Below are 113,978 nucleotides of genomic sequence, written 5' to 3'. Positions count from 1 at the left end.
GCGGACCGTTCCCGGGCATCGCGGGGCTGGACACCTACGCGCTGGAAGACGGCGCGTGCCGCGTGGAGATCATCCCCACGCGCGGCGCGCTCGTCACGCGCATGGTGGTGGAAGGCGCGGAGGTGCTCTTCCTGGATGAGGGCACCGTCGCCGACCTCACGAAGAACGTGCGCGGGGGCATCCCCGTGCTCTTTCCCATCGCCGGCCCCCTGCCCGGGGACACGTACCCGGCGGACCTCAAGGCGTACACCCTGCCGCAGCACGGCTTCGCGCGGCGGCTGCCGTGGACGGTGCGGCAGGCGGAAGGTTCGCTGCTGGTGCTGGGCCTCACCTCGTCGGAGGAGACGCTGCGCCAGTACCCCTGGGCCTTCGATGCGCAGCTGACCTTCTCGCTGGTGGGCAGCCGGCTCACCATCGACTTCGACCTGGAGAACCGGGACACGCGGCCCCTGCCGCTGCACCTGGGCTACCACCCGTACTTCCGCGTGCCGCAAGCCAACAAGGCCCAGGCGCGCGTGGAGACGGACGCCACGCACGCGTGGGACAACCGCGAGAAGCACGAGGTGCCCTTCACCGGCCTGGACCTCACGGCGGCGGAGGTGGACATGCACCTGCGCGACCACAAGGGGCCGGGCACGGTGCTTTCGCGCGGGCCGGGCCTGCCGCCGGTGAAGCTGTCGTGGAGCCCGGAGTTCCGGCTGCTCGTCGTGTGGACGTTGCAGGGCAAGGACTTCGTCTGCGTGGAGCCGTGGACCGCCGCCGCCGGGGCCCTGGCCACCGGCGAGGGGCTGCTGCACGTGGAGCCCGGCGAGCGCGTGTCACTCGCGTTCGACATCGAGGCGTGAGGGCCCCCCTCGTCCCGCGCGCTCAGGCGTGCGGGATGAGGGGCATCGTCAGCGGGCCGCGCACGGTGAGGGAGGTGTTCCACTTCACCGGACCCGTGGGCGTGAACTTCGTGAAGCGCGACAGCAGCACCTCCAGCCCCACGCGCGCCTCCAGCCGGGCCAGCGGTGCTCCCAGGCAGAAGTGGATGCCGTGGCCGAAGGGGAAGTTGTTCACGCCCTCGCGGTCCATGTCGAAGGTGTCCGGGTCCTTGAAGCGCTCGCCGTCGCGGCACGCGGAGCCCACCATCAGCGCCACGCGCGCGCCCTGCGGAATCACCACGCCCGAGACCTCCGTCTCCTTCGTGGTGACGCGCACCAACCCGTGCACGGAGGGCTCGAAGCGCAGCACCTCCTCCACGAAGCGCGGCAGTTGCGCGGGGTTCTCGCGCAGGCGGGTGAGCAGGTGCGGGTGCTCCATCAACATGCGCACGCAGTGGCTGACGAGTTGCACGGTGGTCTCCAGCCCCGCGACCACCAGCAGGAACAGGAAGCTCATCAGCTCCGCGTCGGAGAGCGCCTCGCCGTCCACGCGCGTCTGCACCAGGTCCGACACCATGTCCTCTTGCGGCTGGCGGCGGCGGTCGGCGACCACCTGGGACAGGTAGTCCTCCATCTCTCGCACCGTGGCGCGGATGGATTCGTGGCGGTGGGTGTCCTTCTCCGTCGTCCCGGACACGCTGGACAGGTCCACCGACCAGCGCTTGTACCGAGCGGTCATCTGCGGATCCAACGCGAACAGTTCGCCAATCACGCTCGCGGGCAGCGGCATGGCGAAGGCGTCCACGAAGTCCACCTCGCGCTCGGGTTGCAGCCGCTCGGCCAGGGATTGCGCGAAGCTGCGGATGCGAGGCTCCATCCGGTTCACCGCCGTGGGCGTCCACGCGCGGCTCACCAGCGTGCGCAGCCGCATGTGGTGCGGCGGATCCATCACGATCATGGATTCGGAGAACGGGTTGTGGCCCAGCCACGGGGGCGCCGTGACGGTGCGCACGCCCGCGGACGAGAACACCTGCGGGTTCTTGAACGCCGCGGACACGTCCTCGAAGCGCGTGAGCGCCCACAGGCCGCCCGGCTCCACCTGACACACCGGAGCGCTGCGCCGCAGCTCCGCGTAGACAGGGTAGGGATTGGCCCGGACCTCCGGCGCCATCAGGTTCACGCGTCCGCTCATGGAAGAATTTCCTCTCCGGGCTGGAATTATATACCCGGTCTACTGGCGGCTGAACAGAGGCGGGACGGTGCCAGAGCGCACGGATGACTCCTCAGCGGCCCCGGTGAACGCCAAGGTCATCCCGGACGCCCTGCACCGCGCGTTCGACCCGGTGGGCCGCGTCTCCGAGGTCTGGAGCGAGGCCACGCCGTAGCTCACGCGTCCGAGGACATCGGGGCGTGCGCGATACGCACGTGCACGATGGCCGGCGTCTTGTGCTTGAGCCAGGGCAGCCGGTTGACGTTGTTGTAGACGATGCGCTGCAGGCCCCGGGGGAACATGAACGGCACCCGCGTCACGTGCTTCACGCGCGGGTGCCAGCGCTTGAGCGTCGGTGCCAGCTCGTCCAGGTTGATGCCCCACGGCATGGGCGGCACACGGTAGGCGGGCGTCCGGTTCAGCCCGGTGAGCGTCTTGCGGGAGAACCACCGGGGAATCGTGTCGAAGAGCAGCTCCGCGCCCGGGAAGCGCTCCGCGATGTCCACGACGAGGCGGCGGACCTCCTCCTCCTCGAAGTACATGAACAGCCCCTGGGCGATGATGAACACGCCCCGGGACGCATCCACCGCGTCCATCCAGGAGCGGTCCAACGCACTCCCGGCGAAGTGGCGCAACCGCTCCGTGGGCGGAAGGAAGCGCTCCCGGATGGCCACCGCCTCCGGCAGGTCCACGCTCAGCCAGCGCAGCCGGCCGTTGTCCAGGCGCTGCGCCTGCGTCTCCAGCCCCTCCCCCAGCGACACGACGAAGCCGTCCGGATGCGCGGAGAGCCACTGGCGCAGCACGCGGTCCGTCTCCACCGCGCGCACCGCGTGCGAGCTGTCCGCCTGTCCGAACGAGCGCACGAAGTCGTAGTGGATGGCGTCGTAGATGCGCACCACGTCCGAGTCCCGGAGGATGCCGTCCGTCCGCTTCGCCTCACCCGCGCGGTTGTGCAGCGTCCACAGCATCGTCTCCGGGATGCCCGTGAGGTTCGGGACGCAGTAGCGCTCGGTCATGGCAGGGTCCTTTGAGGAACCTCAACAGGATATTGATAATCAGAATCACCTTCAACTTTGACTCCGGATTCAAGGGCAAGGACCGGAGCGCGCGGCTCGCCGAGGGGCCCTAACGTGGCGCGCATCCCTCCCACTTCCGGAGCCTCCTTGATGCGCCTGTACGACTTCCTCCCCTCCGCGAACGGCTACAAGGTCCGCACGCTCTTCGCGCAGCTGGGCCTCGCGTATGAGCTGGTGCCGGTGGACATCTTCGCGGGCGAAAGCCACACGACCGACTTCCACGCGAACAAGAACCCGGACGGGCGCATCCCGGTGCTGGAGCCAGAACCGGGACGGTTCCTCGCGGAGTCCAACGCCATCCTGTTGTTCCTCGCGGAGGGCACGCGGCTGTTGCCCGAGGACCGCTTCGCGCGGGCGCAGGTGCACCAGTGGATGTTCTTCGAACAGAACGCGGTGGAGCCCAACCTGGGCACCGCGCGCTACTGGCGCCTCACCGGCCGCGAACCCCAGCAACCCGAGGCCTTTCGACAGCGCGTCTCAGGGGGCGTGCGCGCGCTGGAGACGATGGAGCGCCACCTGCGCACCCGCACGTTCCTGGTGGAGGAGCGCTACACCGTCGCGGACCTTTGCCTCTTCGCGTACGTGCACTTGGCTCCGGAAGCGGGCGTGGAGCTGACGCCGTACCCTGGCGTGCTCGCGTGGCTCGAACGGGTGCGCCAACAGCCGGGCTTCATCGGCGCACTGCCGCCCTACCCCGCGAACGCCCACGTGCGCTGAGAAGGCATCAGCGGGCGCGTTCGGCGTGAAGGGCCTCGCCCGCGAACGCCCACGTGCGTTGAGCACACTTCACCGGTCGCGTTCGGCGCGAAGGGCCTCGCGGGTCTCCGCCTCCGTGAGGATCACCGTCGGTTCTTCAGCGCTCGCCGCCGCGAGCCTGCGCGCCAGCAGCTCCGTCACGGGCGCGAGCACGCTGAAGTGCGTGGTGCCCGGCACCAGGAGGAACGACAGCGGCGCACCCTTCGCCGCCTTGCGCAGGGGTTCGAATGCTTCGGCGTTGCCATGATCCGCGCCCTCGATGACCTGCGTGGGCACGCGCAGCGCATCCACGAAGCTCACCGGGTTGCGCATCCACAGCTCCGGTCCCGTGGCGCGGTCCAGCGCCGTGCCCGTCTTGCCGTATCCAGAGACATCGTGGGTGGGACCGAAGACGTACGCGCCCTTCAAGCGCGGAGCGTGCGCGGCGGCGATGAGCGCCAGCGTGCCCCCCGTGCTGTGGCCTCCCAGGTAGATGCGCGCCGGATCCACGTCCGGGCGCTGAGCCAGGAAGTCGATGGCGGCCACCACGTCATCCGCTTCGCCCAGGAAGTATTCGCGCGCTCCGGGATTGTCGTTCGCGCCCCGCAGCGACGGCAGCATCAGCACCATCCCCGCCTCGCGGAACGCCCGCGCGCTCTGGTCGTTGTCGCGCGCCGCGGGCACCCACGCGAGCGGACCGATGTCCCAGCTGAAGCCTCCGTGGATCCACACCATCGCCGGACGCCGGGCCCCCTCGCGCACGGGCGTGACATAGGCCTCGTTGCTTCCCAGCGGCGCCGGATAGCGCACCCATTCAAGGATTCCCGAGGGCGGAATGTGCGCGCGCATGGGCATCCCTCTCGGGTCCTTCAGCTGCGTGCGGAACGTCTTTCGCAAGGTCATGGGCGTGGGCGGCGCGGGCCTGGAGCAGGCGGTCGTGAAGAGGCAAGCGATGAGCAGGAGGGGAAGCGCGGGAGCGCGGAAGGACGTCATCATGGGAGTACGCGATGAACGGTCGTCACCGGCACGTGACGTGCGCGGCTTCGTTCCGGAGGGTGGCTTGACAGCGCGCGGCATGATCGCTACTTCTATTCGCAGAATGTTCGTCACCTCCGCCATGTGCATGTGTTCGATGCCTGTTCCGGGTGGGCCCAAGCCCGCCGCGGCCGGCTGACGCACAGCCTGCCCCTGGCGAGCCACCGGAGCCCACCCACCCGCGAGGGTCGGTGGGCTTCGTCGTTCCGGACCTCCGCTCTCGCACCCCAGCCGAAGAGCGTCGTTAGCGCCCACCGTGACCTGAAGCCTCCCCCGCCGCCCGTCGCGCCCTGACGTCCCCGTCACCCTTCCGCCCTTCACTTGACGCGCGCCTTCGCTGGCGACGCGAACAGGAGTCCCTTGCCATGAGCACGCCCAACGACCGCCCGCTGCACTTCGACACGCTCGCGCTGCACGCCGGCTATTCGCCCGACCCCACCACCGGGTCGCGCGCGGTGCCCATCTACCAGACGACCAGCTACCGCTTCCGCGACGCGGACCACGCCGCCGCCCTCTTCGGCCTCAAGGAGTTCGGCAACATCTACACGCGCATCATGAACCCCACGACGGACGTCTTCGAGAAGCGCATCGCCGCGCTCGAAGGTGGCGTGGGCGCGCTCGCGGTGGCGTCCGGACAGGCCGCGCAGACGCTGGGCATCCTCAACATCCTCAAGAACGGGGATGAAATCGTCTCCGGTGCCAGCCTCTACGGCGGCACCTACAACCTCTTCAAGGTGACGCTGCCCCGCCTGGGCATCACCACCCGCTTCGTGGACTCCAACCGTCCGGAGTCGTTCCGCGAAGCCATTGGCCCCAAGACGAAGGCGCTCTACCTGGAGTCGCTGGGCAACCCGCGCCTGGACGTGCCGGACTTCGACGCCATTGGCGCCATCGCGCGCGAGGCGGGCCTGCCCCTCTTCGTGGACAACACCGCGCTGTCCCCCGCCCTCTTCAACCCGCTGCGCCACGGCGCGAACATCGTGCTGCACAGCGCGACGAAGTACATCGGCGGCCACGGCACCTCCATTGGCGGCGTCATCGTGGACGGCGGCAACTTCCCCTGGGAGAACGGCAGGTTCCCCGAGCTGACCGAGCCCAACCCCGGCTACCACGGCCTGCGCCTGCGCGAGGCCTTCGGGCCCGCGGCCTTCATCCTCAAGGCCCGCCTGGAGGGCCTGCGCGACCTGGGCCCCGCGCTCAGCCCCTTCAACGCGCACGCGTTCATCCTGGGCCTGGAGACGCTGCGACTGCGCCTGGAGCGCCACTCGCAGAACGCGCTCTCCGTGGCGAAGTGGCTGCAGACGCACAAGAAGGTGGAGTGGGTGCGCTACCCGGGCCTGGAGAACGACCCCGCGTTCACCAACGCGAAGAAGTACCTGAAGGGCGGCTTCGGTGGACTCGTCACCTTCGGAGTGAAGGGCGGCCTGCAGGCGGGGCGCCGCGTGATTGACGGCGTGAAGCTGTGGAGCCTGCTCGCGAACATCGGCGACACGCGCTCGCTCATCATCCACCCGGCGTCCACGACGCACGAGCAGCTGTCGCCGGAGGAGCGCGCCAGCACGGGCGTCACCGACGACCTGGTGCGGCTGTCCGTGGGCCTGGAACACCTGGACGACATCCTGGCCGACCTGGACCAGGCGTTGAACGCGGCCTGACGCCATGCGACCCGTGAGGAATCCCGTGGACATCCCCGCGCGCGCGGAAACGCCGCGCGTCTTCGACCTGTCGCTGCCAGACCTGCCACTGGAGGCCGGGGCTCGCGTGGCCCCCCATCTGGTGCGCGGCTGGTGGTGGGGGCCCCCGGAGGACCTCGCGTGGTTGCAGTCGCGCTCGCGCGTGCACTCGGAAGAGGCGACGCGCGCGGGCAGGCTTCAAGTGGTGCGGCGTTCCGCGTCCGACATGCGGGACGCCGCCGCGGATGCACGTCGCAACGGTCCGCGACGCGCGCCCGAACCGGTGCCCACCGTGCTGCTGGTGCACGCGCTCACCGGGGACATGAACGCGGGAGGCGAAGGCGGCTGGTGGGAGCCCGTCATCGGTCCAGGCCGGCCGTTGGATCCGTCGCGCGTGCGCCTCCTGTGCTTCAACAACCTGGGCTCCTGCTACGGCACCTTCGGCCCCGCGGACGAAGGCTTCCCCCAGCGCACCGACGACACCCGCTTCGGTCCGTCGCCCGTGCTGGCCAAGGGCGACCTGCGCCTGGATGAGCGCAGCCTCCCCGCCACCATCACGCCATGGGACCAGGCGCGCTCCATCCTCGCCGCGCTGGACGCGCTGGGCATCGAAGAGGTGGCGCTCGTCACCGGGGGCTCGCTGGGAGGCATGGTCGTGCTGTGCCTGGCGGCGCTCGCGCCGGAGCGCTTCCAACGCATGGTGCCCATGGCCACGGCGGAGTCCGCGTCCGCGTGGGTGGTGGGCTGGAACCACGTGGCCCGGCAGGCCATCCTGTTGGATCCGGAGTACCCCGAGTCCCCGCGCCGGGGCCTGGAGCTGGCGCGTCAACTGGCGACGCTCACCTATCGCGCGGAACCCGGACTGGACGCGCTCCAGAAGCGGCCGCAGGCGTGGTCGTCGCGGGCGCTGTACCCGGTGGAGAGCTACCTGGAGTATCAGGGCGCGAAGCTGGAGGCGCGCTTCGACGCCCGCTCCTACCTGGCCCTGCTGGGCGCCATGGATCACCACGACCTGGCGCGCGTGCCCACGCCGCGCGGAGGTCCCGGCCTGGACCGCATTCGCGCGAGCACGTTGGCCATCGGCATCGACCGCGACCAGCTCTTCCCGCCCGAACACATGGTGACGCTGTCCCGGCGCCTGCGCGCGCAGGGGCTCCACGCCGAATACGCGGCCCTGTGCAGCGTGCACGGCCATGACGGCTTCCTCATCGAATGGGACGCGCTCGCGCCCCTGTTGCTGCGCGCCCTCGCCCTGCCACCGGGCGTGGGCCGCGACGCCCGCGTTCCCTCTCCTGCCGGCGTCCGCGCCCGGAAGACTTCATGACCGCCCCCGTGAGCATCACCCGCTACGCGCCGTTCCTCCTCGACAACGCCCTGGGCCTCGCGTCCGTGGCCACGCACCTGTCGCGCCGCGATGCAGGCACCACGCGCGCCGCCATCGTGTCCTCTCCGCCCTGGCTCGCCACCGGCCTGGAGGCCGCGCTGTCCATCGCGTTGAAGGGCAACTCCACGCTGGCCCGGCAGGAGCTGGACGGACTGCTGGCGCGTGGCCTGTTGATGCTGGAGGAGGCCGAGCGCCGGCTGGGCGCGCCTCCGGGCTCGACATCGGTGGAGGCGAACGGCACGCGCTCGCTGGCGTCGCTGCTGGAGCCCGCGCGTCGCGCGTTGGATGGAGCCAGCCTCGTGCGCGAGCGGCGGCCCGCGCTGGAGGACGTGGTGCGCGGCACGGGCGAACGGCTGACGGCGGCGCTGCTGGCGCGGCTCCTGGGGGCACGGGGCGTTCCCTCGCTGGAGGTGGACGCGGCGGACTGGACGGTGACGGAAGGCGAGCCCGGACAGGCGCGCGTGAACCGGGAGCACACCCGCGATCGCGTGGCGACGCTGCGGCCCTCGTGGGAGGGACGGCTGACGTTGCACGCGGGCGGACGAGGCCTGTCGCTCGATGGGCGCTCCACGACGCTGGGCACGGGTGGCGCGGACGAGACGGCGGCGGTGCTGGCCGTGCTGCTGGGCACGCCGCTGACGTTGTGGACGGACGTGCCCGGGGTGATGACGGCGGATCCGCTCCACGTCGCGGACGCGCGGCCAGTGCCGCACCTGAGCTACACGGAGGCACTGGAGCTGGTGTACCTGGGCCTGCCCACGCTGCACCCTCGCGCGCTGTCCACGCTGCGCGACGCGGACATCCCGCTGCGCGTGCGCCACCTGCAACACCCCGACGAGCCCGGCACGCTCATCGACGTGCCCGGCGCGGGGGACGGCAGCGTGCCCACGTGCGTGGTGTCGCTGGAGGACCTGGCGCTGCTGGGCCTGGAGGGTGGCACGGAGGAGGCGGCGCGGCCGGTAGGGCCCCGTGCGTTGCAGGCCCTGGAGGCGGCGGGCATCGACGCGTGGATGGCGGCGCAGTCGTCGCCGGGGCGTTCGGTGGCGGTGGTGCTGCACCGGGTGCATGCGGTTCGCGCGGAGGAAGTGCTGCGGAGGGAACTGGCCCCGGAGCTGGAGCGGGGCGCGCTGCTGCCGCCCCAGGTGCGCGCGCCGGTGACGCAGGTGGCGCTGGTGGCGGAGGCGATGGGCCAGGGAGCCAACGTGGCCGGACGTCTATTCCAGCCGCTGGGAGCGCTGGGCATCAACGTGCGCGCCATCGCGCAGACGGCCAGCGCGCGCTCCATCTCGTTCATCGTGGATGGAGGGGAGACGGCGCTGACGGTGCGCACGGTGCACGCGGCCTTCCACTTCGCCCATGAGGAGGTGAGCTTGCTGGTGCTGGGCCACGGCGTGGTGGGCAGCCAACTGTTGGACCAGTTGCGCACGCTGCAACAGACGCTGGAGCAGGAGCACGGCATCAAGCTCAACCTGGTGGGGCTCGCGGACAGTCGGCGGGTGCTCTTCTCGCCGGAGGGCATCCCGTTGAGCCAGTGGCGCGAGCGCATCGAAGCGGTGCCCGAGGGTGCGTCACCGCCCGTGGTGCAGGCCCTGCTGGAGGCGCTGCGGCGGCTGCCGGTACCGGTGCTGGTGGACTGCACCGCGGCGGATGGAATGGAGGCGCTGTACCTGGAGGCGTTCCGCAGCGGCATCCACGTGGTGGCGGCGAACAAGAAGCCGCTGACGCAGCCGCGAGAAGTGTGGGAGCGGCTGCGGAGCACCGCGCACCTGAACCACCGCGCGTACCACTACGAGACGACGGTGGGCGCGGGGCTGCCCGTCATCCAGACGCTGAAGGACCTGGTGCGAACGGGAGACCGGGTGCACGGGGTGGAGGGTTCATTCTCCGGAACGCTCGGCTACCTGAGTCAGCAGTTGATGGATGGGGTGCCGCTGTCGAAGGCGGTGCGCACCGCGCGCGAAAAGGGCTTCACGGAGCCGCACCCGCGCGAGGACCTGGCGGGCACGGACGCAGCACGCAAGGCGCTCATCCTGGCGCGCGAGCAAGGGCTGGAGCTGTCCATGGAGGACGTGGAGGTGGAGCCGTTCGTGCCGCGCGAGTACCTGGAGGAAACGGACGTGGAGCGCTTCCTCACCGGCCTGGAGAAGCTGGACCGGACGTTCACGTCGCGCATCGAGGGTCTGCGCGCGGAGGGCAAGGTGCTGCGCTATCTGGCGCGCATCGACCCGGCAGCGAAGGACGGGCCGGTGCTGCGCGTGGGACCGGTGGCCGTGTCGAAGGAGCATCCGGCGACGCGGCTGCGTGGCTCGGAGGCATTCGTGGCCTTCTCCACGGAGCGTTACGCGGACTACCCGCTGCTGGTGCAGGGCGCGGGCGCGGGCGGTCCCGTCACGGCGGCCGGAGTGCTCGCGGACATCCTGAAGATTGCCCAGGGCCTGCGCGGGCGGTGAGCGGAGGAGGGCCTGTGCACGGCGGCCCTTGAGGCAGGGGCTGCGCCCGGACGGGCGCGGCCTCCTTCCGGGCCTGCGTCTTGTTCGCGGGAGGGGACGCATTCCTCGCCACGAACCTCTTCCCGAAAAGAGCCTTCCCTAAGCGGGAGAACGCTTCGTGGCCGCGGTCCGCTTCGCAATGCCTCGTTGCTTCGCGGGCACAGCTTTCTTCGTGCCCCGTGCCGCACCTTTCTTCGCACCACCCCGCTGCTTCGCGGGCACGGCCTTCTTCGCGCCACGGGCCGCACCTTTCTTCGCACCGCCCCGCTGCTTCGCGGGCACGGCCTTCTTCGCGCCACGGGCAGCACCCTTCTTCGCACCGCCCCGAACCTTCGAGGACGCAGCCTCTTTCGCACCGGGTGCCGCGCCCTGCGTCACACCGCGCACGGCACCGGCCTTCTTGAGATCGGCCGCGCCCTTCTCCGCGAGCCCCTCCTCCAGGGAAGGAGCCTCCTGTGCGTCCTTATCGCCAGCGGGATCGCGCTCCAGGGGACCGGACCGGCTCACCGCCACCTTCCGGCCGGAGAAGGCCCCCCAGTCCTCCAGGGCCTGCGTCCACCGAGCCAGCGTCTCCTCGCGGGTGCCCGCATCCGGCAGCCCCTCCGCATGCAGCGCCACGGTGATTCCGTGCACGGAGGGAATCAGGCGCAGTTGGACGGTGCGTGCCCGGCCCCACTCCTCGCGCTCCAACCGAAGGCGCAGCTGCTTCGCCGGGACGCACCGCACCACCGTCACGCGCGTTCCATCCGGGAGCGAGGTCACCCTCCCCTCCCTCAGCGGAGGCTGGAGCGTACCCACCCAGCGCGCCAGTCCCGGACCCTCACCCCAACCGTCCCAAGCGACGTCCGCCCCCACCGAAAAAGAGCGACGAACACCCGCCTGGAATCCCACCTTCGCTGTCTGGCCTGTCGGCATGTGTCAGCGCCTCCCGGTAGTCTGCGCCCCTTCCCATCACGGAACGGAGTGCCAGATGAACCGACTTCTCAAGGGCGTGTCTCTTACCGGAGCCTTGCTGATGGCCGCGTGTGGAGGGGTTGAATCGGCGCCTGGGCAGGAGCCTGCCCTGGAAGAAGTGGAGCAGGCCATCGCGCCCCCGAGCTGCGGCGTCAATCCCAACCGGTCCGTCACCTTCTACAGCACCTCCGCGAAGACGGTGGAAGTGGGCTGGCGGAGCTGCTCCTGTGATGGCACCGCGTACCTGGAGGGCAGCAGTTCGCCCTACTGGACGTCCATCGTCGTCCAGCACTGCTCCTGAGTGCCAGCAGGGCACCGCGTCCTTCAGGGCGCGGTCGCCGCAGCCCGCGTCACCCCGTGGGGCGGTACCCCGGCATGAGGAAGTTGTCGTGGTCCGCGTACGCGGGTGCCTCCGCCTCGCCGGTGAAGGCGCGCAGGATGCAGTACTCCGGATAGGACGCCTGGATGGTGACCTGGTCTCCCGGCTGGAACACCACGTCCCCGTGCGGGTGCAGCGTCTCCTCCGCGCCCCGGATGAGCGACAGGGCCAGCCCGCCGAAGCGGTCGCGCACCTGGGACACGTTCAGGCCCGGCAGGCCGTCACGCACCACGAACAGCGACACCACCATCAGGTGCTTGCCAATGCGGAACGAGTGCACCAACCGCGGGTCCAACGCCGCCAGCGCCATGGCGGGCGCGGCCAGCGAGGAGCTGGACAGGGCCTCCGCCTTGAACGTGTCGCGCACCTTCGCGCCCAGGTCGTCGTCGAACAGGCGGATGACCACGCGGATGCCCGGGTTGAGCCGCCGTGCGTCCAGCGCGATGTTCAGGTTGGCCAGGTCGTCGTCCGTGGCGCAGACGATGGCGGACGCGCGCTTCACGTGCGTGCGCGGCAGGCACAGCGGGCTGCGCGTGTCGTCGATGAGCAGCGGCACGTTCTCATCGCGCAGCGCGGACACGAACGTCGCGTCCTCGCGCTTCTCCACCACCACCACGTCCTTGCCCATCTCCCGAAGCTGCGTCACCACGCGGTAGCCCACGCGCCCCGCCCCGCACACCACGACGTGGCCCTTCATCGTTTCGGACACCACGGTGACCCACTCCTTGTCGTTCTTGTGCCGGGCGAAGAAGAGGTACGCGAAGCGCACCACGCCATCCACCACCAGCGCGATGCTGATGGGCGGGATGAGGATGTTCAGGCTCTCCACCAGCCAGTCGCTGACGTACGGCAGCGACGGCTGCCCGAAGAGCAGGAAGTAGACGTGGTGCAGCGCCTCTCCGTAGGAGATGCGGTCCCCACCCGGCCCCACGAAGCGCCACTGGAACAGCAGCGGCCCCATCCCGAAGATGACCGCCGCCAGGAGCAGCGTGCTGCGGAACCTGCGCGACAGCGCGCGCAGATACCGCAGGTCCACCATCAGTCGCGCGGAGAAGCTCTTCATGCCGGGGCAGTCTACGCCGCCGGGGTGATGTCCGTGGAGGCTTCCGCCTTCGCGCGGCGCTTCTCGATGAGCCACACCGCCAGCACGCCCAGCTCGTAGCAGAGCAGCATGGGGCCGGCCATCAGCGACAGGTTCACCACGTCGCCCGTGGGCGTCAGGATGGCCGCCGCGATGAGGCACACCACGAACGCGTGGCGCTGGTAGCGGATGAGCCACTTCGACTGCACCACCCCGACGATGCCAAGCAGGGCCATCACCAGCGGCAGCTCGAAGATGACGCCAAAGGCGAGGATGAGCAGCAGCACCAGCGACAACTGCTCATTCATCGTCAGCATGGGACGCGTCCAGCGCGCCGCCTCCGCCTCCGCGTGGCCCTTGGCCAATTCCTTCTGCAGCCGCCACAGGCCCGACATCTCCTCGGCGCGCGTGGGGGCCACGCCCGCGAGCAGGCTCGCGGCCTGGTCCATCGCCGCTTCCGACGTGGCGTAGTCCTGCCGGCCGTAGGCGTTCACCGCCTCCACCCGCTTCTCCACCGCCGCGCGCAGCACGCCGCGCGCGGGGACGCCCAGCCCGTCCGACGCCGCGTCCAGCAGGTCGCCCAGGTTCTTCAGGCGCGCCGTCAGCTCCACGCTGCGGGCGGAGGCGACTTCGGGGTCCTTCACCTGGCCTTCACCGACGGCCGTCAGCGCGGCGCTGGTCTCCTTCGCCAGGTGGCCGGCGCGCTCCACCTCGCCAATGCGCAGGAAGCGCAGCGCGTCCTCCGCGCCCAGGCGCGCCGTGTCCACGCGCTGCTCCAGGGCGAGCGTCTCCTCCTCGCTCAGGAGGAACTTGAACATGGAGGGCAGCACCAGGAAGTAGCAGAACATCGAGCCCACGATGAAGGCCACCGAACCCAGCACCACGAAGGGCGACGCGTACTTGCGCTCCTCTGGGTAGAGCCCCGGCGCCACGAAGCCCCAGATCTGCCAGAGGATGACGGGCGTGGTGAGGAAGATGCCGCAGTACACGCCCACCTTCATCAGCACGTTGATTTCTTCGATGCCGGATGTGTAGACGAGCGAGCGCCCGTCCGCGGGCAGCGCGTCGAGCACCGGCCGCATCAGCAGACCGAAGATGGGCTTGGCGAAGATGAGCGACACGGCACCCAGCACGAGCACCGCGAGCGAACACTTGACGAGCCGCGTACGCAGCTCCGTCAGGTGCTCCGACAGGCTCATGCGCAGATCGTTGAAATCAACCCCTTGGCGGTTCAGGGCTCAGCTCCGTTTCGGCGCGTTGCGCGCCACCGTGCCCGGAATGGGGGCGAGTTGCGGAAGACCATCCGAGCCCAGGCGCGGCTCGGTCCCACCGGCTTCACCGTCAGCTTCAGCGCCGGTCTCGGATGACGCCTCGGGACCCGCCGCCATCGTCAGCGTCACGGCCCCGGCCTCCGCAGACGGCGCGGGTGACTCCGACGCCGTTTCGGGAGCAGGCAGCCCAGCGGGCTCCAGCGACGCGGTGAGCGACGGTGAGGGCTCCGCGAGCAGGTTGGGCATGGACCCGTCCGGCAGGTGGTGCGCGCCGCTGGCCAGCTCCGGGGGCGGGGACGGCACGCGCGTGCCCGGGCGCGGCGGCGGCGGCAGCTCGCGGTTGAAGTCCTCGTCCATCTGGTAGAACTCGCGCTCCACCACGTTGCGCACATCGTCCGTCTGGCGACGGAACTCGCGCATGAACTTGCCGATGGCCCGCGCCAGCTCAGGCAACCGCTGGGGGCCGAGCACGATCAGCGCGGCCACCAGGATGAACACCATTTCGCCTGCGCCGATGTTGAACATGGGTCTTGAGAGTCCCCTTGGTAGGGCGGTCCCGGGTTATCGCCCCGGGAGCGGGCCCGCGCAACCGCCAGTGGACATCCAGCGACCGGCCGGCCACGTGAACAGGGGGCGGGCGGGCGGGCCCCCGGTGCCACCTGGGGCAAAACGCCTCAAGCGTGGGGGTTCGCCTGGGGCGACAGCGGCACCGCCAGCCCCTGGGCCGGGGGGACCGCCAGGGCCCGGGCCTGCTCCCGCGAGTGGACCCGCTTCTCCACCACCCACAGCATGACGGGCACCCCCAGCGACAAACCGATGGACACCCAGGCGATGGTCCCCATGCCCCCCAGCGTCCCGTCCGGCAGGTCCACCAGCAGGCGGGAGGACAGGAAGGCGCCCAGCGCGGCCGCCATGTGCTGCGTCGCGGACTGCAGCGACATGAAGCGGGCGCGCACCGGGTTGTCCGGCACGCGGGAGGTGAGCGTGTTGTACGCCACGTTGCGCACCCCCATGGCCATCATGAAGCCCATGAAGAGCAGCGGGATGGGCAGCCACGCCGGATAGGACACGAAGCCCACGAAGGTGAAGACCGCCGCCAGCAGCACGCCCACCGTGCCCACGCGGAACGAACCGAAGCGGTCCACCAGCGGCCCCGTCAGCCGCAGCGTGACGAAGCTCACGATGCCGCCGGCGAAGTAGATGATCCACAGCCGGTCGCGCGGATAGCCCAGGTTCTGCTGGAGGTAGGCGGAGATGTTCGGGATGACGATGAAGCCGCTCATCATCACCAGCGCCGTCATCAGATACGACAACTGCACGTCCGTCCGCCCCAGGAGCGCGCCCACGCCCGGGGCCCGGGCCCCGCTTCCCCCCGCGTCCAGGTGCCCGCGCACCGGCGGCAGGAGGAGGAGCGCGGCGGCGGCCACCACGAACCCCAGCGCCGCCACCGCGAAGAAGGGCAGCCGCCAGCCGCCCACCTCCGCCACCTTGAGCGCCATGGGGACGCCCAGCACGGACGCCACGGAGAAGGACGCCATCACCGCGCCCAGCGCCCGGCCCCGGCGCTCCGCTGGGATGAGGTCCGCGATGATGGACAGGGACAGCGCCGTCGCCGGCCCGCCGAAGAGGCCCGCGCACACCCGCGCCAGCAGCAGCGTGGACAGCCCCGTGGCCAGGCCCCCCGCCGCGGTGGCCGCCACCAGGCCCAGCATGCACACCGCCAGCGCCTTGCGGCGGTCGTAGCGGTCCAGCATGTAGCCGCCCACCAGCCCCGCGACGCTCGCGGCGGCGGTGTAGCTGCCGCCAATCGTGCCGATGTGTGACGACTCGATGCCCAGCCCCTTCGCGAAGTCGGGGCCCAGCGGCATCACCATCACGAAGTCGAGGATGTTGACGAACTGCACCGCGCCGATGAGCAGCACCACGGCACGCTCGGAGACGGGAGCGGGGGAAGAAGCGGACTCAGCGGACATGAGGAGCGGGCTGCCTTCTTCTTGAGGACTTCAGACGCGGAAGCGCCGCACTTCGGCGCGGAGGATCTCCGCCTGACGCGTGAGGTTGTCGATGGCTTCTTCCAACTGACGCACCGAACGCGTCTGGTGCTCGGACACGCCCTTGATGGTCTCCACCGCCTTGAGCACCTGTTCGCTGCCCTTGGTCTGCTCCTTCTGGGCGCGGTTCAGGTGGGTGACCATCTCGTTGATGCTCTCGATGGAGCGGGTGATCTGCTTGCTGCCGTGCGCCTGCTCCTGGCTGGAGCGCTGCACGTGCTGGGTGAGCGTCTTCATCCGCTCCGCGCTCTTCATGATCTGCTCGCCGCCCCGGGCCTGCTCGTTGGAGGCCTGGGAGATCATCTGCACCGTGGCGGAGATGCGGTGGATGGCCGCCGTCACCTGCTTGCTGCCCCGGGACTGCTCCACCGTGGCGCGCGCGATGGCCTTCACCATCTGCGTGGACTTCTGCGTGCTGTCGTTGATCTTCCGCAAGGCGCCTTCCGCCTCGCGGCCCAGTTGCACGCCCTCCTCCACGCTCTTGTAGCCCTGGTTCATCACCACCACGGCGTTGCGGCTCTCCTCCTGCACGCCCCGGATGAGCTCCGCGATCTCCTTGGTGGACGCGCCCGTGCGCTCGGCCAGGTCCTTGATCTCCTCGGCCACCACCGCGAAGCCCTTGCCGTGCTCGCCGGCCTGCGCGGCGATGATGGCGGCGTTGAGGGCCAGGAGGTTCGTCTGCTCCGCCACGTCGTCGATGACGTTGAGGATGTTGCCAATCTCGGAGATGCGCCGGCCCAGGCTGTCGATGACGCCCGCGGCGGTGCGGCTGGTGTCCTTGATGCGGTCGATGCCGGACAGCGTCTTGCGCAGGGCCTCCACGCCCGTCTGCGCGTCCTCGAAGACCTGTTCGGACAGGCGCGCCGTCTCGTTGGCGTTGGCGTCCACCTGGCCGATGGCCGCGTCCATCTCACTGATGGCGGAGGAGGTGTCCTCGGTGGAGGCGGACAGGTCCTCGATGTTCTTGGCCACTTCCTTGATGGAGTACGTCATCTGCTCGATGGCGCTGGTGGTCTCCTCCACGCTGGCGGCCATGGCCTGGACGTTCTCCGCCACCTCGTCGTTGGTGGCGGCCATCTCCATGATGGAGGAGCTGCTCTCCTCCGCGCTCTGGTAGAGGACCTCTACGTTCTCCGCGATGCCGCGCAAGGAGGCCATCATCTCCACCATGGAGGAGGACGTCTCCTCCACGCGCGACTGCACGGTGCCGGCGCCGGAGGACACGGTGGTGCCGGTGCGGTGGATCTGCTCGATGACACCCGCCACCACGTCGGACACGCCGCGCACGCGGCCCAGCGTGTCGCGCCAGCTCTGCGCCATGCGGTTGAGCGCCTCCGCCAACTGGCCCAGCTCGTCCGTGCTGTTGCGCACCTCCGCGCGGCCGGTGAGGTCCGCCTCCGCCAGCTTGCGCGCCATGGACATCATCGCGTCCAGCGGCTGGAGGATGAACGCGCGGGAGATGAGGAACGCCACCAGCAGGAACAGCACCAGGCCCACCAGGAAGGCCAGGAGCACGGTTTGGCGCAGCGACTGGAGCACGCCGTCCAGCCGCGACAGGTTCACCACCACCACCACTTCTCCAGGCGCGCCGCTCGCGGGCGCCACGGAGACGGACACCGCCTCGTCGCCGTTGGGGAACGGCAGCCCGTTCAGCGGAGGCGGAGGCCCGGACTCCGGCCGGGTGCGATCCTCCAGGGCCCTCTGGAACCAGGCCGGCACCGGCGAGGGGTGGGTGGCCAGGGGTGAGCCTTGGGCATCCACGACGGCCACGACGCTGAAGTCCTCGTCTTGCCGGTAGATGCCTTGCAGGCTGGGAGCCGGCCGGATGCCCCCCTGTGCCACGAGCAGCTCACTCACCTCCTGTGCCTTGGCACGGGCGTGAACGCGCAACCGCTCCTTCAGGTAGCTCTCCACCTGCAACGGGACGACGAAAAAGAGCGTTCCGAGGACGACGGCCAACGCGAGGCCGAAAGAACCCAGGAGGATGCCCCGGAGACCGGGTTTCTTGAGGCGACGTGCCAAGGCCCGCGCACTGTAGGGAGGGTGTGCCACCCAGGGCAAGGAGCGGCCCCTTCCAGCCCGGTCTGCGCCGCTGGGTTCCCGGCCCCAGGATGCGTAAGGTCGTCAGTACGATGACCGCGACGCTGCTGCTCACCGACCCGCTCTTCCTCCAGCACGACCCCGGCGAGGGCCACCCGGAGTCCCCTGCCCGGCTGCGGCGCATCCTCCAACTGCTCGCCCGGACCCCCATCGCGGGAACGGTGATGGCGCAGCCCCGCTCCGCCACCGACGCGGAGCTGGCGGCGGTGCACTCGCCGGCGCTGCTGGCCTCGCTCGCGGGCTTGAGCGGACAGAGCGCGGAGATCGACGGGGACACCTTCGTGTCGCCGGACAGCGTGGACGCGGCGCGGCTGGCGGCGGGCGCGGCGGTGCAGGCCGTGGAGGTGGTGCTCGCGGGCAAGGCCAGGAACGCGTTCGCGCTGGTGCGTCCGCCCGGACACCACGCGGAGCCGGACCGGGCCATGGGCTTCTGCCTCTTCAACAACGCCGCCATCGCCGCGGAGGCCGGGCGGCGGCTGGGCGCGGAGCGCGTGCTGGTGCTGGACTGGGACGTGCACCACGGCAACGGCACCCAGGCGGCCTTCTGGGGCCGGCGCGACGTGCTCTACCAGTCCGTGCACCAGTTCCCCTACTACCCGGGCAGCGGCGCCGCGCCGGAGGTGGGCCGGGGCGAGGGCCAGGGCTTCACCGTCAACTGCGGGCTGCCCGGCGGCAACACCGACGCTGACTACGGGATGATCTTCGAGGAGCTGCTGCTGCCCGTCGCGCAGGCGTACCGGCCTGAGCTCATCCTCGTCTCCGCGGGGTTCGATCCGCACCGCGACGACCCCATTGGCGGCATGGACGTCACCGAGCGCGGCTTCGCGGCGATGTGCACCTCCGTGCGCAAGCTGGCGGAGGAAGTCTGCGGCGGAAAGCTGGTGCTGTGCCTGGAGGGGGGCTACTCGCTGGAGGGCCTGTCCAACTCCGTGCATGCCTGCATCGAGGTGCTGGCGGGACGCGACGACAGCTTCGCTTCCGGCGACGTCAACGCGGACGCGCGACACGCGCTGGCCGCCAGCCGTCAGGCGCTCCAGCCCTTCTGGGCCAGCGTGCGCTGAAGTCCCGGTCCGGACGGAGCAGTCATCTGCCTCCGACGGACTGCCCCCCGCGCGTCGGTGGCGAGCAGCCCGGATTCGCCAGGTCCCTGAACACCAGACCCGCGGAGCCGTCGTGACTCACCCGCCGGACTGGCGGCCCTCAATCGCGCACAGGAGCACGGCGGCGGCGATACCCAGACGCCGATCCAACCGACGCTGGGTGTCCACGGAGAAGTCGAGGTCGATCTTCTGGATGAACGGATTGAAGTGCTGCCGGAAGGTCAGCACCGGCACATCGCCCACGGTGCCGCTGAAGGTCTGCGGGATGAGGTTGGTGAGCAAGCGCCGCACCAGCGCCAGCAACATGCTGTCCTCTTCAATCTTCCCCACCTCCTGACCGTCCACGTCCAGCACCAGCCACTGGTCGCGCAGGATGGAGCGCAGGCCCTTGCGGCGCAGCGCGCCCACGCGCTCGCCCGTGGTCGCGTCGGTGACGTCGTAGGTGGCGCCCAGGTCCAGGATGCTGCGCGCCTGGATGGTGAGCAGCTCCTCCTGCATGTCCTCGCCGCTGTAGATGCGCAGGTCCTCCTTCAACTTGAAGGCCTTCATTTTTGAATAGAAGGCGACGTTGCCCGCTGCGTCGTAGATGTGGAACGCGCCGCCGAACAACTTGAAGAACTTCCGGCGGATCATGTAGCGGCTCTGGCCGAAACGGCCAGCGGCCAGGTCACTGCGAGGACGGGTCTGGAGCGCGGTGGACATGCCGCTTCCCTAGCGCGAAGTGGCAGGCGCGAACAGGGGGCACACCGCGCTCCGAGGGTTCAGGGTCTCACCTGGGCCAGCCGCAGCCACGAGAGGGCCTGGAGGGAGGCGAACCACGCCACCGCGACGAGCGTGTGGCGCAGGTGGTTCACCTGGGACCAGCGCAGCGCGGACGCCACGGACTCAGGGGAGTCCGGCGCGTCCAGCAGGCGGATCATCGTGGGGATGAAGTACGAAAACGTGAGGAGCCGGTCCACGAGCGCGACCCCGGCCGCCACAAGCCACCAGGAGCGCAGAGGGCCTGTCACCTGCGTGGCGAAGTAGAAGCTCGCCAGGGTGAGCAGCGTCAGCGGCCCCGTGCTGACGAAGCCCCAGAAGCGCAGCCCCACGTTGTCCTGTCGCGCCGCCTCCGCGTTCCAGTGCGCTCCCGTAGCGTCGAGCCACCGGGGCAGCAGGATGCGGTGCTCATAGAGCCCCGCGCCGAATGCGATGCCCAGGTTGAGGACGAAGAGCCACAGCAGGATTGCGCCCACGGACAGCTTCAGGTTCATCATGGGCTGAAGAATGCGTCCCGGCGTGCTCGGGCGTCTTTCGCGTCCTTGTGCTGTTTTTCTCAATCCTGCGGTGATTCGCGATGAGCCCCCGGCATCTCCTCCTCCAGCAGATTGGCACCGACATCGTTCGCTTCCAGGACGCCTCCGCGGACTTCGACGCGGCGGTCGGTGAAGTGCTCGCCCTGGGCCGCGCGGAGCTGGTGTGTCTTGCGCAACTGCACTTCGGAGGCCCCGCGCCCATGAGCGCGGTCGCGCGCGGCACCGACGTGGAGCGGCTGGAACTCGCGGGCTACGTCCGGCGGGAGGCCGCCAAAGGAGGCAGGCGGCTGGTGCTCACCGAGCACGCGCGCGAATGGATTGAGACCCTCTGGGGGCCCTTGAGCGTGGATGGGATGCGCTTGATGGAGCCCCTGTCGGACGCGGACCTGAAGGTCGTCGCCGGCTTCCTCACCGCCGCGCGGGCCGTCCAGGAGCGCCATGCGTCCCGGCTGTCGAAGCTCCTCCAGACTCCGAGCGGCTCACCGGCGGTTCGCAAACGCGGCGGACTCTCCGCCGCCGCCCTCTCCCGCGTGCAGCTCTTCGTCGAGGCGCACCTCGCCCGGCGCATTCGCGTGGGGGAGCTGGCGAAGCGTTCGGGCTTGAGCGTCTTCTACTTCACCCGCGCCTTCCGCCAGTCCACCGGGATGACCCCACACGCCTTCGTCCAGAAGCGGCGGGTGGAGCGGGCGCGCGAGCTGTTGAAGCACCCCACGCACTCGCTGGGCGACATCGCCCTCGCGGTCGGCTTCAGCTCGCAGAGTCACTTCACCACCGTCTTCCGCCGCGTCACCGGACTGACGCCCGCGGTCATCCGGCGCTCGGTGGCGCCCCTCCCCTCTGCGCAAGCCTTCCCGTAAAGCCGGACAGCGTGGCGCTCCAGGTGCCATCCGCCCTGGGCGTCAACAACGGCGGGCCTGACGAGAAGAGCGCTGGGAGGACGCACCGGGCTCCTCCTTGGGAAACCTGTCCGACTGTCGGACAGGTTTGGACGCTTCGTCCGCCCCGCAGGGCCACTTCCCCACTGGACGGGTGGGCGGTGCGTCTCCGGAGCCTCCGCTAGAACGCCAGGTTGAGCTGGAGCGTGAGGAGGTTGGACGTGCCCGGGTCCTTCGCCAGGGTCACCGCGCCCAGCAGCGCCGGGTCCGGCGTCTCCTGGTGCGCGAACTGGTAGCGCAGCTTCACCGCCAGGAAGGGCGCGTCCAGGAACCACCCGAGCTGCGCCTCCGCGATGTAGAGCGCGTCATCGTCCAGCTCGTGGCTCGCGTCCAGCCAGGACAGGCGCACGCCCGCGTCCAGCACCTTCTTGTAGAAGACGTAGTCGGCCTGGGCCCACGCCCCCAGGCTGGTGAAGTTCGTGCCCGCCGCCTCCGGATTCGTGCGCTCGATGTAGGCCTCCATGAAGAAGGTGAAGCGCTGGGCCTGGAGCAGGAAGTCCACGCCACCGGTGGCGAACTTGCGCACGCCCTCGTCGGTGAGGTCGAAGCTGCCCGTCTCCACGTTGAAGTTCTCCTCGCGCCGCTGCACCTTGCCGCCCGCGCCCTGCACCGTGAAGGACACGCGCAGCGGCGCGCCCTTCTCATCCGACATGATGAACGGCAGCTCGCCGTAGCCCATGGGCCCCATGGGGCTCACGGTGAGCCGCACGTTGGACGCCCACCGCCCCGGGTCCGACGTGATGGAGCGCAGCGGCGAGCCGCTGTAGATGCCCGCGTAGTACTCCAGCGTGTCCGTGGTCCCCATGAACGTCACGCCCTTGTCGCGGCCCGTCCAGAAGTAGTTCGCCACCTGCGCGAACTCCGGGAAGAGGATCTGCTGCGGCCCCAGCGATTCGTGCCGGCTGAGCGGCGTGTAGTGCTGCCCCAGCCGCAGGCCCGCCGCCTTCCAGGGCTGCACGTCCACGTAGGAGTCCAGCAGGTAGGGCGCCAGCGGGGATGCCAGCTCCAGCGACGTCCAGAAGCTGATCCACGGCCGGTACACGTTGCCGTAGATGCGGGGGCGCAGGAACGGGAACGCCGTGCGGGACTTCGCCTCGCCGTCCTCCCAGACGGGCTCCAGCTTGTAGGCGGCCTGCAAACCCGCGCCCAGCCGGTAGTTGCCGTCGTCGGACGCGATGGCGAAGCCCTTGTCCTTCGTCGGCGTCTCCACCTTCGGAGGCTTGTCGTCCTTCGCGTCCTCGGCCTCCGCGCCAGACAGCGCGAGCACGCCCAGCAGCCACGCCCAGCCCCACCGCTTGCGCATGCCCACGACCCCTCGCCGGCCCGGATCCCCGACAAAGGGCTCCGAGCCATGGTGGGAAGCGAGGGCATGCGCGGCACCGCCGCCCGCGGTGCCTTGCGCCTATCGCTGGCCGGACACTCCGCCGCCGGAACGGGCCGCCTGCTTCGCGCTGCCCGAGGAGAAGATGTCCCCGCCCAGCTCGGTGATGATGGACTCCACCGCCTTCTGGCCGCGCACGCTGTTGCCCGACTTGTCCAGCGGCGGGGAGAACGTCGCCACCGCGAAGCGGCCGGGCACGACCGCGACAATCCCACCACCCACGCCGCTCTTGGCCGGCAGGCCCGCGGTGAAGGACCAGTCCCCGGAGTTCTCATAGAGGCCGGTGGTGAGCATCAAGGACAGCACCTTCTGGGCGTTCTCGGAGTCCACCACGCGCTTGCCGGTAACGGGGTTCATGCCGCCGTTGGCCAGCGTCGCGCCCATGATGGCCAGGTCCTTCGCCGTGACGTTCACCGAACACTGGCGCGTGTAGACATCCAGCGCCTCCATCGGGTCACCGGGCAGCGCGTCGTAGGACTTGAGCAGCCAGGAGATGGCGCGGTTGCGCGTGTTGGTGGCGGACTCGGAGCGGTAGACGTCCTCGTTCACGGTGAGCTCACGCCCGGCGAAGGCATTGAGCGTGTCCTGGATGCGCGTCCAGCGCTCGTCGGAGCTCTGCGCCGGCACCATGCTCACGGCGGTGATGGCGCCCGCGTTCACCAGCGGGTTGCCCGCGGGCGGCCGGTTCGCCTCCTTGTTCTGCTCGATGGCGGTGATGGAGTTGAAGGGTTCGCCGGTGGCGTTGGTGCCAATCTTCTTCTCCACCTTCGCGGCGCCCACGTCCTGGAGGACGCGCGCCAGGGTGAAGGGCTTGGAGACGGACTCGATGGCGAACGGGTGCTCCGAGTCCCCCACCGAATAGACCCGCCCATCCACCGTCACCAGCACGATGCCGAAGAGACCGGGGTCCACCTTCGCCAGGGACGGGATGTAGTCCGCGTTCTTGCCGTCCTTCACGCCCTTGTAGCGGGCGTGGGCCCGTTGCAGCGCGTCCTTCGCCTCCGCGGCGGACACCTCCGCGTCGGCGGGAGCCTGTTGCGTCTTCTGCGCCTGCGCGGGGGCGGACTGCTGGGCAAGGCCCACCCCTGGCGCGCCCAGCAATCCCATCACACACACGAGTGCCGTGGCGGCCCGCCGCTTCCTGTTGCCCATGGACTTCGACATGGAACGTCCTCCCCTTCACGCGTCCGGCGGGTGCCGGCGCCGCGTTCACCCTGGGGACGTAGGCGGCTGTCGGGCAACGCACGGCCGTCGGTGGAACGGGCGCACGCGCCACCGGCCGCTCCTCACCAGGGGACGACGCAGGGCCTGCGGGCACGCGCCATCTCTCCGGCAGCAGCCCAGCCCGCCGCCAAGGAGTGCGCATGTCCCTGCATGGAAAGGACGAAGTCCGCGACCGCATCAACGATGACGTCTATGCGTCGCCCGACCTGTCCGTCCCGATGCCCAAGTTCCGCATCCCCGACGGCGAGCACAGCGCGGACCATGCCTACGCGGTGGTCCACGACGAGCTGCTGCTGGACGGCAACTCCCGGCAGAACCTGGCCACCTTCTGCCAGACCTGGGCCGAACCCCAGGTGCACCGGCTGATGGATGAGTGCCTGGACAAGAACATGATCGACAAGGACGAGTACCCGCAGACCGCGGAGATTGAAACGCGCTGCGTGAACATGCTCGCCGACCTCTGGCATTCGCCCGAAGCGAACGACACCGTGGGCACCTCCACCACCGGCTCCAGCGAGGCCGCGATGCTGGGGGGCCTGGCGCTCAAGTGGCGCTGGCGCAAGCGCCGCGAGGCGGAAGGCAAGCCCACGGACAAGCCCAACCTCATCTGCGGCCCGGTGCAGATCTGCTGGCACAAGTTCGCGCGCTACTTCGACGTGGAGCTGCGCCAGGTGCCGCTCGCCCCCGGCCGCACGACGATGACGGCCGAGCAGGTGCTCAAGTACTGCGACGAGAACACCATCGGTGTGGTGCCCACGCTGGGCATCACCTTCAACCTCGTCTACGAGCCGGTGAAGGACATCGCAGACGCGCTGGACGACCTCCAGCGCCGCACGGGCCTGGACATCCCCATCCACGTGGACGCGGCGAGCGGTGGCTTCATCGCGCCGTTCATCCACCCGGACGTCGTCTGGGATTTCCGCATCGAACGGGTGAAGTCCATCAACGCCTCCGGCCACAAGTTCGGGCTGACGCCGCTGGGCTGCGGCTGGGCGGTGTGGCGCGACAAGAGCGACCTGCCGGACGAGCTCATCTTCCGCGTGGACTACCTGGGCGGGGACATGCCGACGTTCGCGCTGAACTTCTCGCGGCCGGGCGGGCAGATCGTCGTCCAGTACTACAACTTCCTCCGGCTGGGGAAGGAAGGCTACCGGCGCGTCCATCAGGCCTGTTCGGACACCGCGAACTTCATGGCGCTGGCCATCGAACAGATTGGCCTCTTCGACATCCTCTACGACGGCCGGGGCGGCGTGCCCGGCGTGTGCTGGAAGATGAAGGACGGAGTGAATCCCGGCTTCACGCTCTATGACCTGGCGGACCGGATGCGCGAGCGCGGCTGGCAGGTGCCTGCCTACCCCATGCCCGCGGACCTCCAGGAACTGGTGGTGCAGCGGGTGCTGGTGCGCCACGGCGTCAGCCGGGACCTGGCCACGCTGCTGGTGCACGACCTCATCGGCTGCATCGAACACTTCCGCCGCCACCCGGTGAGCACGCCCATGTCGAAGCAGGAAGCCTCCGGTTACCACCACTGAGCTTCAGGGCAAGGGAGCCCTCATGCGAGTCATCACACGCCACACCGCGCTGCTGGTGGGAGCGGCGGCCCTGGGCCTGGCGGTCGTCGCCTTCGCCCAGGGGAGCGCTCCCGCCGCGAGCCAGCCCCACCCGCATGGCCTCTTCGGCGGGATGCTCAACGCCCTGGGCAAGCAGCCCTTCATCCTGCTGTTCCTCATCGTCGCGGGCGGCTACGCGCTGGGGAAGGTGCAGGTGAAGGGCGTGGGGCTGGGCTCCACCGCGGCCACGCTGCTCCTGGGGCTGGTGGTGAGCGTCTGGGCCTTCCAGGCGTTCCACATCGCGTATGCCATTCCGGAGTTCACCAGCACGGTGTTCTTCAACCTCTTCATCTTCGCCATCGGCATGAAGGTGGGGCCGCAGTTCATTGGCGGCATCCAGCGTGAGGGGCGGCACCTGCTGCTGCTGGCGCTGCTGGTGCCGCTGCTGTCGTCGCTGCTGGTGTACCTGTCGAAGTTCGTCTTCCACCTCCAGCCGGGTCTGCTGGCCGGCATCCTGTCCGGAGCGAACACCGCCACGCCGGGCTTCGGCGCGGCGCAGTCGGCGCTGGCCAGCGGCGCGGTGAAGCTCACCGGCGGCGCGACGCTGGAGCAGGCCCGCGCGAACCTGACGACGTCCTACGCGCTGCTCTACTCCGTCAGCATGGTGCTCTTCACCGTGATGGCGAAGGTGCTCCCGAAGCTGTTCGGCCGGGACGCGGTGGCGGACGCCAAGGCGATGGAGAAGGTGCTCGCGGGCGAACAGCAGTCCGCGCTGCCCGGCACCGCCGAGTCCTTCCTCCGGGGCAGCATGCCGGTGGACGTGCGCGTGTTCCGCGTGGAGAACCCGGAGGTGGATGGCCGCTCGCTGAAGCAACTGAGCCATCTGGCCCCGCGCGCCGGCATCGAACGGGTGCTGCACGCGGGCCGCATCTACGTGCCCGAGGACGGCCTCGTGCTGCACCGGGGGGACGAGGTCGCCGTGGCCGGGCCGGTGGGCCTCTTGATGATGGGGCCCCAACGCATCGGTCCGGAGGTGGATGACTCGCGGCTGCGCGACGTCCGCTTCGAGACGCTGGAGATCGTCGCGCACAAGTCGGACCTCGTGGGCCGCTCCCTGGGGGACATCGCCAGCCAGGAGGGCCACGGCCTCTACCTCAACGCGATGTTTCGCGGCGGCGACGAGCTGCCCATCGCCCGCGACGCGGTCATCCGCCGGGGCGACGTGCTGCGCGTCACCGGCAGCCGCCGTCGCCTGGACATGCTCCAGAAGCGCGTGGGGCGCGTGGTGCGACCCAGCCTCGTGACGGACATCATCACCCTGGCGCTGGGCGTGTCGCTGGGCGCCTTCCTGGGGGCCCTCTCCGTCCCCGTGGGCGGGGTGAAGTTCAGCCTGGGCTCCGCGGTGGGCCTGCTCATCGTGAGCATCGGGCTGAGCATCCTGCGCACCCACAACCCGGCTTTGGGCGGCCCCTTTCCCGAGGCGGCGCGCGAGCTGCTGGAGGATTTGGGCCTCAACGTCTTCATCGCCATCCTGGGCATCAACGCGGGCGCGGGCGTGGCGAGCGCCGTCGCGGGTGGCACCCTGGCGCCCATCCTCATCATCGGCGTCGTCGCCGCGCTGGTGCCGCCCATCGTCGCGTGGGCGGTGGGCCAGTACGTGATGAAGATGAACACCGCCGTCCTCATGGGCGCCGTGGCGGGCGCGCGCTGCAACAGCGCCGGCATGCGCGCCGCGCAGGAGGCCACCCACAGCATCATCCCAGCCATCGGCTACCCGGTGACGTTCGCGGTGTCGAACCTGCTGCTCACGCTCATCTGCTACCTCTTCGCGCTGATGGGATGAGCGTCTTGCCGACAACGGGCGCAAGGGCGGCGCGGGCAATACCCGCGCCGCCTTCGTCTTCGCAGGTTGCCGGGCATGCGAACCCTGCTCATGGCCCTGGGCCTGCTGCTTGCTCCGGTGATGACCGCCAGGGCGGTGTCGTCGGACGAGGACACGCCCCCGCGCGGGCGACAGTTGGGCGGCCACACCTTCCAGTTGCCCATCCTCCAGCAGAGCGCGCTGATCACCACGCACGTGGGCGTCCGCGAGGGGGTGGCGCGCTACAGCGTGCCCGCCATGCCCACCGGCGTCGACCGGCGGGACCTGTGGCTGCTCGGCGTGCAGTCCACGCTGGACCTGGGCCTGCGCCTCACGGACTGGCTGGACCTGAGCGTCTTCGCACGGGCCACGAGCGTCCTCGGGGCGAACGTGGTGTCGCTGGTCACGGACGGCGGCTCGCTCGACTCCGTGGGGCAGGCGGGCGTGGGGGTGCGATTGCTGCGCGGTGAAGCCAGCGGCACCCAGCTCACCCTGCGCGCCGTGGGCGGCCTCACCAAGGAACGCCAGTTGACGCTGCTGCCCTTCATCCAGGCCATCACCAACAATCCCCTGCTGACTCTGGACGATGCATTGAATGGACAGGCCCGGGAGTACCTGCTGGTGCCCGGGACCGAGAAGTCCGTCACGGGCGGCTTGTTCCTGGCGCAGGCCCTGGGGCCTGCCTTCTCCCTCCAGGCCTCCGCCGTCGCCGACTACGCGTGGCGGACGAGCAAGCCCTTCGACGCCGTCGTGGGCGGCCGCGTGGAGCAGAAGACGGAAGTGGCTCGCGTCAACCTGGCCGCGGCGCTGACGGCGGACATGGGCCCCCCATTGGGCATCCCCATCGCGGTGATGGGCGAATACCTCTTCACCACCGGATGGCGGACGGAGGTGGACCTGCCCGACCACACGCTCAACTCGCACAGCCTGGCGCTGGGCGTCTACTACTCCGGCCGGCCACACCTCCAGGTGGGCCTGGGCGCGGCGGCCACGCTCGACGCGGAGCCCCGTCGCACCCTGACCGCGGACGGCCAGACGCTGGAGTCAGACGACACCACGCTCACCTATGCGCAGCTCATCCTGCGCTACATCTTCTGACCGGCCACGGACACGGGCAACGCCTGACGGCCCGGCTGCCCATTCCAGGAGGACGATGTCCACGTCGGGAGGGGTGTCCACCTCGTCCCCATGGGACACGCCTCGCGCCACACCTCCGAGCGGACCGGTTCGTCATGGCTCGCCCGCGTCAGTCCCTTCATCGCCTCGCTGCGGGGCTATGACACGACTCGCCTGAAGAAGGACCTGGTGGGCGCGCTCACGGTGACGGCGCTGCACATCCCGGAGGGCATGGCGTATGCGCAGCTCGCCGGCCTGCCACCGCAGACGGCGCTGTACTCCACCCCGGCGGCGCTGGCGCTCTACGCGCTGTTCGGCAGCTCCCGGCAGCTCATCGTCGCGGTGTCCGCCAGCGTGTCGGTGCTCTCCGCCGCCACGGTGGGCGCGATGGCGCAACAGGGCTCGCCGCGCTTCGTGGCCCTCACCGCCGCGCTGGCCCTGCTGGCGGGCGCTGTCGCGGCGCTCGCGGGCGTGTTGAAGCTGGGCCGCATCGCGCAGTTCTTCTCCGCCTCCGTGCTCAGCGGCTTCGTGTTCGGGCTGGCGCTCATCATCGCCATCAAGCAGGTGCCGAAAATCCTCGGCATCGAAGGCGCCAAGGGCGGCTTCTTCGAACGCCTGGAATTCATCTTCACGCACCTGGGGCAGACGCATGTCCTGACGCTCGTGGTAGGCGCGGCGAGCATCGCGGCGCTGTTGCTGTTGGGACGGATGTCCCGGCGCATCCCGGCAGCGCTCGCGGTGCTGGTGCTGGGCATCGTCGTCTCCGCCGTACTGCACCTGGACGCGAGGGGGGTGGCCATCGTGGGCCCCATCCCCTCCGGGCTCGTGTCGCCCCAGCTCCCGCAGGGCGTGGGCTTGAAGGACCTGCTGGGGCTCTTGCCCGGCGCGTGTGGCATCGCGCTGGTGGCGTTCGCGGAGGCCATCGGGCCCGCGCGCATGTTCGCCGCGAAGCACGGCTACGAGGTGGACCCCAATCGGGAGCTGGTGGGCCTGGGCGCCGCGAACGTGGGCGGCGGTCTGTTCCGGGGCTTTGCCATGGGGTGCAGCCTGTCCAAGTCCGCCGCCAACGACCAGGCGGGCTCCACCACGCAGGTGGCCTCGCTGGTGACGGCGGGCCTGACGCTGTTGGTAGCGCTCTTCCTCACCGGCCTGTTCCGCGCGCTGCCGGAGGCCACGCTGGGCGCCATCGTCGTGGTGGCCATCCTGGGGATGATGGACGTGAAGGAGCTGGTGCGGCTCTTCCGCCTGCGCCGCGCGGACTTCCTGGGCGCGGGCGTGGCGCTGCTGGGCGTGCTGGCCTTCGACGTGCTGCCCGGGCTGCTCATCGCCGTGGGCGTGTCGCTGTTCCTCACCGTCTACCGCGCCAGCCAGCCGCGCATGAGCGAACTGGGACGCGTGCCAGGGACGCTGGACCTGGCGGCCACGCACCGTGAGGCCTCCGCCATCACCCTGCCCGGCCTGCACGTCTTCCGGCCCGAGGAAGGGCTCTTCTTCGCCAACGCCACCTCGCTCCGGGACGAGGTGCTCGCCCGCGTGCGCGACGCTGACGTGCCGGTGCGAGAGGTGCTGCTGGACCTGGAGCTGACGGACGACCTGGACGTGCCGGGCGCGGACATGCTCGCCGGCCTGCACGAGGACCTGTCCCACCGGGGCATCACCCTGGCCCTGGCGCGCGTGCACCGGCCGACCTGGCGGATGCTGGAGCGCACCGGCGTGCTGGCGAAGGTGGGCCGCGAGCACGTCTACCCGCAGGTGACCGCGGGCGTGGAGGCGTGGATGGCGCACCACGAATCCCAGGCATGGCAGGAGTGGCGCCTCATCCGCGACGGGCTGTATCTGGTCCGCAGCCGCGTGGACGAAGCGGGCGCGGGGCTGCACGGCGAGGAGCGCCACCGGCAGGAGGACCTGCTCGTCCGCCTGGATGAAGCAGACAGGCGGATGCGTGAATTGCTGAATCACCTGCCGCATGCCCCGTCCGGGGACGACGACCCCCGGGGCACCCGGCACTGAGCGCAACAGGGACCGTGCGGAGCACCGCAAGGGACGCCCGTCCGCGACCCGGGGACGGCGCGCGCACTGGAAGCAGGCCGCACCTTGTACGGCAGTCAAACCGCGGAGGGGGCAACACATGGCGAGCGTTGGCAAGAAGCCCACGGGCAACGGCAACGGACACGGCAAGCAGGGGAAGCGCAAACCCAACATCCTGGTCATCTGGGGCGACGACATCGGCTTCTGGAACGTCAGCGCCTACAACCAGGGGATGATGGGCTACAAGACGCCCAACATCGACCGCATCGCGAAGGAAGGCGCGCTGATGACGGACTGCTACGGCCAGCAGAGCTGCACCGCGGGCCGCGCGGCGTTCATCACGGGCATGAACCCGCTGCGCACGGGGCTCACCACCATCGGCATGCCGGGGGCGAAGTATGGCCTGCAGGACTCCGACCCCACCATCGCGGAGATGCTCAAGCCGCTGGGCTACACCTGCGGCCACTTCGGCAAGAACCACCTGGGCGACTCCAATCCCTACCTGCCGACGATGCACGGGTTCGACGAGTTCTTCGGCAATCTCTACCACCTGAACGCGGAGAACGAACCGGAGTGCCCCGACTACCCGAAGGACCCGGCCTTCAAGGCGCGCTTCGGTCCGCGCGGCGTACTGCACACCTACGCCACCGACCGCGATGACGTCACCGAGGATCCGCGATGGGGGCCCGTGGGCAAGCAGCGCATCGAGGACACGGGCGCGCTGACGAAGAAGCGCATGGAGACGGTGGACGGCGAGTTTCTCAAGGGCACGCTGGACTTCATGGAGCGCGCGGTGAAGGAGGGCAAGCCCTTCTTCCTCTGGCACAACACCACGCGCAACCACGTGTGGACCTACCTCCAGGAGAAGTACCAGAACGTGACGGGCTACGGTCTCTACGCGGACGCGATGCGCGAGCTGGATGACATCGTCGGGGTGATGCTGGCCAAGCTGGACGAGCTGGGCATCGCGGACAACACGATGGTGGTGTTCTCCAGCGACAACGGCGTGCAGAAGATGGGCTGGCCGGACGGCGGCAACAGCCCCTTCCGCGGCGAGAAGGGTTCGACGTGGGAGGGCGGCGTGCGCGTGCCGTGCGTGGTGCGCTGGCCGGGCGTGGTGGAGCCGGGACGCGTCATCAACGACATCTTCGCGCATGAGGACTGGATGCCCACGATGGTGGCGGCGGCGGGCGGCGCCACGGACCTCGTGGAGAAGTGCAAGCAGGGCTACAAGGTGGGGGACAAGACCTTCAAGGTCCACCTGGATGGCTATGACATGAACGCGCTGCTGGCGGGCACGGCGCCGGGCGACCGGCACGAGTTCATCTACGTGCTCGACAGCGGCAACCTCGCGGCGGTGAGGTACGACGACTGGAAGATCATCTTCAGCTACCAGGACGGCGAAGGCCCGGACATGTGGTTCAGCGGCAAGCGCTTCAACCCGGCGTGGCCCTACCTCATCAACCTGCGCTCGGATCCATTCGAGTACGGGCCGCACTCCGGCATGTACACGTCGTGGTACGGCGAGCGCATGTTCACGTTCGTGCCCGCGCAGATGCTGGTGAAGAAGTTCGCGGAGAGCCTCATCGAGTTCCTGCCCAGCCAGGCCCCGGGCAGCCTGAGCATCGGGCCGATGAAGGAGCGCGTGAAGGAGAAGCTCGAGGAGGCGCGCAAGCAGAAGGACCAGCCGAGCATCGGGGACCAGGTGCTGTCGCTGGCCAATGAGGTGGAGCAGTTCATCCACCGCGCCCAGCAGTCGCACACGTAGCAACGGTCCTTCGCGGGCGGTGACGGGAGCGAGCCGTCACCGCCCGTGGACCTTCGAGCCCGGAGGACCCAGCTCTTCCGGCAGTGGCGTTCGAAGGAACTTCAAACCTTTGGGCAGTTGGATGACCTGAAAGCCCTGCCCCGAGATCCTGACAAGATCACCGTCAACAGCCTTCCCACTGGTCAACCACCCATCCGCCTCCTCCTGAGACGTGAACTCCTTAATAACGTAGGTGCGGCGATCGGGCCGTTGGGCATGATGGGAGCAACCGCCCAGAGCCATTGTGCACGAGAGCATCCATGCGCTCGCGCTCCTGCGCGGCAGGGCCAGTCGCAAACCGCTCGCAGCGGAGTACTCCACTCGTCAGACACCCGCGACCTCCGCGCGGTAGATGAACCTGCAGCCGCTCCATCAATCACTGCACGACACACCCGCCGGCCCCCGGCGCGAGTGTCATTCCCCGCCGCGCGTCGGATCTTGTCGTCGGAGGACCCTGCGTCCTCCGGGGGCCATGCCATGCACAGGGACGAAGACCTCAGCGGTTCCGCCGTGGTTCCCGACACCGGGCCCACCACCGACACCTCCCAGCGGCCCGGCCGCGCCCCCTCCCCGGACATGGTCTGGGTCCCCGGCGGCATGTTCTGGATGGGCTCCGACCACCACTATCCAGAAGAGGCCCCCGCCCATCAGGTGACCGTCTCCGGCTTCTGGATGGACAAGCACACCGTGACCAACGAGCAGTTCGCCCGCTTCGTGGAAGCCACCGGCTACGTCACCGTCGCGCAGCGCCCGCTCAACCCGGCGGACTACCCCGGCGCTTCTCCAGAGACACTCGTCCCCGGCTCACTCGTCTTCCAGAAGGCGAAGGGGCCCGTGGACCTGAGCAACGTGGCGAACTGGTGGAGCTACGTCCCCGAGGCCTGTTGGAAACACCCGGAGGGCCGCCGCTCCTCCGTGAAACACCGCCGCGACCACCCTGTCGTCCACATCGCCTACGAGGACGCGGAGGCCTATGCCACCTGGGCCGGCAAGGCCCTTCCCACCGAGGCGGAGTGGGAACGCGCCGCGCGCGGAGGCCTGGACCGCAATGAGTTCTGCTGGGGCAATGACTTCATCCCTGGCGGCGAACACCGCGCCAACACCTGGCAGGGCTACTTCCCCTGGCAGAACCTGCGCGAGGACGGCCACGAAGGCACCTGCCCCGTCGGTGCCTTCCCTCCCAATGGCTACGGCCTGCATGAGATGGCCGGCAATGTCTGGGAATGGACCTCCGACTGGTTCCAGGAGCGCCACCAGGGCAACAAGGGCAAGGCGTGCTGCATCCCCGTCAACCCGCGCGGCCCCGCTACGCCGTCGGGGAGCCAGGATCCCTTCACGCCCGCCGTGCCCATCCCGCGCCGCGTGCTCAAGGGGGGCAGCCACCTGTGCGCGCCCAACTACTGCCGCCGCTACCGCCCCGCGGCGCGCTCGCCCCAGGCCGTGGACAGCGGGGCCAGCCACATCGGCTTCCGCTGCATCGTGCGGCCTCCCACCCCGTAGCCACTACGCGCTGCCAGCCCGAGGCGGGACCGGGTCCTCCCGGTCCACGGAGAAGCGCGGCGGCACCACCACCGTGGCGAACACCAGGCCCAGCACCAGTTGGAGCGCCACCAGCAACACGTCGAACAGCCGGGCTTTCGCGCCCGCGCCCCCCGCGCCCAAGAGCGCGACGAGGGCCTGCGTTCCGACGAACCCCGGCGCCAGTTGCAACAGCCCCGGCATGATGACGGTCATCGGCATCCGGTCCTTCCCGCGCCCATAGAGCAACCCCGCCACGCCCAGCACGAACGCGGACACCAGCGGACTGCCCTTGTCCCCGAGCACCGCCTTCGCCGCCGCCTGCGTCGCGTAGGCAATCAACACCCCGCAGACGATCCACCCCACGTCCCGCGGCCGTCCGGACATGCACACCGTCAGCGCCACGCCGCCAATGCCTACCAGCACCAGCGTGACGAGCGGAGGCAGCGCCTGCGCCGCGAAGTGGGGCGGCAGCGGAAGGAAAAATTCCCAGAGCGTCCCCGCCGCCGTGATGCCCACCCCCATCATCAGGAAGCGCAGCAGGCCATAGGTGAGCCGGGGCAGGCCCGCCTCCACCGACTCGGTGGCCAGCTCCAACGAGCCCAGCGTCACCACCATCGCGGGCACCAGCAACGTCACACCTCCGAACAGGGCTCGCAAGGCGTCGGACGACGGCAGGACCAGCGTGAAGCCGAACGCCACCAGCGTGCCCACGAACGCCGCCACGAAGCTCTTCTGCAAATCCAGACGCTGCGAGCGCAACGTGCCGTAGTGGATGACGCCCGCGAGGACGCCCACCACGAACGCCACGCCCATCTCCAGCCACGCCCCACCCACCCGGGCGGCGACCGCCGCGCCGTAGACGCCGTACGCCAGGAACACGAGCCATTCGGGATACGGCGAATGCGTGGCCACGATGCGGTCCAGCTCCGCTCGGGCCTCGGGCAGCCGCACGCCCCCTTGCGCGATGCGGTCCGACAACCTCAGCAACGCCGCGGCCCGGCCCAGGTTCCAGTGCGGGTTGAAGGGCAGCCGCGCGAAGGCCACGCGGGGACGCCCTGCGGACACCACCTCCGTCATCGCCAGACTCTGGAGCGTGAAGACCTCCACCTGGAGCCCCCAGGCCTTCGCCGCCCGTCTCACGCGCGCCTCCACCAGGAGCGACGGCTGGTAGGCCAGGTGCAGGGCCCTCGCGAGGTCGAGCAGGAAGGCCGACGTGGCCTCTTCATCCACCGGCATGTCCGTTTCGTGCTCCCGCCTCATTTCGCCTCCGCATCGCTGTCGTCACCCGCGCCGACCTCGCCGCCCGTCTCCCGCTTGTCGATGAACGAGAGGCTGATGCCAATCACCACGGTGGCCTGGAAGTAGCGGATCTGGTGGCTCTGCTCGGGCGCGGACACACCCGCCTGCTGGAGCGCGTCCGACAGTCGGTCCGTGCGCTTGCCGCCCCATGCCACGTCGGTTCCCAGCGTGAAGCGCGAACGACCCACCAGGAAATGGAAGCCCGTGGACGCGTGATACAAATCCCATCCCGCGAGCGAGGCATTGGCCCCCGGCGTGTTCGCCAGCGCGCTGAAGTCCGTGTGACCGCTCAGATACCCCCGCACCTTCGCCCCCAGCCGTTGCTCCAGCCCCAGCGCCACGTTCACCACGGGCGCGAGCGCCACGTCGAAGTCCGGGTCGATGACCTCCGACGAGTCCAGCGGAACGAAGGGAGCGCTGTCCACGAGCGTGAAGGGCGCCAGTCGGGCGAAGCCCTCCACGGACAGGTGCACGGTGGAGCGGCTGAACGTCCGGCTCACGCCCAACGCCGCGGACCACGGATTGCGGAAGTGCCCCCGCAGCCCGTCCTGGAAGTTGAACACGGACGCCGGCGCCGAGCCGGTGTCGAACCCCGGCGTGACGATGGAGCGCTCATAACCCGTCGAGCCCTGCCCCCAGAGCCCCACGCTCGGCGTCGTCACCGTCAGGCCCACCGCCCACGGTGCCTGCTGGTAGCTTGCGCCCAGCTTCAACAACAGACGGATGTGCCGGAGCTGGACGTCGCGTCCCAGCGTCGCCAGCAGGCGCTGGCCCGCGTCACCGGAGCCCTCGGCGAGCACCTGGACGCTCAATTCCTGCTCACGGAACGCGAGGAAGGGACTGAGGCCCACGCCCAGGCGCTTGCTCACGGGCAGGGCCCAGGAAAGGCCCGCCCAGTATTCGTGCACGGACTGGTCCAACTGCACGTCGGTGGACAGCGCATTCATCCCGGTCACACCCGCCAGGTCCGTGCCCGCGTGCACGCCCCGCGTCTCCATGCTGTAGGAGAAGCCCTGCCGCGTGAGCAGCGAATAGGCCAGCTGGGACTTGCCCAGGAAGTCGAAGCGGAACGAGCCCGCGATCAGCGACGGCACCGCGCTCACGTCGGACAGGCCCAGGTTCCTGCCCGACCCCAGCCCGTCCACCACGGTGACGCGCGTGTATTCGTACACGCTGCCGGTGAGCTCCAGCTCCGGCGCGGTCAGGAGGCCCAACGCCCCGGGGTTGTAATAGACAGCGCTGATGTCGTCCGGGCCCCCCACGAACGCGCCCCCCAGCAGCCAGGCCCGGTCGCCGAACTGCCGCGTGTTGTAGTGCGCGTCCTGCGCCAGCGCCGTCGCGGACAGCAGCACCCCGACCCCCAACGCCGCTCCCCTGCCCCACCGGGTCGTGCGTGCCATGGCGTCAGTGCACCGGAGGGGGCCGGGCGTCCTCTGCCATGACGGCCTCCCGCGGTCCCTCCTCCGCCTGGAACGCACGCACCGACGCGCCCACGGTGGGAAAGAGTCGGTCCTTCCCGATTTGCGCGAGCAGTCCCGAGCGCCGGAGCATCGAGCGCATCGGCGCCCGGGCCTGGGCCACGGCGAGCACGATGCCCTCGCCCTCCAGTTCGCGTCTCAGCTTCTCCAGCCCTTCCGCCGCGGTGACGTCCAGGTCGAACACGGAGGACGCATCCAGCACGAACCACTTCACCGGGACGCGGGACTCGGCCACCAGCTTGCGCACCTGTTCGCGCAGGAAGCGGGCGTTGGCGAAGAAGAGGGGCGCGTCGAAGCGGTAGACGACGAGCCCGGGCACCGTCTCCGCGTCCGCGTGGCCCTCCACGTCATGCCAGCCCGGCACACCCTCGCGCTCGCCCAGGACGGCGTCGTGGGGATGGGCGGCGCGGCGGATGAGGTCCACCAACGACAGCGCCACCGCGATGAGGATTCCCTGCAGGATGCCCAGCATCAGCACGCCCAGCATCGTCACCACCGCGAGCACCGCCTCCACCGGCCGCACGCGCCACAGCCGGATGATGGGCTGCACCTCCAGCAGGTACACCGCCGCGACGATGACGATGGCCCCCAGCGTCACCAGGGGCAGCTTCGCCAGCAGCGGCGTGAAGAACAGCGTGAACACCAGCACCACCCCCGCCGCGCCCACGCCCACCAGCTGCGTGCGCCCCTTCATGGACGCGTTCACCGCCGTGCGCGAATCGCTGCCCGTCACCGGGAACCCCTGCGTGAGGCCCGTCACGAGGTTCGCCGCCGCCTGTCCGAAGAACTCCTGGTTCGTGTCCAGGCGGTAGCCGAACCGGTCCGCGTAGATGCGTCCCGTGAGCACGGAACCCGCGTAGTTCACCAGCGCGAGGCTGAACGCCGCCGGCAGCAACGCGCGGAAGTCCGCGAAGCCCACCGAGGGCAGTCCGAAGGCAGGCGCCGCCGCGGAGATTGTCCCCACCACCTTCATGCCCCCGTGCTCCAGTGCGAACACCGAGGTCGCCAGCGTGGTGAGCACCACCATGACCAGCGGCGCGGGCCAGCGCGGCAGGAAGCGGCGCATCGCCACCAGCGCCGCGACGATGCCCAGGCCCAAGAGCAGCGTGGGCACGTGCGTGCGGCCCAGGTTCTTCGCCACCTCCCAGAGCTGCCCCGTGAACTGGTTCGACTTGCGCTCCAGCCCCAGCATCCGCGCCAGCTGACTGCCGATGATGATGAGCGCCGCGCCGTTGATGTAGCCGATGAGGATGGGCCGCGACAGGAAGTCCGCCAGCGCCCCCGCCCGGCACAATCCACCGATGAGACTGATTCCGCCCACCATCAGCGCCAGCAGGGCCGCGAGCGACGCCAGCCGCTCCGGAGCTCCGCCCGACACCACCGGCGCCAGCGCGGTCGCGGTGAGGATGGCGGCGCCCGCCTCCGGCCCCAGGAGCAGGTGGCGTGACGGACCCAACAGCGCGTAGGCCAGCATCGCGAAGACGCCCGCGTACAGCCCGGCCACGGGGCGCACGCCGACGATCTGCGCGTAGGCCATCCCCTGTGGAATGAGCATGGCCCCCACGGTGAGCGCGGCCAGCACGTCCGCGCGCAGCCACCGCTTCTGATACGTCCGCGCCTGCTCGACGCCAGGCAGCGCGCGCCGCAGGACGTGGCCGAGCGTGGCCGATGACAGCTTCATGGCCCGTCCCCCTCCGGCACCGCGTCCACCGGCGCCTGGCTCACCGCGTGTGCACGGCTCCCTTCCGGAGGAAGGGTGGGGACGCGCGCGGCCCGTGGCATCGCCCACCCGGGTGCCTTGCGCGCATGACAGGCCCGCTCAAGCGTGGGCCCGCCTGCCCGACGGCAGCGACGTCCCGCCTCCGCGCTCAGCCTTCTGGTGGCGCTTGTTCCAGATTTGATACGGCAACAGCGCCACGGTGCGCACCAGCAGGTACAGGCCCATGATGCCCAGCAGGCTCTTCATCGGGTAGGTGCTGCCGCCCAGGGCGAAGGCGAAGGCCGGGTTGCCGAAGACGGCGGAGATGGCCAGCGCCGTGCTGTCTTGAGGCCGGGGCCTGCCCGCCACGTGGCCCATCGCCGCCGAGCCCAGCGTCACCACGAACATCGCGACGAAGCCCCAGAATTGGAGGTCCTTCAACATCGGGATGCCGGCGAAGATCATCAGCAGCGCCGCCGCGCCCAGCGCGACGTTGAAGAAGAGCTTCGCGGGCTTGAGCAGTCGCCGCGCCCAGAGGGGTGACAGCTTCTGGAGGCCAATCCCCAGCAGGAACGGCACGAGGAACGGGAGGATGACCTTGGCCAGGAGCACACCATGCGGCGGCGGCTGGATGGACACCGGGAACAGCCTGCCCAGCAGGGCCAGCGACAGCGGCATCGCCAGGATGGCGATGAGCGACAGGGTGACGGAAAGCGCCAGGGTCAGCGACAGGTTCCCCTTCTCATGGGAGACGACGTTGAGCGCCATGGGCAGGCCCGGGCAGAACGCCATCAACGCGATGACACCCGCCGCGACGGGTTGCAGGGGCAGCACCTTGGCCACGAGCACGGACAGCACCGGCACCGCCACCAGCGACACCAGCAGCCCCCGCTTGAACGCCGGCTGCCGCACCCCCCGGCCCAGGTCCCCCAGGCGCCACGCCAGGCCCTGCGTCAGGCCCAGCGCGATGATGAAGCTCGACAACAGGAAGCCGATGATGGCTTGCAGGGCATGCATCAGCGTCCCTCCGGGAAGATGCGCTTCCAGTCCTGGCGCATGCTGACCACCGTCCAGCCACCCGCGCGCGCGGCCTTCAGCGAGGCGTCGTTCTTCTCCTGGTAGGCGAACTCCCGCGCCGCGTCGTCGTGGTTGATGAGCAGGGCGAAGCCCGCGCGCGGTTGCTCCTTCGTGTACTGGAGCATCTGGATGTCCCCGCCCGAACGCACGTTGCCCGCGGCGAACACCGGGCGCCGTCCGATGCGCTCTTGGATGCCCACCGGCTTGCCCGCCTTGTCATTGATGTGCTCCACCTTCGCCTCGCGCCGCAGCACGGGATGGCCGCCCTGGTCGTCGAAGTGTTCCTTCAAGTCGCTGCCGATGACCTGCTGGGGCGGGATGCCGTAGGTGCGCTCGGAGATGACGCGCATGAAGTCGGTGCCGCCACCGGAGCTGATCCACGTCTGGAAGCCGTGGGCGCGCAGGTACTGGAGCAACTCCAGCATGGGCGCGTAGGCCAGCTGCGTGTACGGCACGCCGAACTTCGGGTGGCGGGCGGTCTTGAAGAAGGCCCGCGCCTCGGCGGCGAACTCCTCCTGCGTCGTGCCCTTGTGGGTGGCCGCGAACAGCGCCATCAACTCAGGCTCGTCCATCGTCGAAAGCAAGGCCAGGTCCCCTTCCAGCACGGCCTTGAAGGGCTGCTTGAGCGCGAGCGACGCATCCTCCTTCACGAGGGCCTTGACCTGTTCCTTCAAGAAGGCGCCCTGCACGACGGGCTGCTCCTGCCAGAGCGTGCCGTCGTTGTCGAAGGTGGCGATGCGCTCTTCCGGGGGGATGAAGCCGGGGCTGCCCTCGGTGGTGGAGCGGGTGACGAAGTCGATGATGGACTGTTTCACCGGGCCGTCGTTCCAGGAGGGCAGCGGATCCGCCGCGAGCGCCTGGACGGGAACCGCCACCAGCAGCGTGAGCGCCCAGAGCAGGCAGACCTGTCCTGACAAGCCATTCCGCGTGAATCGAGCCACGGTCACCTCCCCTTCGCGCAATCCCAGACACCGACCCCAGGAGGGTGGGACCGGAACGGAGACTTCACAACGCGACCTGGAGGGGACGCGGGGAGGGCCTGCTGTGCCCGTCCGTGTGAAGGAGCGCCCTCAGGGGGGCGACGAGGACGACTTCGGCTTGCCCTCCGGAAACAGGAAGGCGAGCTGGGCGCGGAGCTGCCAGTCCGGTGCGCCATCGGGGCGCACGGCGTTGTAGTACGCGCTCACGGAACCATTGAGGGGCTGGCGGCCCAGCTTGAGATTCTTCCCCACGCCCGCGCCAAAGGGGATGACCCAGCGAGCGCTGTCGGCCTTCCAGTTCGCGGTGAGGAGGATGGGGGCCCCCGTCGTCTGTGCGAAGGATGAAGCGGCGCAGCACAGGCCCCCCATGAGCCCGAGCAGCTTCCAGCGCGTGCGAGCTCCCGCCATGTGCTCTCCCCGCCTGCGCTGCGCCCGGGATGAAGCTGGTGAGGAAGTGGCGGCTGCGCACATGGGCCCCAGGGTCGCAGGACTCTGTCCGCTGGCGGGGCCCGCCTGCTTCAGACGAGCTCACGGCGGCGCAGGGCCCGCCACTCCATGACGGCGAGGACGATGAGCACGAGCACCAGCAGCAGGAACGCGCCGTTCCACTGCGTGCCCGGGATGCCGCCCAGGTTGACGCCCAAGAGGCCGGTGATGAAGGACAGGGGCAGGAAGACGCCGGAGATGATGGTGAGCAGGTAGAGGATGTGCTGGCTCTTGTCGTCCTGCCGGGCCTTCTCGTCCTCGCGGAGGATGCGGGCGCGCTCGACCAGGGCATCCAGCTCCTTGAGAATGGAGCTGGCCCGCTCGGAGCTCTGCCGCAGCTGGGCGTCCTGGACGCGGAGCCAATCCACCTCCAGCAGGCTGACGCGCACGATGGCGTCGCGGGAGAGCGAGACGAAGCGACGTTGTTCCACGAGGCTGCGGCGAAGCCTGCGCAGGCGCTCGGCGGTGGCATCTTCCTCGCGACGGTCCTCGAAGTGGGTCTCCAGTTCGGAGAGGGTGTCGTCGAATTCGGTGAGGCGCAGGGCGGCTTCGGCCAGCGCGGCGCTGGCCAACGCAAGGAACAGATCCGAGGAGTGGGGTCCATGGCCCTGGGCGAGCTTGTGGCGCAGCGACGCGATGGCGGGCTGGTCCGCGTGGGCGATGGTGACACAGTGCTCCGACGACACCCAGGCGCGCAGCGTCTTCTGGGGGGCGCCGGTGCGCACGGCGTCGGGATGCTGCATGAGCAGGATGATCTGCTCCCCGCCGATGACGTCGATGCGCACCCGTCCCACCTCCCCGAGCAGGGAGTCCCGGACTTCCGAAGGCAGGAGGAGCATCCTCTCCAGCACACGGGGCAGGTCCGGCAGATCCGGAGGCAGGTTCAGCCAGAGCGGGCCGTCCGAGGGCTTCCACTCCCGGACCTGTTCCAATGGCAGGGACCGCGCCCCACCCCCGCCATCCAGCAGGAGCGCGAAGGCATTCTCGAATCCATCCATGTCCGCCTCCACGCGTGGCAGGAGATGCCCTGAACCCTACGCATCCAACGCGCGCACCGGCGGCAGCGTCCACTGCCCCTTCTGCACCCGCTCATCCGGCCCGTAGAAGCGATAGATGAGCGTGAAGGGCCCTTCGGGCGCGGGCAGCCAGTTGGCCCGTTGTTCCGGTGCCGTGGGCTCTTCCCGCTGGATGAACAGCGACAGGGACCCATCCGCGCCGTACTTCAGCCCCGGCGTCCGGTCTCCCAACGCGTAGCGGTCCAACGGGTTCTCCACCAGCTCCCGCTCCGGCAGGCGGTACAGCGTCAGCGACCAGAAGAACTTCACCGGAGGCAGGCCGCCCTTGTTGAAGCGCAGCACATACGACTTCTCTCCCGTCAGCGGCTGCCCCTGGGCATCCTGATGCGTCCCTCCGTACACGGCCTCCTCCGCGGAGTTGCCGTAGATGCCCATCCTCGCGCCCACCGCGCGCTTCAGCACGTAGTCGGGCCCCATCGATGCACGCGTCCCGAACAGCCCCAGGGAGCTCGTCGTCCTGGCTTCCGCCTCCTCGATGGCCTGGAGCCCGTCCTCTGCCCCCGCCTCCAGCGCCTCCACCCATTCGCGCGGCAGCTCCTCCGGCGCGAACACCCTTCCCGCGCCCATCCCAATCCTCGCGAAGCGCTCCATCAACGCGCGCTCGGCCGCGACCGGCGGGATGAACTGGAAGAGGAAGTTCACATAGCCGATGAACCGCGAGGACAACGCCCGCGCCTCCTCCCAGGGCGGGAACACCCCCTGGGGCACCGGCGGCGGTGGCGGCCTTCCGGCGAACTCCGACAGGGGCGTGAGCACGTATTGCTTCTGGAGCTCCCGCAGGTGGGGCAGGTCCTCCACCCCCGACAGCGACGTGCGCCCCAGGATGCCCACCAGCTCCGTCTCCGCGCGGACCACCCCGTCCATGTCCGACGGCACCACCCCGTCCCAGCCCGGCCCCGCGATGAGGTAGCGGCCCGACTTGAAGCCTGTCGTCCGCACCCCCAGGTAAGCGAAGTTCTGGAGGAACAGGTCGTAGAACTGGAAGACATTGTAGCGGTCCTTCGCCACCTCCGGCAGACGCAACACCAGGGGCTCGCGCCGCAAATCCAACCACGCCATCGAATAGGGCGTGTCGTTGTTCGGCGTGACGATGTCCGTGTCCTGGGGCGTGAACACCCGCGCGTAGTGACGGAAGCGCTGGAAGCCTCCCGTGTAGCCCGACGCCAGCGTGTCCTGCGTGTTCGTGTACAGCGTCTTGTAGTTGTAGAGCATCGGGTAGGCGTAGATGAACGCATCCCGTGAAATCTCCCGCGCCTCCTGGAGCGAAACACCCTCCACCGCGCGCGACGCCTCCCCGACTGCTTCCGGCTGCTGCTGCATGACGGGCCTCCCCAGGCGGACGACGCTTCCTTCCCCAGGACCCGTCCTCCAGCTGACCTTGAATCTGGAGACTGACCGCGTCGCGGCAAGCAGTGCACAGTCCTCACGCGCAAGGCCGCCCCACCCGGGTGCACTGTCACGCGTTGCGCCGGCGCCCCGACACCACGGCCAGGGCCACGAGCGCACTGCCAGCGCCCGCCATGGCCAGCAACGGCAGGCGCAGCTTCGCGCCGAGGGCTTCCAGCACGCCCGCCGTGAACTCCCGGCCCGCACGACGCAGGGGGCGCCCCTCCGCCGGGACCTCCCGCCAGCGCGTGGCTTCGTCCGCGAGCGCATCCCCCGCGCTCCGGACGGCCGCGGCGACACCGCGCTCCACGAGCCTCTCCGCCGAGGCCACCAGCGCTTCACCCGAAGGCACCGGGCTGGCCGCCAGCTCCTCCCGGAGGCCCGCCGACAGGCCTCGCACCAGGCCCCGGCCGGCGCGCTCCATCAGCCCCACCCCCACTCCGGAATCCTCCCGGAGCTTGGATTCGAGGCCGGCCACCAGCCCCCGGCCCACCCGTGAGGCCACCTCCTCCCCCAGCGGGGCCAGCGCCCGCGCATCCTCCAGGAGGCGCGGCACGGACTCATGAAGCTGCTCCGTGGCCGCCTTCACCACGCCCCGGGCCATGGCCTGGGCCCGCTCCCCCGGCTTGCGGATCTCATCGGTGCGGGAGTGGGCGAACAGCAACGCCTCGTCGAAGAGGTGGCTGAGGCGCACCATGAAGGCGTGGAGGGGAAGACCGCCCTCGTTCCACTCACGCGACAGCGCCTCCAGCGCGCCCGCCATGGCCGCCCCCGCCAGGGAATGTGCCGCGACCGTCGGCGCCACGTGCTCGCGCTCGGCGGCCTCATGCGCCAGCCGCCCCAGCACCGTGAGCGCGTCCTCGAGGAGCGCGCGCAACTGCCCGTCGAACTCCGGCAGTTCCTTGCGCAGCCCGTCCGCCGAGCCATGCACCGCGCCGCTCGCGGCCTCGCTCGCGGCGAGGCGCGCCAGCGACAGCGACAGGTTGCGAAGCGCCTCGACCGGTCCCGTGAGCCGTCTGCCCTGCATCACCCCACCATCCTTCCCGTCGGTGCGGCTTCGGCGGATGAAGAGCGTTCTCCAGGAGGGTGAGCGCCCGTGGGCACCGGGGCAATCCAGGGCCACCGAGTGGACCGAGCGCCAGCGCCGCGACAAGGCCGCGCGCTCGCGCGGAAGCAACCGTCGCGACCTCCCGCCCCCCTGCATCTCCTCTTTGCCAGCAGGGCACCTCACTTTTGGGACGACCTGGAATCCAGACGCTGACGTCCACGCTGCGAAGGAGAAGCCATGGTGAAGAAGCAGGCGAAGAAGCAACCGAACATCCTGGTCATCTGGGGAGATGACATCGGCTGGTTCAATCCCAGTTGCTACCACCAGGGAGCCATGGGGTACCGCACCCCGAACATCGACCGCATCGCGAAGGAGGGGGCGCGGTTCACCGACTGGTATGGGCAGCAGAGCTGCACCGCGGGACGCGCCGCCTTCATCACCGGCCAGTCGCCCATCCGCACGGGCCTCACCAAGGTGGGACTGCCCGGCGCGAAGCTGGGCCTCCAGCCCGAGGATCCGACCATCGCCGAGCTGCTCAAGCCGCTGGGCTATGTCACGGGCCAGTTCGGAAAGAACCACCTGGGCGACCGCGATGAATTCCTGCCCACGGTGCACGGCTTCGACGAGTTCTTCGGCAATCTCTACCACCTCAACGCGGAGGAGGAGCCGGAGAACGTGGACTATCCCAAGAACCCCGAGTTCCGGAAGAAGTTCGGTCCGCGCGGTGTGTTGCATTGCTGGGCCAATCCCGACGGTACGCAGAAGATCGAGGACACCGGTCCGCTGACGAAGAAGCGCATGGAGACCGTGGACGAGGAGTTCCTGGGCGCGACCCTGGACTTCATGGACAAGGCCCAGGCGGATGAGAAGCCCTTCTTCATCTGGTTCAACTCCACCCGTATGCACGTCTTCACGCACCTGAAGGAAGCGTCGCGCGGCGTCACGGGCCTGGGGCTGTACCCGGACGGGATGGTGGAGCACGACGGCATGGTCGGCGTGCTGCTCGACAAGCTCGATGAGCTGGGCATCACCGAAGACACCATCGTGGTGTACTCGACCGACAACGGCGCCGAGGTGTTGAGCTGGCCGGATGGCGGCAGCACCCCGTTCCGCGGGGAGAAGGACACCAACTGGGAGGGCGGCTGGCGCGTGCCCTGCGTCATCCGCTGGCCGGGGGTCATCGAGCCGGGGACCATCTCCAACGAGGTGATCTCCCACACCGACCTGCTGCCCACCCTGCTCGGGGCCGCCGGGGAGCCCGACATCGCCGGGAAGCTGTTGAAGGGCCACACGGCCGGAAAGAAGACGTTCAACGTCCACATCGACGGCTACAACATGATGCCCTTCCTCAAGGGCGACGTGGAGGACAACCCGCGCCGGGCCTTCTTCTACTGGAGTGACGATGGCGACCTGATGGCGTTGCGCTTCGACGCGTGGAAGGTCGTCTTCCAGGAACAGCGCGCCCATGGCATGAGCGTGTGGCGGGAGAAGCTGGCGGACCTGCGCATCCCCAAGCTCTTCAACCTCCGGAGCGATCCGTTCGAACGGGGGGATGTGGACGCATCGCTCTACTACGACCGGTGGTTCGTCGCGCGCGGCTTCGTCCTGGTTCCCGCGCAGGCGCTCGTCGGCGAGTTCCTGAAGACCTTCGAGGCGTTCCCTCCCCGCCAGCGGCCCGCGAGCTTCAGCATCGACCAGGCGCTGGAGCGGGCCCGCCAGAAGCAGGAGTCCCTCGTCGTCGCGGCTCCCCCCGAGGAGGAGACGGCGGCGACCGAGGAGCAGCCCGCCGTCCACTGAGCCCGCGGGGTGGTGGTGCCGGCCCGTCACCGGCCCGGCACCGCCGCTCCCTTCCCCGTGTCCAATGACTGTCACGTCGAGCCCTTCGAACGAGGCCCCGCACCATGGCGAAGAAGACGCGCTTCCCTCGCAGGGTGGACCGCAATGTCTACCCCCGCCCTGAATACCGCTTCCCCAAGGCCCGCATCGGGCTCACGTACAAGGACTCCAAGGCGGACTTCCCACCGTTGCAGGGCGCTCCGGAGAAGGCGCCCAACATCCTGCTCGTGCTGCTGGATGACGTGGGCTTCGGCTGGTCCAGCGCGTTTGGCGGCCTCGTGGACATGCCGGTGGCGGAGCGGCTGGCCCGGGGTGGACTGAAATACTGCCAGTTCCACACCACGGCCCTGTGTTCACCCACCCGTGCCGCGCTGCTCACCGGCCGCAACCACCACAGCGTGTCGACCGGCAACATCGGAGAGGTGGCCACCGGCTTCCCCGGCTACACCGGCATCATCCCGAAGAGCTGCTGCACCATCGCGGAGGTCCTTCGGGAGAACGGCTATGCCACCGGCTGGTTCGGAAAGAACCACAACGTCCCCGACAACCAGACGAGCCCCGCCGGCCCCTTCGACAACTGGCCCACGCAGCGCGGCTTCGACTACTTCTATGGCTTCATCGGCGGGGAGACGGACCAGTTCTACCCGTCGCTCTACCGGGGCACGACGCCCGTGGAGGCCGGCCGCAAGCCGGAGGAGGGCTACCAGCTCACCCGCGACCTGGCGGACGACTGCATCCAGTGGATGAAGCAGCAGAAGTCCATCGCGCCCGGCCGCCCCTTCTTCACCTACTTCTCCCCGGGCGCCGCGCACGCGCCGCACCAGCCGCCGCTCGACTGGCGCGGACGACACGCGGGGAAGTTCGACATGGGCTGGGACGAGTACCGCCGGCAGGTGTGGCAGCGGCAGTTGGAGCTGGGCGTCATCCCCCCGGACACGCAGCTCACCGAGCGCCCCGCGGAGATCCCCGCCTGGGACGAGGCCACCCCGGAAGAGCAGCGCTTCTACATCCGCCTGATGGAGAACTTCGCCGACTTCCTCTCCCACGCCGACCACGAGGTGGGCCGCGTCCTGGAGACGCTCCAGGACCTGGGCGAGGCGGACAACACGCTCGTCATGTACATCATTGGCGACAACGGTTCGAGCGCCGAGGGCTCGCTCACGGGCACCCTCAACGAGATGGCCGTGCTGGGCGGCGACGTGCCGAACATCAATGACATCCTGCCGCGCATCGACGAAATCGGCCTGCCGGGCACCTCGCCGCACTACCCCGTCGGCTGGGCCTGGGCCGGGGACACGCCCTTCCAGTGGACCAAGCAGGTCGCCTCCCACTTCGGCGGCACGCGCAACCCGATGATCGTCTCCTGGCCCCGCGAGGTAGAGGACAAGGGCGGCGTGCGCTTCCAGTTCCACCACGTCATCGACATCCTGCCCACGGTGCTGGAAGTGATTGGCATCAGCGAGCCCACGGTGATGCACGGCGTGCCGCAGAAGCCCATCGAAGGCACGAGCCTCGCCTACACGTTCGACGCGAAGCACGCGGACGCGCCTGGCCACCGCACCACGCAATACTTCGAGATGTTCGCCAACCGCGCCCTGTACCACGACGGGTGGATGGCTTCGTGCCGGCACGGGCGGCTGCCATGGGTGAACGTGGGCGGCGCGGACTTCGCCGAGGACCGCTGGGAGCTGTATGACATTCGCAAGGACTTCAGCCAGGCGAAGGACCTGGCCGCGAAGCACCCGGAGAAGCTGCGGGAGTTGCAGGACCTCTTCATGGTGGAGGCCGCGAAGTACAACGTGCTCCCGCTGGACGACCGCTTCGTGGAGCGCGCGGATGTGTCCCTGCGGCCCAGCTGGTTCTACGGCCGCCAGCGCGTGACGTTCTACGAAGGCATGACGTACCTGCCGGAGGGCAGCGCGCCCAAGACGCACAACGTCAGCTACACCCTCACGGCGGTGGTGGACATCCCGGAGGGCGGCGCGGAGGGCGTCATCATCTGCCTGGGCGGAGACGTGGGCGGCTGGACGCTGTACGTGAAGGACAAGCGGCTGGTGTACCACTACAACTTCTTCGACATGGTCCGCTCGGAAGCGGTGTCGTCGGAGGAGGTGCCGTCAGGCCGCGTGGAGCTGTCCGTGGTGTTCACCAACGAGTCCACCACCCTGGGCGGCCCCGCCAACGTGCAGCTCTTCATCAACGGCCGGGGCGTGGGCGAGGTGCACCTGGAAAGACAGACGCGCGCCCGCTTCAGCACCGAGTGCATGGACGTGGGCATGGACAACCGCGCGCCGGTCAGCCCGAAGTACCGCGACCTCATGCCCTTCAAGTTCACCGGCCGCATCGAACACGTCACCTTCGAGTTCGACCTGGTGAACGCCAACCGCGAACTGACCCCGGCGGAACGCCTGGAGCAGCACGTGCGGCTGGATTGAGCCGAGGACCTCGCGGCGCGCTGCTTCGCCGCGAGGTCCTCCGCACTGCATGCGTCAATCGTCCGGGGTGGCCCTACTCCTGGACGTCATTCACGTGGTTGAACACCTCTCCGGGAGCAATGGCCTTGCCATTCGCGTCGGTGCGCTCCGCGGTGGAGATGCTCCACACATCCAGCGTGTCGTCGTTGTCCACGTTGCCCACGCACGCGGCCGTCAGGGTGCATTCGGGGCATTCGCCCTGCACGCCCGGCGCCACGCCGGCCTTGTCCAGGGCCGCCTGGATTTCGGTCGGGTCAATCGCGGTGAAACGCGGGCTCACGGAAACGAAGTCATCCGGAAGGCGCAGCACGTAGGCGTAGCGGTTGCCGGGCTCCGGCACGAAGCCCAGCTCCTGGAGGGAGCCCAGGGGTTGCTCTTCCGCAAGCTGCCCCTTCGCGGAGATGTAGATGGACTTGAGGTTCACCTTGCACTCCGACTGCTTCGAGCGCGCCTGGAACTTGATGAAGTTGGGAATGGCGATGGCGGCCATGATGCCGCTGAAGAAGATGCTGGCCACCGAGATGATCAGCGCCGCGATGGCGAGCCCCCGGCCCTGCTGCCCCGGCTTACCCGTCTTCACCATCGCGACGATGGACAGCACGAGCCCCACCGGCCACAGGCAAATGAGGCACAGGCTGGCGATGGAGAAACCCAGGGCGACCCCAGGCAGTACGGACTTCTTCGGCGCTGCGGGAACATCAGACGACATCGAGGTCATTACTTCCTCCAGGGCGCGGGACCCTAGAACGCCTCACGTCGGCGAGTCACGCGGAGTGCGACTCAATCCTTCGCGGCGCGCTTCTTCGCCACGAGGTCCTTCCACAGCCCCGCGTACTTCTTGCGGTACTTCAGGTCGTCTTCCGATTCGATGAGCGTCAAGGAGACCTGCTTGAGCGCTTCGTCCTTCACGACGTCGTAGGTCTTCCGGAAGACCTCCAGGATGTCGTACCGGACCAGCGTCCCGTTCTTCTCCGTGGAGCACTCCCGGAAGCGCTTGGACAGGCGGTCCACCACCGCCGCTTGCAAGGCCTTGTCCGCGACCGCTGCCCGCCAGAGCGTCTGGAGGGAATGGCGGGCCGTGACGAACTTCTCGTCCTTCGTCACGACCATGAGCCGGTCCAGGTCCTTCAAGAGGCGCTTGGAGTCGCTCTTCGCCAGGTTGCTAAGCAGTTGCGCCGCGATGGCGCGCTGGTGGTTGTCACCCTCGCGCAGGAGCGCCAGCAATCCGTCCCAGACCTCCGAGGCCCAGTCCACGGGCGCATCCGTCACGGCCATGAGGTGCCGGTAGGAGGCATAGCGGGAGTCCGCGTCCTCGCCGCGAAGGTTGACGAAGTGACTCTGGATGTTCGCGTCCATGTCCTGGCGTTCTAGCAATCCATCCGGCCCAGGGCATCCGCGCTACGCTTCCAAGCCTCTCCATGACTGTCTCCCCGACCCTGGATGCCCCGGACGCCGTCCCTCGCAGGAAGCGGTGGTGGCGCGTCCCCCTGTGGATCCTGCTGGGCGTCGTCGTGCTGGAAGTGCTCATCAACGTGGCGCTCAACGTCGGCGTCGTCCAGGCCATCATGCGCCGGGGGACGGACCGCACGAAGCTGTCGTGGCAGCGGGCCTTCTGGCTGTGGCCCATGGGCCGGCTGCACCTCAAGGGCTTCACCCTCACCCACCAGGACACCGAGCGCTGGTGGAAGGTGGAGGTGGACTCCCTGTCGGCCGGGATGTCGCTGACGGGCCTCTTGCGCAAGCGCGTGGACGTGCACGGCATCGACGGGCATGGGGCGACCTTCCACCTGGAGCCGTCCCCCGCCCCCGAGGAAGGCCCGACGGATCCGAACGCGCGCCCCTGGGTCATCAACCTGGAGGACGTGACGCTGCACGAGGTGCGGGAGCTGGACTTCAGCCGCGTGCGCTTCGTGGGTGCGCTGGACGTGAAAGGGGCCCTCAATCTCCAGTCACGTGAACGCCTCCAGGTGGACCTGCCGTCGGTGCGCGTGGCGGAGGGCTTCGTGGAGGTGGATGGCAAGCGGGTCGCGCGCCTGGAGGCGCTGTCCGCCCAGGCCCGGCTGGACGCGCCCTTCCAGGGCGAGCAGGGCTACGACCTCTCCAAGGCCCTTGGCGGACAGGCGCGGGTGAAGGTGGACCTGCTGCCGCTGGACTGGGTGAACGAGCTGCTGGGCCCGAGCGCCCCGGTGTCCCTGCGCGGAGGAAGCGGACGGCTGGACCTGGACGTGCGCATGGAGCGCAACACGCTGGCGCCGGGCAGCCGCCTGGAGGCCTCCGGCACGGAGCTGGACGTGCGCGCGGGGCCCATGCGCGCCCGGGCCCCCTGGAGCCTCAAGGCGTCCATGGACGAGGAGCGTCCGGGTGCGCCCGCGGGACAACTGCGGGTCGCCTTCGCGCCCGTGAAGCTCTCCGGTGCCAGGGGCAACAGCGTGGAGGTGCCGGAGATCGCCCTCACCGTCCTCGCGCGGCGGCGTGAAGGACAGCCGGGATTCGCGCTGGAGCCGGAGCTGTACGTGGCGAAGAGCCGGCCCATGGACCTGCGGTTGCTCAACCCGTGGCTGGAGCAGACGCTCGAAATCGACTCCGGGCACGCGACGGTGCGCAGCGAGGAGCGCTCCAAGAGCGCGAAGGCTCGCAACGCGCTGGAGCTGCGCATGGACACAGACCTCGTGTCCGGACGCATGGGGAAGAACAAGGTCCTGCTGCGCGCGGAGGTGGAGGTGGATGCGCGGCACCTGTCCTGGGACATGAAGGAGCTGGGACTCGCCGGCACGACGCTGCGGCTGAGCAACGTCTCCTCGAACGGCCCCGTGCCCATCCGCGCCTGGAGCGGCACGTTCAGCCTGCCCCGCGCCAGCCTGACCCTGTCACCCACGGTGCTGTCCGCGAAGTTCACGAGCCAGCTCACCGACACGCAGCCGCTGGTCGCGCTCATCACCACGTCGAAGAACCTGCCCCCCTTCCTCACCTCGCTGCTCAACATCTCCAAGGTGGAGGTGACGGGGCAGGTGCAGATCGACGAGCGCGGGCTCCAGGTGCGCGAGCTCAATGCGAAGGGCGACGGTTTCTCCCTGGAGGGCCACCTGGACCTCGTCCAGGGCAACATCACGGGGGCCCTGCTGACGACGCTGGGGGCGGTGACCGGCGGCATCGAATTGAGGCCCGGCAACAACGGCCTGCACCTGGTGAACGCGAAGCAGTGGTTCGCAGGGCAGAAGGCGCCGCCCTTCCGGTAGCGCTACGAGGGATGGGCGTCCCACCCGCCGCGCGCCATGTAGGGGGCCACGGCGCGCAGGAGCACGTCCAGGTCCACGGGCTTCTGGAGGAAGCCCTCCACCTCCAGGGCCGTCATCTCGCGGGCCCCCAGCTCCAGGGCGTACAGGACGATGACGGGGATGGAAGCGAGCGCCGGGTCCGCCCGCTGCCGCATCCGGAACTCCCAGGCGTTCATGCGGGGCATCAACAGGTCCAGCAGGATGAGCGCCGGGCGCAGGCCCTGCTTGAGCAGGCGCAGCGCTTCGGCCCCGTCGCGCGCCAGCACCACCGAGTGCCCGTCCAACCGCAACGCCTCTTGATAGGCCTGCAGCAGGTCCAGGTCGTCATCCACCACGAGAATGCAGTCGCGCCAGGACATGGGCCCCCACTTCCGCCCCCGAAGATGTCCACCCGCCGGGGATCCGCCTCGTCCCAGGGTGTGGGGGGAGGGGTTTTGCGTGCCCTTGGACGCGCAACCGTGCGACAAGACGGGCGCTGCGACACCCTCTGGAGGACACGGCATGGCGGAGATGACCTACCGGACGGCGCTGGTGACAGGCGCCTCGAGCGGGCTTGGACGTGGACTGGCGCTGTGGCTGGCGAAGCACGGCCTGCGCGTGTTCGCGACGGGGCGACGGCTGTCCCAACTCCAGGCCCTGGCCGCGGAGGCCCAGGCCGCGGGCGCCACGGTGGAGCCCGTGGTCATGGACGTCACCCACGCGGAGGCCGCCCAGGAGCGCATCCGCGCCATCGACGCGGAGTGCGGCGGGCTGGACCTGGTCATCGCCAACGCGGGCGTGGGCGGTCCCACGCACGGCAAGCGCATGGACTGGGACAAGGCGCGCGCCATCATCGACACCAACGTCACCGGCGCCGCCGCCACGCTGTGCGCCGTGCTGCCGCAGATGGTGGAGCGTCGCCGGGGCCACGTGGTGGGCATCTCCAGCCTCGCGGGCCACCGGGGGCTGTCCGGCCACGCGGCCTATTCCGCGTCCAAGGCCTTCCTCGCCACCTTCCTGGAGAGCCTGCGCGTGGACCTGAAGGGCACCGGCGTGGGCGTCACGTGCGTCTTCCCGGGCTTCGTGAAGAGCGAGCTGACGGCGAAGAACCGCTTCCCCATGCCCTTCCTCATGGAGACCGAGGACGCGGTGGAGCTCATGGGCCGCGCCATCTTCGCGGGCGAGACGGAGGTGAGCTTCCCCTGGCAGGTGTCCGCCTCCATGCGCGTGCTCAAGGCGCTGCCCAACCCGCTGTTCGACGCCACCGCGCGCCGGCTGAAGTGAAGGAGCCCGCCGTGACGACGCCCGTGTCCTTCGCCGAGCGCTTCGCCCGGCTCGCCGACGCGCGCTCCCCCTTCTGCCTGGGGTTGGATCCGTCGCGCGACGTGCTCGCCCGCTGGAACCTGCCGGACACCGTGCAGGGCCTGTCCGACTTCTGTGAGCGGCTGGCCGACGCGGCCGGTGAGACGCTCGCGGTGGTGAAGCCGCAGAGCGCCTTCTTCGAGCGCCACGGCCCCGAAGGGCTCGTCGTGCTCCAGCGCGTGCTGAAGCGCTTCCGCGCCGCCGGCACCCTCACCCTGCTGGACGTGAAGCGCGGCGACATCGGCTCCACGATGGACGCCTACGCGGAGTCGCTCTTCGGCAAGGGAAGCGCCTACGACGTGGATGCCGCCACCTTCACCGCCTACCTGGGCCTGGGCGCGCTCGCGAAGACGGTGGAGCGCGCGAAGGCCCACGGCGCCTGCGCCTTCATCGTCGTGCGCTCGTCCAACCCGGAGGGCGTACCCGTGCAGAACGCCACCGGCGCCGACGGCCGCACCGTGGCCCAGGCCGTGGCGGATGGCCTGCGGGAGCTCAACGCGAAGGCCGGCCCCGGCGTGCTGCCCGCGGGCGCGGTGATGGGCGCCACGCTGCCGCCCGAGGACCGCGACGTGGTGGAGCGCCTGGGCGACGCGCTGCTGCTCACGCCGGGCATCGGTTCGCAGGGCGCGGGCTTCGCTGACTTGCCGAAGCTCTTCTACCGCCGCGAACGGCAGGTGCTGCCCACCGCGGCGCGCTCGGTGCTGGAAGCGGGGCCGGACACGGCCGCGCTGAAGCGGGCCCTGGAAGCACATCAGGCGCCCTCGCGCGTGTTCCGCGAAGGCGCCTGACGGGACTGCTGCCGGTGATGCGGCGCGCGGGTTACTGCGCGCCCATCATGAACTGGTCCACGCCGACCTGGTTCTTGTCGGGCACGGCCTCCTTCGGCTCGGTGCCCTTCTTGAAGAACATCAGCTCCGCGCCCTTGGCGCCCGGGTGGGACACCTTGCCCGTCTTCTTGTCGATGTAGAGCCGGGCCAGCTGCATGGACTGCCAGGGGTAGAACTCCGGCTGCGGCCGGCCCTCCAGCGCGCGCTTCATGTAGTTGAGCCAGATGGGGAGCGCCGCGCGACCGCCCGTCTCATAGCGGCCCAGCGGGTGCGGGTTCAGGTCGTAGCCCACCCACGCCACCGTCACGAGGTCCTTGGTGTACGCGGAGAACCACGCGTCGAAGGAGTCGTTGGTGGTGCCCGTCTTGCCCGCCGCCGGCTTGCCCAGCTTCTGCGCGGGGCCACCGGTGCCCTGGAGCACCACGCCACGCAGAAGGTGCGTGAGGATGAAGCCCGTCTCCGAGCTCATCACCTGCTCGCCCGGCTCGAAGAGGCGCGCGTAGCCGGCGGCCACGCGGTCCTGGAGCGGGGCCCACGCGTCGTCGAACGCGGTGTGGTCCTCCAGCGTGCGGCCGAAGCGGTCCTCCACCTTGCGGATGAAGTACGTGGGCTTCTTGCGGCCGTAGCGGTTGAAGGTCGCGTACGCGTTCGCCAGGTCCAGCGGGTACACGCACGACGAGCCCAGCGCGGCGGAGAAGTCCATGTTCATGGGCGTGGTGAGGCCCAGCTTCTTCGCCCAGTCGGACATGTTGTGCACGCCCACCGCGCCGAAGGTCTTCACCGCGGGGATGTTCATGGAGTTCACCAGTGCGGTGCGCAGGAGCACGTCACCCACGAACTCCTCGCTGTAGTTGGCCGGCTTCCACGACACCTTGTTGTCCGGGTCGTGCTCCACGATGGGCGAGTCCACGATGATGGTGGCCTCCGTCCAGTTCAACTGCTCCAGCGCCGCCGAGTACACGAACGGCTTGAAGGAGCTGCCCGGCTGGCGGCAAGCCTGGAACGCGCGGTTGAATTCGTTGTCGTCGAAGTCGTAGCCGCCCACCATCGCCGTCAGGTACTGGCGATGCGGATCAATGGAGACCAGCGCGCTCTGCGCCTCCGGCGTCTGCTCCAGCCGGAAGAGCTTCACGCCCTCCTCCGGGATGGCCTCCGCCAGCTTCTTGTCCCACTGCTCGCGGTCGTCCGTCAGCTCCTTCTTCGTCACGTGGCGCAGCACGATGACGTCGCCCACCGCCACGGCCTTCTTGACGGAGGTGATCATCATCGCCGGGTAGTAGCCCTCCGGGTTCACCTTGCGCGCCCAGCGCATGCCGAGCAGCGGCAGCCGGCCCGCGTGCGGTCCCACCTGCACGTCCGCGCCCCTGCCGTCGTCGTCGATGGTCGTCACGACGCCCACGTAGAGCCGGTTGTCGACGAGCTCTTCCTTGCCCATCGCCTTCCGGGCCTTCTCGATGAAGGCCTTGCGCTCCCCTTCGGTGGCCAGTTGCTGCACCGGCCCGCGCCAGCCCTGGCGCTTGTCCACGGACATCAGGCCGTCCAGCACGGAGTCCTGCGCCGCGCGCTGGCGCTCGCTGTCCATGGTGGTGAAGATCTTGAGGCCGTCCTTGAGGAGCACGGGGTTGCCGTAGCGGTCCACCACGTCCTTGCGCACCTGCTCCACGAAGTACGGGGCGAACTCGTGGAAGACGTCCTCCACCGGGTACACCTTCACGGGCTCGGCGTTGGCGGTGTCGTGCTCCTCCTTCGAAATCATGCCTTCGGTCAGCATGCGCCCCAGCACGTAGGTGCGGCGCTTCTTCGCGGACTCCGGGCGGAGGAAGGGCGAGTAGCGGCTGGGCGCCTGGGGCAGACCCGCGATGAGGGTCATCTCCCCCAGCGTCAGGTCGCGCACGTCCTTGCGGTAGTAGTTCTCCGCCGCGCTCTGCACGCCGTAGCTGTGGTGCCCGAGGAAGACGTTGTTCAGGTAGAGATAGAGGATCTCCTCCTTCGTCAGCGCCTGCTCCAGCCGGAAGGCGAGGATGGCCTCGCGAATCTTGCGCTTGGGCGTCTTCGCGGTGGCCTCCTTGTAGCCCTCCGCGGAGATGAGGACGGCCTTCGCGGTCTGCTGCGTGAGCGTGGAGCCGCCCTGCACGCCGCCGCCGCGCAGGCCCAGCTTCGTCAGCACCGTCTTGGTGACGGCGCGCGTGGTGCCCAGCACGTCGACACCGAAGTGGTCGAAGAAGCTGGAGTCCTCGCTGGCGATGAACGCCTGCACGAGCCGCTTGGGGATGCGCTCGTAGGGCACCACCTTGCGGCGCTCGTTGTAGAACTCGCCCGCGAGCACGGCGTCGTCGGTGTAGACCTCCGTGACGATGGGCGGCCAGTACTCGTCCACCTTCGGGATGGCAGGCAGCCCGTCGGAGAAGATGTAGTAGGCGCCTACGACGGCCAGCACCGCGGCGGTGGCCCCCATCAGGCCCAGCACGGTGGCAAGCTTCAGGAGGCGCACGAGGATGTTGCGCTTGGGCGGAACGCCGTCGAGCACCAGCTTGGAGCGGCTGCGGTCAGTCTTCGGATCGGCCATGCGTGTTCTGTCGAGTCCTGGGCTCAAGGCTTAGAGGAGCGCCGCCCGCTTCAGCACATCCGTCAGCTCTGGCGGGAGCGGCGCCTCCACAACGACCTTCCTGCCATCTTCGGGGTGCGGAAATTCGATGCGCTCGGCGTGCAGGAACATACGTTTGAGCCCCCACCGCGCCCGCACGTCGCGGTTGAGGGCGAAGTCGCCATACTTCTTGTCACCCACCACCGGGTGACCCACGGCGACCAGGTGCCTTCTTATCTGATGCGTGCGCCCGGTCTCGATGGTGCAGGAGAGGAGGGCTGCCTCGCTCGACTGCCGCACGACCTTCCACCGGGTGACGGCCGCCTGCATGTTCACTCCCCGACGGGACTTGGACTCCGCCGTCTGCTGGTGCTCGGCGAGCGGCAGGTCGATGACCCCCGAATCCTTGGGCATCTTCCCCTTCACCAGGGTCAGGTAGCGCTTCTTCGGGTGGCCATTGGTGAAGATTTCCGTGAAATGCACCATCGCCGGGCGGCGCTTGGCCACCAGGATGACCCCGGAGGTCTCCCGGTCCAGGCGGTGGGCGGGGGAGGCGGTGAAGTCGTTGCGGGTGGCCTTGGGGCCCAGGTAGTCCCGGACGTAGTCCACCAGGGTCCCCCCGGTGATGCCGCTGCCGGTATGGACGGCCATGCCGCTGGGCTTGTCCACGGCCATCATCCAGTCGTCCTCCAGGAGGATGACCAGCCGGCTGGGGTCCAGCGGCGGGGCAGGGGGGGGCGGACGGTCCGATTTCGGACGCTCCGCGAGGGTGAGCTGCTCTTCGGTGCCGCGGATGGTGAGCACGTCTCCTTCGGCGAGCAACTGCTCCGGCTGCGCGCGCTTGCCGTTCACCCGTACCTTCTTGGTACGGATCATCTTGAAGAGGTGACTGACCGGGACGTTGGGCATCCGCTTGCGCAGGTGCTTGTCCAGCCGCATCCCGACGGTGTCGGCTTCAATTCGGTACTCGATCATTTGTGCTGGCGCCTGGACCAGACCACACGAATAATTCGCGGTCCATGCCGAAAGCCCCAACTATCGAGAAGCTGCTCCAGAGCGGCTCCGCAGAGTGGAACAAGCTGCGCAAGTCGTCCCAGGTGGCCACCGACCATACCGGCGCCACGTTCACGCAGCTGTTCTCCGCCAACGCCGACCTGTCCGGGCTCGGACTGGTGGGCTCCGAGTGGGAGCGCTGTGACCTGTCGAAGATGAACTTCCGGGACGCGGACCTCTCCAACGCCTACTTCCACGGAGGCCGCCTGCAGGACTGCGACTTCCGCGGCGCCAACCTGGAAGGCTGTACCTTCGAAAAACTGAAGCTCCTGCGATGCGACTTCACCGGCGCCAAGGGTCTGGACGACCTGGAGCTGGACGACGTGGACATGGACCGGGTGACGGGCCTGGACGGCGAGGAAGCCCCTCCGCCCCCGCCCCCGCCGGTCCAGGGCATCACGGCCTTCACGCGCGAGCAGCGCGAGAAGATGCTGGGCCAGACGCACGGTGGCGGCAACGCGATGGAGGGCTCGAACCCGGCGCACCCGGACGACCTGCCCCCCTTCCGCCCGCAGGATCCGCCCGGCTCGCTCTTCTTCCGGGCGCTCAAGCACGTGGGCGCGCCCCCGCTCTGGGTGCTGGACGTGCCGGGCCTGCGTCCCCTGCTGCCCCAGCGGCTGCCTCCGGGAAGCTCGCTGGAGACGCTCTACCGCGAGGCGGTGAAGACGCGGCTGGAGAACAAGAAGCCCGCGGCCGACCCCGGCGCGGTGGAGCGCGCGCAGAAGGCGCTGCGCATGAGCGGCAAGGAGGCCAACGTCGCGGCGGTGTACCTGCGCGAGGTCGGCGTGCTGCCCCTGTTCCGCTTCGCGGCCGCCAAGCAGCTCAAGGGCGAGCTGCGCGCGGAGGTGGAGGTGGATGACATCACGGGCTCCATCGATCCGCGCACCACGGGCGCGCTCCTGGAGCTGCGCCTGACGCACGAGGTGGTGGAGCACGTGCACGAGGCCCGCCGTCGCATGGCGGCGGCCCAGCTCTACACGTCGCTGTTGGAGGCGGGCTTCAACCCGGAGAACAACTGGGACGAGGCGCTGGAGTCGAGCGAGGCGTCCATGGAGCTGGCGCAGGCGGCCACCGGCGACGACCGGCAGGCCCTGCTGGAGGGCTTCCAGGTGTTCGCGGCCCTGCCGGAGGAGGCGCGGCTGCGGCGGCTGGCGTACCTGGCGGAGTCGGTGTCGAACCTGGAGCTCCTGAGCCGGCTGCCCGAAGGCATGGAGCCCACGTGGCTCACCGGCCCGGAGACGCGCGAGTGCCACGAGCGCGAGATGACCTACGTGCAGTCGCTCAAGGCGCAGGAAATCCCGACCAAGGTGGCGGCGCTCGCCAAGGCGGAGCTGGGCGTGCCCGAGGGTGAAGTGCCCGAGGACAGCGATGGCGACCTGTTCGTGCACGTGCGGTGTGACGTGTGCGGCAAGGAGAAGCTCATCGTCCAGTCGCCGGACGCGTGAAGCCCTTCACCTCCGTGACGCGGAGGTGATGCGAGGAGGCCCGGTCGGAGCGCCCAAGGCGCTTCGTGCCGGGCCTTCTGCTTTTTGCGGTCGGGGCGCGTGGCGCGCGATGCGAGGCCGCACGCGGGATTCCCGTCATCCCCCCTCCCTGGGAGGCGGAGACGCTTTCGGGTGCGTGACTGCCTACCGTTGGGGTTCGCGGCGTGGCGTCGTGAGGGGCAGGCGGTTTCCCGGGGCGTGGGCGGAGGCGATGGGGCGAAGCGGAGGCGGAGCGCGACGCGGCGGAGGCCGGAGCCCCCGGGCAGTCCGGGGCGTGCTGCTGGCGCTCGGCCTGATGGGCTCCACCGCGCGAGGGGCGGAGCCCGTGCTGCCCGTGGAGGCGCTCGACCTCCTGGGCAATACCGGCTGCGAGGAGCGAACGACGCGGACCGCGGAGGCGCTCGGCCTCCTGGGCGACCCGGGCTGCGAGGAAGTGACGCGGCCCGCGGATGCCCCGCTGAAGGAGGACCCCGTCGCGCAGGCCACACCACCCGCCCGGCACCTGTGGCGCGCGCTGGCGGAGGTCACCGCCGTCAACCTGATGGTGTGGACCTTCGACAGGCTGGTGGGCAAGGAGTATGCCCGGGTGGACCTGCACACCTGGAAGGACAACCTGCGCACGGGCTTCATCTGGGACGGGGACGGGTTCCCCGAGAACCAGCTCGCGCACCCCTACCACGGCAGCCTCTACTTCACGGCCGCGCGGGACAACGGCTTCTCGTACGCGGGCTCACTGCCCTTCACGCTCCTGGGCAGCCTCCAGTGGGAGCTGTTCGCGGAGAACCTGTCGCCCTCCTTCAACGACCTCATCAACACCACCCTGGGCGGCGCGGCCATGGGTGAAGCGCTCTACCGGCTGTCCTCCCTGGTGCTCGACCCCGAGGCCACCGGGGGCAGGCGCTTCGTGCGCGAGCTGGGCGCGGGCGTGCTCAGCCCCGTGCGCGGCTTCAACCGCGTGCTGCGCGGCGACGTGTCCCGCAGGGAACCCAAGCCCCCGTCATGGACGCCAGGCACGCTCGCCAGTTGGGGGACGCTGGGGTACCTGAAGCTGGGCGACGGACAGGCCCTGGCCTGGGGCGAGGACCAGTTCTTCACCGAGTTCTCCCTGCGCTACGGGGACGCCTTCCGAGGCGAACACCATCGTCCGTTCGACGCCTTCGAAGCGCGGATCCAGTTCACCACCCAGCAGGGCACCCTGGTGAGCCACGCGCGGCTGCAGGGCCTGCTCGTGGCGAAGCCGCTGCTGCTCACCGAGCGCGACGAGCTGCGCCTGGCCGTGTTGCAGCAGATGAGCTACGTGGACACGTCGGCGTACGAGATGGGCGGCCAGTCCCTGGACGTGGGCCTGCTGTACCGGCACCAGCTCACCGCCCGCTCCGCGCTGAAGACGATGCTGCTGGTGGACGGCGCCCCCCTCACCGCCATCTCCTCCGAGCACACCGGCACCGAGGGCCGCCGCTACGACTACGGCGTCGGAGGCGGCTTCCAGGCCCGGGCCGTCTACGCGCGCGACACCTGGGACATCGTCACGCTGGAGGCGGGCGTCGCCCACACCCTGGTGCTGGACGGCTCCAATGGCTCGCACCAGGTGCGCACCGGCCAGCTCCAGGTGGACCTGCCCGTGTACCGGCGGCTGGGCCTGGGCGGGGAGGCGAACTTCTACCAGCGCCACAGCCGCTTCAGCGCCTTCCCGGACGTGAGGAAGGACACCTACCAGTTGCGCCTCTTCATCTCCGTCCACTGAAGCGGACGGGAGCGAGCGCCTTCAGCCCACCTGTTCGCGCTTCGCATCCACCGGCGCGGCGGGCAGCGAGTACGTCACGGGAGGAGGCAGCATCACCCGCACCTCATCTCCCGCGCGGATGAGGCCCGGACGCTCCACCCAGCCCACGAGCCCGCGCTTCTGCCACGCGGCCTTCACGAAGCGGCTGGCGAGCCCCTTCATGTCCGGGTGGTGCGCTTCGATGGCGCGCCCCGGGTGGATGCAGGGCTGGTTCTCCCCTTCCATCACCAGCGTGGCCTCTTCCGGGAAGAACAGCCGCGTGCCCGGCGGCAGGTGCGTCAACCGGGGCACTCCGACGAGCTCCAGGTTCGCGCCCAGCCAGGACGCGAGCACGTTGGGGATGCCCATCGTGCGCGCGACCTCCGCCAGCTCCTCGCGCGACACCACCGACACCTGTCGCGTGTTGCGGATGACCGTGCCCTTGGGGAACCACGGCGTGCGCACATCCGCCAGCCGCATGAGGCCCGCGTGGCGGTCCCCCACGAAGCCCTCGAAGGACACCTGCACCTCGGGCACCTCGCGGGTGACGAAGCGCTTCTTCTCGGGGTCCGTGCACAGCAGCACGTTGGCAAGATGGCCGGAGAGCGAGGGAGCAGGTGAGGTCATATCGGGCGACCGTTCTAACGCTTCGGCGCGGCAAAACAGAGCCCGCTCAGAACAAGGTCATCTGCTGCGGCTTGCCCAGCGGGCGGGCATCCGTGCCCACGTCCCGCAGCGCCTGGGCCAGCTCCGCCGCGAACCCGTGGCAGGTGATGACGTCCCGCGCCCCGGTGTCCTTCACGTAGCGCATCAACGACGGGAAGTCCGCGTGGTCCGACAGGGGGAAGGCCACGTCCGCGCCGTAGCGCCGCGCGCCCCCCGGATCCAGGGCCCAGCCGGTGAGCACCGCCGTCGCCCGGGGCCAGATGGGCGCAAGGCCCCCACCGCGCGCCAGGTGCGGCGGGAAGAAGAGCACCTCACCCGGCGCCACCTTGCCCTCGTAGCAACGCAGGTTCTCGATGGGGACGCCCAGCTGCGCGTACATCTGGGCCACCTCGAAGATGGACGGGTGCGCGACGAGCTGGAAGCCCCGGTCGGCCAGTTGCTTCATGGCTTCCTGGCTCTTGCCCAGGGGGTAGCCCAGCAGCACCGGCGTCACGTCCCGGTTCATCTGCGCGCGCAGCCACGTCTCCACCTGCCCCATCACCTCCGGGCGCGGCGGGAAGCGGTAGCGCGGGTGGCCGAAGGTGGACTCGATGACGAGCGTGTCGCACGTGGCCACCTCCGTGGCCTCCGCGGTGAGCGACGGCGCGGTGTTCAAGTCGCCGGTGTAGACGATGCGCCGGCCATCCGAGCGGGTGACGCGAAGCTGCGCGCTGCCCAGGATGTGGCCCGCGGGCAGCAGCTCCAGCGTCAGCGGCCCCAACTCGAAGGGGCGGCGGAATGGCACCGACAGGGGCGAGCGCACCGGGCCCAGCCGGTGGGCCATGAAGCGCAGCGTGGCCTCCGTCGCGATGGTGCTCTCATGCCGGGCGATGTGGTCCGAGTGCCCATGGCTGACGAAGGACAGGGGCGACTTGCGCTTCGCGTCCAGCGACAGCGGCGTGCCCGTCAGGTGCAGCCCGTTTCGTCTCAGCTCCACGCTCATGGGTCGGGCGCTGTCATAGCGCGCCTACGACGCCCGCGCTCTCCTCTGGGAGAGCCGACCCACGCCTCGGGTGCTCAGGAGGCGGGCGTGCGGCCCCGTGCCCGCCATCCTTCCCACACCCCCGGGCCCAATTCGGAGATGAGCACGCCCAGCAGGATGAGTGCTCCGCCGAACCACTCGCGCGGTCCCAGCACCTCGCGCCCCATCACGACGGAAGAGGCGGAGGCGAACACCGGCTCCAGCGCGAAGATGACCGCCGCGCGCACCGCCGTGGTGCGCGCCTGTCCCCAGGTCTGCACGCCAATGGCGACCGCGCTCGCGAGCACGCCGCACACCAGCACCGCCCCCATGAGCGCCGGGGTTGGCTCCAGCCGCCGCTCCACGAACGGCAGACACAGCGCGGACAGCAGCGCCACGCCCGACAACTGCACCGCCACCAGGCCCAGCACTCCGTCGCGCGAGGCGAAGCGCTCCGTGAGCAGGATGTGTCCGGCGTACGTCGCCGCGCACCCGATGGACAGCCAGTCCCCCAGGTACAGGCCCCAGAGGTGGCCCGGCCGCATCGGGCCTTCGGCCTGCATCGTCAGCGCGTACAGGCCCACCGCCGCCAGCACCACGCCCACGAGGGTGCTCCAGCGGGGAAGGCGCTTGAGCAGCACCACGGAGAACAGCGGGACGAAGAGGACGTTGAGCCCGGTGAGGAACGCCGCGCGCGACGGCGTGGTGTCCTTCAAGCCCACCGTCTGGAGCGCGAAGCTCAGGAACAGCAACACCGACAGCAGCGCGCCCTTCTTCAGCACGCCGGGCGCGAACATCCGCCGGCCGGCGAGCGCGACCATCACGGCCGCGCCCACCGTGAAGCGCAGGGTGATGAACGTGAAGGGGTCCGCGAACGCGAGCGCGTCCTTCACCACCACGAACGTCACTCCCCAGAACACGCAGAGGAGCACCAGCGCCCCGTCCGCCCGCCACCGCGCACCCTCCACGCCAGGAGTCGTCACCGGGTTCCTACGGGATGAAGAAGAACGCGACGCCGAGGATGGCGTAGACGCCCAGCAGCATCACGCCCTCCAGCCAGTTGGACTCGCCATCCAGCGCGATGAGCGCCGCGGCGCCCGTGCCGATGGCGATGCCCGCCACCTCCATGTGGCTGAACTCCAGCGTCAGGTGCTGGCCCAGCGGGATGGACACCAGCACCAGCACCGGCGCGACGAAGAGGGCGATCTGCTTGGAGGACTCGAAGGCGATGTTGAACGCCAGGTCCATCTTGTTCTTCAGCGCCATCAGGATGGCGGTGGAGTGCTCCGCCGCGTTGCCGATGATGGCGATGATGATGACGCCCACGAAGGTGTGCGTGAAGCCGAACGTGGCGATGGCCGGCTCGATGGCGTGCACCAGGAACTCCGCCACCACCACCACGCCCACGGTCGCCGCCAAGAGGACGATGCTGGCCTTCTTCGGGGTCCACGTGGGCATCTCCTCCGGCGTGCCGTGCTCCTCGCCCGCGTACAGGTGCGCGTGCGTCTTCAGGGAGAAGAGCAGCGACAGCGCGTAGACGATGAGCAGGATGACGGAGATGGCCACCGACATCGGGAAGAGCACGGGCTCCGCGGCCGGCCCGCGCACCGCATGGAACAGGTCCGGGATGGTCATGGCGGTGAGCGCCAGGAACATGATGGCGGAGCCGGACAGCGCCGCCGTCATGTTGAAGGTCTGCCGGGGGTACTTCAGGCCGCCCGCGAGGATGGCCGCGCCCAGCACCAGGAGCAGGTTGCCCAGGATGGCGCCGGTGATGGACGCCTTCACCACGTCCGCATGGCCGGAGCGCAGCGCCGCCAGCGCGATGATGAGCTCCGCGGCGTTGCCGAACGACGCGTTCATCAGGCCGCCCAGGCCGCTGCCCAGCTTGTGCGCGATGACCTCCGTGGCCTCGCCCATCAGGCGCGCCAGCGGGACGAGCGCGATGGCGCAGAGGACGAACGTCCACGTGCCCGGGAAGAAGAAGTGCGACGCGACGGCCAGCGGGAAGAACACCGCCAGCAGGCCCAGGAAGAGGTGGTCGACGTTGAAGCCCCCCTTGCCTTCGCCGTCCGGTGAAGCGGCGGGCGGCGTCGTGCCAGGAGACGAAGGGGTGACGGACGCAGGGGTGCTCACGAGGTGCCTCGCCAGCGAGAGATGCGGGGGGAACGGGACGGGGGTGCTTTTGGCCCAGGGTCCGGAGGAGCGCAACCCCCCGGCCCGCGCTCACGCTGAAAGCACACGCACCAGCACGACCAGGCGCTTGCTGCCGCCCGCCGCGTCCCACTGCTGGTTGGTCGAGGTGGTCAGCGCGGCCGGCGCGGGCTGGAAGTCCAGGCCCGAGAACGTCCGCAGCGACGCGGTGTTGTCCTCGTCGATGTCCGCGTGGACGCGGTCCGCCCCCTGGCGTCGGGCCTCCTCCACCAGACAGCGCACCAGGGCGGTGGCCACCCCCATGCGCCGCACCCGGGGCGCCACCACCAGCGAGCGCACCCAGAGGCCTCCCAGGGCCAGCCCCTCCTGGCGGTAGTCATCCACCCAGGCGAAGCCGAACAGGCGCCCCTGCGCGTCGAAGGCCCCCGCCGCCCCGCCCACGCGCCGCTCCGCCGGAAGACCCCAGCGGTCGCGCAGCTGGCGGCGCAGGAAGGCGCCGGACACCACCAGCCGCTCGGTGGCGAAGGCGAGCAGCGCGTCCAGGTCGTCCTGGCGCACCAGCCTTATCTCCACCGGCCCCACGAAGTGGCGGCGCAGGGGCTTCGTCCACCCGGAGAACAGGTCGCGCAGGTGCCGGAACACCGCGCGGGCCGCGGGCTGCGTCCACACGCCGGACAGGGCCCGCTGCGTCAGGAACAGCGCCGGCCGGGTGGGCCGGGGCAGCCGCAGCACCATCTTCCCGCGCTTGAGCGCGATGACCCGTCCCACCAGCTCCCCTCCCGGTGCGTGGGGCCCGCCCAGCAGCGGCTCCGTCACCCAGGGTTGGGTGGAGAGCACCACCTGGGCGGCCAGCCGGGGCCCATGCCGCACCAGCGCCACGTCCCCGCGCGCCAGCCGCTCCGGCCCGCAGCGCAAGAGGCGCACGGCGTCCCCACTGCGCAGGAGCGGATAGAGGCTCCGCCCCATGCCGCGCACCCACAGCCGGTGGCCAAAGGGCAGCGCCGCAAGCAGGTCCGCGAGCTCGGCCGTCGAGACGCCACCAGAGGGCATGGCGGACACTCTGTCATGAAGGCGCCGTGGCGACAGGTTCCGTGACACATGCTCCACCCCGGCTTCGTCCGGAACCAGCTATGACACGGCCCGACGCCAAGGCCAGGAGGGCCCATGCCGACGATGCCCGAGGGTGACTACGCGCCCGTGCCCCGCCAGGGGTGGTGGAACCGGAACTGGAAGTGGGCCGTGCCGGTGGGCTGCCTGAGCCTGATGGGCTCCTGCGTGTGCTTCGCCGCCATCGCCATCGGCTATGGCTACACGTCCTTCCGGGACATGGGCGCGTACACGGACGCGCTCGCCCAGGCGCAGGACGATCCGCACGTGCAGAAGGCGCTGGGCACCCCCTTCAAGCCGGGCTTCCCCAGCAACACCCAGGTGAGCACCACCAACGGCCGCACCCACGCGTCCTTCGTCGTCCCGCTGGACGGCCCCAAGGCGGACGGCACCCTGCATGCCGTGGCCGACAAGAACGGCGAGTCGTGGACCTTCCGCACCCTGTACGTGGAGCTCACGGACGGCAGCCGCGTGGACCTGCTGGACACGGAGGCACCCGACGACGCGCCGGACGCGCTGCCGGAGGACCTGGACCCCCATGAGCCAGAGGCCCCGGAAGGCGAAGTGGAGCCCCGGGCCCCCTCCGCCCCGCTCCCGCCGCCGGACAAGCAGCCCGGCCGCGACAGCGACATCGACCTGTAGAGCGCACGAAGGACCTGGAGAACGCACGAAGGGCGCGCTGACCGGGGATGCCCTCCCGGCCCGACGCGCCCTTCGCTTGCTTCACCGTCCGCTTCGGAAGCGGCGGCCTACTTCAGCTTCTGGATGCCTTCGCGCAGCGCGGGCAGGACCTTGAAGAGGTCGTCCACGAGGCCGTAGTCGGCCACCTGGAAGATGGGCGCCTCCGGATCCTTGTTGATGGCGACGATGGTCTTGGAGCTCTTCATGCCGGCGAGGTGCTGGATGGCGCCGCTGATGCCCGCGGCGATGTACAGCTTGGGCGCGACGACCTTGCCCGTCTGGCCGACCTGGTAGTCGTTGGGAACCCAGCCCGCGTCGCACACCGCGCGGGACGCGCCCACCGCGGCGCCCAGCAGGTCCGCCAGCGCTTCGACTTCCTTGAAGTCGCCCTTGGTGCCGCGACCGCCGGACACCACCACGCTCGCCTCGGTCAGCTCCGGACGCGCGCTCTTCACTTCGTTGAAGCTGATGAACTTCGTCTTGCTGGCCTCCAGCTTCGGCTGGAAGGTCTTCACCTCCGCGGAGACGTTCTGCCCCGTGATGGCGGCCGAGAACTCCGTGGCGCGGATGCTGATGACCTGCACCGGCGTGTTGAGCTTCACTTCGGCGAACACGTTGCCGGCCCACATGGGGCGCGAGAAGGTGATGTCCGCGCCACCGCCGTTGATGGCGGTGATGTCGGTGGCCATGGCGGCCTTCAGCCGGGCGGCGACGCGCGGCAAGAGGTCCTTGCCCTGCGCCGTGGAGGCCGCGCCGATGAAGGTGGCCTTCAGCTCCTGCGCGAGCGCGGCGATGGCGGGGGCGTAGACCTCCGCCAGGTAGTGCTCGAACTCCGGGGCGGCGGCCGTGTGGATGGCCTTGGCGCCCGTGCCGGTCAGCTCCCCGGCGACCTTCGAGGGGTCCTTGGACAACAGGACGAGGTGCAGCTCTCCGCCCGACTTCTCCGCGAGCTGCTTGCCCGCGGCGATGGCGTTGAGGGAAGCCTTGCGCAGGTTCCCGTCCGGCTGCTGTTCGGCGACGATGAGGACGATGGACATGTGTCTGTCTCCGGAATCTTCAGGGATGGATGGGATGCGCGGTCAGACGACCTTCGCCTCGTTGTGCAGCTTCTCCACCAGGGTCGCCACGTCCGGCACCTTGATGCCCGCCTTGCGCGCCGGGGGAGCCGACAGCTTCAGCACCTGGATCTTCGGCGCCACGTCCACGCCCAGCCCGGCCGGCGTCAGCTCCTCGATGGGCTTGCTCTTGGCCTTCATGATGCCCGGCAGGCTCGCGTAGCGCGGCTGGTTCAGGCGCAGGTCCGTGGTCACGATGGCCGGCAGCTGCACTTCCAGCGTGGCGAGCCCGTTGTCCACTTCACGCACCACCTGCACGCTCTTCTTGTCCGCGGACAGCACCACCGCGGGCGCCTTGCTCTTCTCCTCGGCGCTCTCCAGCGACTCCACCTTGGAGGCGAACGTGGCCTGGCCCCAGCCCAGGAACTCGGCCAGGTACTGGCCCACCTGGTTCTGGTCATCGTCGATGGACTGCTTGCCCAACAGGACGATGTCCGGCTTCTCCTTCTCCGCGACCTTCTGGAGCAGGCCCGCGATGCCCAGCTGATCCAGCGGGCCCGTGTGGTTCACCCACACGGCGCGGTTGGCGCCCATGGCCAGCGCGTGGCGCAGCTGCTCCTGCACCTCCTTGCCGCCGATGGAGACCACCACGACCTCGCCGGTGTGCTTGGCCGCGAGGCGCAGGCCCTCTTCCACGCCGATTTCGTCGAAGGGGTTGATCTTGTACTTCAGCCCCTCCTTCACGATGTCCGAGCCGTCCGGCTTCACCTTGATCTTCGACTCAGGGTCTTCCACGCGCTTGGCGGTGACGAGAATCTTCACGGCGGGCTTCTCCTCTGTGGGGAGTGCTTGAAAAGTGGGTCGGCTGCTTGAGGCACCGGGACGCGGCGTCAGGTTGACGCGCCGCGCATCAGGGCCGGAGTAATAGACATCCGTACAGCGCGGCGGCAACTTGAAAGCCCCACCGCGCGCAGTTTTGCTTTTCTACCTGAACAGTTCCTTGGCGATGACCAGCCGCTGCACCTGGCTCGTCCCCTCGTAGACCTGGATGAGCTTGGCGTCGCGCATCAGCTTCTCCACCGGGTAGTCCTTCATGTAGCCATAGCCGCCGTAGACCTGCACGGCGTCGGTGGCGACCTTCATGGCCATGTCGGCGGCGAAGCACTTGGCATAGCTGGACTGCAGGGTGTTGCGCTGTCCTTCATCCAGCACCCAGGCGCTCTCCCAGGTGAGCAGGCGCGCGGCGTGGGTGTTCATGCCCATGTCGGCCAGCATGAACTGCACGCCCTGGTGCTCGCGGATGGGCTTGCCGAACGTGTGTCGCTGGGCCGAGTACTCCAGCGAGTACTCCAGCGCCGCGCGCGCGATGCCCACGGAGAGGCTGGCGGTGAGCGGGCGGCTGTTGTCCAGCGTCGCCATCGCGACCTTGAAGCCCTCCCCTTCCTCACCGATGCGGTTGGCCACCGGGACGCGGACCTCGTCGAAGTTGACGGTGACCGTGTTGCTGGCCCGCTGGCCCATCTTGTTCTCGTGCTTGCCGGTGGACACGCCCTGGGGCCGGCCCTCCACGACGAAGCAGGTGATGCCCTTGTGCTTCTTGCCCTTGTCCAGCGTGGCGAACACGGTGAACTGATCCGCGTAGCCGCCGTTGGTGATGAAGCACTTGGTGCCGTTGAGGACGTACTCGTCACCCTCGCGGCGCGCGGTGGTGCTCATGGCCGCCACGTCGGAGCCCGCGCTGGGCTCCGTGAGGCAGAAGGAGCTGAACTTCAGCTTCTGCCCGAACTCCGACAGCAGCCGCTTCTTCTGGTCCTCCGTGCCGTGCAGGATGATGGGCAGGTTGGCCAGGTCGTTGGCGATGATGGACGTGGCCACGCCCGCGCAGCCCCACGCCAGCTCCTCGCAGACGATGACCTGCTCCAGGTGCGACAGGCCGCCACCGCCATATTCGGACGGGATGGCCATGTTGAGCAGGCCCAGTTCGAAGGCCGTGGACAACAGGTCGCGGGGAAATTCGGAGGTCTCGTCGTAGTGGGCGGCCTTGGGGCGCACCACTTCGCGGGCGTACTTGCGAGCGGCATCCTGCAACGCGCGCTGGGACTCGGTGAGCTGGAATTCCATGGGGCGGATCCTATGGGTTGATTCAAATATCAACGCGTCTTCCTGCCATACCGCTCCCGTCGCCGGACCGCCAGTCCCGAGGCGTGAATAAAGCGACAGGCTCCACGTCCCCTGGGGGTCCTCAAGGATGCCCGGCGGCCCCCGTCCGTCCCGCTGTCCGTTTGTGCAGCAGGGGACCTTTCAACTAAAAGGACCTATCCCTGGAGGGGGGTAATCCCACATGCACAAATCATTGAAATTCGCTGGCACGCTGATGCTGGCCCTCGGTCTGACGGCCTGTCCGGGTAACGAAGACCCTGACGAGCCCCTGGAGCCGGTGCTGCGCATTTCGCCGAGCCCGGCCGCCATCAGCGACGACGGACAGACGAGCACCCTGTCCATCACCGCGACCGACAAGGATGGCAACCCCGGCACGGGATCGTTCTACCTGGACGCGGCGGCGGGCCTGGTCGACACCGAGAGCGCCACGGGCGGCTCCAAGGCCCAGACGTTCACCCTGGTGGACGGCAAGGCGAGCACGACGTTCCGCTGTGAGAAGGCGCTCGACGTGGGCTGCACCGGCGACGTGACCATCACCGGCACCTGGGCTGGCATCAACAAGACCACCCGCGTCACCGTCAGGCCCGCGAGCACGCAGACGGATGCCGGCACGGACGGCGGCACCAAGGTGGACGCGGGCACGGACGCGGGCACCAAGCCGGACGGCGGCACGACGGACGCGGGCACGGACGGCGGCATCGTCGTGAGCGACCCCGCGGAGGTCACATTCGTGAGTTCCACCAAGGACAAGCTGAACATCCTGTCGTCCAACGTCGACACGTCGACCCTGGTCACCTTCAAGGTGCTGAACCTCAACCGCGTCGGCGTGGCCAACGTGGCGGTGGACTTCACGGTGACGGGCGCGGCCGGCACCACCCTGGAGCCGATCTCCGGCACCACCGACAGCACGGGGCAGGTCAGCACCACGCTCCAGTCTGGCAACGAAGTGGGTTTCGCCTCCGTTCAGGCGACCGTGACCGTGAAGGGCACGAAGCTGTCGGGCAAAGCCAAGGACATCTCCATCATCGGTCTGCGGGCCTCGGATGAACACCTGGCGGTGCAGTGCACCCAGATCAACCTGGCCGCCAACGCCTCGGAGACGCCGCCCCGCACGGACCTGAACACCGCGTGCAGCGTGCAGCTGACCGACCGGTTCAACAAGCCGGTGACCGTCAACCCTCAGGCGAGCTTCTTCGCGGAGGTGGGCACCGTGGACAAGTCGACACCTCCCACGAGCCAGGCGCCGGGCCTGGTCACCACGAAGTTCTACACGGCGGGCCGCTGGCCGCCGCAGCAGGTGAGCCCGCTGGAAGGCGAGCCGGATCACGGCGGCAACAACCCGCGTGACATGCTGGTCACCATCATCGCCGTCACGCCGGGTGAGGAAGCCTTCTACGACGGCTCCGGTGCTTCCAATGGCGTCAAGAACGGCAAGTGGGATCCGGGCGAGTGGTTCGTGGACCTGCCCGAGCCCTTCGTGGACAGCAATGACAATGGCCAGTGGGACTCGGGCGAGAGCTTCATCGATACCGAGCGGCTGGACTGCACCACGGGCCAGCGCGCCGAGCCGAACAAGGTCTGGGATGGCCCCAACGGATGCTGGGATGGTGACACGCAGCTGTGGCGTGCCACCCACGTCGTGTACTCGGGTTTCTCGTCGGTGGTGGGCACGCCCATCGTCACGTTCTTTCCGGACCCCGGCGCGGCAGGCTTCGACATCCCCAAGCAGGGGGAGCAGACCTTCTCCGTGCGCGTGTCGGACCCCTTCGGCAACCAGCTGTCGCCGGACACGGCCACCATCACCGCGGGTGTCACCACCAGCAAGGGCACCGTCACCGTCACCGAGCGGGACTCCTCGTTGAACGCGCGGACCTACGGCATGACCATCACGCATGAGCGCCGCGAGGTGGAGCCCGCCGCCGGACAGCCGGGCTACAAGGACGTGGGGCCGTGCGACATCAACAAGCCCGTCAGCGAGGCGGTGGCCTCCAAGGCCCGCTGCCAGTGGCGCTACACCATCAACGGGTTCCGGGACGGCAACGACGCCACCCTGCGCCTCAACGGCGCCACCGGCACCACGCCCGCGTCCGTGGGCAAGGTGAACGTGGTGTTCAGCAACACCCGCAACTCGCCGCTCACCGTCAGCCGTCCCCTGACCGTTCAGTAATCGTCGGGACAGCCCCCGGCAGGAAGCAGGACGGCCGCCGTGCTCCCGAAAGAAGGGAGTCCGGCGGCCGTCGTGCGTCATGCGAAGCAGCAGCGGACTACTTGCCCTGCTTGGGGACCTTCTCCCAGTCCGCGAGGAACTTCTTGATGCCGCTGTCGGTGAGCGGGTGGTTCGCCAGCTGGGTGATGACGCTGTAGGGCAGCGTGGCGACGTCCGCGCCCAGGCGCGCGGCCTGGAGCACGTGCACGGGGTTGCGCACGCTGGCCACCAGCACCTGCGTGGTGAAGTCGTAGTTCTGGTAGATCTCCAGGATGTGGGCGATGAGCTCCATGCCGTCCTGGGAGATGTCGTCCAGCCGGCCCACGAAGGGCGACACGTACGTGGCCCCCGCCTTGGCGCACAGCAGGGCCTGGTTGGCGGAGAAGCACAGCGTGACGTTGGTGCGGATGCCTTCGGCGGTCAGCGCCTTGACAGCCTTCATGCCCTCCACGCCCATGGGAATCTTCACCACGACGTTGTCGTGGATCTTCGCCAGGGTCTGCCCCTCCTTGATGAGCTCCGGGGCCTCCAGCGAGACGCACTCGGCGCTGATGGGGCCGTCCACGATGGAGCAGATTTCGCGGATGGTCTCCTCCAGCCCGCGGCCGACCTTGGCCAGCAACGACGGGTTGGTGGTGACGCCGTCCACGCAGCCCATCGCGTGGGCCTTGCGGATTTCCTCGACGTCCGCGCTGTCGATGAAGAACTTCATTCCGTCCCCTCGATCCTGAAGTGGTGCAGCAGGTGGTGCGGCAGAGCCTCTTGCGGCCGCGGGCGGCCGGGCGAGCAGGCCGTAGCCGATGCCCCCCCATGCGTCAAGGATGGCCACCCGGGCGAAGGCTGGAGTAGAGGTAGCCGCCAAAGCCCATGGCCCGCGCTCCCCGCTCCACCGCCAAGAAGCCCCGCCTGCGCGCCCTGCCCGGCCGCGCGTCCGCTGTCTCCGCCGCCGCGCCCGCCCCCGCGCGCACCCGCGCCCGGGACGCTGACGCGGAGGCCACACTCGCGTACGCGCGCGGCGTGTTGGAGGCGGAGGCGCGCGCCATCCTCGGCGTCACCGGACGGCTGGGCGATGCGTTCCTGCACGCGCTGCACCTGGTGCGCGAGTGCACGGGACAGGTGGTGGTGACGGGCATGGGGAAGGCGGGCCACATCGGCCAGAAGCTGTCCTCCACGCTCGCGTCCACCGGCGTGCGCTCCGTGTTCCTGCACCCCGCGGAGGCCGTGCACGGCGACCTGGGCCGCGTGGGCCCAGGCGACGTCATCCTCGCCCTGTCCAACAGCGGCAGCACGGAGGAGCTGCTGCGGCTGTTGCCGCTGTTCAAGCGCATGGGCACGCCCATCGTCGCGCTCACCGGGGACGCGGAGAGCGCGCTCGCGAAGGGCGCGGACGTGGTGCTGGACATCGGCCGCATCGAAGAGGCGTGTCCCATGGGGCTCGTGCCCACGGCCTCCACCGCCGCGCTGCACGCGGTGGGTGACGCGCTGGCGATGACGCTGCTCCGCTCGCGGCCCTTCGGACGGGACGACTACGCGCTCCTGCACCCGGGCGGGAAGCTGGGGCGCTCCGTGCTGCGCGTCTTCGAACTGATGCGCACCGGCCGCGCCAACCCGCTGGTGCTGGACACCGCGCGGCTGTCCCAGGCGGTGGTGGTGATGACCAACACGCCGGGCCGGCCGGGCGCCGCGTGCGTGGTGGACAAGGACGGGATGCTGGAGGGCATCTTCACCGACGGGGATCTGCGCCGGTTGGTGGAGAAGGGGCACCAGGACTTCGAGGTGCCCGTGCGCCAGGTGATGGGCAAGCGCCCGCGCTGCATCACCCCGGACACGCTGGTGCTCACCGCCGCCGCGCAGATGCGCGAGCTGAAGGTGGACCAGCTGCCCGTGGTGGACGTCGAGGGCCGCGCGGTGGGCCTGCTCGACGTCCAGGACCTGCTGGCCGCGAAGTTCGTCTAGGCGGCTACTGCGACAGCTTCGCCTGGAGCGCGGCCTTGTTCGGGTAGTTGGGCACGTCCTGGGACAGCTTCTCCCAGAGGGCCTTGGCCCCCTTGGCGTCGCCCTTGGCGAGCAGCGTGTCGCCCAGCTTCTCCACCGCGCCCGCGTCGCCCTGCAGCGCCACGCTCCACACGCGCGCGCCCATGGGACGGCCCAGGCCCACCAGCGCCCACGCCATGCCCGCCTTCGCGCGCCCGTTCTCCGGCTGGAAGGGCACCACGCGGGTGTAGTTGGCCAGGGCCTCCTGGTAGCGGCCGCGCGCCAGGTGCTCCTCGCCCTCGTCCACCAGCTTCGCGAGGCCCGCCTCCAGCTCCGGCGTGCGCTCCGTGTTCTTCACCGCGTCCACCATCTCCGGCGTCAGCGGGCGGGGCGCGTCCGACGGCAGCGCGGCGGCCTGCGCCTGCCCCTGCGACAGGCGCACGCGGCGGTCCTCGGCGCGCGACGCGAGCCACTTCTGGCGGCCCCCGGCCTTCACCGTCTCCTCGATGCGCTGGCTCAGCTCGCGGGCCATGGGCGCGCGAGGCGACTGCGGATGCGCCGCCACCAGCGCGTCGAAGCCTTCGCGCGCGGACTTGAGCGCGGGGAGGTTCTCCCCCTGCGTCTCGAACAGCAGCGACGCGTGGCTGAAGAGCCCTTCCGCATGCCGCGGCTCCACCTCCAGCACGCGCGCGTAGGCCTTGAGTGACGCGACGCTGTCACCCTGGAGGTACAGCGCGTTGCCGCGCAACAGCTCCACGTCCAGCACCGGCTCCAGCGAAGCACGCGCGCAGGTGGCGGCGCCCGCGGTGTCACCGGACTTCGCCCGGGCCTGCACCGCCGCGTCCATCGCGTCCAGCGTCTGGCCCGGCGTGAAGCCACAGTTCGCTTCGGACAGCGACAGCAGGGGCGTCTTGCCCAGCTTCTTCTTCAGCGCGAGGAAGCGCGTCCGCACGCCGTCCGACTGGGCCTGCGCCTGCGCCAGGTAGGACAGCGCCTCCGCGTTGCGGCCGTTCGTGTAGTAGAGCTTGCCCAGCGACGAGGCGATCTCGAAGGTCTTCTCCCGCTCGCGCAGGCCTTCGGTCGAGTCGAGCTGCTTCATCAGCTCCTCGGCGGACGGCGGCAGCTTGTTGGCGTCCGACACCGGCGGGTGACCCTGCGGCAGCGGCGCGCCGGGCGCCACGGGGGCGCTCGCGGGCATCGTCGGGTGACCTTCCGGCAGGGCTCCGGCCGCACCCGGGGCCCCGGTGGTGGGCGACGCCTGGGTGCCGGGCGGGATGGTGGGGTGACCGGGAGGCAGGGGGGAGGGCTCGGCCGCGAGCAGCGCGGCCGTGGCCAGGGCGAGGGACAGGCTCATAGTTCGTGCACGGGGAAACGGGCGCCCACGTCGGGCCAGCAGAGGGCCTCGCGCTTGCGGACGTCCTGGGGGGCGAGCTTCGCGAGCAGCTCCCGCACCGTCACGCCCAGCACCGGATGCCGGGCCCGGGGGGCCAGCTCCGACAGGGGTTCCAGTGCGAAGCGGCGCTTGTGCAGTTCCAGGTGGGGCACCTGGAGGTTGGCATCCGCGACCACGGAGCGGTCCTCCTCGTCCCACAGGAGGATGTCCAGGTCGATGGTGCGCGGCCCCCAGTGCTGGAGGCGGCGGCGGCCCAGGTCCTGTTCAATGCGCTGCAGGATGCACAGCAGGCGCTGCGGGGACAGCTCACTTTCCAGCGCCACCACGGCGTTCAGGAAGCGCGGCTGCGCGGGGCCCACCGGGGCGCTGTCGTACAGCGACGAGCAGCCCAGCACCGCCACCGCGTCGATGCAGGACATCGCGGAGAGGGCGGCCACGAGGTGGGCCTCACGGTCGCCCTCGTTGGAACCCAGACCTACATAGACGGTCGCACTCAAGGCTCCATCTCAACCGGATTCACCAGGGTTCCGATTCCCTCCAGCTCCACCTCCACCGTGTCCCCCGCCACCAGCACGCCCACCCCGGACGGGGTGCCCGTGCTCACCAAGTCGCCCGGCAGCAGCGTCATGATGTGGGAGATGAAGGACACCAGGCGGGCGGGGCTGAACACCATGTCGGACGTGCGGCCATCCTGACGCACCTGTCCGTTCACCCGGCACACCACCCGCAGGTCCGCCGGGGACAGGCCCGTCACGGCCCACGGGCCCGCGCAGGCGAAGGTGTCGTAGCCCTTGGCGCGGGTGTGCTGGGTTTCCTTGCGCTGGATGTCGCGCGCGGTGACGTCGTTGAAGGCGGTGAGGCCCCAGATGGCGCGCGCGGCGGTGGCCTCGTCGGCGTTCTTCACGCGCTCGCCGATGAGCAGCGCCAGCTCGGCCTCGTGGTGCACTTCCTGGCTCGCCTTCGGGATGCGGATGGGCGAGCCCGGGCCGTTGAGCGAGGTGGAGGGCTTGGTGAAGATGAGCGGTTCGGTGGGGACGGGCTTGCCCATCTCCTCCGCGTGCTTGCGGTAGTTCTGCCCGATGCAGACGACCTTCGACGCGTCCGACGGCACCAGCAGCGTCAGGCCCTTGAGCGACCGGCGCAGCCCCGTCTCCTTGCCCCCGGCCCACGGCGCGGCGGTGAGCACCACCACCTCGTTACCGTCGACGCGGCCGTAGCTGGAGCGGCCATCGACCTGGAAGCGGCAGTAACGGGCGGTCATGTCTTCCCCTGGAGTCCGAGCACGTCGGCCATGTCATAGAGCCCCGGCGCCCGGCGCGCCACCCACCGCGCGGCCCGAAGCGCCCCTTGCGCGAACTGGTCCCGGTTCGTCGCCCGGTGGGTGAGCTCGACGCGCTCCCCGTCGCCGAAGAAATACACGGTGTGCTCGCCCACCACGTCCCCGCCGCGCAGCGCCTGCACGCCAATCTCACCCGGGGGCCGGGCGCCCGTCTGCCCGTCGCGCACGAACGTGACGTCATCGCGCGTGCGCCCCAGGCTCTCCGCCAGCACCTCCGCCAGCTTCAGCGCGGTGCCGCTGGGCGCGTCCTTCTTCATCCGGTGGTGCGCTTCCAGCACCTCCACGTCGAACGAGGGCCCCAGCACGCGCGCCAGCTGCGCCGCCATCTGGATGACCAGGTTGACGCCCACGGACATGTTGGGCGCCGCGACGATGGGCACCTTCCGCGCGGACTCACGGAGCTTCGCGGTGTCCTCCTCGGAGAAGCCCGTGGAGCCCACCACCAGCGGCACGCCGCGCGCGGCGCACGTCTTCGCGTGCGCGAGGCTCGCCTCGGGGCCGGTGAAGTCCACGACGACGTCCGCCTTGGAGAACTCCAGCGCGCGGTCCAGGTCGTCCATCAGCAGCACGTCCAGCGCCGCGCCCAGACGGGCCGCGAGCCCCGCGTCCTGCCCCGCCACCGGGCTGCCCTGCCGCACCGTGGCGGCCACCACCTGGAGGTCCTTCGCGTCGCGCGCCAGGCGCAGGAGGGTGCTGCCCATGCGGCCGGTGCTGCCGGTGATGACGGTGCGGATCATGGCGCGTGTGCTCCAGGAGCAACGGACAACGGGGGGACGGCGTGGGGCCGCTTTCAGCCCTTCAACAGGCCCAGGTGGGCGAGCGCGTCCTTCAACTTCGCCGCGTTCGCCTCACCCATGGGAACGAGCGGCAGACGCACCTCCGGGCCGAACAGGCCCATCAGGTGCAGCGCCCACTTCACCGGAATGGGATTCGATTCGACGAAGAGCAGCCGGTGCAGCGCGTTCATCCGCACCTGGAGCCCGCGCGCCTTCGCGATGTCGCCGCCCCGCGCCGCCGCCACCAGGTCCGCCATCATCCGGGGCGCCACGTTGGAGGACACGGAGATGACGCCCTGGCCACCGCACGCGATGAAGGGCAGCACCGTGAAGTCGTCGCCGGACAGGAGCGTCAGCCGCTCACCGCACAGCTCCAGCAGGTCCACCGTGCGCGCCAGGTTGCCGGTGGCCTCCTTGAGCGCCACGACCTCCGGGATGTCGCACAGCTTGAGCGCCGTCTCCGGCAGCAGGTCCACGCCCGTGCGGCCCGGCACGTTGTAGGCGATGAGCGGGAAGCCCGGGTGCGCCTTCGCGATGGCGCGGTAGTGCTCCACGAGGCCCGCCTGCGTGGGCTTGTTGTAGTAGGGCGTGACGATGAGCGCGCCGTCCGCGCCCACCTCGCGCGCGCGGCGCACGGAGTCCACGGTTTCGCGCGTGCTGTTGCTGCCCGCGCCCGCCACCACCGGCACGCGGCCCTTCACCTCGTCCACCACCACGGAGATGGCGCGCGCGCGCTCATCCGAATCCAGGGTGACGGCTTCGCCCGTGGTGCCCATGGGCAGCAGCACGTTCGTGCCACCTTCAAGCTGGGCGCGGACCAGGGCCCGGAAGGCCCCCTCGTCCAGCGCCCCATTCAGGAACGGAGTGGCCAGCGCCGTCATGGAGCCTTGGAAGGTCTTCATGTCGGCGCTTATACGTTCAGGCCCGCTCGCCGCGCCAGAGGTCCTCGACGCGCTCGCGCTCCCGCACGACGCGCCAGGCCTCCCCGTCCACCAGCACCTCGGCCGGCCGGGGGCGCGAGTTGTAGGTAGAAGCCATGCTCATGCCGTAGGCCCCGGCGCTCATGAAGGCGAACAGCTCGCCCTGGCGGGGGAGCACCAGGGAGCGGCCCTTCGCCAGCACGTCGGTGGACTCACACACCGGCCCCACGACGTCCACCTGCACGTCCTTCCCCCGGCGCTTCACCAGGGGCTGGAGCGCGTGGTGCGCTTCGTAGAGGGCCGGGCGGATGAGGTCGTTCATGCCCGCGTCCACCACCACGAAGGTGCGCGTCTCGGTGGGCTTGCGGTACAGCACGCGGGTCAGCAGCACGCCCGCGTTGCCCACGAGCGACCGGCCCGGCTCCAACAGCAGCGTGGCCCCGGTGGGCTTCACCGCGGCGAGCACCGTGCGCGCGTACTCCTGGGGGCTGGGCGGCGTTTCGTCCGAATAGGTGATGCCCAGCCCGCCGCCCACGTCCAGGTACTCCAGCGCGTGGCCCTTCGCCTTGAGCGTGACGTAGAGGTCCGCCACCTTGGTGAGCGCGGCGCGCATGGGCGCCGTGCGCGTGAGCTGCGAGCCGATGTGGCAGTCCAGCCCCAGGGCCTGCACGCCCTTCATCTTCTTCGCCTTCGCGTAGAGGGCGACCGCCTCTTCGAAGGGCACGCCGAACTTGGACGTCTTCAGGCCGGTGGCGATGTAGCGGTGCGTCCGGGCATCCACGTCCGGGTTCACCCGCAGCGCGAACGGCGCGCGCCGGCCCGCCCTGCGCCCCACGGCATCCAGCGCCTCCAGCTCCTCCGCGCTCTCCACGTTGAAGAGCCGGATGCCGGAGGACAGGGCCTGGGCCATCTCGTCCGGCGTCTTGCCCACGCCGGCGAACACCGTCTTGCCGGCGTCTCCGCCCGCCTGCTTCACGCGGGCCAGCTCTCCGCCGGACACGATGTCAAAGCCGCTGCCCAGCGCCGTGAAGAGCTTCAGGATGGCCAGGTTGGAGTTGGCCTTCACCGAATAGCAGATGAGGTGCGGGTGGCCGGCGAACGCCTCCGTCACCTCGCGGAAGCGCTCCGTGAGGGCCGCGGCGGAGTAGACGTAGGTGGGCGTGCCCACCGCGTCCGCGATGGCCGACAGGGGCACCCCTTCCGCGTGCAGCGAACTCTTTCGATACGCGAAGGCCGTCACGGCAGAGGCCCGGCGTCCGTGGTGGACGGCGGCACCGTGGGGCCAGAGGGCTCCACGGCGCCCCGAGGCGGCTCCTGCGGGGGCACCGTCTCCAGGGTGGGCGCGGGCGGCGGCGCCGGACGGGGGGCGTGGGGACTGCCCTTGATGCCACACGCCACCAGCCCCAGCGTCAGGGCGGCGGCGACACACAACCGGAGAAGGGGTCCGCGCATGGCTAGAACTTGATGGCCAGCGTGCCGCGGATGGCGTGCGCGGTGCTGAGCTCCTGCGCGGGCAGGTTCAGGTCCTTCAGGCCCGCGAGCGGGAAGAGGATGCCGTAGTCGATGCCCGCCACGAAGCCGTCCTCCGTCACGTAGCGCGCGCCGACGTCCGCCTCGAAGCCCAGGCCCTTGTTCACCGAGGAGGGCGTGGACTCACCGTAGAACGCCTGCGAGTAGATGATGCTGCCGAAGACGTCGAAGCCCTCCGCGATGGAGTACTTGAGGCCCGGCTTCACATAGAACGCATCCGTGACGCCGTTGAGGATGGAGCGCCACAGGATGAGGTCCACGCGGTAGTCGCGGTTGAAGCGGAAGTTGCGGATGGCGTTGTCGCTGCAGCCGCCGGTGTCGCAGCGGTACTGCCGGCCTTCCACGTCGCCCGGCGCGGTGTTGCCGTCCGAACCGGTGCCCTGGCGGCCCGGGTAGTTGCCGAAGCCCGGCGCCTTGTCACCGGACGCGAAGCCCGCTTCCACGCCCAGGTGCAGCTTGTTCTCGATGATGTGGAACTCGGTCTGGAGCACGCCGCCGAACTGCGCGATGCGCAGCGACTGGGAGGCCGGGTCCGCCGTCGTCAGCGCGCGCCCGTCGATGGTGCCCAACTGCGCCGCGAACTCCGCCTCGATGCGGAACTTCTTCTCCGCGTACTTGAACCACAGGTCGGGCACATACATCGTGCCGCCGCGCGGCAGGAACGTGGGGGTGGTGACGTTGACCACGGGGTCGATGTTGATGGGGACGCCGCTCGTGTCCCCCAGCGTCGCGTACCGCTGCGTGCGGTAGGTGAAGTACAGGCCGTAGTTGAGCACGCCCTGGTTGTTGTCCAGCTTGGCGCGCTCCTGCTGCTCGGTGTCGCGCCGCGCGATGGCCAGCACCAGGCTGTGGCTGTCATCGGACTGGGTGAGGTCCACCGGCTCGCCCAGGGAGTTGGTGCGCTCGGAGGAGACACCCTCCGAGTTGAAGTCCAGCATCGGCGTCACGTACCAGCCGGCGAACGGCTCGGTGACGAACTGGATGCGGTCCACCGTGTCGCCGTAGTCGCAGTCCAGGCAGTTGCCGTCGTTGCGCAGCATGCCCACGCCCCAGTGGCTGCCCATGCGGCCAAAGCGCAGGATGCCCACCGGCGTCGTCACCTCGCCGTACGCGCGCCGCACCTGCACGGAGTCCTTGAACGCGTTGATGGCGGAGTTGCCCGGGGTCTGGTTCTCCGAGAAGAGCGTGAAGTTGTTGCGCCAGTCGCCGCTGTAGGCGCTGTCCGGGTTGGAGCCCAGCAGGATGTTGTCCAGGGCGTCCACCTGCACCTTGACGCGCACGTCCTCGGAGACGTTGAAGGACGGCTCCAGGCGGAAGCGCATGTTCGCGCCCGCCTGGGTCTGCTCCGAGGCGGAGCGCGGCGAGCGCGTCCACAACTGACGGCCCAGGGGCGTGCCGGCCGGCAGCGCGGGCTTGCCCAGGTCGAACTTGTAGAAGAGCGTGGGGCGCACGCGCAGGTAGCCGTCGAGCGTGAACAGCTCCAGCTTGCGCTTCTCCTCCGTCCACTCCTCCTGCCAGTCGTTGTTGTTGGCCACGGCCTGGGTGGCCGTCTGCGCGCGGATGTCCTCGCGCAGCTCCTGGCGGGTGGCCTCCAGCCGCTGCTCCAACTCCTCGCGGCTGACGGAGCCCTCGGTGGAGGCAGCGGGCGCGGCGGGAGCGGGAGCAGGAGAATCGGCCGGAGCCGACTCCTGGGATGCCGCGGCGGGCGAGCCACCATCAGGCACCGGCGGCGTCTGCGCGGTGGCCGTGGACGAGGCGACGAGCAGCGCCGCCAGCAGGACGTGAGGCATGGTCAACGGTCTCCGGGGCCACGACATGACGCGGCCGGGTGTAAAGGGCGGGCGATTCAAGCCATGCCCCCCTGGGGTGTCAACGTCTACGGGAGCGGGGCTTCGCTCCGTCAACGACCTGCGAGGGCCTCTTCGGCGGCTTTCCAGGACGGGCGGGGGCCTTGGGGAGCGGCTGACATTTCGGACAGAAATGCGTGGTGCGCCCACCCTGGGTGAAGGACTCCACCGTCATTCCACACTTCGAGCACGGGCCTTCCGCCCGCCCGTAGACGAGGAAGCGATTCACGGAACCCGGCTCTTCCAGGTACACGATGTCCTCGCCTTCCTGCTCCTTGAAGGCGAAATCGAACGCGGCGTGGACCCCTTCGGCCAGCCGCTGCCACTCCGGGGGTGTGAGGGAGGCGGGCTTGCGGGCCGGGTGCACGCCCGAGCGGAAGAGCGCCTCCGCCGCGTGGATGTTGCCCAGGCCCGCGATCCGCCCCTGGTCCATCAGCGCCACCTTCAAGTCCTGTTTCGAATTGCCCACCGCCTCCTGGAGCTGGGGGCCGGTGAGGCCTTCGGTCAGCGGATCCCGCCCCAGGGCCTTCACGGAGGCCAGCTCCCACAGCCCCTGGGCCGGCGCGGGCTCCATCCGGCCGAAGAGGCGGGGATCACAGAAGTGGACGACGTGGCCGTCCTCCAGATGGAAGCGGGCGCGGCTGTAGGGAACAGGCTCGCCCTCCTGGCGGCGCACGAACTTCCCGGTCATCCCCAGGTGGGCCATCAGGCCCCTCCCTCCCTCCAGGGTGAGCAGAAGGTACTTTCCCTTGCGTTCCAGGGCCGTCACCTGGCCGGTGAGCTTCGCGAAGTGCGCAAACTCCGCGCCCCGGAAGATGCGGGTGGCGTCCGCTTCCGCGCGCACGATGCGGTGGCCCTTGAACCAGCGCACGAGGTTGCGCCGGGCGATCTCCACTTCCGGTAGCTCAGGCATCCACCGGGGCACATAGCACCTGTTCCCCCACCCCGCGCATTTCCCCTGCGTCGGGGGCCCGGGTGTCCTCTTTCCTCCGTTGAAAACGGGACCGGGAAGGAGCTTGCCCGGGGCGAGTCAGCGTGACTACGAGGGGCCAGACACGCCACCACCTCGTTAGCGAAGGGACGACTCGCCCATGCATCGGATGGCCACCGCAATCCTGACCCTCACCCTGGCCTCGGGCCTCACCACCGGCTGCGCGAAGCAGCGCGTCGGCGCGGAGAAGGCCATCGCCAAGGCGTTCATCTCCGACGAACAGGAGAACCAGCTCGGCCTCCAGGTGAAGAAGGAGTTGGAGACGAAGGAGAACATCAAGTACGTGGAGGACCCGGCGGTGCTGGAGTACGTGCGCGGCATCTCCGCCCCCATCCTGGCGCAGGCCAACAAGGACCGCTCCGGGGTGAAGTGGAAGGTCAACGTCATCAACGACCCCAAGACGGTCAACGCCTTCGCCACGCCGGGCGGCTTCCTCTACGTCTACACGGGCCTGCTGCTCGCGGCGGACACCGAGGCGGAGCTGGCGGGCGTCATGGCGCACGAGGCGGGCCACGTGGTGGGCCGTCACTCGGCGCGCGCGATGGTGAACGCCTACGGCCTGCAGACCATCACCCAGGTGGCGCTGGGCCAGAACCCCGGCACCGCCGCGCAGATCGCCGCGCAGCTGGCGGGTGGCGGACTCCAACTGGCGCACGGGCGCAGCGAGGAGACGGAGGCCGACGAGTACGGCGCGAAGTACTCCGCCGCGGCCGGCTTTGATCCGAACGGCCTCATCGCCTTCTTCGAGAAGCTCCAGCAGATGCAGGGCTCACAGCCCTCGGTGCTCAAGTGGCTGTCCACGCACCCCACCAACGCGGACCGCATCGCGCACCTGCGGAAGATCATCGCGCAGCAGGGCCTCAAGGGCGGCCGCAACGACGCGGGCGGCCTGACGGCCATCAAGGCGAAGCTGCCCAAGTAGTCGGCCTCTTCTGCGGCGTGCCCCGCCCGGGCCCCTTTCAGTGCACGGGCGGGTTGTCGCTTCCGTCGGGCAGGAAGCCGGGAGGCTCCGGGTCCTTGCCCTCGGCCACCCGGCGCTTCCTGCGGAACAGGGCCAGCCGCGTCCTGCGGGCGCTGTTGGCGCTCTTCGCGGCGCCCGGGGTCTTGAGGGGTGGCTCCAGGGGCGCGGGCTGACCGAAGTCGCGCGCGCCCTTGGCCTTCCCCTTCACGGAGGCGTGTTCGAGGATGGCGTTGAGCTCCCCTCCGAGGATGAAGATGAGCCCGGAGAGGTAGAGCCACAGCAGGAGCACCACCACGCCACCGATGGAGCCGTAGGTGACGTCGTACTTGCCGAAGTGCTCCACGTACTGGGTGAAGCCCCAGGTGCTGCCCAGCCACGCCAGCGTGCCGAACACGGAGCCCGGGGTGATGTACTTGAAGCGCTGCTTCACGTCCGGCAGCAGGTAGTAGCAGAGCGACAGCATCAGCATCACCAGCCCCGCGGTGAAGGGCCAGCGCAGCCAGGACCAGACGAGGTGGAACTCGTCGATGAGCGCCAGCTTGTCCGCGATCCACGCGCCCACGCGTCCGCCCAGGAGCAGGATGGCGAAGGACAGGGGAATGAGCAGCGTGCCCGCCAGCGTCACCGCCAGCGCCAGGGCCTGCGTCTTCCAGTAGGGCCGGGACTCCGGCACGTCGTACGCCATGTTGAGCGCCTTGCGCAGGGCATCCACGCCGCGCGAGGCCGACCACAGCGCGACGAGCAGACCCACCGTGAGCAGCTTGGGGCGCGTCTCGCCGACGATGGACGTCAGGTGCTGGCTCACCACGCCCAGCGCGTCCCCGGGCACCAGCGGCCGGATGCGGTCCATCATCGCGTCCACGGCGCCGGGCGCGAACGGCAGGTACGCCACCAGCGTGACGAGGAAGAACAGGAACGGGAACAGGGAGAAGATGAAGTAGTACGACAACTGCGCCGCCACGTCGGTGACGGCGTCCTCTTCAATCTCCTTCCAGAAGCGCCGGCCGAACTCCCTCCACGTCAGGTACTTGAGCCGTGGTGGCCCCATGTGGTCCCCCTCCGGGTCTATTGGGGAGCCAATGTGCGAACGGTCCGGGCATTCGGCAGCAGCCAGCCGGCCGAGCGCTCGCCATGGGGTCCATCCAGTGTCGGTTGCTAGACGACGCCGGACGGCAGGTAGCGCCCCAGGAGCGGGCGCAGGCGGGAGCGCACCTCGGCGGGGATGCGGGCCCGGTCGGTGAAGATGGCCAGCGCGAGCGCGGTGTCACAGCGGCACTGGGACGCGGTGCCGGCGATGCGGGGCAGCGCGCGACGCAGCAGGGCGGCCCCGTGGGCGGTGACGGCGTCCAGGCGCTGGGCGAGCTGCGGCAGGAGGGCTTCGGGTTCCTGGCCCACGGGCTGGGGGCGCCAGGAGTCGTGGTCGGTGGGCAGCGCGATGAGGGCGTAGTGCAGCTCCGCCTCGCGCGCGAGCCGCGCCTCCGGCATCGCGGTGAGACCCACCAGGTCGCAGCCCCAGGTGCGGTAGAGCTGGCTCTCCGCCTGGGTGCTGAGCGAGGGGCCTTCGATGCACACGTAGGTGCCAGTGGGGTGCACCACGGTGTCGCCGTGGCGCGCGGCGTCGTTGAGCGTCTGGCGCAGGGTGGAGCAGAAGGGCTGGGCCAGCTCCACGTGCACGGCGACGTCGTCGTAGAAGGTGCAGGGGCGGCGGTAGGTCCGGTCGATGACCTGATCCGGCAGGGCCAGGTGGAGCGGCTGGATGTGTTCGCGCAGGCTGCCCACGGTGCCGGTGGCGAGGACGTGGGTGACGCCCAGGACCTTCAGGGCGAAGAGGTTGGCGCGGTAGGGGGAGCGGGTGGCGTTGTGGACGTGGCCCTGGCCGTGGCGGGAGACGAAGACGACGCTGACGCCCTCCAGCTCCGTGGCGACGAGCGGCGAGCTGTGGGGGCCGAAGGGCGTCTCGATGGTGAGGTGCTCGCCCCGGCCCTGGAGTCCCAGGGCCTGGTAGAGGGCATGGCCCCCGATGATGCCCACCTTGACCGCCGGCATGCGTCTCCTCTCGCCCGGGCGCCGGGCGTGGGGCTGACGATATCGCGGGGCCCTCCCCCGGGAAGCGCTGAAGACTGGTAGCTTTCACATTTGCCATGCGTCTTCTTCCGCGCCTCGTCGTCCTCGCCTTCCTGCTTGGTACCCCTGCCCTGGCCGCCCCCATCCCGCCGGGATGCGAGGAGGACGCCGTCGCGTGCAAGGAGGACTGCACCATCGAGTACGGCGGCAACAGCAGCGCCATCCGCAAGCTGACGCGCTGTTTCGAGGGCTGCACGACCCAGCGCTCCCAATGCGCCCGGAAGTTCAACGCGGTGAACGGCCGCGCCGGGGATGCGCCAGAGGCCGCGCCCGAGCGTCGGCAGTCGAAGACGGAGGCCGCCAAGCTCCGGGAGATTGAAGAGAAGGACCGCAAGCGCGACGAGGATCCGTTCGGCGACGACGACAAGCCCGTGCGCGAGCGTCCCGCGCGAGACGCCTACGACGACCCGCCGGAGCCGCCCCCGGAGCGCAAGGCCTACCGCGCGTCGGACGAGCCGGAGAAGAAGCCCGTGCGGGGCAACACCCGGCCGGCGACAGTCCCGGCCCGCGCCACCGAACCCGCGCGCACGCCGCCCCCGCCCTCCCCCGCCGTGGCGCCCGAGCCGGCACCGGAGCGCACGCGTTCCGAGGCGCCCGACATCGAAGCGTTCACCGAGCCGCCGCCGCGCGACGAGCCGCCCGCGCCCAAGCCCGCCCCGAAGCCCGTGGTGGCCGAACCCGCGCCGAGCCGAAACACGTCCGACGACGACCTGCCCGCGCCGCTCCCGCCCGTGGAGAGGAAGGCGCCCCCGCCCCGTCCCGTGGAAGCGCCGCGCCCGAAGCCGCCGCCGGAGCCGAAGAAGGACATCTCCGACTGGGATCCGAACGGCGACTGAGCAGGACGCCAGAAATTCGGCGCCCCATCGCGCCAGCCGCCGAGGACACCGTGGCGCTCGGGGGGCCCCATGCGCGCAGGCCCTTCCCGTGGAACCTCCGCGAACGAAGCGTCCAAACCTGTCCGACAGTCGGACAGGTTTCTCAAGACGGAGCCCGACACCTCCTCCAGCGCTAGCGTCCCAGCCACTCTTGGGACTCCACACCTGGACGCGCGATGCGAGTCACTCGGCGTCCGCGATGCGCTCGAGCAGTTCGCTCAACAGCAGGCTTTCTCCTTTTGAGAGGACTTGGATCCGGTCCATGGAGGCACGCAGCGCCGAGGCCACCGCGCGGACCTCCGCGTTCGCTGGTGTCGCCGCCTCGCTCGTGATGGCCGCCACGGTCGCCTCGCGCGCGGCATCGGAGAGTCCCAGGTCGCGCTGCCCTTCGGGCTGGCGCAGGAGCGTGAGCACGGCCCCGGTGCCCATCGACACCACGAGGCCGAGCGCCCGCTCCTCACTGACCCGCAGCCGGCCCGCGCGCGCGATGTTCCGGATGCGCCGCCGCAGGACCTCCTCCCCGGCGCCGACGGCAGAGGGCTGCGACGCCAGCGCCGGATCGCTGCTCATGAGCGCGAACAGCCCTGGATGGCTGAGGCCGAACGCGACGTGCATGTCCCAGCCATCGCGGAAGTCCTGGAGCGGGTCGGGGTGCGGCACGCGCGCGGACTTCTTCGACACGTAGCTCGTCATCGCATGCTCGATGACGGCCGCGAGCAGGCCGCGCTTGTCGCCGAAGAGCCGGTAGAGGGTCGGCGCCTGCACACCCGCGGCGGCGGCCACGGCACGCGTGGTCGCGGCATCCGGACCTCCAGAGGAGATGAGCTCCGCGGCGGCCGCGATGATGCGCGCGCGCACATCGGGGCCCTCGGCATCTTCCGCAGCGACCTTCTCGCGGTCCTTCATCAGGCTGGAATAACACGCGCCCCCTGAACCGCCGATAACATCGACTTGATAACGGCGTTAACGATCGCTACGTTATCATCGGAAACGCCAACCTGTTTCCGTCGCTACTGGAAGGAGCGTTCGATGATCGTCGTGACCGGAGCAACAGGGCAGCTCGGCCGCCTTGTCGTGGAGCAGCTCGTCACCCGCGTCCCGGTGGACCGGGTCGCCGTCAGTGTCCGAGACGTGCAGAAGGCGCAGGAGCTGGCGGCACGCGGCGTCCGGGTGCGCAGGGGCGACTTCACGGATCCGAAGAGCCTGGAGCACGCCTTCGAGGGCGCGTCCCAGGTGCTGATCATCTCGTCGAATGCGAGCGCGTATGGCGGCGATCCCCTTGCCCAACATCGCGCCGCCATCGACGCCGCACGGTCCGCGGGCGCGCGACGCATCGTCTATACGAGTCACATGGCCGCGAGCCGTTCGTCGGCGTTTCCCCCAATGCTCGACCATGCGGCGACGGAGCAGATGCTGGGCGAGTCCGGTCTGGCGTGGACCTCGCTTCGCAACGGCTTCTACGCGGAGAGTGCGCTGTTCCTGCTGGGCAGGGGCCTGAAGACGGGGGTCTTCGAGGCGCCCGCGGACGGCAAGGTCTCCTGGACCACGCACGCCGACCTCGCGGAGGCGGCAGCGGTGATTCTGGCGGACGAGGGCCGGTACGACGGGCAGACGCCGCCGCTCACGGCAGCGCAGGCGCTCGACTTCGGCACCCTGTGCGACATCGCGTCGAACGTCCTCGGGCGTCCGCTCCGTCGAAGCACCGTGTCGGAGGACGACATGCGCGCGAAGCTTGAGGCCTCCGGCATGCCCGCACATGTGGTGGCCATCTCGCTCGGCCTCTACCGCGCGAGCCGCGACGGCGAGTTCGCGGCCACCGATCCCACACTGCAGAAGTTGCTCGGGCGCGCGCCGACGGGCATGCGCGAGGTGCTGGCCGAGCAGTTGGGCCGAACAACTGACGGCACCTGACGAAGGTCAGGGCATCAGGTGCGGTCCGAGGGCCCGGAGTTCCTGGCCTCCCAGCCCACCCCCAGCGAGCGGTTCGCCATCGCGTCCCAGGACGGGGCCCCTTCCATCCGTGTCCCGCCTGCGAGCGTGTGGCAGAGTCCCACCGCTTGCCTTCCCTCACGTTCGCGCATCGGCTCCGCGCCTGGCATCTCGTGCTCGGGGCCTTGTTTGTCTACACGCTTGTCTGCGTCTGGACCGCCTTCCGGGGCGGGCTGTTCGGGTTCCACGACCTCGCCCTGCTGAACGACCTGTTCGCGAACGCGGTGCACCACGGTCGTCCCTTCTGGGTGACGGACGCGGACCTCAACCACCTCACCATCCACTTCACGCCGTCGCTGCTGCTGCTCACGCCGCTGTTCCTGCTGAGTGACTCGCAGTTCCTGTTCGTCGTGCTGGGGCTGGTGGCGTTGTATGGGGCCGTGGCGCTCCAGGTCTGGTGCTTCGAGCGCATGTTCGAGGAGCGGGAGCTGCTTCCCGCCACGTGGCGGCCCTGGGCCAGCGTCGCCTTCGCGCTGTACCTGGGGCTCAATCCCTTCGTGAAGACGGTCGCGCTCTCCGCGCACTTCGAGGTGTTCTTCCAACTGGGCGCCACGGCGGTGCTCGTGCTCCTGCTCCGGGGGGCGCGGATGCGGTGGGTCGTGCCCATCGCGCTGCTCACGCTGGGCGTGCGTCCGGATGGAGGTCTGTTCCTCGCCTTCCAGTCGGCGGCGCTGTTGCTGCTGCCGGCCGTGGCCCGGCCACCGCGCGCGCTGCTCACGCGCAGGGTGCTCGCGGTGTCCGCGCTGTCGCTCGGCTACCTTGCCCTCTGTGTCGCGGTGGTACTGCCGGCGCTCGGGACACCCTCAGGCACGCGGTTCTGGTCGCACTACGGCAGCACCTGGGGGCAGGTGGCCCTCACCGCGCTGGGCGACCCCGGGCGGGTGGTGCACGACGTGTCCACCAGCGGGCTGGTGGCCTTCCAGCGAAGCTTCCTGTGGATCCAGTTGCTCGCGCCCGCGGCCACGCTCCTCAGCACCCTTCCGGGCACCTTCTTCTTCATGGCGGACGCGACGGACAAGCGCCTGCTCTGGTTCTACAACTCCGCCTTCCTGCTGCCCGGGCTGGGCGTGTGCGCGGCGGCGGGCTTCGGCCAACTCATCGTGCTCTGGAGGGGCGTGGTCGCGCGCGGATGGGTTCCCGCCCGGGTCGCGATGGCGCCCGCGCTGCTGCTCGCCGGGTTCGCGCTCATCCAGGTCGCGCGCTTCGACCGCACCGTGGGCGCCCCGCGCCTGCGTCCCATGCCGCCGGTGGATGAAGCCTTCCGCCAGGCCTTCGCGCGCCATGTCGAGCCCTGTGCCTCACGGAGGGTGGTGGCCACGGACTTCCACTCGGTCGTCTTCGTGCCCAACGACTACGACCGCTTCCTCCTCCACCACTACGAGCGGGCCCAGGTCGTGCTCGTTCCCCCGCGCGTGGACACCCTCATGCTGGGAGCCGCCTCACGGGAGGCGTTGCTCGACGCGCTCGTGCGCGACTCCCGGTTCGAGGAGGTGGCGGATCCAGGCTCGGTCCGCGTCTTCGTCCGGACGGATGCTCGCGGTTGTGGTTCCTGACGCGGTTCCAGCACATGTGGAGGCCACGACCTCAGCCCGCGCGCTCCTGCTCCAGGTCCAGCACGCGCTGCCAGAGCGCGAAGGGTGACACGCCGACGTAGCCGCTCTCCTGGCCGTCGTTGCACTCGATGACGATCCACCGGCCGGACTGCTCCTGGGCCACATCGACGACGAGGAACGGAAGCGCCACCCGGCGCGCCGCCTCACCCGCGAGCGCCAGGGCGTCGTGCTCCTCGCGGGGCGTCAGCGTGTACGGCGTCCCCTGCCACCAGTACGGTCCCCAGCCCACCAACTGCTGACGCCACCAGAAGGTCCTGAACTCGAACGAGCGCGGCAGCGCATCCGCGCCCTGCGTGTCGTCCACCCTGCGCAAGGGCCGCAGCTCGCGGCACACCACCTGCTGCCAGTGCAGGATGGGGTCCTGGGCGTAGGCCTCCATCGCCTGACGGAAGGCGTCCGGGCCTTCGATGATGGAGAGCGACTTGCGATGGCGGCTCGTCTGCCGCGCGCCCTTGAGGAACACCGGCCAGCCCACGCTCCGCGCCACCGTGTCCGCGTCCGGAGGGGCGTCGAACCAGACACTGCGAGGCGTCAGGTCTTCCAGGAGCGGATACCAGTGCGGCAGCTCCGTCGCGCGCTGGTGCTGCTCCGGCGAGTGGACCAACCGCAGGCCCTGCGCCTCCAGCTCCCGGTAGCGCTCCGCGTAGTCCGGCCAGGCGCCCGCGCGCGCGACGACGTCGATGGGCGCATCGGGCAAGACATAGGGCCGGCGGCAGGCGAAGAACCGGTCGAAGGCGAAGTCATAGATGCCCGTCCCTGTCTGGGCGGTGAGCAGCCACAGCCGGTCCTCGACCTTCAGCAGATCCTCGCCCGCTCTCAACATGGCCATGAGCGTGAGGCCCCTTCCCGCTCCGCGTCAACGCGGGCCCTTCAGCCCGCCTTCACCACCACCGGAGGAGGCTTCAGCGGCGCGGCCTGCGTCAGCCGCACGCCCAGGAGCACCAGCGCGCCGCCCAGCGCGAGCTCCCAGTGCAGCGCTTCGTCCAGGAAGGCCCAGGCCGCGAGCGCCGTCGCGGCCGGTTGCAGGTTGGAGAAGATGGCCACCTTCGACGCCGGCACCTTCGACAGCGCGTAGTACCAGAGCAGGTACGCCACCACCGACGTCATCAGCCCCAGGTACACGATGGCGGCCTTCGCCGCGAAGCTCGCGGCCCACACCTGCGCGGGCTCCAGCACGAACGGGATGAGCGGCAGTTGCAGCGCCGTCGCCACCGTCATCGTCCACGCCGTGGCGCGCAGCGCTCCGTGTTCGGCGGCCAGCGGCCTGCCCTCCGTCGTGTAGATGACCCACGCCACCACCGCCATGAGGATGAGCAGGTCGCCCTGGACCGACCCCTGCGCGCTCGCGAGCCCCCGGCCCAGCAGCAACACCACCACGCCCACCAGCGCGGTGAGGATGCCCATCGTCGCCCGCTGGGATGCCCGCTCGCGGCCCAGCACGAGGCTGGCCACGTACACGCCCAACGGCGTCAGCGCGTAGAGCAGCGCCGCGTGCGCCGACGTGGAGCGCGACAGCCCGGAGAAGAACAGCGTCTGGTTCACCGGGCCGCCCATCAGGCCCAGCAGTGCCACGCGCTTCCACGCCGAGCGCGGTGGCAGCTTCGGCCCCGGCGTCAGCGCGAGCAGCAGCGTGAACGCGACGCCGCACACGAGGAAGCGCCACAGCACCACCGTGAACGGCGACAGCTCCGTCATCGCGCGCTTGGCCGCCAGGTACGTGCCCGCGCTGATCAACACCTGCAACCCGAGCGCCGCGTACACCCGCCCGAGCGGCGGTGCGGCGGCCCCCGGTGTCACGACTCCAGTTGGAGAAGCGCCCATTTCGCGGCGCTGCGTACCAGTTCGCTGGAGTCGTCGCTGAGTTTTTCGAGCAGCGGCCGGGCGTGCGCCTGCCGTGCCACGCCCAGCGCATAGACAGCGTTGCGCCTCAAACCGTCATAGCGCGCGCGGGCCAGCGCCGTGCCGGGGATGAGTTCCTTGTATTGCTCGGGTGTCAGCGCCGCCAGCTCCGCCGTGCCCAGCGAGGCCACCGCGCGGGGCGTGAAGCGCGCGTCCTCCGCGTGCACCGGCTTGCGGTTGAGCGGGCACACCTGCTGGCAGATGTCGCAACCGAAGATGAGGTTGTCGAACTTGAACCGGAACGCCTCCGGCACGTCGCGGTGGCGGTTCTCGATGGTCTGGTACGACAGGCACGCCCGCGCATCCACCTGCCGGTGGCCCACCAGCGCGCCCGTGGGACACGCCATCAGACACCGCCGGCAGGAGCCGCAGCGGTCCGCCACGGGACCGGGCGGATATTCGTCCACCGCCGCGTCCAGGATGAGCGTGGCCAGCAGCACCCAGGAACCATGGGATTCGGTGATGAGGCAGCCGTTCTTGCCCACGTACCCCAGGCCCCCTCGCGCGGCCCAGACCTTCTCCATCATGGGCCCGCTGTCCACGCCGCCGTAGGTGCCCAGCCCCGGGTACCATTCGTTGAGCGTCTTGCGGAACGCCTTCATCCGGTCGCGCAGCGTGGAGTGGTAGTCCCGGCCTCGCGCGTACCGTGCGATGGGCGAGCCCTGCGACGGCGCGTCGTCCCGGTAGTAGTTGTTGGCGAAGGACAGCACCGTCTTCGCGCCCGGCAGCAGCACCGACACGTCGAGCCGCTCCTCCGCGCGCGACCCCATCCAGTCCATGTCCGCGTCGTAGCCGGCCTCCAGCCACGACAGCAGCGACGACGGGGGAATGGGCTCCGCGCGGGCGAAGCCGATGAGGTCGAAGCCCACCTGCTGGGCGAGGTCCCGGAGCCGGGCGGTGGGCAGCGGGGTCACGGCTACTTCGAGGGCTTCTCGGGGATCCACTTCACGTCGGGCAGGCCGGCGCGGAAGTTCACCAGCCGCGCCACGACGAAGAGCAGGTCCGACAGGCGGTTCAGGTACATGGCCACCGCGGGCGGGGCCTTGTCTTCGCGCAGCAGCGTCACGACCCGGCGCTCGGCGCGGCGACACACCGTGCGCGACAGGTGCAGCGCCGCCGCCGCGGGCGCGCCACCGGGGAGGATGAAGTGCGTCATCTTCGGCAGCTCCTCCTCGTAGCGGTCGATGTGGCGCTCCATCTCCTCCACCCACTCCGGCTTCAGCTCCGGAATGTGCGCCGCCGCCTTGGTGTGCGGCGGCGTGGCCAGCACCGCGCCCACGGTGAAGAGCTGGTCCTGGAGCCGCTGGAGGAAGTGGTCCAGGTCCGCGGGCAGCGGGAAGGTCCGCGCGAGCCCCAGCGTGGCGTTGAGTTCGTCCACCTCGCCGTAGGCGTCCACCAGCGCGTCGTCCTTCGCGATGCGTCCACCACCGAACAGGCCCGTCTCTCCCGCATCGCCGGTCTTCGTGTAGATCTTCATTTCACCCTCTGTAACGGCGCTTCGCACCCGACACTACCCAACCGGCGGAGCGCAGGAGGTTGATCTGGAGCCTGCACCCCATCATAAGGGGCGCATGCAGCAATACCTGAGTCTGCTGGACCATGTCCTGCACCACGGTACGAAGAAAAGTGACCGGACCGGCACGGGGACCCTGAGCCTCTTCGGCCATCAGCTCCGCTTCGACCTCACCCAGGGCTTTCCGCTGGTGTCGACGAAGAAGCTGCACGTGAAGTCCATCCTCCATGAACTCCTGTGGATGCTCCGGGGGGACACGAGCGTGCGCTCGCTCCAGGAGCACGGCGTCACCATCTGGGACGAGTGGGCCAACGCCGACGGCAGCCTGGGGCCCGTGTACGGCCACCAGTGGCGCTCCTGGAGCACGCCGGACGGCACGCCCGTGGACCAGATGCGGCTGTTGGTGGAGGGACTCAAGAAGAACCCGGACTCGCGCCGCCACCTGGTCAGCGCGTGGAACGTGGCGGACCTGCCCGCCATGAAGCTGCCGCCCTGCCATGTGATGTTCCAGTTCTACGTGGCCGACGGCCGCCTCTCCTGCCAGCTCTACCAGCGCAGCGCGGACATCTTCCTGGGGCTGCCCTTCAACATCGCGTCGTACGCGCTGCTGACGATGATGGTCGCGCAGGCCACCGGCCTCGTCGCGCATGAGTTCATCCACACGCTGGGCGACGCGCACCTGTACCTGAACCACGTGGAGCAGGCGCAAGAGCAGCTGAAGCGCGAGCCCCGCGCCCTGCCGCGCATGCGCATCAACCCGGACGTGAAGGACCTGTTCGCCTTCCGCTACGAGGACTTCACGCTGGAAGGCTACGACCCGCACCCCGCCATCAAGGCGCCCGTGGCCGTATGACACAGCGCCTGTCCGCCATCGTCGCCATGGCGGCGAACCGGACCATCGGCCTGGGCAACACCCTGCCCTGGCGCCTGCCGCAGGACCTGGCCCGCTTCAAGCGCCTGACGATGGGCCACACCCTCGTCATGGGCCGCAAGACCTACGAGTCCATCGGAAGGCCCCTGCCCGGCCGCACCACCATCGTCCTCACCCGACAGCCGGACTGGGCCGCCCCTCCCGGCGTCCAGGTGGCTCGCTCCGTGGACGAGGCCCTGGAGAAGGCCCGGGCCGACAGCGAGGTCTTCATCGCGGGCGGCGCGGACCTCTACGAACAGACAGCGGACCGGTGGCACCGGCTCTATCTCACCCGCATCGCACGCGACTTCCCCGGTGACGCCTTCTTCCCCCCCGTGGACCTGTCCACGTGGAGGCTCGTGGAGGAGGAATCCCACCCGGAGGCGGACCTCCCCTTCGGTTTCCTCACCTACGAGCGCTAGGGATAGCCCTTATTCCAGAAGCAACGCGTCCTCACGGGCAGTGTCGAGCTCCCGGCCGCCTTGTTCACCCAAGGGGGCGCTGAATCCTGATATTGATTCTCAGAATTGAACGCCCCTGGGTGCGTTGGTAGAAGTCGGACGTGAATCGCGCCGCCTCCGTCACGCTGTGCCTGCTGCTCGCGCTGTCCTCCACTGTCCGGGCCGAAGCGCCCGCGTCCGACGAGGGGCGCACCTGGCACCGGCTGGTGGGCATCCTCCAGTACCTCCAGGCGGACTACCCGGCGGCGGTGTCGTCGCGCTCCGAGTTCGAACTGACGGAGCAGAAGAGCTTCGCGGCGGAGGCGCTGGACGCGGCGAAGGACCTGGGCCCGGCGGCGGCCACCTTCGTGCCGAAGGTGCAGGCCATCCAGGCGCGCGTGGACCAGTCCATCGACCCTGAAGGCGTGAGCCGCGACTGCGGTGAGCTGGTGGAGAGCCTGGTGCTGGCGGGGGGCCTGGCGCGCAGTCCCCGCAAGACGCCGGACCTGGAGCATGGCGCGAAGCTGTTCCAGGCGAACTGCGCGGCCTGCCACGGCGTAGACGGCAAGGCGGCGGTGGCCATCGCGGCCAACATGGAGCCCGCTCCGGCGAACTTCCAGGACCCGGAGCTGATGGAGGACGGCCTGACGCCCTACAAGGCGTTCAACACCACCAGCTTCGGCGTGCCCGGCACCGCGATGCCGGCCTACCCCACCCTCTCCGAGGACGACCGCTGGTCGCTCGCCTTCTTCGTCTTCACGCTGCGCCAGCCGCCGTGCCAGGGCGAGCCGCCGCGCGCCTCGCTGGAGCGACTGGCCACCGCCACCGACGCGGAGCTCGCGAAGGAGTACGGCGCGGACAAGGTCGCGTGCCTGCGCCAGAACATGCCGGACGAGGACGAAGAGAAGGCCCTGCTCGCCGCGCGCCAGTCGGTGGGCAACGCGATGCGCATGGCCGCCGCGGGCGACTACGCCAGCGCGAAGACGGAGCTGCTGGACGCGTACCTCAACGGCCTGGAGCCGGTGGAGCCCAAGCTGCGCGGACGCGACCCGGTCCTCACCCAGAAGCTGGAGGAGGCCTTCATGCAGGCGCGGCTCGCCGCCGAGCGCAAGAGCCCGCACCTCCAGGACGAGGGACGGGAGCTGCTGTCGCTGCTGGACCAGGCGCGCAAGACCAATGGCAGCACGACGGACATGCTGTCCGTGGCGTGGCTGACGCTGCTCATCCTGCTGCGCGAGGGCTTCGAGGCGACCATCATCGTCACGGCGCTGCTGGCAGCGCTCAAGAAGATGAAGGCCATGGACCAGGTGCGCGTGGTGCACGCGGGCTGGGTGTCCGCGCTCATCGTCGGCGCGCTGGCGTACGTGCTGGGCCGCAAGCTGCTGGCCGGCGCGCAGCGCGAGTGGCTGGAGGGCGTCACCGCGCTCGTCGCCGTGGGCATGCTGCTGTACGCGGCGCTGTGGCTCAACGCGCGCGTCAACGTGAGCCAGTTCATGGGAGAGCTGCGCCAGCGCATGCAGGGCGCGCTGGGCCGGGGCAGCACGTTCGGCCTGTTCGCCATCGCCTTCACGTCGGTGCTGCGCGAGAGCTTCGAGACGGCCATCTTCCTGCAGGGGCTCGCGGTGGACTCCGCCGCGGGCGTGGCGTGGGGCGTGGTGGCGGGCATCGCGGCGCTGGCGGTGCTGGTGCTCTTCATCAACCGCATGGGCTACCGGCTGCCCATGAAGACGCTCTTCAACGTCTCCACCGTGGTGATGGTGGTGACGGCGGTGATGCTGCTGGGCAAGGGCATCCATTCGTTGCAGGAGGTGGGCGCGCTGCCGCTGGTGCCGGTGCGCTTCATCACCGTGGACATGCTGGGCCTGTACCCGGATGCCCTGTCGTTGGTGCCGCAGATGTTGCTGGCCGTGGCGCCGCTCGTGTACCGGGCCGTGCGCCGCCGGACACGCGTGGAGGCAGCCGGGGACGGGGCGACGCAGCCGCCGCCCTTGCGGTAGCGTGGCACGTGGTGAAGCGCTCCCCCCCTTTCCTACTCCTCGCCCTGCTGCTCGTGTCGGGCCTGGCCTCCGCCCAGGAGGCCCCCGCCGAACCGGCCACGGCTCCCACCGGGGGCCTCACGCCGCCCCCCCTGGTGGGCGCGGCGGAGGAGGACGTACCGCCGCCACCCGACATCGCTTTCCAGGGGGATGCCTCCTCCGGGGCGCGTCCGTCCGTCACCGCCGGGGCCCTGCCGGACACGCGTCCCCCGCCGTCGAAGGACCCCGTGCCGCGCGTGGCGGTGGAGGTATTGGGAGGCGCGTCGGGCGGCGTCGTGGGCGCCACCGTGCTGGGCTCCTTCGGGTACCTGTTGGGCTCCGCCACGGTGGGGTGTGACGAGTGTCTGGTGATGGCCGTCGCGGGCGCCGCGGCCGGGGCGCTCATCGGCATCCCGGTGGGCACGTACGCGGGCGGCCGGTTCATGAACGGGCGTGGGCGGCTGGGCCCCACGGTGGCCGGCAGCATGGTGGGCTGGGGCGCGACGCTGCTGGGCATCTCGCTGGTGAACAGCGGCGGCTCCGACGCGCCCAACGCCGTGAACGCCGCGCTCTTCATCCTCCCGGTGGTGGGCGCGAGCGTGGGCTACGAGCTGACGCACAGCAGCGCCATGCGCGTGGAGGAAGCGTCGCGGCAGTCCCGCTCGCAGGGAGTGACGCTGATGCCTGTCGCCACCTACAGCGCGAAGGGCCCGCACCTGGGCCTGCTGGGCAGTTTCTAGGTCCGCGTCAGGAGGCTTCCTGAAGGGGGATGCCCTCGCGCGAGCGCCTTCGTCAGCGCGTCCAGCAGCTCCGGGAGCCGGGCCATCAGGCCCTCGAAGTTCTCGTCGGTGAAGGCCAGCGGCGTGTGCTCCTTGAAGCGTTCGGGGAGCGGGATGAGCTCCAGTTCGGCATGGGAGCTGGGGGTTCCCCACGTGACGCTCGCGTCGGCGAGGAGCGGCGCCCGGTCCAGATGGGCAAGGCCGAGGCACAGCGCGATGCCGGAGGTCCCGTCGGGCAGCGCGTGCTTCAGCTCGCAGTCGATGCCGATGTCGTGGCCCTGATACCGGGTGAGGCTCCCCGTGGGGGAGTCCCAGACCGTCACCTCGACGTCAGGGTGACTCCTCCGAAGCTGCTCCGCGCACGCCTCCAACAGCGGCTTCGCCCGGAGGCGGAGTGTTGAAACCGGATCCATGCATCACCTCGGAGGTGTTCCGCTTCGGGAGGCTTCAGGCCCCCACGCGGAACCAACTGAAGGACTCTTCGCGCACGCGCCCCTCCGCCACCAGCTTCTCCAGCGTGGCCAGGGCGCTGCGCTCCGCCACCGGATGCAAGAGCGGCGGCGTGTCCGCGTAGGCCGTCGCCACCACCTCCGCCAGCGTGGCGCCCGTCTCGGGCACCGCCTCCAGGATGATGGCCTCGCGCTGGGCGCGGTGGTGCAGGTACTCGTCCAGCTTGCGCGGGCCGTCCGGCACCGGCGCGCCGTGCGCGGGGTACAGCGTGGTGACGGGCCAGTCGCGCAGCCGGCGCAGCTGCGTGAGGTAGTCCACCATGTTGCCCTCGGGCGGATCGATGACGATGGAGCCCACGCTCGCCACCATGTCCCCCACCACCGCCGCCTTGCTGCGCGAGTCCACCAGGCACACGTGGCCCTGCGCATGTCCCGGCGTGTGCAACACGCGCCAGCGCTGCGGCAGCGGGCCTCCCAGCTCCAGCACCTCGCCGTCCTCCAAGAGCCGCTCCGCCTGGAAGTCCAGCCGGTCCGCCGTGCGCGCGTGGCACCAGAGCGGAATCCCCAGCCGCTCCTTCACCGCGAGCGCCCCCCCCACGTGGTCGCCGTGGTGGTGGGTGAGCACCACCGCCAGGGGCCGCATCCCTTCCGACTTGAGGCTGGCCACCAGCGACAGGAGCTTCGCGTACTGCTTCACGTCCGACGACCCCGGATCCACGATGAGCAGGTCGCCCGTGCCCAGCACGTACGCGTTGGTGTGCGTCGCGGGCGGCAGCGTGGGCGTCTCCAGCGCCACCACGCGCACGCCGCGCTGGAACTCGATGCGCTGGGCCACGTAGCCCGGGCAGTACGGCGGCGTGTTCAGTCGGGCGCGCGCGTCTGATTCGTCCTTGAACTCCGACAGCACCTGCAACGCGTGCTGCGCGGGCGGGTGCAGGAGCGCCGTGCCGTCACTCCAGCGCGACAGCGCGTCCTCCGGACGGATCCACGCGCCCTCGGACAGCTCGCCGGGGATGATGCTCGCCGTCGCGGTCTCCGGCATCTCCACCAGGTAGAAGCGCGTGTCGAAGCGCACCGGAATCGAAGGCGGGGTGATCCACCGGCCCGCGGGCTTCAAGTCCTCCGCGCGCAGGGCGAGCGTGTGGCGCGCAAGCCACTCGCTCCACTTCACCGACCCGGCGAGCAGCGCCGTCCGTCCCTCCGCCAGGACCTCCGGTGACAGGGCGCGCGCCCCTTCCACCACCAGCACGCCCGCCTCCTCGAACAACTCGCGCGCCGCCGCCGAACGCAGCGCGGCCTCTTCGCCCTGCGCCCCCTGCACGGGGACGTCCGCGTCGTCGCGGTCCAGCTTCCCGCCGGGGAACGCGTAGAAGCCTCCGGCGAAGGCCAGCGCCCGTTCGCGCTTCACCCAGAACACCTCCACGCCCACGCCATCGCGCGCGCGGCGGTAGAGGATGACCACCGAGGAGGCCCGGGGTTCGACAGGGACATGGGGCGCGAAGAGGCCCATGCCGGGAAGGGGCTCGCTCATGGTTGCACCATCCTTCAGGACTGCGTCGTCTGGCCGAGCAGCCGGCCCATCATCTCGCGCGCCCGCTCCGCCTGGTCCGGCCGGACATAGAGCCGCGTCAGTCGCACCGCGCCACTGTAGCGCTGGTACAGCGGCGTGTACCGCGCCACCTCCGTGAGCCGGCCCGTGGAGACATCCAGGATGAACAGGCCCGGGTTGCCCCCGGCCACCCCCACGTACTTGCTGAGCGCGCCCTTGGACTGGACGGTGTAGTGCTCGAAGCCCTCGCTGGTGAGCGCGCTGTTGAGCACCTCCAGGTCGTAGCCCGTGTCGCGCTCCGTGAACTGCGCCAGCAACTTGAAGCCCTGCCGGCGGCTGATGCGCTCCGCCCACCGGTTCTTCGAACGGCGCAGCGTGTACCAGAGCGCCGCGTCGTCACAGAGGAGGAAGGCTTCGGGGTCCGCGGGGATCTCGAACTCGCCGGGCGTCTCCTCGTAGTACCGGCGCAGCATGTGGTCGAAGTTCACCGACGTGTGGTGAAGGTAGACCGACACGAACATGTGGTAGCGGCTGAGCAGGAAGTCCTCGAACGCGAACGCCGCCGCGCGAGACAGGGCCAGCACCGCCTTGCCGTCCTTCACCGCCGAATTCAGGTTGGAGACGATCCAATCCATGTCGTACCGGCCGTAGTTCACGCCCGTGTAGAACGAGTCGCGCAGCAGGTAGTCCATCCGGTCCGCGTCCAGCTCCCCGGAGACGATGGCGCGCAAGAGCGGCGTCCAGTCCACGCCCTTGTGGGTGAAGCCCGGGTCCTTCGGCGGCTTCGCGCCGGAGATGAGCGCCACCGTCGCCATGGGGGTGATGCCCCGGGGGCTGAACTCGCGCTGGATGACCTCCGTCAGCGAGCTGTCCAGGATGAGCTTGGCGGTGAAGTCCTCGTGGTTCGCCTGCTCCCCTTCCGCCACCGAATCCAGCCAGCCGGGCAGCCGCAGCAGCGACCGCCGGGGTGCGATGCGCTCCGACGCATGCGACAGCGGCATGTGCCCCAGGTCATGACACAGCACCGCCAATCGCACGGCTTCGCAGAAATGTTCACGCACATCGTCCGGCAGGTCGGACCGACTGGCGACGGCGCCGAAGACGCGCGAGGCGACGAACATGGCGCCCAGGCTGTGGGCGTGGCGGGTGTGGGTGGCGCCCGGGAAGGCCATGTCGCCGAAGCCCAGCTGCCGCACGTAGCGCAGGCGCTGGTAGAAGCGGCTGTCGATGACGGCCTTCTCCGAGTCGCTCACCGGGATGACGCCGTGGATGGGGTCGCGAATCCGCATGTCGTCCTTGCCGGGCTTCTGGGATCCCGGACCTCCTCCAGGCGGTCGCCCACCTTGGAGGTCACCTACCGTACCGCAGACCCTGACGGGCGGTAGCCCTGTGAGGGGCCGACCAGCCACCGTGCCTCAAGCTGGGAAGGTCCCTGGGGACGTGCTAACCCTTCGGCCACTCCGAATGCACATCATCCTGCTGCACAATCGTGACCACGAGCTGCTCGAAGAAGACCCGGGGCGCGAAGCCCGCGAGGACGTGGTCCGGGTGGCCGAAAGCCTGGCCCAGGCGCTGAGCCGGGACGGCGTGAACGCCGAACCGCTCGCCATCGAAGGCGACCGGCTGGACTTCGTGGAGTCCCTGCGCTTCCTCCAGCCCGACCTCGTGGTGAACCTCTGCGAGTCGCTGGCCGCCGACAGCCGGGGGGAGATGGCCATCCCGTGCCTGCTGGACGCGCTGGGCCTGCCGTACACCGGCTCGTCCGCCCTGTCGCTCGGCCTGGCGCTGCACAAGCCCAAGGCGAAGGAGCTTCTGCGCGCCAACGGTGTCTCCACCCCCGCCTCCCGCGTGGTGCGCCGCCTGGAGGACGCCCTGGCGGTGGACCTGCCCTGGCCCCTCATCGTGAAGCCCGCCCGCGAGGACGCGAGCGTGGGCATGGACTTCGATTCGGTGGTGACGGAGCGCGCCGCGCTGGTGCGCGCGTGCGAGGCGGTGCTCAAGACCTTCCACCAGCCCGCGCTGGTGGAGCAGTACATCCCGGGCCGTGAAGTGTACGTCCCGCTGCTGGGCAACAGCCCGCGACAGGCGCTGCCGCTCACGGAGATCCACTTCGGCCACGCGTTCGACAACCGTCCGAACATCGTGTCGTACCGGGCCAAGTGGGAGGTGGAGTCGCCGGAGTACCGGGATTCGACCTCCGGGCCGTGCAAGCTCGACGCAGTGCAGGAAGCCCGTTGCGTCCAGACGGCGCTGGAAGCATTTGCAGCGCTGGACTGCCAGGACTATGGACGCGTGGACCTTCGGGTGTCGCCCGAAGGTGTGCCGTACGTCATCGACATCAACCCCAACTGCGACCTTCACCCGGGCGCGGGGTTCGCGAAGGCGGCTCAGGCCGCTGGGATGGACTACGCGACCCTGGCCTCACGAATCGTGGAGGTCGCTCTCGAAAGAGCCCATGGAAATCCGCACACTCGAAAGAAAGGACCGGGAGCCGCTCGTCGCGTTGATCCGGCGAATCGAAACCTTCTCGCAGGAGGAGCAGGACTGCGCCATCGAGCTGGTTGACACCGCGCTCACCGCGGGCAACCGGGACTACTCCATCCTCGTGGCGGACCGCGGGCAGGAAGGCGGCCTCGTCGGGTACGCGTGCTACGGCCCGACGCCCATGACGGAGAACGCCTTCGACCTGTACTGGATTGCCTCCTCGCCGGAAGTGCGCGGCCAGGGCATTGGCGCCGCGCTGGTGTCCGCGATGGAGGGCGACCTGCGCCGCCGCAAGGCGCGGCTCATCCGCGTGGAGACGAGCGCCACGGAGGCCTACGGCCCCACGCGCGGCTTCTACGCGTCCATGAAGTACGGGGAAGAGGCGCGCCTGCGGGATTTCTACAAGCAGGGCGACGACCTCATCATCCTGACCAAGCGCCTGTAGTCCCCGCCGTCCCAAACCCCTGGGCGTGAAGACGCCGCCCAGGTCCCCGTCAGGAGGGGGCAGATGCCTTCCATGAACCGACCGATGCGACGCACCCGTCTGGGATTGTTGAGCCTGCTCACCCTGCTGGCGGGGGCACCCGGCCCCGTCTGGGCCCAGGCCCCCTCCTCCGCCGCGCTGAAGTCCCAGGCGAAGGCCGCGGCGGCCAAGGCCCAGGCGAAGACGCAGGCCCCTGCCCCGCAGACGCAGGACCTGTCCGACGCGCTGAAGGCCCCGCGCCCCAAGGGCGGCGAGTACTTCGGCCTGTACCTGATGGACAAGAAGGTGGGCTGGTTCTTCACCGACCTGACAGCGCTGCCGGGCGGGAAGGCGCAGAGCGTCAACGAGCTCATCTTCAAGGCGCAGGTGGGCACGCGCGTGTCGGAGCGCGTGCACCGCGAGGTGCGCGTCTACGAAGCGAAGCCCGGTGGGCGCCTGTTGTCCTTCACCGTCAGCCAGCGCGGGGACGGCGGGGACAACGAGCTGGTGGGCACGGCGACGGCGGACGGGCTGCGCGTGGTGCGCAAGCGTCCGGGCCAGCCGGAGGAAGTGCTCAAGCCGATGCCCGCGCCAAAGGAGACGGTGGACGACGCGGACCAGGCGCGCGTGGCGCTGCTGCGAGGCAAGCAGGTGGAGGGCGTGCTGCTGGATGGCACCGACCTGGAGGCCTACCGCACGGTCACGACGGTGGAGGCGCCGGAGGAGCAGGTGCTGGGCGGCGTGAAGGTGAAGCTCGCGCGCGTGAGCACGCTGTCCGACAAGGAGAAGGTGCCGGTGGCGGCCTTCCTGACGACGGACGGAAAGATGGTGCGCGTGGACTTCGGCCAGACGATGCAGGCGAGAGCCGAGTCCGAGAGCGTGGCCAAGCGGATGGACCTGGTGGAGGTGTTCGGCCTCACGCGCGTGGTGCTGCCCAAGGCGCTGCCGCCCAAGGCGCGCGAGGTGCCCGGGCAGGTGACGCTGGTGATGAAGAACCTGCCGGCGAAGTTCCAGCAGGACACGTACCGCCAGAAGTACAAGGCGCTGCCGGACGGCCGCGTGGAGGTGACGTTGATGGCGGCGCCGCCCGCGCCCAAGGGCCGCAAGCCGCGGCCGGTGGCGGACCCGAACGGTGGGGAGAACCTCAAGTCCACGCTCGCGGTGGAGTCCGAGGCGCCCGCCATCATCGCGCAGGCCAAGAGCATCATCCGGGAAGAGAAGGACGCGTACACGGCGGCGCGGATGCTGTCCGCGTGGGTGTACAGCAACCTGCAGAAGGACTACGGCGCCAGCGCGGACCGGGCAACGGACGTGCTGCGCCAGAAGAAGGGCGACTGCACGGAGCACTCGCTGCTCACGGTGGCGATGATGCGCGCGTCCGGCATCCCCGCGCGGCGCGTGGACGGCGTCATCTACATGGTGAACTCCGACGGCGTGCCCGCGCTGTACTGGCACGAGTGGGTGGAGGCCTGGGTGGGCGAGTGGACCCAGTTGGACCCCACCTTCAACCAGCCCGTCGCGGACGCCACGCACTTCGCCGTCGGCTACGAGGGGAACGCTGAAATCACGCCCCTCATCGGTTCGCTCCAGGTCACGGACGTGAAGTAGCCGTCGGCGGTGTCCCGGGCCGCTTGTTTCAGTGGCCCGGGGCCGCCACCAGTCGTTCCGCGAGCGTGGCCGCGTCCGTCACCGGCCGCTCGCAGACGAAGCCGCGGCAGAGGTACGCCGCGCCCTGCCCTTCCACTGGGTCACGCCCCTCGAAGAGTTCCTGGAGGCGCGCGGGCGGCGGAGCGCTGGTGTCATTCCACCCGAAGGAGAACGCGGGGGCGTAGGTGCGGTTCGCGGCGGCCAGGAGCGGCGCCACGGCGGCTCGCGTGCCCGCGAAGGTGACGCCGGACGCGCCGTCCAGCAGCGAGTCCGCGGCGAGCCCCAGGTGCCCGTAGCCCAGCGGGTTGCGCACGAGCTGATCTCTCAGCTTGGCCACGTAGTGCTCCGGGTGCTCCAGGTGGGCCACGTCGCCCGTGAGCGCCGCGAGCGCCACCTGCGCCTCCGTCAGCGTGGAGGCCCCGGACGGGAAGGCGTTGTCGAAGAGCGAGTAGGCCGCCACGACCAGGTCCTTCTGCCCTCGGGGCGCGGACAGGTACGCGTGCTTCTCCTCGTCCCAGAAGAGCGCCACCGCGCGGTGCGCGATTGCGTCCGCCGCGTCCAGGTACTTCGCGTCGAAGGTGGCTTGGTAGAGCGCGGTAAGGCCGGCCGCAAGGTCACCGTAGTCCTCCAGGAAGCCGTCGATGCGGCCCTTGCCGTCCTGGTGCGAGCGGAGCAGCCGCGTGCCGTCCCACTGGTTCGCGAGCACGAAGTCCGCCGCGTTCGCCGCGAGCTTCGCCCAGTCCGGCCGGACGAAGACGCGCGCCGCGAGCGCGAGGCCGCGGATCATCAGCCCGTTCCACCCGGCGAGGATCTTGTCGTCGCGGCCCGGCTTCACGCGCTGCTCGCGCGAGGCGAAGAGGAGGCGGCGGGCTTCGGCCAGTTCCTGCTGCACCGTCTCCACGGGCCGGCCCTGTTCGGTCGCGACCGTCTCCACGGGGACGACGACCTCCAGCACGGTGGCGCCGTGTTCGAAGTTGCCCTGCGGGGTGATGCCGTAGTGGCGCAGCACGGTTTCCGACTGGCTGGGGGACAGCACGGCGCGCACTTCTTCCGGGCGCCAGACGAAGAACTTCCCCTCCTCGCCCTCGCTGTCCGCGTCCTGCGTGGCGTAGAAGCCGCCGGCCGGGTCGGTCATCTCGCGGCGCACGTATTCGACGGTCTCCTCCACGACCTTGCGCCACAGGGGGCGCGACTCCACCTGCTCCGCTTCCGCGTACAGATGCAGGAGCTGGGCGTTGTCGTAGAGCATCTTCTCGAAGTGGGGCACCAACCACCGCTCGTCCACCGAGTAGCGATGGAAGCCTCCGCCCAACTGGTCGTAGAGGCCGCCCAACGCCATGCGCTCCAGCGTGCGGAACACCGCTGCCTTGAGGGGCTCACCGGCGCCGCGACGCCATGCGCGCAGGAGCAGCGCCACGTTCATCGGGTTGGGGAACTTGGGCGCGCCGCCGAAGCCGCCGTTCACCGGATCCATCCGCTTCGCCATGTTATGGCCCATGGCGACGATGTCCTCGGCGGACAGGTGGCCGGGCGCGGCGTCCAGGCCGTGCGAGGACAGCTCGCCCAGGCCCTCCTGGAAGCGGCGGGCCTGCTCCTCGATTTCGTCGGCCTTGTGGTCCCACGCGTCGCGCAGCGCGGTGAGCAGGCGGGGGAAGCCGGGGCGACCGTAGCGGTCCTCGGGCGGAAAGTAGGTGCCGCCGTAGAAGGGGCGCAGGTCGGGCGTGAGGAACACGGTGAGCGGCCAGCCTCCGCCCTGCCCCATGAGCTGCACGACGCCCTGGTAGATTTGATCGAGGTCCGGGCGCTCCTCGCGGTCCACCTTGATGTTGATGAAGCCGTCGTTCATCAGGCGCGCGGTGTCGGGGGACTCGAAGGACTCGTGCGCCATGACGTGGCACCAGTGGCACGCGGAGTAGCCCACGGAGAGCAGGATGGGCTTGTTCTGCGCGCGGGCCAGGGCCAGGGCCTCGTCGCCCCACGGGTGCCAGTCCACGGGATTGGTGGCGTGCTGACGCAGGTAGGGCGAGGGCTCCAGGGCCAGCCGGTTGGTGGAGCCAGAGGGGGGATGTACGGCCATGGAGGGCTCCCGGTGCGCGGAGATTTCGCGACCCATCACATTGTGAGCCCGGGTGCTCGGGAGCAAGCCGAAATGGTCTCACTCGCCGCTGGCCAACGGCCTTCCGGTGCGCTTTGTCCAGGGGCGTGCGTGCATCCGCCGACTCCACCTCCGGCCTGGGAATGAGGGCCTGTGTCGCCCTGGTGGTGCTGGGCGTGGGGGTGCGGCTGGCCCTGGCACTGGGCACGGACGTCTACTTCGACGAAACCTATTACTGGCAATGGGCTCGGCATCTGGCGTGGGGGTACTTCGACCACCCGCCGCTGGTGGCATGGCTCATCGCTGGGCTGGGCATCCGGGGCACCGCGCTCCTGTGCGGCCTGGGTACGGGCGCGGCGGTGTGGGGGCTCGCGCGGGATGTGTACGGTTCGAAGGACGTGGCGTGGCGCGCGCTGGCCCTGTGGAGCGTGGTGCCGGTGGGCATCATCTCCGGCGTCTGGGCCACGCCCGACTCGCCGATGCTGCTCTTCTGGGCGCTGGGCCTGTGGGCGCTGTACCGCGAGAAGTGGGTGTTGGCGGGCCTGACGTGTGGATTGGCGCTGTTGGCCAAGTATCCGTCCGTGCTGCTGGGGCTCGCGTTCATGCTCGCGGCGCTGCGGGCACGGAGGCTGCCGGCGGGTGCGTGGCTCACGGCGGGCCTTGCGCTGCTGTGCTTCCTGCCGGTGGTGCTGTGGAACGCGAACCATGAATGGGTGGGCTTCGCGTTCCAGTTGAACCACGGGCTGGGTGGCAGCGGCGGGTGGCGGACGTTCGGGGAGTTCGTCGCGGGGCAGTTGGCCATGGGTGGGCCGCTGCTGTTCCCGCTGGCGGTGCTGTACGCGGTGCGCGGTCCACGCGAGCAGTTCCTGCTGCGCATGGCGGCGGTGGTGCCGTTGGTGTTCTTCGGCTACGCGGCGGCGCGCACGCGAGGCGAGGCCAACTGGCCGGCGGCGGCGTACCTGGCGGCGTGTATTGGCGTCGCGGGCATGAAGCACCATTGGCAGCGGGACACGGCGTGGAGCGGAGCGCTCATCTCGCTCGCGGTGGCGTCACACCTGCTGTTCCCGGTGCTGACGTTCGAGCGCGACGTGCTGCTGTCACGGACGCATGGCTGGGGTCCGCTGGAGCGGCTGTCCGCGCCCGAGCAGCTCTTTGCAGGCATGACGCCGGGACGCACGGCGGTGTACGCGCCCTCGTACCAGCTCGCCTCGCAGGTGGCGTACTACGCGGGCGTGGAGACAGACACCGCGGGCCCGGCCCGGCGCAAGAGCCAGTACGACGTCTGGCCTCCGCTGGAGTTGAAGCCCGGGCAGGACGTGCTGTGGTGTTCGGAGAACGGCGCGCCACCGCCGGAGGAACTGGTCCAGCGCTTCGGTTCGGTGGAGGGCCCGGTGGAACTTGTGGGCGACTTCCGGGGCCGCAGGCTGCACCTCTTCACGGTTTGGAGGCTGCGCACTCTGGAGTGACAGGCAATCCCCAGCGAGCATGGACGCGCCCATCTCTTACGAGCAGACCGTGCCCTCTCTGTGGCACACGCGATCGCCGCAGAAGCACGAGCAGCCCGTTGCACAGGGGCCACAGGGATTCATTTCCCAACCGAACAGACAAACGCTCAAGGACACCACGCGTCTTCCTGGTTCGATGCGGGCGGTCTCGTAGGCGCACCCACGCGCGACACACCTCCCCATGGAGTTGGGGCATGGAGCCGCCGTCTTCTCGGCTCCGAGTCCATCGCCCTGAAAACCTGGGGGCCCTGGCTTCATCCATTCCGATGCATCAGGTCCTATGGGAATGCAAACGCACCGAGCGCGCAGGGCGGCTTTGGTCACGTGGTATTCTGGATGCTCGCCCCGGAGCATTTCGACCATGCCTTGCAATCTTTGCCCTGAGCCGAAAGTCCATGGCATCGCGTACTGCCCCGAAGCGCACGTCATCCTCCGCTACTGCCAGGAACATTACGCGCAGCACAGCGGCACCGCCCAGACCTGCTTCCTGTGCGGCCAGCCATTGCGCTGGGCGCATGAGGAGGCAGCGGACCACATCATCAAAGGCTTCGGAGCGGAGCTGGGTAGGAGGGCCCACCGCGTCAACGGCCCACTCAGGCCCTCTCCTGTCGCATCGAGCATGGAGCAACTGGGAGCTTCGATCGGCGCGCCCTCTCTCGCCGTCATCCCGAAGTCCAGCGGCGTGCTCTCCAGCATCAGCGGTCCCTCGCCCGTCATCGAGACGACTCCCCCGAAAGTGATGGGCGTGAGGGTGTGGATCCGCTGCCCCTACGGCTGCTTCTTCGAGGCCAGCGCGAAGCGCCCGCTCAAGATCGACCGCGCGGACAACACGCTGCGCTGCACGGGGTGCAACCTCGTCTCGCCCGCCAAGCAGTTCAAGACCGTGAGAAACGCCAGCGTCCTTGATGCCGTCGAGAATGCCCGGGCGTTCGGCGTGAAGGAGAAGCTCGACGACATCAAGGCGGCGGTGAGCGCCCGGCTGACCCGGCTGGTGGGCTCGTGGTTCTGGTTTTTTGAACGCGAGCAGCGGATCGAACAGCTCTATGCCCAGTTACGAGATCTGCTCATCTCTTCTGAGATTACCAGCAACTTCCCGACTCCGCGCATCTATGGGCTCATCGCCAGCGGCTTCATGAAGAACATGTGGCACTTCAACAAGTCCGACAAATCCAAGTACGCCCAGGAGCGCGATCAAGGGGAGCGACAAGTCTTCGGCAAGCTGTTCAAGGGCATCTCCACCCCGATTCCGTTTCCGGACTGGCGGCCGGTCTACGTCGCCTTGAACCTGGGCAATCGCCTGCCTGGGCCCTGCCCCAACTACGGCCGCTCCTACCTCATCTACAAAGACGCAGTGAAGGCACGAGCCACCTTCCTCGCGACCGACTCACTGCAGATGATCAAGGCGGAGCTGCAGAAGAAGGAGGGCGATCGTCAGCCTGTGGACGAGAAGGCATTGGCCACCCTCGTCAACATCGCGAAGGTGCTGCTGCGTGTCTCCGACCGCCAGCTCCTCTACATGTGCGGGATGCTCGTCGAGGGCAAGGAGGTGCCCAGCCCCAACGAGTTCATCGAAGTGCACGTCTGGGGAGAAATCGCCCTGATGAAAGACGTGAAGACCATGGTGGTCTCCGAGGCCGACATCGACGACTTCATACGGTTGAAGAGCACCGAGGTCGACGTGCTCCCCCAGTTCTACAACGAGCTGACCACCGAGCAGCGTCGGCAGGAAACCCACCGCCTCAAGAGCATGATCAAGGAGTTCTGCGCGACCTACGGCATCGAGCTCCACCTCATTCCCCTGGGCTCGGACACGATGAACAGCATGGAGCGCCGCCCCCCAGCTCCCAAGCAGGGCAGCGATGCCAAACAGGGCGGCTCCTTCGCTCCTGCCAGGGTACCGTACACCTACACCATTCCCGAGTGGGAGTTCGACCCGAAGAACCCGAAGGCAGTCCCGAACCGGGTGCTGCAAGACGCGAAGTCAGGGCTGTACTCGCAGTACCATCGCATCGTCATCAACGGGCATGGATTCACCGTGCACCTCTTCGACGTCGAGCCGACGAACGACAACTGGAACGGGACGGGGGTCTACCTCTCGTATCGTCTGAGAGGTGGCTGAGACCTTGGATTCCTCCCCCGTTGCATCAACCTCACTTCCCCAAGAGGCACTGATGAACTGCTCCGTGAAGAAGGCTGGAAAGTTGCTGCTCGCCGTCGCCGTGGGCGCGGCCGTGTCGTTTGGCTCCACCGTGGCGGCCTACTCCCGTCCGGCGGAGCCGCTGTCCTTCTGCCAGGGCAGCCAGGGCGGCACCTGCGTCAACGACTGTATCGCCGACGGGTTCAACCTCGGCCGGTGCTCCGGCGACGTCTGCGTCTGCTTCTACTGAGAACACCGCATCCGCGCCCCCGAAAGCCCGGGGGCGTGCCAGGGTCAACGTGCGCATCTCAGCTCCAAATGCCTGCCTGTCAGGACGCACTCGCAACCGAGACTTAACTTGCCGCGTTGGCCGTGCTGTTATGGTTTTCTGTGACAGTCACCCACCCCCTCCAGCGCGCCGCGAGCGCCGCCGCCGTCCTCGCCCTCGTGGGCTGTGGCTCGGCAACCGTTGGTGCCGTCGGCAGCCCTCCATCGGCGAAATGGCTTGGCTCGCCTGTCTCCACTCCGGACGGAGGCCAACTGCAAACGACCATCTACTACGGGCCCTGGCAGTGCAGTGCATGGCTGATGACTCGCTGCGAAAGGAAGTGCGCCTCGCAGGGCCATGCCCTCATGGGCTGCATGTGGCTGGCCGACTTCAAGGGCGATTGGAAGGGGCGCTACCTGTTTCTGCCCGCCGCGGCGGGCGGGCGCTTCGCCATCACCCACTGCTGCTGCGACTACCCCGCAGCGACAGACACGAAGTGGCGTCGGGACACCTGGAAGAACTCCCGCGTCGCCTTCCGCGATGAGTGGGGTCGTGAGTTCGGTAGCTGGCCCTCAACGAACGGCGTGAACTGGCAAGGGCACCACATCTTCGACTTGGGGCATGGGGGTGCGCCTGTGGCTCCCGGCAACGTGCTCCCGGTGCCGGATGACGTGCACGGCGTCCTCAACAAGCAGTACCCCGCTTGCTACGCCCCGGGTGGCCAGTGGCGAACGCCAGGGCCTGACCGCCCTTACGTGGATTGAGTGAGCCGCCATGTCCATGCGTAGCCTGTTGGCTGAAATCTCCAGGATTCACCACCCCAATGCCCCCGCGACGCCAATACAGCTCGCTGCGTTCGAAGCACACGTAGGATGGGAACTCGACGGGGACCTGCGCGCCTTCTATTTGCACTGCGACGGCGGCACGCTCTTCGAGACTCGCGCCAACGCCCACTACCGCTTCCTCCCGCTCGCGGAGATCCGCCGCGCGCGTCTTGCAATCAGAGCGAGTGACGAAGACGAGGACGGAGCGCCTTCGGTCTACACGCTGGTGGACATGCAGGACTCGGACTTCATTGTCCTGGACGTTGCCCAGCGCATTGCCGGTCGCTACCCGCTATTCGACGCGTGGCACGAAACGTTCCCTGTGGTGGAGCGCATTGCATCCTCTTTCGAAGAGTTCCTGGAGAAGGCATTGCGCAGCGGCAACCGCTCGTTCTGGTTGAGCAGCGACCCTCAGGAGCGCTGAGCAGTCGACGAGTCCTCCGGGGATGACGATGGCACCACCCGCCCGCACCGCCAGCACTGAACGTACTGGCTGCACGGTTGAACGCCAATGCACAGCGGTCAGTCGTTGGCCGCGCCCGCGAGAATCCACGAGCGGACCCGGACGACCAACCCGGGGTTCAGATCAAAGTAGTCCGTGTCGCCCTTGGGCATGCGGCTTCCGCACGCCGTGCCCTCGAGTTTCTGGACGAGCGCTGAGTTGTCCGGGTCCCCGGGAGCAACGCGCTTGACCGTGCCACAGGCATTCGCGGTGACATTGACCAGATTGCTGTAGCTGCTTCCCGACGCGAGGCTGAGGCTCCCGCTGGTGCCATGGCAACCCGTGCACTGCGGGACGGAGGCCCACACGTTCTGGATGTCCGTGGAGTACCGGGGCACCGAGACGGGCACGGTGAGCGTCCGGACCACGGGCGCGCCCTGTCCATCCGTGACGCTCACGGACACGGTGAACGACGTCTGCGTGCCCACGACGGGCGAGTACCACTGCGCGCTCGCGCCCGTGCGGCTGCCCACCCAGGTGCCCTGTGACGCCGGGGCCGTCTGCGACCACGCGTAGGTCAGCGGGTCCCCATCCGCATCGCTCGCGGTGATGGTGAACGTGCCGGTCGTTCCAGCCACCAGCGTCGTCGGCCCGGAGATGGTGGCGGTCACGGTGGGCAACCGGTTGAACCTCTGGACCCCGATGTCGACGGTGCGCTGCGCACTTCCGCCCTTCCCGTCGGTGACGGTGACGCGCAGCGTGTACGTCCCGCTGGCGCTCACATCCGGAGCCGTCCAGGTGGGAAGGCTGGAAGCAGGGTCGCTGAAGGTCCCCAGGGGAGCGGCAGGAGCCACCTGCTCCCATGCGTACGTGAGCGAGTCGTTGTCCGCGTCGGCGGCGCTCACCGCCAGGGCGGTGGACTGCTGCTCATCGAGCGTGGAAGGCGTGGCCGTGGGCGCCGACACCGTCGGAGGGTTGTTCCCAGTCATGGGCGGCGCGACATCCACGGCCACCGAGCCCTGAGCGGAGCCACCCCGGCCATCGCTCACGGTCACCGTCAGCGTGAATCGCTGATGGCTGTTCACCTCCGGAGCGGTCCAGGTGGGACTGGCCAGGGAGGCGTCATCGAACGCGCCCGCCGGGGAGGCAGGGCTCTGCGTCCAGGAATAGGTGAGCATGTCCCCGTCCGCATCCGACGCCTGCGACGTCAACTCCACCGGGCCACCCGTGGTCGACTGCGTCGCCTGGGCTGTAGGACCGATGAGGGTCGGTGGCGTATTGCTGGTGGGCGAAGCGTCATCGCCGCAAGCGAGCCCGATGAGCAGCAACGGCAACAACAGTCGTGACGATGGATGGTGCATGGGGGTCCCCCTCGGGAAAAATCGCCGGGACCCTAGCAGTCTGTTGAAGCGGGTGAAGCCGGTGCCGCATGGCCCAGCGGTCTCCCTCGATTGAAGACTTCCTCTCAGGAGTACCTGCCCGCGAAGGCATGCACGAGCATGGCGAGGAGGAACGAGAAGTAGCTGATGGCCGCCAGCCGCCCCGACCGGCCGCGAGGACTGCGGGCCTTGAAGAACAAGGCCACGTTGAGGACTCCCACCGCGACGGGAACCAGGAAGAGCCAGGCCGCCCCCTGCGACAGGTGGAACATCAGGCCCGCGGCCCCCACGACCAGCGCGAAGGCGAGGAGGCTGCTGACCACCGAACCCACCTCGTCGGAGTACAGCTTCTCCCCCGGCTTCGTGGACCCCGGCCACGCCGTCTTCCGCATCACTTCCCAGTGCAGGTAGATGAAGACCAGCCCCAGCACGACGAGCAGTCCTTGCGGCTCCGGAGGCCGGCCCGCGCGCTCGGACTGGGCCACCCAGACATAGGCGCCCTGCCCCACGTGCAACTGGATGGCGACCGCGATGG

Annotated in this window: 98 protein-coding genes and 1 pseudogene (1 of these 99 running past the window's edge); 41 read left to right on the top strand and 58 right to left on the bottom strand. The window is 69.6% G+C overall.

The annotated features are described in order from the left end of the window. On the top strand, positions 1 to 845 hold the 3' portion of the coding sequence (locus OV208_RS37915) for an aldose epimerase (RefSeq protein WP_267578835.1). Its footprint begins 4 nt before the window's first position; 845 of the gene's 849 nt are visible here — the last part of the coding sequence; its start codon lies beyond the left edge, outside the window; the stop codon is at positions 843 to 845. A gap of 22 nt (positions 846 to 867) precedes the next feature. Here the strand turns inward: OV208_RS37915 and OV208_RS37910 are convergent, their stop codons facing one another. Further along, positions 868 to 2,055: a cytochrome P450 gene (locus OV208_RS37910; RefSeq protein ID WP_267578834.1), complete on the bottom strand. Its 1,188-nt coding sequence runs from the start codon at positions 2,053 to 2,055 to the stop codon at positions 868 to 870. Between OV208_RS37910 and OV208_RS37905 the strand changes: the two genes are divergently transcribed. After that, entirely contained in the window at positions 2,054 to 2,248 is a 195-nt protein-coding gene (locus tag OV208_RS37905) for a hypothetical protein (protein ID WP_267578833.1), read from the top strand. The two genes, OV208_RS37910 and OV208_RS37905, sit on opposite strands and share 2 nt — an antisense overlap. 1 nt (position 2,249) lies before the next feature. Here OV208_RS37905 and OV208_RS37900 read toward each other — a convergent pair whose 3' ends face one another. Then, complete coding sequence (locus tag OV208_RS37900) at positions 2,250 to 3,089, bottom strand: class I SAM-dependent methyltransferase (RefSeq protein ID WP_267578832.1); 840 nt, start codon at positions 3,087 to 3,089, stop codon at positions 2,250 to 2,252. A gap of 150 nt (positions 3,090 to 3,239) precedes the next feature. On the opposite strand from OV208_RS37900, the gene OV208_RS37895 reads away from it, so the two are divergent. Then, on the top strand, positions 3,240 to 3,866 hold the full coding sequence (locus OV208_RS37895; protein WP_267578831.1) for a glutathione S-transferase family protein: 627 nt from the start codon (positions 3,240 to 3,242) through the stop codon (positions 3,864 to 3,866). A gap of 69 nt (positions 3,867 to 3,935) precedes the next feature. Here OV208_RS37895 and OV208_RS37890 read toward each other — a convergent pair whose 3' ends face one another. Beyond that, positions 3,936 to 4,880 (bottom strand): alpha/beta hydrolase family protein, encoded by a 945-nt coding sequence (locus tag OV208_RS37890; protein ID WP_267578830.1) that lies wholly within the window; start codon positions 4,878 to 4,880, stop codon positions 3,936 to 3,938. Between the two features lie 404 nt (positions 4,881 to 5,284). Between OV208_RS37890 and OV208_RS37885 the strand changes: the two genes are divergently transcribed. Genes OV208_RS37885 through OV208_RS37875 form a run of 3 tightly spaced genes read left to right on the top strand, consistent with a single transcriptional unit; the run spans position 5,285 to position 10,426 of the window. Next, positions 5,285 to 6,574, top strand: a complete 1,290-nt coding sequence (locus OV208_RS37885; protein ID WP_120542741.1) for an O-acetylhomoserine aminocarboxypropyltransferase/cysteine synthase family protein — start codon at positions 5,285 to 5,287, stop codon at positions 6,572 to 6,574. Positions 6,575 to 6,578: 4 nt separating this feature from the next. Further along, entirely contained in the window at positions 6,579 to 7,916 is a 1,338-nt protein-coding gene (locus OV208_RS37880) for an alpha/beta fold hydrolase (protein WP_267578829.1), read from the top strand. Then, positions 7,913 to 10,426 carry an ACT domain-containing protein gene (locus OV208_RS37875; protein WP_267578828.1) on the top strand — a complete coding sequence of 838 codons (2,514 nt, stop codon included), beginning with the start codon at positions 7,913 to 7,915 and terminating at the stop codon, positions 10,424 to 10,426. The genes OV208_RS37880 and OV208_RS37875 overlap by 4 nt, the downstream gene beginning before the upstream one ends. A 138-nt stretch (positions 10,427 to 10,564) precedes the next feature. On the opposite strand, the gene OV208_RS37870 is transcribed toward OV208_RS37875, so the two are convergent. Continuing rightward, entirely contained in the window at positions 10,565 to 11,227 is a 663-nt protein-coding gene (locus OV208_RS37870) for a hypothetical protein (protein WP_267578827.1), read from the bottom strand. Between the two features lie 208 nt (positions 11,228 to 11,435). Here OV208_RS37870 and OV208_RS37865 point away from each other — a divergent pair, with 208 nt between their 5' ends. Then, on the top strand, positions 11,436 to 11,720 hold the full coding sequence (locus OV208_RS37865; protein ID WP_267578826.1) for a hypothetical protein: 285 nt from the start codon (positions 11,436 to 11,438) through the stop codon (positions 11,718 to 11,720). A gap of 49 nt (positions 11,721 to 11,769) precedes the next feature. Here the strand turns inward: OV208_RS37865 and OV208_RS37860 are convergent, their stop codons facing one another. The 5 genes from OV208_RS37860 to OV208_RS37840 form a co-directional block, all read right to left on the bottom strand. Then, complete coding sequence (locus OV208_RS37860) at positions 11,770 to 12,861, bottom strand: potassium channel family protein (RefSeq protein WP_267578825.1); 1,092 nt, start codon at positions 12,859 to 12,861, stop codon at positions 11,770 to 11,772. 11 nt (positions 12,862 to 12,872) lie between these two features. Further along, complete coding sequence (gene tatC, locus OV208_RS37855; RefSeq protein ID WP_267578824.1) at positions 12,873 to 14,078, bottom strand: twin-arginine translocase subunit TatC; 1,206 nt, start codon at positions 14,076 to 14,078, stop codon at positions 12,873 to 12,875. A 39-nt stretch (positions 14,079 to 14,117) separates the two neighbouring features. Further along, positions 14,118 to 14,675 (bottom strand): Sec-independent protein translocase protein TatB, encoded by a 558-nt coding sequence (gene tatB, locus OV208_RS37850; protein WP_267578823.1) that lies wholly within the window; start codon positions 14,673 to 14,675, stop codon positions 14,118 to 14,120. A gap of 149 nt (positions 14,676 to 14,824) precedes the next feature. Beyond that, positions 14,825 to 16,123 (bottom strand): MFS transporter, encoded by a 1,299-nt coding sequence (locus tag OV208_RS37845; RefSeq protein ID WP_267578822.1) that lies wholly within the window; start codon positions 16,121 to 16,123, stop codon positions 14,825 to 14,827. A gap of 30 nt (positions 16,124 to 16,153) precedes the next feature. After that, positions 16,154 to 18,223 carry a methyl-accepting chemotaxis protein gene (locus OV208_RS37840; RefSeq protein WP_267578821.1) on the bottom strand — a complete coding sequence of 690 codons (2,070 nt, stop codon included), beginning with the start codon at positions 18,221 to 18,223 and terminating at the stop codon, positions 16,154 to 16,156. Positions 18,224 to 18,333: 110 nt separating this feature from the next. On the opposite strand from OV208_RS37840, the gene OV208_RS37835 reads away from it, so the two are divergent. After that, positions 18,334 to 19,362: a histone deacetylase gene (locus OV208_RS37835; protein WP_267578820.1), complete on the top strand. Its 1,029-nt coding sequence runs from the start codon at positions 18,334 to 18,336 to the stop codon at positions 19,360 to 19,362. A 117-nt stretch (positions 19,363 to 19,479) separates the two neighbouring features. On the opposite strand, the gene OV208_RS37830 is transcribed toward OV208_RS37835, so the two are convergent. Next, positions 19,480 to 20,103 (bottom strand): hypothetical protein, encoded by a 624-nt coding sequence (locus OV208_RS37830; RefSeq protein WP_267578819.1) that lies wholly within the window; start codon positions 20,101 to 20,103, stop codon positions 19,480 to 19,482. Between the two features lie 59 nt (positions 20,104 to 20,162). Further along, entirely contained in the window at positions 20,163 to 20,657 is a 495-nt protein-coding gene (locus OV208_RS37825; RefSeq protein ID WP_267578818.1) for a DUF1772 domain-containing protein, read from the bottom strand. An 80-nt stretch (positions 20,658 to 20,737) separates the two neighbouring features. Between OV208_RS37825 and OV208_RS37820 the strand changes: the two genes are divergently transcribed. After that, the gene (locus OV208_RS37820; RefSeq protein ID WP_267578817.1) at positions 20,738 to 21,553 is read left to right on the top strand and encodes an AraC family transcriptional regulator; all 816 of its coding nucleotides are present in this window, start codon (positions 20,738 to 20,740) and stop codon (positions 21,551 to 21,553) included. Positions 21,554 to 21,752: 199 nt separating this feature from the next. On the opposite strand, the gene OV208_RS37815 is transcribed toward OV208_RS37820, so the two are convergent. Together OV208_RS37815 and glsA are read right to left on the bottom strand one after the other, a co-directional pair. Continuing rightward, positions 21,753 to 22,934: a porin gene (locus OV208_RS37815; RefSeq protein ID WP_267578816.1), complete on the bottom strand. Its 1,182-nt coding sequence runs from the start codon at positions 22,932 to 22,934 to the stop codon at positions 21,753 to 21,755. Between the two features lie 99 nt (positions 22,935 to 23,033). Next, positions 23,034 to 24,176: a glutaminase A gene (glsA, locus tag OV208_RS37810; RefSeq protein ID WP_267578815.1), complete on the bottom strand. Its 1,143-nt coding sequence runs from the start codon at positions 24,174 to 24,176 to the stop codon at positions 23,034 to 23,036. A 200-nt stretch (positions 24,177 to 24,376) separates the two neighbouring features. Between glsA and OV208_RS37805 the strand changes: the two genes are divergently transcribed. The 6 genes from OV208_RS37805 to OV208_RS37780 all read left to right on the top strand — a co-directional run bounded on the left by OV208_RS37805 (position 24,377) and on the right by OV208_RS37780 (position 34,098). Further along, entirely contained in the window at positions 24,377 to 25,768 is a 1,392-nt protein-coding gene (locus OV208_RS37805; RefSeq protein WP_267578814.1) for a glutamate decarboxylase, read from the top strand. A gap of 22 nt (positions 25,769 to 25,790) precedes the next feature. After that, positions 25,791 to 27,629: an aspartate:alanine exchanger family transporter gene (locus OV208_RS37800; protein WP_267578813.1), complete on the top strand. Its 1,839-nt coding sequence runs from the start codon at positions 25,791 to 25,793 to the stop codon at positions 27,627 to 27,629. Positions 27,630 to 27,704: 75 nt separating this feature from the next. Further along, positions 27,705 to 28,745: a hypothetical protein gene (locus tag OV208_RS37795; protein ID WP_267578812.1), complete on the top strand. Its 1,041-nt coding sequence runs from the start codon at positions 27,705 to 27,707 to the stop codon at positions 28,743 to 28,745. A gap of 90 nt (positions 28,746 to 28,835) precedes the next feature. Continuing rightward, the gene (locus tag OV208_RS37790; protein WP_267578811.1) at positions 28,836 to 30,773 is read left to right on the top strand and encodes a SulP family inorganic anion transporter; all 1,938 of its coding nucleotides are present in this window, start codon (positions 28,836 to 28,838) and stop codon (positions 30,771 to 30,773) included. A 118-nt stretch (positions 30,774 to 30,891) separates the two neighbouring features. Then, positions 30,892 to 32,559, top strand: coding sequence for an arylsulfatase (locus OV208_RS37785; protein WP_267578810.1), 1,668 nt, complete (start codon positions 30,892 to 30,894; stop codon positions 32,557 to 32,559). Positions 32,560 to 33,075: 516 nt separating this feature from the next. After that, positions 33,076 to 34,098 carry a formylglycine-generating enzyme family protein gene (locus OV208_RS37780; RefSeq protein WP_267578809.1) on the top strand — a complete coding sequence of 341 codons (1,023 nt, stop codon included), beginning with the start codon at positions 33,076 to 33,078 and terminating at the stop codon, positions 34,096 to 34,098. A 3-nt stretch (positions 34,099 to 34,101) separates the two neighbouring features. Here the strand turns inward: OV208_RS37780 and OV208_RS37775 are convergent, their stop codons facing one another. The 9 genes from OV208_RS37775 to OV208_RS37735 form a co-directional block, all read right to left on the bottom strand. Further along, on the bottom strand, positions 34,102 to 35,379 hold the full coding sequence (locus tag OV208_RS37775; RefSeq protein ID WP_267578808.1) for a threonine/serine ThrE exporter family protein: 1,278 nt from the start codon (positions 35,377 to 35,379) through the stop codon (positions 34,102 to 34,104). Beyond that, a complete protein-coding gene (locus tag OV208_RS37770) occupies positions 35,376 to 36,818 on the bottom strand; it encodes a hypothetical protein (RefSeq protein ID WP_267578807.1) in 1,443 nt (480 codons plus the stop codon). Before OV208_RS37770 ends, OV208_RS37775 begins: the two co-directional genes overlap by 4 nt. 4 nt (positions 36,819 to 36,822) lie before the next feature. Next, positions 36,823 to 38,577: a SulP family inorganic anion transporter gene (locus OV208_RS37765; RefSeq protein WP_267578806.1), complete on the bottom strand. Its 1,755-nt coding sequence runs from the start codon at positions 38,575 to 38,577 to the stop codon at positions 36,823 to 36,825. A 138-nt stretch (positions 38,578 to 38,715) separates the two neighbouring features. Then, entirely contained in the window at positions 38,716 to 39,612 is an 897-nt protein-coding gene (locus tag OV208_RS37760; protein ID WP_267578805.1) for a symporter, read from the bottom strand. Continuing rightward, positions 39,612 to 40,613 (bottom strand): HAD family hydrolase, encoded by a 1,002-nt coding sequence (locus OV208_RS37755; RefSeq protein WP_267578804.1) that lies wholly within the window; start codon positions 40,611 to 40,613, stop codon positions 39,612 to 39,614. Before OV208_RS37755 ends, OV208_RS37760 begins: the two co-directional genes overlap by 1 nt. Before the next feature lie 129 nt (positions 40,614 to 40,742). Next, a complete protein-coding gene (locus OV208_RS37750; RefSeq protein ID WP_267578803.1) occupies positions 40,743 to 41,060 on the bottom strand; it encodes a hypothetical protein in 318 nt (105 codons plus the stop codon). Between the two features lie 110 nt (positions 41,061 to 41,170). Then, positions 41,171 to 42,136, bottom strand: a complete 966-nt coding sequence (locus OV208_RS37745) for a CorA family divalent cation transporter (RefSeq protein ID WP_267578802.1) — start codon at positions 42,134 to 42,136, stop codon at positions 41,171 to 41,173. Positions 42,137 to 42,172: 36 nt separating this feature from the next. Next, positions 42,173 to 43,534: a DUF1254 domain-containing protein gene (locus OV208_RS37740; RefSeq protein ID WP_267578801.1), complete on the bottom strand. Its 1,362-nt coding sequence runs from the start codon at positions 43,532 to 43,534 to the stop codon at positions 42,173 to 42,175. A 136-nt stretch (positions 43,535 to 43,670) separates the two neighbouring features. Beyond that, a complete protein-coding gene (locus OV208_RS37735; RefSeq protein ID WP_267578881.1) occupies positions 43,671 to 44,627 on the bottom strand; it encodes a hypothetical protein in 957 nt (318 codons plus the stop codon). 258 nt (positions 44,628 to 44,885) lie between these two features. On the opposite strand from OV208_RS37735, the gene OV208_RS37730 reads away from it, so the two are divergent. Together OV208_RS37730 and OV208_RS37725 are read left to right on the top strand one after the other, a co-directional pair. After that, a complete protein-coding gene (locus OV208_RS37730; protein ID WP_267578800.1) occupies positions 44,886 to 46,445 on the top strand; it encodes an arylsulfatase in 1,560 nt (519 codons plus the stop codon). Between the two features lie 104 nt (positions 46,446 to 46,549). Continuing rightward, positions 46,550 to 48,919 carry an arylsulfatase gene (locus OV208_RS37725; RefSeq protein ID WP_267578799.1) on the top strand — a complete coding sequence of 790 codons (2,370 nt, stop codon included), beginning with the start codon at positions 46,550 to 46,552 and terminating at the stop codon, positions 48,917 to 48,919. Between the two features lie 73 nt (positions 48,920 to 48,992). Here OV208_RS37725 and OV208_RS37720 read toward each other — a convergent pair whose 3' ends face one another. After that, a complete protein-coding gene (locus tag OV208_RS37720) occupies positions 48,993 to 49,667 on the bottom strand; it encodes a pilin (RefSeq protein WP_267578798.1) in 675 nt (224 codons plus the stop codon). Between the two features lie 71 nt (positions 49,668 to 49,738). Continuing rightward, positions 49,739 to 50,314, bottom strand: coding sequence for a hypothetical protein (locus OV208_RS37715; RefSeq protein WP_267578797.1), 576 nt, complete (start codon positions 50,312 to 50,314; stop codon positions 49,739 to 49,741). Positions 50,315 to 50,376: 62 nt separating this feature from the next. Between OV208_RS37715 and OV208_RS37710 the strand changes: the two genes are divergently transcribed. Further along, complete coding sequence (locus OV208_RS37710; protein ID WP_267578796.1) at positions 50,377 to 52,194, top strand: hypothetical protein; 1,818 nt, start codon at positions 50,377 to 50,379, stop codon at positions 52,192 to 52,194. A 2-nt stretch (positions 52,195 to 52,196) separates the two neighbouring features. Here OV208_RS37710 and OV208_RS37705 read toward each other — a convergent pair whose 3' ends face one another. Continuing rightward, complete coding sequence (locus tag OV208_RS37705) at positions 52,197 to 52,592, bottom strand: response regulator (protein WP_267578795.1); 396 nt, start codon at positions 52,590 to 52,592, stop codon at positions 52,197 to 52,199. A 142-nt stretch (positions 52,593 to 52,734) separates the two neighbouring features. Here OV208_RS37705 and OV208_RS37700 point away from each other — a divergent pair, with 142 nt between their 5' ends. Together OV208_RS37700 and pyrF are read left to right on the top strand one after the other, a co-directional pair. After that, on the top strand, positions 52,735 to 53,496 hold the full coding sequence (locus OV208_RS37700; RefSeq protein ID WP_267578793.1) for an SDR family NAD(P)-dependent oxidoreductase: 762 nt from the start codon (positions 52,735 to 52,737) through the stop codon (positions 53,494 to 53,496). A gap of 11 nt (positions 53,497 to 53,507) precedes the next feature. Further along, positions 53,508 to 54,362, top strand: a complete 855-nt coding sequence (gene pyrF, locus OV208_RS37695) for an orotidine-5'-phosphate decarboxylase (protein WP_267578792.1) — start codon at positions 53,508 to 53,510, stop codon at positions 54,360 to 54,362. 31 nt (positions 54,363 to 54,393) lie between these two features. Here pyrF and OV208_RS37690 read toward each other — a convergent pair whose 3' ends face one another. Together OV208_RS37690 and OV208_RS37685 are read right to left on the bottom strand one after the other, a co-directional pair. Further along, positions 54,394 to 56,967: a penicillin-binding protein 1A gene (locus OV208_RS37690; protein WP_267578791.1), complete on the bottom strand. Its 2,574-nt coding sequence runs from the start codon at positions 56,965 to 56,967 to the stop codon at positions 54,394 to 54,396. Between the two features lie 30 nt (positions 56,968 to 56,997). Next, on the bottom strand, positions 56,998 to 57,960 hold the full coding sequence (locus tag OV208_RS37685) for an RluA family pseudouridine synthase (RefSeq protein WP_267578790.1): 963 nt from the start codon (positions 57,958 to 57,960) through the stop codon (positions 56,998 to 57,000). A 44-nt stretch (positions 57,961 to 58,004) separates the two neighbouring features. On the opposite strand from OV208_RS37685, the gene OV208_RS37680 reads away from it, so the two are divergent. Next, entirely contained in the window at positions 58,005 to 59,483 is a 1,479-nt protein-coding gene (locus tag OV208_RS37680) for a pentapeptide repeat-containing protein (RefSeq protein ID WP_267578789.1), read from the top strand. A 313-nt stretch (positions 59,484 to 59,796) separates the two neighbouring features. After that, positions 59,797 to 61,266, top strand: a complete 1,470-nt coding sequence (locus OV208_RS37675) for a DUF3943 domain-containing protein (RefSeq protein ID WP_267578788.1) — start codon at positions 59,797 to 59,799, stop codon at positions 61,264 to 61,266. Between the two features lie 21 nt (positions 61,267 to 61,287). Here OV208_RS37675 and OV208_RS37670 read toward each other — a convergent pair whose 3' ends face one another. From OV208_RS37670 to OV208_RS37650, 5 genes are all read right to left on the bottom strand, one after another. Further along, positions 61,288 to 61,911, bottom strand: a complete 624-nt coding sequence (locus OV208_RS37670; protein ID WP_267578787.1) for an MOSC domain-containing protein — start codon at positions 61,909 to 61,911, stop codon at positions 61,288 to 61,290. Between the two features lie 46 nt (positions 61,912 to 61,957). Beyond that, positions 61,958 to 62,932: an MBL fold metallo-hydrolase gene (locus OV208_RS37665; protein ID WP_267578786.1), complete on the bottom strand. Its 975-nt coding sequence runs from the start codon at positions 62,930 to 62,932 to the stop codon at positions 61,958 to 61,960. Positions 62,933 to 63,006: 74 nt separating this feature from the next. Further along, the gene (locus OV208_RS37660) at positions 63,007 to 63,933 is read right to left on the bottom strand and encodes a DMT family transporter (protein WP_267578785.1); all 927 of its coding nucleotides are present in this window, start codon (positions 63,931 to 63,933) and stop codon (positions 63,007 to 63,009) included. A gap of 7 nt (positions 63,934 to 63,940) precedes the next feature. Then, positions 63,941 to 65,086 carry a calcium/proton exchanger gene (cax, locus tag OV208_RS37655; protein WP_267578784.1) on the bottom strand — a complete coding sequence of 382 codons (1,146 nt, stop codon included), beginning with the start codon at positions 65,084 to 65,086 and terminating at the stop codon, positions 63,941 to 63,943. Between the two features lie 90 nt (positions 65,087 to 65,176). Next, a complete protein-coding gene (locus tag OV208_RS37650) occupies positions 65,177 to 66,154 on the bottom strand; it encodes a GNAT family N-acetyltransferase (RefSeq protein ID WP_267578783.1) in 978 nt (325 codons plus the stop codon). A gap of 114 nt (positions 66,155 to 66,268) precedes the next feature. On the opposite strand from OV208_RS37650, the gene OV208_RS37645 reads away from it, so the two are divergent. Further along, positions 66,269 to 66,853, top strand: coding sequence for a cytochrome c oxidase assembly factor Coa1 family protein (locus OV208_RS37645; RefSeq protein WP_267578782.1), 585 nt, complete (start codon positions 66,269 to 66,271; stop codon positions 66,851 to 66,853). Between the two features lie 107 nt (positions 66,854 to 66,960). On the opposite strand, the gene OV208_RS37640 is transcribed toward OV208_RS37645, so the two are convergent. The 3 genes from OV208_RS37640 to OV208_RS37630 all read right to left on the bottom strand — a co-directional run bounded on the left by OV208_RS37640 (position 66,961) and on the right by OV208_RS37630 (position 70,068). Then, complete coding sequence (locus tag OV208_RS37640) at positions 66,961 to 67,929, bottom strand: electron transfer flavoprotein subunit alpha/FixB family protein (RefSeq protein ID WP_267578781.1); 969 nt, start codon at positions 67,927 to 67,929, stop codon at positions 66,961 to 66,963. Positions 67,930 to 67,971: 42 nt separating this feature from the next. Then, positions 67,972 to 68,769 (bottom strand): electron transfer flavoprotein subunit beta/FixA family protein, encoded by a 798-nt coding sequence (locus OV208_RS37635; RefSeq protein ID WP_267578780.1) that lies wholly within the window; start codon positions 68,767 to 68,769, stop codon positions 67,972 to 67,974. A gap of 162 nt (positions 68,770 to 68,931) precedes the next feature. Beyond that, on the bottom strand, positions 68,932 to 70,068 hold the full coding sequence (locus OV208_RS37630) for an acyl-CoA dehydrogenase family protein (protein WP_267578779.1): 1,137 nt from the start codon (positions 70,066 to 70,068) through the stop codon (positions 68,932 to 68,934). Positions 70,069 to 70,288: 220 nt separating this feature from the next. Here OV208_RS37630 and OV208_RS37625 point away from each other — a divergent pair, with 220 nt between their 5' ends. Next, positions 70,289 to 72,274 carry a hypothetical protein gene (locus OV208_RS37625; protein WP_267578778.1) on the top strand — a complete coding sequence of 662 codons (1,986 nt, stop codon included), beginning with the start codon at positions 70,289 to 70,291 and terminating at the stop codon, positions 72,272 to 72,274. Between the two features lie 97 nt (positions 72,275 to 72,371). Here OV208_RS37625 and fsa read toward each other — a convergent pair whose 3' ends face one another. After that, on the bottom strand, positions 72,372 to 73,025 hold the full coding sequence (gene fsa, locus OV208_RS37620; protein ID WP_120585676.1) for a fructose-6-phosphate aldolase: 654 nt from the start codon (positions 73,023 to 73,025) through the stop codon (positions 72,372 to 72,374). 155 nt (positions 73,026 to 73,180) lie between these two features. Here fsa and OV208_RS37615 point away from each other — a divergent pair, with 155 nt between their 5' ends. Next, positions 73,181 to 74,269 carry a KpsF/GutQ family sugar-phosphate isomerase gene (locus OV208_RS37615; protein WP_267578777.1) on the top strand — a complete coding sequence of 363 codons (1,089 nt, stop codon included), beginning with the start codon at positions 73,181 to 73,183 and terminating at the stop codon, positions 74,267 to 74,269. A 4-nt stretch (positions 74,270 to 74,273) separates the two neighbouring features. Here the strand turns inward: OV208_RS37615 and OV208_RS37610 are convergent, their stop codons facing one another. The 9 genes from OV208_RS37610 to mutM form a co-directional block, all read right to left on the bottom strand. Further along, complete coding sequence (locus OV208_RS37610) at positions 74,274 to 75,641, bottom strand: tetratricopeptide repeat protein (protein ID WP_267578776.1); 1,368 nt, start codon at positions 75,639 to 75,641, stop codon at positions 74,274 to 74,276. Next, positions 75,638 to 76,177, bottom strand: coding sequence for a 2-amino-4-hydroxy-6-hydroxymethyldihydropteridine diphosphokinase (gene folK / locus OV208_RS37605; protein WP_267578775.1), 540 nt, complete (start codon positions 76,175 to 76,177; stop codon positions 75,638 to 75,640). Before folK ends, OV208_RS37610 begins: the two co-directional genes overlap by 4 nt. Beyond that, positions 76,174 to 76,941, bottom strand: coding sequence for a fumarylacetoacetate hydrolase family protein (locus OV208_RS37600; RefSeq protein ID WP_267578774.1), 768 nt, complete (start codon positions 76,939 to 76,941; stop codon positions 76,174 to 76,176). The genes folK and OV208_RS37600 overlap by 4 nt, the downstream gene beginning before the upstream one ends. Next, a complete protein-coding gene (gene dapB / locus OV208_RS37595) occupies positions 76,938 to 77,756 on the bottom strand; it encodes a 4-hydroxy-tetrahydrodipicolinate reductase (protein ID WP_267578773.1) in 819 nt (272 codons plus the stop codon). The genes OV208_RS37600 and dapB overlap by 4 nt, the downstream gene beginning before the upstream one ends. 53 nt (positions 77,757 to 77,809) lie before the next feature. Continuing rightward, entirely contained in the window at positions 77,810 to 78,697 is an 888-nt protein-coding gene (gene dapA, locus OV208_RS37590; RefSeq protein ID WP_267578772.1) for a 4-hydroxy-tetrahydrodipicolinate synthase, read from the bottom strand. 16 nt (positions 78,698 to 78,713) lie between these two features. Next, positions 78,714 to 79,955 (bottom strand): diaminopimelate decarboxylase, encoded by a 1,242-nt coding sequence (gene lysA / locus OV208_RS37585; protein ID WP_267578771.1) that lies wholly within the window; start codon positions 79,953 to 79,955, stop codon positions 78,714 to 78,716. After that, on the bottom strand, positions 79,952 to 80,167 hold the full coding sequence (locus OV208_RS37580) for a lipoprotein (protein WP_267578770.1): 216 nt from the start codon (positions 80,165 to 80,167) through the stop codon (positions 79,952 to 79,954). Before OV208_RS37580 ends, lysA begins: the two co-directional genes overlap by 4 nt. A 2-nt stretch (positions 80,168 to 80,169) precedes the next feature. After that, entirely contained in the window at positions 80,170 to 82,035 is a 1,866-nt protein-coding gene (locus OV208_RS37575; protein WP_267578769.1) for a TIGR04551 family protein, read from the bottom strand. Between the two features lie 79 nt (positions 82,036 to 82,114). Then, complete coding sequence (mutM, locus tag OV208_RS37570) at positions 82,115 to 83,005, bottom strand: bifunctional DNA-formamidopyrimidine glycosylase/DNA-(apurinic or apyrimidinic site) lyase (RefSeq protein ID WP_267578768.1); 891 nt, start codon at positions 83,003 to 83,005, stop codon at positions 82,115 to 82,117. A gap of 178 nt (positions 83,006 to 83,183) precedes the next feature. On the opposite strand from mutM, the gene OV208_RS37565 reads away from it, so the two are divergent. Continuing rightward, entirely contained in the window at positions 83,184 to 84,005 is an 822-nt protein-coding gene (locus OV208_RS37565) for a M48 family metallopeptidase (RefSeq protein ID WP_267578767.1), read from the top strand. 37 nt (positions 84,006 to 84,042) lie between these two features. On the opposite strand, the gene OV208_RS37560 is transcribed toward OV208_RS37565, so the two are convergent. Further along, positions 84,043 to 85,092: a YihY/virulence factor BrkB family protein gene (locus OV208_RS37560; RefSeq protein WP_267578766.1), complete on the bottom strand. Its 1,050-nt coding sequence runs from the start codon at positions 85,090 to 85,092 to the stop codon at positions 84,043 to 84,045. A gap of 107 nt (positions 85,093 to 85,199) precedes the next feature. Further along, on the bottom strand, positions 85,200 to 86,090 hold the full coding sequence (locus tag OV208_RS37555; RefSeq protein ID WP_267578765.1) for an MTAP family purine nucleoside phosphorylase: 891 nt from the start codon (positions 86,088 to 86,090) through the stop codon (positions 85,200 to 85,202). A gap of 95 nt (positions 86,091 to 86,185) precedes the next feature. Here OV208_RS37555 and OV208_RS37550 point away from each other — a divergent pair, with 95 nt between their 5' ends. Continuing rightward, entirely contained in the window at positions 86,186 to 87,004 is an 819-nt protein-coding gene (locus OV208_RS37550; RefSeq protein WP_267578764.1) for a hypothetical protein, read from the top strand. A 222-nt stretch (positions 87,005 to 87,226) separates the two neighbouring features. On the opposite strand, the gene OV208_RS37545 is transcribed toward OV208_RS37550, so the two are convergent. Further along, complete coding sequence (locus tag OV208_RS37545) at positions 87,227 to 87,949, bottom strand: TetR family transcriptional regulator (RefSeq protein WP_267578763.1); 723 nt, start codon at positions 87,947 to 87,949, stop codon at positions 87,227 to 87,229. A 123-nt stretch (positions 87,950 to 88,072) separates the two neighbouring features. Between OV208_RS37545 and OV208_RS37540 the strand changes: the two genes are divergently transcribed. Both OV208_RS37540 and OV208_RS37535 read left to right on the top strand, forming a co-directional pair. Then, positions 88,073 to 88,954, top strand: coding sequence for an SDR family oxidoreductase (locus tag OV208_RS37540; protein WP_267578762.1), 882 nt, complete (start codon positions 88,073 to 88,075; stop codon positions 88,952 to 88,954). Between the two features lie 146 nt (positions 88,955 to 89,100). After that, a complete protein-coding gene (locus OV208_RS37535; protein ID WP_267578761.1) occupies positions 89,101 to 90,585 on the top strand; it encodes a hypothetical protein in 1,485 nt (494 codons plus the stop codon). A 31-nt stretch (positions 90,586 to 90,616) separates the two neighbouring features. On the opposite strand, the gene OV208_RS37530 is transcribed toward OV208_RS37535, so the two are convergent. From OV208_RS37530 to OV208_RS37515, 4 genes are read right to left on the bottom strand one after another with little or no spacing between them, the layout of a single operon-like run. Beyond that, the gene (locus OV208_RS37530) at positions 90,617 to 91,474 is read right to left on the bottom strand and encodes an ATP-grasp domain-containing protein (RefSeq protein ID WP_267578760.1); all 858 of its coding nucleotides are present in this window, start codon (positions 91,472 to 91,474) and stop codon (positions 90,617 to 90,619) included. A 41-nt stretch (positions 91,475 to 91,515) separates the two neighbouring features. After that, complete coding sequence (locus OV208_RS37525; protein WP_267578759.1) at positions 91,516 to 92,466, bottom strand: DMT family transporter; 951 nt, start codon at positions 92,464 to 92,466, stop codon at positions 91,516 to 91,518. After that, positions 92,439 to 93,458, bottom strand: coding sequence for a tRNA epoxyqueuosine(34) reductase QueG (gene queG, locus OV208_RS37520; RefSeq protein WP_267578758.1), 1,020 nt, complete (start codon positions 93,456 to 93,458; stop codon positions 92,439 to 92,441). The genes OV208_RS37525 and queG overlap by 28 nt, the downstream gene beginning before the upstream one ends. A gap of 2 nt (positions 93,459 to 93,460) precedes the next feature. Beyond that, complete coding sequence (locus OV208_RS37515; RefSeq protein WP_193349072.1) at positions 93,461 to 94,021, bottom strand: cob(I)yrinic acid a,c-diamide adenosyltransferase; 561 nt, start codon at positions 94,019 to 94,021, stop codon at positions 93,461 to 93,463. A gap of 94 nt (positions 94,022 to 94,115) precedes the next feature. On the opposite strand from OV208_RS37515, the gene OV208_RS37510 reads away from it, so the two are divergent. The 4 genes from OV208_RS37510 to OV208_RS37495 all read left to right on the top strand — a co-directional run bounded on the left by OV208_RS37510 (position 94,116) and on the right by OV208_RS37495 (position 98,162). Continuing rightward, positions 94,116 to 94,910 (top strand): thymidylate synthase, encoded by a 795-nt coding sequence (locus tag OV208_RS37510; protein ID WP_267578757.1) that lies wholly within the window; start codon positions 94,116 to 94,118, stop codon positions 94,908 to 94,910. Then, the gene (locus tag OV208_RS37505) at positions 94,907 to 95,389 is read left to right on the top strand and encodes a dihydrofolate reductase (protein WP_267578756.1); all 483 of its coding nucleotides are present in this window, start codon (positions 94,907 to 94,909) and stop codon (positions 95,387 to 95,389) included. The genes OV208_RS37510 and OV208_RS37505 overlap by 4 nt, the downstream gene beginning before the upstream one ends. A gap of 140 nt (positions 95,390 to 95,529) precedes the next feature. After that, on the top strand, positions 95,530 to 97,404 hold the full coding sequence (locus OV208_RS37500) for an FTR1 family protein (RefSeq protein ID WP_267578755.1): 1,875 nt from the start codon (positions 95,530 to 95,532) through the stop codon (positions 97,402 to 97,404). An 11-nt stretch (positions 97,405 to 97,415) separates the two neighbouring features. After that, the gene (locus OV208_RS37495; RefSeq protein ID WP_267578754.1) at positions 97,416 to 98,162 is read left to right on the top strand and encodes a GlsB/YeaQ/YmgE family stress response membrane protein; all 747 of its coding nucleotides are present in this window, start codon (positions 97,416 to 97,418) and stop codon (positions 98,160 to 98,162) included. On the opposite strand, the gene OV208_RS37490 is transcribed toward OV208_RS37495, so the two are convergent. From OV208_RS37490 to OV208_RS37480, 3 genes are read right to left on the bottom strand one after another with little or no spacing between them, the layout of a single operon-like run. Next, positions 98,159 to 98,614 (bottom strand): hypothetical protein, encoded by a 456-nt coding sequence (locus OV208_RS37490; RefSeq protein WP_267578753.1) that lies wholly within the window; start codon positions 98,612 to 98,614, stop codon positions 98,159 to 98,161. The two genes, OV208_RS37495 and OV208_RS37490, sit on opposite strands and share 4 nt — an antisense overlap. A 34-nt stretch (positions 98,615 to 98,648) precedes the next feature. Then, entirely contained in the window at positions 98,649 to 100,181 is a 1,533-nt protein-coding gene (locus OV208_RS37485) for an MBL fold metallo-hydrolase (protein WP_267578752.1), read from the bottom strand. A 14-nt stretch (positions 100,182 to 100,195) separates the two neighbouring features. Then, positions 100,196 to 101,488, bottom strand: a complete 1,293-nt coding sequence (locus OV208_RS37480) for an HD domain-containing protein (RefSeq protein ID WP_267578751.1) — start codon at positions 101,486 to 101,488, stop codon at positions 100,196 to 100,198. 175 nt (positions 101,489 to 101,663) lie between these two features. On the opposite strand from OV208_RS37480, the gene OV208_RS37475 reads away from it, so the two are divergent. The 3 genes from OV208_RS37475 to OV208_RS37465 all read left to right on the top strand — a co-directional run bounded on the left by OV208_RS37475 (position 101,664) and on the right by OV208_RS37465 (position 104,754). After that, a complete protein-coding gene (locus tag OV208_RS37475; protein ID WP_267578750.1) occupies positions 101,664 to 102,764 on the top strand; it encodes a D-alanine--D-alanine ligase family protein in 1,101 nt (366 codons plus the stop codon). Next, complete coding sequence (locus OV208_RS37470; protein WP_244237959.1) at positions 102,703 to 103,128, top strand: GNAT family N-acetyltransferase; 426 nt, start codon at positions 102,703 to 102,705, stop codon at positions 103,126 to 103,128. Before OV208_RS37475 ends, OV208_RS37470 begins: the two co-directional genes overlap by 62 nt. 84 nt (positions 103,129 to 103,212) lie before the next feature. Next, positions 103,213 to 104,754 (top strand): transglutaminase-like domain-containing protein, encoded by a 1,542-nt coding sequence (locus OV208_RS37465; RefSeq protein WP_267578749.1) that lies wholly within the window; start codon positions 103,213 to 103,215, stop codon positions 104,752 to 104,754. Between the two features lie 28 nt (positions 104,755 to 104,782). On the opposite strand, the gene OV208_RS37460 is transcribed toward OV208_RS37465, so the two are convergent. Beyond that, the gene (locus tag OV208_RS37460) at positions 104,783 to 106,870 is read right to left on the bottom strand and encodes a thioredoxin domain-containing protein (RefSeq protein WP_267578748.1); all 2,088 of its coding nucleotides are present in this window, start codon (positions 106,868 to 106,870) and stop codon (positions 104,783 to 104,785) included. Positions 106,871 to 106,995: 125 nt separating this feature from the next. Here OV208_RS37460 and OV208_RS37455 point away from each other — a divergent pair, with 125 nt between their 5' ends. From OV208_RS37455 to OV208_RS37435, 5 genes are all read left to right on the top strand, one after another. Next, complete coding sequence (locus OV208_RS37455) at positions 106,996 to 108,354, top strand: ArnT family glycosyltransferase (RefSeq protein WP_267578747.1); 1,359 nt, start codon at positions 106,996 to 106,998, stop codon at positions 108,352 to 108,354. A gap of 400 nt (positions 108,355 to 108,754) precedes the next feature. Beyond that, the gene (locus OV208_RS37450) at positions 108,755 to 110,512 is read left to right on the top strand and encodes a DUF3626 domain-containing protein (RefSeq protein WP_267578746.1); all 1,758 of its coding nucleotides are present in this window, start codon (positions 108,755 to 108,757) and stop codon (positions 110,510 to 110,512) included. A gap of 52 nt (positions 110,513 to 110,564) precedes the next feature. After that, a complete protein-coding gene (locus OV208_RS37445) occupies positions 110,565 to 110,780 on the top strand; it encodes a hypothetical protein (protein ID WP_267578745.1) in 216 nt (71 codons plus the stop codon). A gap of 338 nt (positions 110,781 to 111,118) precedes the next feature. Continuing rightward, positions 111,119 to 111,562, top strand: coding sequence for a hypothetical protein (locus tag OV208_RS37440; RefSeq protein ID WP_267578744.1), 444 nt, complete (start codon positions 111,119 to 111,121; stop codon positions 111,560 to 111,562). A 10-nt stretch (positions 111,563 to 111,572) separates the two neighbouring features. Continuing rightward, positions 111,573 to 112,046, top strand: a complete 474-nt coding sequence (locus tag OV208_RS37435; protein ID WP_267578743.1) for an SMI1/KNR4 family protein — start codon at positions 111,573 to 111,575, stop codon at positions 112,044 to 112,046. Between the two features lie 98 nt (positions 112,047 to 112,144). Here the strand turns inward: OV208_RS37435 and OV208_RS37430 are convergent, their stop codons facing one another. Next, positions 112,145 to 113,425, bottom strand: a complete 1,281-nt coding sequence (locus OV208_RS37430; RefSeq protein WP_267578742.1) for an Ig-like domain-containing protein — start codon at positions 113,423 to 113,425, stop codon at positions 112,145 to 112,147. A 104-nt stretch (positions 113,426 to 113,529) separates the two neighbouring features. Continuing rightward, positions 113,530 to 113,978, bottom strand: a pseudogene (locus OV208_RS37425) (hypothetical protein); the annotation flags it as partial.

The organism is Corallococcus sp. bb12-1 (genome assembly GCF_026626765.1).
Lineage (GTDB): Bacteria > Myxococcota > Myxococcia > Myxococcales > Myxococcaceae > Corallococcus > Corallococcus terminator.
This window is presented reverse-complemented; position numbering and strand designations above follow the sequence as displayed.

Coding starts and splice junctions, on each gene's coding strand:
- OV208_RS37905 (WP_267578833.1), top strand. CDS start 2,054: ATGGAAGAATTTCCTCTCCGGGCTGGAATTATATACCCGGTCTACTGG.
- OV208_RS37910 (WP_267578834.1), bottom strand. CDS start 2,055: ATGAGCGGACGCGTGAACCTGATGGCGCCGGAGGTCCGGGCCAATCCC.
- OV208_RS37900 (WP_267578832.1), bottom strand. CDS start 3,089: ATGACCGAGCGCTACTGCGTCCCGAACCTCACGGGCATCCCGGAGACG.
- OV208_RS37895 (WP_267578831.1), top strand. CDS start 3,240: ATGCGCCTGTACGACTTCCTCCCCTCCGCGAACGGCTACAAGGTCCGC.
- OV208_RS37890 (WP_267578830.1), bottom strand. CDS start 4,880: ATGATGACGTCCTTCCGCGCTCCCGCGCTTCCCCTCCTGCTCATCGCT.
- OV208_RS37885 (WP_120542741.1), top strand. CDS start 5,285: ATGAGCACGCCCAACGACCGCCCGCTGCACTTCGACACGCTCGCGCTG.
- OV208_RS37880 (WP_267578829.1), top strand. CDS start 6,579: ATGCGACCCGTGAGGAATCCCGTGGACATCCCCGCGCGCGCGGAAACG.
- OV208_RS37875 (WP_267578828.1), top strand. CDS start 7,913: ATGACCGCCCCCGTGAGCATCACCCGCTACGCGCCGTTCCTCCTCGAC.
- OV208_RS37865 (WP_267578826.1), top strand. CDS start 11,436: ATGAACCGACTTCTCAAGGGCGTGTCTCTTACCGGAGCCTTGCTGATG.
- OV208_RS37860 (WP_267578825.1), bottom strand. CDS start 12,861: ATGAAGAGCTTCTCCGCGCGACTGATGGTGGACCTGCGGTATCTGCGC.
- tatC (WP_267578824.1), bottom strand. CDS start 14,078: ATGAGCCTGTCGGAGCACCTGACGGAGCTGCGTACGCGGCTCGTCAAG.
- tatB (WP_267578823.1), bottom strand. CDS start 14,675: ATGTTCAACATCGGCGCAGGCGAAATGGTGTTCATCCTGGTGGCCGCG.
- OV208_RS37845 (WP_267578822.1), bottom strand. CDS start 16,123: ATGTCCGCTGAGTCCGCTTCTTCCCCCGCTCCCGTCTCCGAGCGTGCC.
- OV208_RS37835 (WP_267578820.1), top strand. CDS start 18,334: ATGACCGCGACGCTGCTGCTCACCGACCCGCTCTTCCTCCAGCACGAC.
- OV208_RS37830 (WP_267578819.1), bottom strand. CDS start 20,103: ATGTCCACCGCGCTCCAGACCCGTCCTCGCAGTGACCTGGCCGCTGGC.
- OV208_RS37825 (WP_267578818.1), bottom strand. CDS start 20,657: ATGATGAACCTGAAGCTGTCCGTGGGCGCAATCCTGCTGTGGCTCTTC.
- OV208_RS37820 (WP_267578817.1), top strand. CDS start 20,738: ATGAGCCCCCGGCATCTCCTCCTCCAGCAGATTGGCACCGACATCGTT.
- OV208_RS37815 (WP_267578816.1), bottom strand. CDS start 22,934: ATGCGCAAGCGGTGGGGCTGGGCGTGGCTGCTGGGCGTGCTCGCGCTG.
- glsA (WP_267578815.1), bottom strand. CDS start 24,176: ATGTCGAAGTCCATGGGCAACAGGAAGCGGCGGGCCGCCACGGCACTC.
- OV208_RS37805 (WP_267578814.1), top strand. CDS start 24,377: ATGTCCCTGCATGGAAAGGACGAAGTCCGCGACCGCATCAACGATGAC.
- OV208_RS37800 (WP_267578813.1), top strand. CDS start 25,791: ATGCGAGTCATCACACGCCACACCGCGCTGCTGGTGGGAGCGGCGGCC.
- OV208_RS37795 (WP_267578812.1), top strand. CDS start 27,705: ATGCGAACCCTGCTCATGGCCCTGGGCCTGCTGCTTGCTCCGGTGATG.
- OV208_RS37790 (WP_267578811.1), top strand. CDS start 28,836: ATGGGACACGCCTCGCGCCACACCTCCGAGCGGACCGGTTCGTCATGG.
- OV208_RS37785 (WP_267578810.1), top strand. CDS start 30,892: ATGGCGAGCGTTGGCAAGAAGCCCACGGGCAACGGCAACGGACACGGC.
- OV208_RS37780 (WP_267578809.1), top strand. CDS start 33,076: ATGCACAGGGACGAAGACCTCAGCGGTTCCGCCGTGGTTCCCGACACC.
- OV208_RS37775 (WP_267578808.1), bottom strand. CDS start 35,379: ATGAGGCGGGAGCACGAAACGGACATGCCGGTGGATGAAGAGGCCACG.
- OV208_RS37770 (WP_267578807.1), bottom strand. CDS start 36,818: ATGGCACGCACGACCCGGTGGGGCAGGGGAGCGGCGTTGGGGGTCGGG.
- OV208_RS37765 (WP_267578806.1), bottom strand. CDS start 38,577: ATGAAGCTGTCATCGGCCACGCTCGGCCACGTCCTGCGGCGCGCGCTG.
- OV208_RS37760 (WP_267578805.1), bottom strand. CDS start 39,612: ATGCATGCCCTGCAAGCCATCATCGGCTTCCTGTTGTCGAGCTTCATC.
- OV208_RS37750 (WP_267578803.1), bottom strand. CDS start 41,060: ATGGCGGGAGCTCGCACGCGCTGGAAGCTGCTCGGGCTCATGGGGGGC.
- OV208_RS37745 (WP_267578802.1), bottom strand. CDS start 42,136: ATGGATGGATTCGAGAATGCCTTCGCGCTCCTGCTGGATGGCGGGGGT.
- OV208_RS37740 (WP_267578801.1), bottom strand. CDS start 43,534: ATGCAGCAGCAGCCGGAAGCAGTCGGGGAGGCGTCGCGCGCGGTGGAG.
- OV208_RS37735 (WP_267578881.1), bottom strand. CDS start 44,627: ATGCAGGGCAGACGGCTCACGGGACCGGTCGAGGCGCTTCGCAACCTG.
- OV208_RS37730 (WP_267578800.1), top strand. CDS start 44,886: ATGGTGAAGAAGCAGGCGAAGAAGCAACCGAACATCCTGGTCATCTGG.
- OV208_RS37725 (WP_267578799.1), top strand. CDS start 46,550: ATGGCGAAGAAGACGCGCTTCCCTCGCAGGGTGGACCGCAATGTCTAC.
- OV208_RS37720 (WP_267578798.1), bottom strand. CDS start 49,667: ATGTCGTCTGATGTTCCCGCAGCGCCGAAGAAGTCCGTACTGCCTGGG.
- OV208_RS37715 (WP_267578797.1), bottom strand. CDS start 50,314: ATGGACGCGAACATCCAGAGTCACTTCGTCAACCTTCGCGGCGAGGAC.
- OV208_RS37710 (WP_267578796.1), top strand. CDS start 50,377: ATGACTGTCTCCCCGACCCTGGATGCCCCGGACGCCGTCCCTCGCAGG.
- OV208_RS37705 (WP_267578795.1), bottom strand. CDS start 52,592: ATGTCCTGGCGCGACTGCATTCTCGTGGTGGATGACGACCTGGACCTG.
- OV208_RS37700 (WP_267578793.1), top strand. CDS start 52,735: ATGGCGGAGATGACCTACCGGACGGCGCTGGTGACAGGCGCCTCGAGC.
- OV208_RS37690 (WP_267578791.1), bottom strand. CDS start 56,967: ATGGCCGATCCGAAGACTGACCGCAGCCGCTCCAAGCTGGTGCTCGAC.
- OV208_RS37685 (WP_267578790.1), bottom strand. CDS start 57,960: ATGATCGAGTACCGAATTGAAGCCGACACCGTCGGGATGCGGCTGGAC.
- OV208_RS37680 (WP_267578789.1), top strand. CDS start 58,005: ATGCCGAAAGCCCCAACTATCGAGAAGCTGCTCCAGAGCGGCTCCGCA.
- OV208_RS37670 (WP_267578787.1), bottom strand. CDS start 61,911: ATGACCTCACCTGCTCCCTCGCTCTCCGGCCATCTTGCCAACGTGCTG.
- OV208_RS37665 (WP_267578786.1), bottom strand. CDS start 62,932: ATGAGCGTGGAGCTGAGACGAAACGGGCTGCACCTGACGGGCACGCCG.
- OV208_RS37650 (WP_267578783.1), bottom strand. CDS start 66,154: ATGCCCTCTGGTGGCGTCTCGACGGCCGAGCTCGCGGACCTGCTTGCG.
- OV208_RS37645 (WP_267578782.1), top strand. CDS start 66,269: ATGCCGACGATGCCCGAGGGTGACTACGCGCCCGTGCCCCGCCAGGGG.
- OV208_RS37640 (WP_267578781.1), bottom strand. CDS start 67,929: ATGTCCATCGTCCTCATCGTCGCCGAACAGCAGCCGGACGGGAACCTG.
- OV208_RS37630 (WP_267578779.1), bottom strand. CDS start 70,068: ATGGAATTCCAGCTCACCGAGTCCCAGCGCGCGTTGCAGGATGCCGCT.
- OV208_RS37625 (WP_267578778.1), top strand. CDS start 70,289: ATGCACAAATCATTGAAATTCGCTGGCACGCTGATGCTGGCCCTCGGT.
- fsa (WP_120585676.1), bottom strand. CDS start 73,025: ATGAAGTTCTTCATCGACAGCGCGGACGTCGAGGAAATCCGCAAGGCC.
- OV208_RS37615 (WP_267578777.1), top strand. CDS start 73,181: ATGGCCCGCGCTCCCCGCTCCACCGCCAAGAAGCCCCGCCTGCGCGCC.
- OV208_RS37610 (WP_267578776.1), bottom strand. CDS start 75,641: ATGAGCCTGTCCCTCGCCCTGGCCACGGCCGCGCTGCTCGCGGCCGAG.
- OV208_RS37600 (WP_267578774.1), bottom strand. CDS start 76,941: ATGACCGCCCGTTACTGCCGCTTCCAGGTCGATGGCCGCTCCAGCTAC.
- dapB (WP_267578773.1), bottom strand. CDS start 77,756: ATGATCCGCACCGTCATCACCGGCAGCACCGGCCGCATGGGCAGCACC.
- dapA (WP_267578772.1), bottom strand. CDS start 78,697: ATGAAGACCTTCCAAGGCTCCATGACGGCGCTGGCCACTCCGTTCCTG.
- OV208_RS37580 (WP_267578770.1), bottom strand. CDS start 80,167: ATGCGCGGACCCCTTCTCCGGTTGTGTGTCGCCGCCGCCCTGACGCTG.
- OV208_RS37575 (WP_267578769.1), bottom strand. CDS start 82,035: ATGCCTCACGTCCTGCTGGCGGCGCTGCTCGTCGCCTCGTCCACGGCC.
- mutM (WP_267578768.1), bottom strand. CDS start 83,005: ATGCCTGAGCTACCGGAAGTGGAGATCGCCCGGCGCAACCTCGTGCGC.
- OV208_RS37565 (WP_267578767.1), top strand. CDS start 83,184: ATGCATCGGATGGCCACCGCAATCCTGACCCTCACCCTGGCCTCGGGC.
- OV208_RS37560 (WP_267578766.1), bottom strand. CDS start 85,092: ATGGGGCCACCACGGCTCAAGTACCTGACGTGGAGGGAGTTCGGCCGG.
- OV208_RS37555 (WP_267578765.1), bottom strand. CDS start 86,090: ATGCCGGCGGTCAAGGTGGGCATCATCGGGGGCCATGCCCTCTACCAG.
- OV208_RS37550 (WP_267578764.1), top strand. CDS start 86,186: ATGCGTCTTCTTCCGCGCCTCGTCGTCCTCGCCTTCCTGCTTGGTACC.
- OV208_RS37545 (WP_267578763.1), bottom strand. CDS start 87,949: ATGAAGGACCGCGAGAAGGTCGCTGCGGAAGATGCCGAGGGCCCCGAT.
- OV208_RS37540 (WP_267578762.1), top strand. CDS start 88,073: ATGATCGTCGTGACCGGAGCAACAGGGCAGCTCGGCCGCCTTGTCGTG.
- OV208_RS37530 (WP_267578760.1), bottom strand. CDS start 91,474: ATGGCCATGTTGAGAGCGGGCGAGGATCTGCTGAAGGTCGAGGACCGG.
- OV208_RS37525 (WP_267578759.1), bottom strand. CDS start 92,466: ATGGGCGCTTCTCCAACTGGAGTCGTGACACCGGGGGCCGCCGCACCG.
- OV208_RS37515 (WP_193349072.1), bottom strand. CDS start 94,021: ATGAAGATCTACACGAAGACCGGCGATGCGGGAGAGACGGGCCTGTTC.
- OV208_RS37510 (WP_267578757.1), top strand. CDS start 94,116: ATGCAGCAATACCTGAGTCTGCTGGACCATGTCCTGCACCACGGTACG.
- OV208_RS37505 (WP_267578756.1), top strand. CDS start 94,907: ATGACACAGCGCCTGTCCGCCATCGTCGCCATGGCGGCGAACCGGACC.
- OV208_RS37490 (WP_267578753.1), bottom strand. CDS start 98,614: ATGGATCCGGTTTCAACACTCCGCCTCCGGGCGAAGCCGCTGTTGGAG.
- OV208_RS37485 (WP_267578752.1), bottom strand. CDS start 100,181: ATGAGCGAGCCCCTTCCCGGCATGGGCCTCTTCGCGCCCCATGTCCCT.
- OV208_RS37480 (WP_267578751.1), bottom strand. CDS start 101,488: ATGCGGATTCGCGACCCCATCCACGGCGTCATCCCGGTGAGCGACTCG.
- OV208_RS37475 (WP_267578750.1), top strand. CDS start 101,664: ATGCACATCATCCTGCTGCACAATCGTGACCACGAGCTGCTCGAAGAA.
- OV208_RS37465 (WP_267578749.1), top strand. CDS start 103,213: ATGCGACGCACCCGTCTGGGATTGTTGAGCCTGCTCACCCTGCTGGCG.
- OV208_RS37460 (WP_267578748.1), bottom strand. CDS start 106,870: ATGGCCGTACATCCCCCCTCTGGCTCCACCAACCGGCTGGCCCTGGAG.
- OV208_RS37450 (WP_267578746.1), top strand. CDS start 108,755: ATGCCTTGCAATCTTTGCCCTGAGCCGAAAGTCCATGGCATCGCGTAC.
- OV208_RS37445 (WP_267578745.1), top strand. CDS start 110,565: ATGAACTGCTCCGTGAAGAAGGCTGGAAAGTTGCTGCTCGCCGTCGCC.
- OV208_RS37440 (WP_267578744.1), top strand. CDS start 111,119: ATGACTCGCTGCGAAAGGAAGTGCGCCTCGCAGGGCCATGCCCTCATG.
- OV208_RS37435 (WP_267578743.1), top strand. CDS start 111,573: ATGTCCATGCGTAGCCTGTTGGCTGAAATCTCCAGGATTCACCACCCC.
- OV208_RS37430 (WP_267578742.1), bottom strand. CDS start 113,425: ATGCACCATCCATCGTCACGACTGTTGTTGCCGTTGCTGCTCATCGGG.